The 112,648-nt window shown below is 59.5% G+C and carries 118 protein-coding genes, 3 tRNA genes and 3 pseudogenes (2 of these 124 running past the window's edge); 76 read left to right on the forward strand and 48 right to left on the reverse strand.

Annotated elements, in window-relative coordinates; translation table 11 throughout:
• Positions 1-119, reverse strand: partial view of an Lrp/AsnC family transcriptional regulator gene (locus tag ACST81_RS13320; protein WP_438748353.1) — the 5' portion only. The gene continues 343 nt to the left of window position 1, outside the view; only the first 119 of its 462 coding nucleotides appear in the window; it begins with the start codon at positions 117-119; its stop codon lies off the left edge, out of view.
• A gap of 154 nt (positions 120-273) precedes the next feature.
• On the opposite strand from ACST81_RS13320, the gene ald reads away from it, so the two are divergent.
• The gene (gene ald / locus ACST81_RS13325) at positions 274-1,392 is read left to right on the forward strand and encodes an alanine dehydrogenase (protein ID WP_438748355.1); all 1,119 of its coding nucleotides are present in this window, start codon (positions 274-276) and stop codon (positions 1,390-1,392) included.
• A gap of 311 nt (positions 1,393-1,703) precedes the next feature.
• On the opposite strand, the pseudogene ACST81_RS13330 reads toward ald, so the two are convergent.
• From ACST81_RS13330 to ACST81_RS13350, 5 genes and pseudogenes are all read right to left on the reverse strand, one after another.
• Positions 1,704-2,173: pseudogene (locus ACST81_RS13330) on the reverse strand (DUF1203 domain-containing protein).
• Between the two features lie 83 nt (positions 2,174-2,256).
• Positions 2,257-2,823, reverse strand: coding sequence for a GNAT family N-acetyltransferase (locus ACST81_RS13335; protein WP_438748356.1), 567 nt, complete (start codon positions 2,821-2,823; stop codon positions 2,257-2,259).
• 5 nt (positions 2,824-2,828) lie between these two features.
• Positions 2,829-3,683: a 3-mercaptopyruvate sulfurtransferase gene (gene sseA / locus ACST81_RS13340; RefSeq protein ID WP_438748358.1), complete on the reverse strand. Its 855-nt coding sequence runs from the start codon at positions 3,681-3,683 to the stop codon at positions 2,829-2,831.
• A 14-nt stretch (positions 3,684-3,697) separates the two neighbouring features.
• A complete protein-coding gene (locus ACST81_RS13345; RefSeq protein WP_438748360.1) occupies positions 3,698-4,441 on the reverse strand; it encodes an alanyl-tRNA editing protein in 744 nt (247 codons plus the stop codon).
• 7 nt (positions 4,442-4,448) lie between these two features.
• On the reverse strand, positions 4,449-5,489 hold the full coding sequence (locus ACST81_RS13350) for a cysteine synthase A (protein WP_438748361.1): 1,041 nt from the start codon (positions 5,487-5,489) through the stop codon (positions 4,449-4,451).
• Between the two features lie 298 nt (positions 5,490-5,787).
• On the opposite strand from ACST81_RS13350, the gene ACST81_RS13355 reads away from it, so the two are divergent.
• Positions 5,788-6,435 carry a ChrR family anti-sigma-E factor gene (locus tag ACST81_RS13355; RefSeq protein WP_438748362.1) on the forward strand — a complete coding sequence of 216 codons (648 nt, stop codon included), beginning with the start codon at positions 5,788-5,790 and terminating at the stop codon, positions 6,433-6,435.
• Between the two features lie 111 nt (positions 6,436-6,546).
• Positions 6,547-7,389, forward strand: a complete 843-nt coding sequence (locus tag ACST81_RS13360; RefSeq protein ID WP_438748364.1) for an SDR family NAD(P)-dependent oxidoreductase — start codon at positions 6,547-6,549, stop codon at positions 7,387-7,389.
• Here the strand turns inward: ACST81_RS13360 and ACST81_RS13365 are convergent.
• From ACST81_RS13365 to ACST81_RS13400, 8 genes and pseudogenes are all read right to left on the reverse strand, one after another.
• Entirely contained in the window at positions 7,377-7,703 is a 327-nt protein-coding gene (locus ACST81_RS13365) for an SMR family transporter (protein WP_438748366.1), read from the reverse strand. The genes ACST81_RS13360 and ACST81_RS13365 overlap by 13 nt on opposite strands.
• Positions 7,690-8,040, reverse strand: a complete 351-nt coding sequence (locus ACST81_RS13370; protein ID WP_438748367.1) for an SMR family transporter — start codon at positions 8,038-8,040, stop codon at positions 7,690-7,692. Before ACST81_RS13370 ends, ACST81_RS13365 begins: the two co-directional genes overlap by 14 nt.
• A 179-nt stretch (positions 8,041-8,219) precedes the next feature.
• Positions 8,220-8,546, reverse strand: a pseudogene (locus tag ACST81_RS13375) (MFS transporter); the annotation flags it as partial.
• Positions 8,504-9,460 (reverse strand): annotated as a pseudogene (locus ACST81_RS13380) (MFS transporter); the annotation flags it as partial. The pseudogenes ACST81_RS13380 and ACST81_RS13375, both read right to left, overlap by 43 nt.
• Positions 9,453-10,706, reverse strand: a complete 1,254-nt coding sequence (locus tag ACST81_RS13385) for a class I SAM-dependent methyltransferase (RefSeq protein WP_438748368.1) — start codon at positions 10,704-10,706, stop codon at positions 9,453-9,455. The pseudogene ACST81_RS13380 and the gene ACST81_RS13385, both read right to left, overlap by 8 nt.
• Positions 10,707-10,748: 42 nt before the next feature.
• The gene (locus tag ACST81_RS13390) at positions 10,749-11,627 is read right to left on the reverse strand and encodes a DUF1365 domain-containing protein (RefSeq protein WP_438748370.1); all 879 of its coding nucleotides are present in this window, start codon (positions 11,625-11,627) and stop codon (positions 10,749-10,751) included.
• A complete protein-coding gene (locus ACST81_RS13395; RefSeq protein WP_438748372.1) occupies positions 11,628-12,971 on the reverse strand; it encodes an NAD(P)/FAD-dependent oxidoreductase in 1,344 nt (447 codons plus the stop codon).
• Complete coding sequence (locus ACST81_RS13400) at positions 12,968-14,425, reverse strand: cryptochrome/photolyase family protein (protein WP_438748373.1); 1,458 nt, start codon at positions 14,423-14,425, stop codon at positions 12,968-12,970. Before ACST81_RS13400 ends, ACST81_RS13395 begins: the two co-directional genes overlap by 4 nt.
• 379 nt (positions 14,426-14,804) lie before the next feature.
• Between ACST81_RS13400 and ACST81_RS13405 the strand changes: the two genes are divergently transcribed.
• From ACST81_RS13405 to ACST81_RS13440, 8 genes are all read left to right on the forward strand, one after another.
• Entirely contained in the window at positions 14,805-15,986 is a 1,182-nt protein-coding gene (locus ACST81_RS13405; RefSeq protein ID WP_438748375.1) for a tyrosine-type recombinase/integrase, read from the forward strand.
• A gap of 395 nt (positions 15,987-16,381) precedes the next feature.
• Entirely contained in the window at positions 16,382-16,513 is a 132-nt protein-coding gene (locus ACST81_RS13410) for a helix-turn-helix transcriptional regulator (RefSeq protein ID WP_438753549.1), read from the forward strand.
• Positions 16,510-17,064 (forward strand): hypothetical protein, encoded by a 555-nt coding sequence (locus tag ACST81_RS13415; protein WP_438748376.1) that lies wholly within the window; start codon positions 16,510-16,512, stop codon positions 17,062-17,064. The genes ACST81_RS13410 and ACST81_RS13415 overlap by 4 nt, the downstream gene beginning before the upstream one ends.
• Positions 17,065-17,255: 191 nt before the next feature.
• Positions 17,256-17,708, forward strand: a complete 453-nt coding sequence (locus ACST81_RS13420) for a hypothetical protein (RefSeq protein ID WP_438748377.1) — start codon at positions 17,256-17,258, stop codon at positions 17,706-17,708.
• A complete protein-coding gene (locus ACST81_RS13425) occupies positions 17,705-17,983 on the forward strand; it encodes a hypothetical protein (RefSeq protein ID WP_438748379.1) in 279 nt (92 codons plus the stop codon). The genes ACST81_RS13420 and ACST81_RS13425 overlap by 4 nt, the downstream gene beginning before the upstream one ends.
• On the forward strand, positions 17,961-20,120 hold the full coding sequence (locus ACST81_RS13430) for an AAA family ATPase (RefSeq protein WP_438748380.1): 2,160 nt from the start codon (positions 17,961-17,963) through the stop codon (positions 20,118-20,120). The genes ACST81_RS13425 and ACST81_RS13430 overlap by 23 nt, the downstream gene beginning before the upstream one ends.
• A gap of 232 nt (positions 20,121-20,352) precedes the next feature.
• Positions 20,353-20,517 carry a hypothetical protein gene (locus ACST81_RS13435; RefSeq protein ID WP_438748383.1) on the forward strand — a complete coding sequence of 55 codons (165 nt, stop codon included), beginning with the start codon at positions 20,353-20,355 and terminating at the stop codon, positions 20,515-20,517.
• Positions 20,514-21,473 (forward strand): hypothetical protein, encoded by a 960-nt coding sequence (locus ACST81_RS13440; RefSeq protein ID WP_438748385.1) that lies wholly within the window; start codon positions 20,514-20,516, stop codon positions 21,471-21,473. Before ACST81_RS13435 ends, ACST81_RS13440 begins: the two co-directional genes overlap by 4 nt.
• A gap of 384 nt (positions 21,474-21,857) precedes the next feature.
• Here ACST81_RS13440 and ACST81_RS13445 read toward each other — a convergent pair whose 3' ends face one another.
• The gene (locus ACST81_RS13445) at positions 21,858-22,250 is read right to left on the reverse strand and encodes a type II toxin-antitoxin system PemK/MazF family toxin (RefSeq protein WP_438753551.1); all 393 of its coding nucleotides are present in this window, start codon (positions 22,248-22,250) and stop codon (positions 21,858-21,860) included.
• Positions 22,251-22,751: 501 nt separating this feature from the next.
• On the opposite strand from ACST81_RS13445, the gene ACST81_RS13450 reads away from it, so the two are divergent.
• The 14 genes from ACST81_RS13450 (at position 22,752) to ACST81_RS13515 (ending at position 32,183) form a co-directional block, all read left to right on the forward strand.
• Positions 22,752-23,081 (forward strand): HNH endonuclease, encoded by a 330-nt coding sequence (locus ACST81_RS13450; protein WP_438748387.1) that lies wholly within the window; start codon positions 22,752-22,754, stop codon positions 23,079-23,081.
• Between the two features lie 92 nt (positions 23,082-23,173).
• A complete protein-coding gene (locus ACST81_RS13455) occupies positions 23,174-23,590 on the forward strand; it encodes a P27 family phage terminase small subunit (RefSeq protein WP_438748389.1) in 417 nt (138 codons plus the stop codon).
• Positions 23,538-25,388 carry a terminase large subunit gene (locus ACST81_RS13460; RefSeq protein ID WP_438748390.1) on the forward strand — a complete coding sequence of 617 codons (1,851 nt, stop codon included), beginning with the start codon at positions 23,538-23,540 and terminating at the stop codon, positions 25,386-25,388. Before ACST81_RS13455 ends, ACST81_RS13460 begins: the two co-directional genes overlap by 53 nt.
• Positions 25,389-26,678, forward strand: a complete 1,290-nt coding sequence (locus tag ACST81_RS13465) for a phage portal protein (protein ID WP_438748392.1) — start codon at positions 25,389-25,391, stop codon at positions 26,676-26,678.
• A complete protein-coding gene (locus ACST81_RS13470) occupies positions 26,675-27,283 on the forward strand; it encodes an HK97 family phage prohead protease (RefSeq protein WP_438748394.1) in 609 nt (202 codons plus the stop codon). The genes ACST81_RS13465 and ACST81_RS13470 overlap by 4 nt, the downstream gene beginning before the upstream one ends.
• Positions 27,284-27,383: 100 nt before the next feature.
• Positions 27,384-28,661 carry a phage major capsid protein gene (locus ACST81_RS13475; RefSeq protein WP_438748396.1) on the forward strand — a complete coding sequence of 426 codons (1,278 nt, stop codon included), beginning with the start codon at positions 27,384-27,386 and terminating at the stop codon, positions 28,659-28,661.
• A 53-nt stretch (positions 28,662-28,714) separates the two neighbouring features.
• Positions 28,715-28,945 carry a hypothetical protein gene (locus ACST81_RS13480; protein ID WP_438748397.1) on the forward strand — a complete coding sequence of 77 codons (231 nt, stop codon included), beginning with the start codon at positions 28,715-28,717 and terminating at the stop codon, positions 28,943-28,945.
• Positions 28,908-29,444, forward strand: a complete 537-nt coding sequence (locus ACST81_RS13485; RefSeq protein ID WP_438748399.1) for a head-tail connector protein — start codon at positions 28,908-28,910, stop codon at positions 29,442-29,444. The genes ACST81_RS13480 and ACST81_RS13485 overlap by 38 nt, the downstream gene beginning before the upstream one ends.
• A gap of 17 nt (positions 29,445-29,461) precedes the next feature.
• The gene (locus ACST81_RS13490) at positions 29,462-29,872 is read left to right on the forward strand and encodes a hypothetical protein (protein WP_438748400.1); all 411 of its coding nucleotides are present in this window, start codon (positions 29,462-29,464) and stop codon (positions 29,870-29,872) included.
• Between the two features lie 162 nt (positions 29,873-30,034).
• Positions 30,035-30,388 carry a head-tail adaptor protein gene (locus ACST81_RS13495; RefSeq protein ID WP_438748402.1) on the forward strand — a complete coding sequence of 118 codons (354 nt, stop codon included), beginning with the start codon at positions 30,035-30,037 and terminating at the stop codon, positions 30,386-30,388.
• 12 nt (positions 30,389-30,400) lie between these two features.
• Complete coding sequence (locus tag ACST81_RS13500) at positions 30,401-30,889, forward strand: HK97 gp10 family phage protein (RefSeq protein ID WP_438748404.1); 489 nt, start codon at positions 30,401-30,403, stop codon at positions 30,887-30,889.
• Between the two features lie 15 nt (positions 30,890-30,904).
• A complete protein-coding gene (locus tag ACST81_RS13505; protein WP_438748406.1) occupies positions 30,905-31,321 on the forward strand; it encodes a DUF3168 domain-containing protein in 417 nt (138 codons plus the stop codon).
• Positions 31,322-31,397: 76 nt separating this feature from the next.
• The gene (locus tag ACST81_RS13510) at positions 31,398-31,829 is read left to right on the forward strand and encodes a phage tail tube protein (protein WP_438748407.1); all 432 of its coding nucleotides are present in this window, start codon (positions 31,398-31,400) and stop codon (positions 31,827-31,829) included.
• A 3-nt stretch (positions 31,830-31,832) separates the two neighbouring features.
• Positions 31,833-32,183: a hypothetical protein gene (locus tag ACST81_RS13515; protein WP_438748408.1), complete on the forward strand. Its 351-nt coding sequence runs from the start codon at positions 31,833-31,835 to the stop codon at positions 32,181-32,183.
• 193 nt (positions 32,184-32,376) lie between these two features.
• Here the strand turns inward: ACST81_RS13515 and ACST81_RS13520 are convergent, their stop codons facing one another.
• Positions 32,377-32,637: a hypothetical protein gene (locus ACST81_RS13520; protein WP_438748411.1), complete on the reverse strand. Its 261-nt coding sequence runs from the start codon at positions 32,635-32,637 to the stop codon at positions 32,377-32,379.
• Between the two features lie 59 nt (positions 32,638-32,696).
• Here ACST81_RS13520 and ACST81_RS13525 point away from each other — a divergent pair, with 59 nt between their 5' ends.
• The 14 genes from ACST81_RS13525 to ACST81_RS13590 all read left to right on the forward strand — a co-directional run bounded on the left by ACST81_RS13525 (position 32,697) and on the right by ACST81_RS13590 (position 49,038).
• Positions 32,697-35,789, forward strand: coding sequence for a phage tail length tape measure family protein (locus ACST81_RS13525; RefSeq protein ID WP_438748413.1), 3,093 nt, complete (start codon positions 32,697-32,699; stop codon positions 35,787-35,789).
• Positions 35,790-35,807: 18 nt separating this feature from the next.
• Positions 35,808-36,566, forward strand: coding sequence for a hypothetical protein (locus ACST81_RS13530; RefSeq protein ID WP_438753554.1), 759 nt, complete (start codon positions 35,808-35,810; stop codon positions 36,564-36,566).
• Between the two features lie 69 nt (positions 36,567-36,635).
• Positions 36,636-37,235: a hypothetical protein gene (locus tag ACST81_RS13535; RefSeq protein WP_438748414.1), complete on the forward strand. Its 600-nt coding sequence runs from the start codon at positions 36,636-36,638 to the stop codon at positions 37,233-37,235.
• 33 nt (positions 37,236-37,268) lie between these two features.
• A complete protein-coding gene (locus tag ACST81_RS13540) occupies positions 37,269-37,664 on the forward strand; it encodes a DUF6950 family protein (RefSeq protein ID WP_438748415.1) in 396 nt (131 codons plus the stop codon).
• Positions 37,661-39,874 (forward strand): hypothetical protein, encoded by a 2,214-nt coding sequence (locus tag ACST81_RS13545; protein ID WP_438748417.1) that lies wholly within the window; start codon positions 37,661-37,663, stop codon positions 39,872-39,874. Before ACST81_RS13540 ends, ACST81_RS13545 begins: the two co-directional genes overlap by 4 nt.
• 54 nt (positions 39,875-39,928) lie before the next feature.
• Positions 39,929-42,904 (forward strand): hypothetical protein, encoded by a 2,976-nt coding sequence (locus tag ACST81_RS13550; protein WP_438748418.1) that lies wholly within the window; start codon positions 39,929-39,931, stop codon positions 42,902-42,904.
• Between the two features lie 53 nt (positions 42,905-42,957).
• Positions 42,958-44,904, forward strand: coding sequence for a hypothetical protein (locus ACST81_RS13555; protein ID WP_438748420.1), 1,947 nt, complete (start codon positions 42,958-42,960; stop codon positions 44,902-44,904).
• Positions 44,901-45,374: a hypothetical protein gene (locus ACST81_RS13560; protein ID WP_438748421.1), complete on the forward strand. Its 474-nt coding sequence runs from the start codon at positions 44,901-44,903 to the stop codon at positions 45,372-45,374. Before ACST81_RS13555 ends, ACST81_RS13560 begins: the two co-directional genes overlap by 4 nt.
• Before the next feature lie 30 nt (positions 45,375-45,404).
• A complete protein-coding gene (locus tag ACST81_RS13565) occupies positions 45,405-46,238 on the forward strand; it encodes a glycoside hydrolase family 108 protein (protein ID WP_438748423.1) in 834 nt (277 codons plus the stop codon).
• Complete coding sequence (locus ACST81_RS13570; RefSeq protein WP_438748424.1) at positions 46,238-46,483, forward strand: hypothetical protein; 246 nt, start codon at positions 46,238-46,240, stop codon at positions 46,481-46,483. The genes ACST81_RS13565 and ACST81_RS13570 overlap by 1 nt, the downstream gene beginning before the upstream one ends.
• A 176-nt stretch (positions 46,484-46,659) precedes the next feature.
• Complete coding sequence (locus tag ACST81_RS13575) at positions 46,660-46,962, forward strand: hypothetical protein (RefSeq protein ID WP_438748426.1); 303 nt, start codon at positions 46,660-46,662, stop codon at positions 46,960-46,962.
• 11 nt (positions 46,963-46,973) lie between these two features.
• Positions 46,974-47,237 carry a hypothetical protein gene (locus ACST81_RS13580; protein WP_438748428.1) on the forward strand — a complete coding sequence of 88 codons (264 nt, stop codon included), beginning with the start codon at positions 46,974-46,976 and terminating at the stop codon, positions 47,235-47,237.
• On the forward strand, positions 47,230-48,789 hold the full coding sequence (locus ACST81_RS13585) for a polysaccharide deacetylase family protein (RefSeq protein ID WP_438748429.1): 1,560 nt from the start codon (positions 47,230-47,232) through the stop codon (positions 48,787-48,789). The genes ACST81_RS13580 and ACST81_RS13585 overlap by 8 nt, the downstream gene beginning before the upstream one ends.
• Positions 48,790-48,876: 87 nt before the next feature.
• Positions 48,877-49,038, forward strand: coding sequence for a hypothetical protein (locus ACST81_RS13590; RefSeq protein WP_438748430.1), 162 nt, complete (start codon positions 48,877-48,879; stop codon positions 49,036-49,038).
• Positions 49,039-49,223: 185 nt separating this feature from the next.
• Here the strand turns inward: ACST81_RS13590 and ACST81_RS13595 are convergent, their stop codons facing one another.
• From ACST81_RS13595 to ACST81_RS13635, 9 genes are all read right to left on the reverse strand, one after another.
• Positions 49,224-49,415 carry a hypothetical protein gene (locus ACST81_RS13595; RefSeq protein WP_438748431.1) on the reverse strand — a complete coding sequence of 64 codons (192 nt, stop codon included), beginning with the start codon at positions 49,413-49,415 and terminating at the stop codon, positions 49,224-49,226.
• Between the two features lie 195 nt (positions 49,416-49,610).
• Positions 49,611-49,781 carry a hypothetical protein gene (locus ACST81_RS13600; protein ID WP_438748434.1) on the reverse strand — a complete coding sequence of 57 codons (171 nt, stop codon included), beginning with the start codon at positions 49,779-49,781 and terminating at the stop codon, positions 49,611-49,613.
• Positions 49,782-49,814: 33 nt separating this feature from the next.
• Positions 49,815-50,117, reverse strand: a complete 303-nt coding sequence (locus ACST81_RS13605) for a DUF982 domain-containing protein (protein WP_438748436.1) — start codon at positions 50,115-50,117, stop codon at positions 49,815-49,817.
• 372 nt (positions 50,118-50,489) lie between these two features.
• The gene (locus ACST81_RS13610) at positions 50,490-50,615 is read right to left on the reverse strand and encodes a hypothetical protein (RefSeq protein WP_438753793.1); all 126 of its coding nucleotides are present in this window, start codon (positions 50,613-50,615) and stop codon (positions 50,490-50,492) included.
• Positions 50,616-50,758: 143 nt separating this feature from the next.
• Positions 50,759-50,959 carry a hypothetical protein gene (locus tag ACST81_RS13615; RefSeq protein WP_438748438.1) on the reverse strand — a complete coding sequence of 67 codons (201 nt, stop codon included), beginning with the start codon at positions 50,957-50,959 and terminating at the stop codon, positions 50,759-50,761.
• Between the two features lie 47 nt (positions 50,960-51,006).
• Positions 51,007-51,288 carry a hypothetical protein gene (locus ACST81_RS13620; RefSeq protein WP_438748441.1) on the reverse strand — a complete coding sequence of 94 codons (282 nt, stop codon included), beginning with the start codon at positions 51,286-51,288 and terminating at the stop codon, positions 51,007-51,009.
• Positions 51,289-51,335: 47 nt separating this feature from the next.
• Entirely contained in the window at positions 51,336-51,569 is a 234-nt protein-coding gene (locus ACST81_RS13625) for a hypothetical protein (RefSeq protein ID WP_438748442.1), read from the reverse strand.
• Positions 51,570-51,731: 162 nt separating this feature from the next.
• Positions 51,732-52,031 (reverse strand): hypothetical protein, encoded by a 300-nt coding sequence (locus ACST81_RS13630; protein WP_438748444.1) that lies wholly within the window; start codon positions 52,029-52,031, stop codon positions 51,732-51,734.
• A 130-nt stretch (positions 52,032-52,161) separates the two neighbouring features.
• Complete coding sequence (locus ACST81_RS13635) at positions 52,162-52,617, reverse strand: hypothetical protein (RefSeq protein ID WP_438748445.1); 456 nt, start codon at positions 52,615-52,617, stop codon at positions 52,162-52,164.
• On the opposite strand from ACST81_RS13635, the gene ACST81_RS13640 reads away from it, so the two are divergent.
• Entirely contained in the window at positions 52,616-52,915 is a 300-nt protein-coding gene (locus tag ACST81_RS13640) for an XRE family transcriptional regulator (RefSeq protein WP_438748448.1), read from the forward strand. The two genes, ACST81_RS13635 and ACST81_RS13640, sit on opposite strands and share 2 nt — an antisense overlap.
• A 31-nt stretch (positions 52,916-52,946) precedes the next feature.
• Here ACST81_RS13640 and ACST81_RS13645 read toward each other — a convergent pair whose 3' ends face one another.
• The 3 genes from ACST81_RS13645 to ACST81_RS13655 form a co-directional block, all read right to left on the reverse strand.
• Positions 52,947-53,195, reverse strand: coding sequence for a helix-turn-helix transcriptional regulator (locus tag ACST81_RS13645; RefSeq protein ID WP_438748450.1), 249 nt, complete (start codon positions 53,193-53,195; stop codon positions 52,947-52,949).
• On the reverse strand, positions 53,180-54,289 hold the full coding sequence (locus tag ACST81_RS13650) for a tyrosine-type recombinase/integrase (RefSeq protein ID WP_438748452.1): 1,110 nt from the start codon (positions 54,287-54,289) through the stop codon (positions 53,180-53,182). Before ACST81_RS13650 ends, ACST81_RS13645 begins: the two co-directional genes overlap by 16 nt.
• 377 nt (positions 54,290-54,666) lie before the next feature.
• A complete protein-coding gene (locus ACST81_RS13655) occupies positions 54,667-54,855 on the reverse strand; it encodes a transcriptional regulator (protein WP_438748454.1) in 189 nt (62 codons plus the stop codon).
• Positions 54,856-55,047: 192 nt separating this feature from the next.
• Here ACST81_RS13655 and ACST81_RS13660 point away from each other — a divergent pair, with 192 nt between their 5' ends.
• From ACST81_RS13660 to ACST81_RS13680, 5 genes are all read left to right on the forward strand, one after another.
• Positions 55,048-55,302 carry a hypothetical protein gene (locus ACST81_RS13660; protein ID WP_438748456.1) on the forward strand — a complete coding sequence of 85 codons (255 nt, stop codon included), beginning with the start codon at positions 55,048-55,050 and terminating at the stop codon, positions 55,300-55,302.
• The gene (locus tag ACST81_RS13665; protein WP_438748458.1) at positions 55,299-55,508 is read left to right on the forward strand and encodes a hypothetical protein; all 210 of its coding nucleotides are present in this window, start codon (positions 55,299-55,301) and stop codon (positions 55,506-55,508) included. Before ACST81_RS13660 ends, ACST81_RS13665 begins: the two co-directional genes overlap by 4 nt.
• Positions 55,505-55,726, forward strand: coding sequence for a hypothetical protein (locus ACST81_RS13670; protein ID WP_438748460.1), 222 nt, complete (start codon positions 55,505-55,507; stop codon positions 55,724-55,726). Before ACST81_RS13665 ends, ACST81_RS13670 begins: the two co-directional genes overlap by 4 nt.
• A complete protein-coding gene (locus tag ACST81_RS13675) occupies positions 55,723-56,004 on the forward strand; it encodes a hypothetical protein (RefSeq protein ID WP_438748462.1) in 282 nt (93 codons plus the stop codon). Before ACST81_RS13670 ends, ACST81_RS13675 begins: the two co-directional genes overlap by 4 nt.
• Before the next feature lie 503 nt (positions 56,005-56,507).
• On the forward strand, positions 56,508-56,810 hold the full coding sequence (locus ACST81_RS13680; RefSeq protein ID WP_438748463.1) for a DUF982 domain-containing protein: 303 nt from the start codon (positions 56,508-56,510) through the stop codon (positions 56,808-56,810).
• A gap of 320 nt (positions 56,811-57,130) precedes the next feature.
• On the opposite strand, the gene ACST81_RS13685 is transcribed toward ACST81_RS13680, so the two are convergent.
• Positions 57,131-57,205 (reverse strand) — tRNA-Asn (locus ACST81_RS13685).
• A gap of 219 nt (positions 57,206-57,424) precedes the next feature.
• On the opposite strand from ACST81_RS13685, the gene ACST81_RS13690 reads away from it, so the two are divergent.
• Entirely contained in the window at positions 57,425-57,697 is a 273-nt protein-coding gene (locus tag ACST81_RS13690) for a hypothetical protein (RefSeq protein WP_438748465.1), read from the forward strand.
• Positions 57,698-57,772: 75 nt separating this feature from the next.
• Here ACST81_RS13690 and ACST81_RS13695 read toward each other — a convergent pair whose 3' ends face one another.
• Positions 57,773-58,120 (reverse strand): hypothetical protein, encoded by a 348-nt coding sequence (locus ACST81_RS13695; protein ID WP_438748467.1) that lies wholly within the window; start codon positions 58,118-58,120, stop codon positions 57,773-57,775.
• A gap of 252 nt (positions 58,121-58,372) precedes the next feature.
• On the opposite strand from ACST81_RS13695, the gene lexA reads away from it, so the two are divergent.
• Together lexA and ACST81_RS13705 are read left to right on the forward strand one after the other, a co-directional pair.
• Positions 58,373-59,086: a transcriptional repressor LexA gene (gene lexA / locus ACST81_RS13700; protein WP_325463187.1), complete on the forward strand. Its 714-nt coding sequence runs from the start codon at positions 58,373-58,375 to the stop codon at positions 59,084-59,086.
• Positions 59,087-59,362: 276 nt separating this feature from the next.
• Positions 59,363-59,436, forward strand: a tRNA-Cys gene (locus ACST81_RS13705).
• Between the two features lie 266 nt (positions 59,437-59,702).
• Here ACST81_RS13705 and ACST81_RS13710 read toward each other — a convergent pair.
• Positions 59,703-59,921 carry a hypothetical protein gene (locus ACST81_RS13710; protein WP_438748469.1) on the reverse strand — a complete coding sequence of 73 codons (219 nt, stop codon included), beginning with the start codon at positions 59,919-59,921 and terminating at the stop codon, positions 59,703-59,705.
• A 509-nt stretch (positions 59,922-60,430) separates the two neighbouring features.
• Here ACST81_RS13710 and ACST81_RS13715 point away from each other — a divergent pair.
• Positions 60,431-60,613 carry a hypothetical protein gene (locus tag ACST81_RS13715; protein ID WP_438748471.1) on the forward strand — a complete coding sequence of 61 codons (183 nt, stop codon included), beginning with the start codon at positions 60,431-60,433 and terminating at the stop codon, positions 60,611-60,613.
• A gap of 474 nt (positions 60,614-61,087) precedes the next feature.
• Positions 61,088-61,819, forward strand: coding sequence for a glycerophosphodiester phosphodiesterase family protein (locus ACST81_RS13720; RefSeq protein WP_438748473.1), 732 nt, complete (start codon positions 61,088-61,090; stop codon positions 61,817-61,819).
• A 26-nt stretch (positions 61,820-61,845) separates the two neighbouring features.
• Here ACST81_RS13720 and ACST81_RS13725 read toward each other — a convergent pair whose 3' ends face one another.
• From ACST81_RS13725 to ACST81_RS13750, 6 genes are all read right to left on the reverse strand, one after another.
• Positions 61,846-63,456, reverse strand: a complete 1,611-nt coding sequence (locus ACST81_RS13725) for a CDP-glycerol glycerophosphotransferase family protein (protein WP_438748476.1) — start codon at positions 63,454-63,456, stop codon at positions 61,846-61,848.
• An 82-nt stretch (positions 63,457-63,538) separates the two neighbouring features.
• The gene (locus ACST81_RS13730; RefSeq protein ID WP_438748479.1) at positions 63,539-65,251 is read right to left on the reverse strand and encodes a hypothetical protein; all 1,713 of its coding nucleotides are present in this window, start codon (positions 65,249-65,251) and stop codon (positions 63,539-63,541) included.
• Positions 65,252-65,253: 2 nt separating this feature from the next.
• Positions 65,254-66,465, reverse strand: a complete 1,212-nt coding sequence (locus ACST81_RS13735) for a hypothetical protein (protein WP_438748482.1) — start codon at positions 66,463-66,465, stop codon at positions 65,254-65,256.
• Between the two features lie 9 nt (positions 66,466-66,474).
• The gene (locus ACST81_RS13740; protein WP_438748483.1) at positions 66,475-67,179 is read right to left on the reverse strand and encodes an SDR family oxidoreductase; all 705 of its coding nucleotides are present in this window, start codon (positions 67,177-67,179) and stop codon (positions 66,475-66,477) included.
• Positions 67,172-67,864: an IspD/TarI family cytidylyltransferase gene (locus ACST81_RS13745; RefSeq protein WP_438748485.1), complete on the reverse strand. Its 693-nt coding sequence runs from the start codon at positions 67,862-67,864 to the stop codon at positions 67,172-67,174. Before ACST81_RS13745 ends, ACST81_RS13740 begins: the two co-directional genes overlap by 8 nt.
• 253 nt (positions 67,865-68,117) lie before the next feature.
• Positions 68,118-68,207, reverse strand: a tRNA-Ser gene (locus ACST81_RS13750).
• Between the two features lie 581 nt (positions 68,208-68,788).
• On the opposite strand from ACST81_RS13750, the gene ACST81_RS13755 reads away from it, so the two are divergent.
• The 7 genes from ACST81_RS13755 to ACST81_RS13785 all read left to right on the forward strand — a co-directional run bounded on the left by ACST81_RS13755 (position 68,789) and on the right by ACST81_RS13785 (position 76,182).
• The gene (locus ACST81_RS13755) at positions 68,789-69,820 is read left to right on the forward strand and encodes a septal ring lytic transglycosylase RlpA family protein (protein WP_438748488.1); all 1,032 of its coding nucleotides are present in this window, start codon (positions 68,789-68,791) and stop codon (positions 69,818-69,820) included.
• 64 nt (positions 69,821-69,884) lie between these two features.
• On the forward strand, positions 69,885-71,036 hold the full coding sequence (locus ACST81_RS13760; RefSeq protein ID WP_438748489.1) for a D-alanyl-D-alanine carboxypeptidase family protein: 1,152 nt from the start codon (positions 69,885-69,887) through the stop codon (positions 71,034-71,036).
• A gap of 90 nt (positions 71,037-71,126) precedes the next feature.
• On the forward strand, positions 71,127-71,840 hold the full coding sequence (gene tmk, locus ACST81_RS13765; protein ID WP_438748492.1) for a dTMP kinase: 714 nt from the start codon (positions 71,127-71,129) through the stop codon (positions 71,838-71,840).
• On the forward strand, positions 71,837-72,868 hold the full coding sequence (locus ACST81_RS13770) for a DNA polymerase III subunit delta' (RefSeq protein ID WP_438748495.1): 1,032 nt from the start codon (positions 71,837-71,839) through the stop codon (positions 72,866-72,868). Before tmk ends, ACST81_RS13770 begins: the two co-directional genes overlap by 4 nt.
• Before the next feature lie 142 nt (positions 72,869-73,010).
• Positions 73,011-74,561 carry a methionine--tRNA ligase gene (gene metG / locus ACST81_RS13775; RefSeq protein ID WP_438748497.1) on the forward strand — a complete coding sequence of 517 codons (1,551 nt, stop codon included), beginning with the start codon at positions 73,011-73,013 and terminating at the stop codon, positions 74,559-74,561.
• 9 nt (positions 74,562-74,570) lie between these two features.
• Positions 74,571-75,350, forward strand: a complete 780-nt coding sequence (locus ACST81_RS13780) for a TatD family hydrolase (protein ID WP_438748499.1) — start codon at positions 74,571-74,573, stop codon at positions 75,348-75,350.
• A gap of 1 nt (position 75,351) precedes the next feature.
• Positions 75,352-76,182, forward strand: coding sequence for an MBL fold metallo-hydrolase (locus ACST81_RS13785; protein WP_438748501.1), 831 nt, complete (start codon positions 75,352-75,354; stop codon positions 76,180-76,182).
• Between the two features lie 6 nt (positions 76,183-76,188).
• On the opposite strand, the gene ACST81_RS13790 is transcribed toward ACST81_RS13785, so the two are convergent.
• Positions 76,189-77,133 (reverse strand): phosphoribosylaminoimidazolesuccinocarboxamide synthase, encoded by a 945-nt coding sequence (locus ACST81_RS13790; RefSeq protein WP_438753556.1) that lies wholly within the window; start codon positions 77,131-77,133, stop codon positions 76,189-76,191.
• Positions 77,134-77,376: 243 nt separating this feature from the next.
• Between ACST81_RS13790 and ACST81_RS13795 the strand changes: the two genes are divergently transcribed.
• The 12 genes from ACST81_RS13795 (at position 77,377) to ACST81_RS13850 (ending at position 94,062) form a co-directional block, all read left to right on the forward strand.
• Positions 77,377-78,750 carry an ISNCY family transposase gene (locus tag ACST81_RS13795; RefSeq protein WP_438748503.1) on the forward strand — a complete coding sequence of 458 codons (1,374 nt, stop codon included), beginning with the start codon at positions 77,377-77,379 and terminating at the stop codon, positions 78,748-78,750.
• A gap of 370 nt (positions 78,751-79,120) precedes the next feature.
• Entirely contained in the window at positions 79,121-80,149 is a 1,029-nt protein-coding gene (locus tag ACST81_RS13800; RefSeq protein WP_438748505.1) for a LacI family DNA-binding transcriptional regulator, read from the forward strand.
• Between the two features lie 149 nt (positions 80,150-80,298).
• A complete protein-coding gene (locus ACST81_RS13805; protein WP_438748508.1) occupies positions 80,299-81,570 on the forward strand; it encodes an ABC transporter substrate-binding protein in 1,272 nt (423 codons plus the stop codon).
• 100 nt (positions 81,571-81,670) lie between these two features.
• Complete coding sequence (locus tag ACST81_RS13810; protein WP_438748510.1) at positions 81,671-82,570, forward strand: carbohydrate ABC transporter permease; 900 nt, start codon at positions 81,671-81,673, stop codon at positions 82,568-82,570.
• Positions 82,570-83,394: a carbohydrate ABC transporter permease gene (locus ACST81_RS13815; protein ID WP_438748512.1), complete on the forward strand. Its 825-nt coding sequence runs from the start codon at positions 82,570-82,572 to the stop codon at positions 83,392-83,394. Before ACST81_RS13810 ends, ACST81_RS13815 begins: the two co-directional genes overlap by 1 nt.
• Before the next feature lie 8 nt (positions 83,395-83,402).
• On the forward strand, positions 83,403-85,643 hold the full coding sequence (locus tag ACST81_RS13820) for a glycoside hydrolase family 2 protein (protein ID WP_438748515.1): 2,241 nt from the start codon (positions 83,403-83,405) through the stop codon (positions 85,641-85,643).
• 34 nt (positions 85,644-85,677) lie between these two features.
• Positions 85,678-86,760 carry an ABC transporter ATP-binding protein gene (locus ACST81_RS13825; RefSeq protein ID WP_438748517.1) on the forward strand — a complete coding sequence of 361 codons (1,083 nt, stop codon included), beginning with the start codon at positions 85,678-85,680 and terminating at the stop codon, positions 86,758-86,760.
• 37 nt (positions 86,761-86,797) lie between these two features.
• The gene (locus ACST81_RS13830) at positions 86,798-88,804 is read left to right on the forward strand and encodes an aldo/keto reductase (RefSeq protein ID WP_438748520.1); all 2,007 of its coding nucleotides are present in this window, start codon (positions 86,798-86,800) and stop codon (positions 88,802-88,804) included.
• A gap of 78 nt (positions 88,805-88,882) precedes the next feature.
• Positions 88,883-90,103 carry a 2Fe-2S iron-sulfur cluster-binding protein gene (locus tag ACST81_RS13835; RefSeq protein WP_438748522.1) on the forward strand — a complete coding sequence of 407 codons (1,221 nt, stop codon included), beginning with the start codon at positions 88,883-88,885 and terminating at the stop codon, positions 90,101-90,103.
• Positions 90,100-92,079, forward strand: a complete 1,980-nt coding sequence (locus ACST81_RS13840; protein WP_438748524.1) for a mechanosensitive ion channel family protein — start codon at positions 90,100-90,102, stop codon at positions 92,077-92,079. The genes ACST81_RS13835 and ACST81_RS13840 overlap by 4 nt, the downstream gene beginning before the upstream one ends.
• Before the next feature lie 67 nt (positions 92,080-92,146).
• On the forward strand, positions 92,147-93,442 hold the full coding sequence (locus ACST81_RS13845; RefSeq protein WP_438748526.1) for an NAD(P)/FAD-dependent oxidoreductase: 1,296 nt from the start codon (positions 92,147-92,149) through the stop codon (positions 93,440-93,442).
• 206 nt (positions 93,443-93,648) lie between these two features.
• Positions 93,649-94,062 carry a DUF4864 domain-containing protein gene (locus ACST81_RS13850; RefSeq protein WP_438753558.1) on the forward strand — a complete coding sequence of 138 codons (414 nt, stop codon included), beginning with the start codon at positions 93,649-93,651 and terminating at the stop codon, positions 94,060-94,062.
• Between the two features lie 42 nt (positions 94,063-94,104).
• Here the strand turns inward: ACST81_RS13850 and tgt are convergent, their stop codons facing one another.
• The 5 genes from tgt to coaD form a co-directional block, all read right to left on the reverse strand.
• On the reverse strand, positions 94,105-95,235 hold the full coding sequence (gene tgt / locus ACST81_RS13855) for a tRNA guanosine(34) transglycosylase Tgt (protein WP_438748529.1): 1,131 nt from the start codon (positions 95,233-95,235) through the stop codon (positions 94,105-94,107).
• A complete protein-coding gene (queA, locus tag ACST81_RS13860; RefSeq protein WP_438748531.1) occupies positions 95,232-96,326 on the reverse strand; it encodes a tRNA preQ1(34) S-adenosylmethionine ribosyltransferase-isomerase QueA in 1,095 nt (364 codons plus the stop codon). Before queA ends, tgt begins: the two co-directional genes overlap by 4 nt.
• Before the next feature lie 79 nt (positions 96,327-96,405).
• Positions 96,406-96,915, reverse strand: coding sequence for a peptidylprolyl isomerase (locus ACST81_RS13865; RefSeq protein ID WP_062581121.1), 510 nt, complete (start codon positions 96,913-96,915; stop codon positions 96,406-96,408).
• Between the two features lie 44 nt (positions 96,916-96,959).
• Positions 96,960-97,529 carry a peptidylprolyl isomerase gene (locus tag ACST81_RS13870; RefSeq protein WP_438748534.1) on the reverse strand — a complete coding sequence of 190 codons (570 nt, stop codon included), beginning with the start codon at positions 97,527-97,529 and terminating at the stop codon, positions 96,960-96,962.
• Positions 97,530-97,557: 28 nt separating this feature from the next.
• Positions 97,558-98,052, reverse strand: a complete 495-nt coding sequence (gene coaD, locus ACST81_RS13875) for a pantetheine-phosphate adenylyltransferase (protein ID WP_438748535.1) — start codon at positions 98,050-98,052, stop codon at positions 97,558-97,560.
• A 170-nt stretch (positions 98,053-98,222) separates the two neighbouring features.
• Here coaD and ACST81_RS13880 point away from each other — a divergent pair, with 170 nt between their 5' ends.
• Both ACST81_RS13880 and ACST81_RS13885 read left to right on the forward strand, forming a co-directional pair.
• Positions 98,223-98,399 carry a hypothetical protein gene (locus ACST81_RS13880; protein WP_438748538.1) on the forward strand — a complete coding sequence of 59 codons (177 nt, stop codon included), beginning with the start codon at positions 98,223-98,225 and terminating at the stop codon, positions 98,397-98,399.
• 11 nt (positions 98,400-98,410) lie between these two features.
• A complete protein-coding gene (locus ACST81_RS13885) occupies positions 98,411-98,551 on the forward strand; it encodes a hypothetical protein (protein ID WP_438748540.1) in 141 nt (46 codons plus the stop codon).
• A gap of 182 nt (positions 98,552-98,733) precedes the next feature.
• Here the strand turns inward: ACST81_RS13885 and gyrA are convergent, their stop codons facing one another.
• A complete protein-coding gene (gene gyrA / locus ACST81_RS13890; protein ID WP_438748543.1) occupies positions 98,734-101,523 on the reverse strand; it encodes a DNA gyrase subunit A in 2,790 nt (929 codons plus the stop codon).
• Between the two features lie 231 nt (positions 101,524-101,754).
• Between gyrA and ACST81_RS13895 the strand changes: the two genes are divergently transcribed.
• Positions 101,755-102,384, forward strand: a complete 630-nt coding sequence (locus tag ACST81_RS13895) for a MarC family protein (RefSeq protein ID WP_438748545.1) — start codon at positions 101,755-101,757, stop codon at positions 102,382-102,384.
• 70 nt (positions 102,385-102,454) lie between these two features.
• On the opposite strand, the gene ACST81_RS13900 is transcribed toward ACST81_RS13895, so the two are convergent.
• The gene (locus tag ACST81_RS13900; RefSeq protein WP_438748547.1) at positions 102,455-102,988 is read right to left on the reverse strand and encodes a single-stranded DNA-binding protein; all 534 of its coding nucleotides are present in this window, start codon (positions 102,986-102,988) and stop codon (positions 102,455-102,457) included.
• Between the two features lie 266 nt (positions 102,989-103,254).
• Between ACST81_RS13900 and uvrA the strand changes: the two genes are divergently transcribed.
• The gene (gene uvrA, locus ACST81_RS13905) at positions 103,255-106,176 is read left to right on the forward strand and encodes an excinuclease ABC subunit UvrA (protein ID WP_438748550.1); all 2,922 of its coding nucleotides are present in this window, start codon (positions 103,255-103,257) and stop codon (positions 106,174-106,176) included.
• 19 nt (positions 106,177-106,195) lie between these two features.
• Entirely contained in the window at positions 106,196-106,999 is an 804-nt protein-coding gene (locus tag ACST81_RS13910; protein WP_438748552.1) for a DUF72 domain-containing protein, read from the forward strand.
• Here ACST81_RS13910 and ACST81_RS13915 read toward each other — a convergent pair whose 3' ends face one another.
• Positions 107,000-108,478: an NAD(P)H-hydrate dehydratase gene (locus tag ACST81_RS13915; protein ID WP_438748555.1), complete on the reverse strand. Its 1,479-nt coding sequence runs from the start codon at positions 108,476-108,478 to the stop codon at positions 107,000-107,002.
• 336 nt (positions 108,479-108,814) lie between these two features.
• On the opposite strand from ACST81_RS13915, the gene ACST81_RS13920 reads away from it, so the two are divergent.
• The gene (locus tag ACST81_RS13920; RefSeq protein WP_018324798.1) at positions 108,815-109,153 is read left to right on the forward strand and encodes a P-II family nitrogen regulator; all 339 of its coding nucleotides are present in this window, start codon (positions 108,815-108,817) and stop codon (positions 109,151-109,153) included.
• A 60-nt stretch (positions 109,154-109,213) separates the two neighbouring features.
• Positions 109,214-110,623: a type I glutamate--ammonia ligase gene (gene glnA / locus ACST81_RS13925; protein WP_438748558.1), complete on the forward strand. Its 1,410-nt coding sequence runs from the start codon at positions 109,214-109,216 to the stop codon at positions 110,621-110,623.
• Between the two features lie 98 nt (positions 110,624-110,721).
• Here the strand turns inward: glnA and ACST81_RS13930 are convergent, their stop codons facing one another.
• Together ACST81_RS13930 and ACST81_RS13935 are read right to left on the reverse strand one after the other, a co-directional pair.
• Positions 110,722-111,753 carry a TAXI family TRAP transporter solute-binding subunit gene (locus ACST81_RS13930; protein ID WP_438748560.1) on the reverse strand — a complete coding sequence of 344 codons (1,032 nt, stop codon included), beginning with the start codon at positions 111,751-111,753 and terminating at the stop codon, positions 110,722-110,724.
• 45 nt (positions 111,754-111,798) lie between these two features.
• A protein-coding gene (locus tag ACST81_RS13935) for a hypothetical protein (protein ID WP_438748563.1) crosses the window boundary here: on the reverse strand, positions 111,799-112,648 show its 3' portion. Its footprint extends 200 nt past the window's final position; the window shows 850 of its 1,050 coding nt (coding positions 201-1,050); its start codon lies off the right edge, out of view — the gene reads right to left on this strand; it ends in the stop codon at positions 111,799-111,801.

Consider the following 112,648-nt stretch of genomic DNA (forward strand, 5'->3'; position numbering starts at 1 on the left):
CGGCGTGAACAGGCTGATGCGGACAAGCCGACACGCTCGGCGAGTTCGGCATTGGCGATCCGACCATTTTGCTGAAGAATCCGCAGGATCGCAGCATCAATTGTATCCATCATCGACATTCGAATTTCCTGCGAAATATCTCTTCATCCGCGCAATAATTCTCGCAAGATTATCGCAATCGCCAGCGTCTTTGCAAGGACATGCGGTTCCGTTTCTGGTTCCTTATTCGGGCCCAATAGCAATGGCGAAAGTCACAAGGAGAGGAACGCGAGGATGCGTGTCGGTTGCCCGAAGGAAATCAAAAACCATGAATATCGTGTCGGGCTCACCCCCGGATCGGTCCGGGAATATGTGGCCCATGGCCATGAGGTGATCATCGAAACCAAGGCTGGTTCCGGAATTGGCGCTGAGGATGACGCCTACCGTGCCGCTGGCGCCAAGATCGTTGCATCCGCTAAGGATGTGTTTGAAAAATCCGATATGATCGTCAAGGTCAAGGAGCCGCAGCCTGCCGAATGGGCGCAGCTTCGCGACGGTCAGCTTCTCTACACCTATCTGCATCTGGCTCCCGATCCGGAACAGACCAAGGGTCTGCTGGGTTCCGGCGTCACGGCAATCGCCTATGAAACCGTGACGGATGATCGCGGCGGCCTGCCGCTTCTGGCGCCGATGTCGGAAGTCGCCGGACGTCTGGCGATCCAGGCCGGCGCGACCTCATTGCAGAAGGCCAATGGCGGCCGCGGCATCCTGCTCGGCGGCGTACCGGGCGTTTTGCCGGCCAAGGTCACCGTCATCGGCGGCGGTGTGGTCGGCCTGCACGCGGCCCGCATGGCCGTTGGCCTCGGCGCCGATGTCAGCATTCTCGACCGCTCGATTCCACGGCTGCGCCAACTCGACGACATCTTCGCCGGGCGCGTTCACACCCGATTCTCGACCATCGACGCGCTGGAAGAGGAATTGTTCTCGGCGGATCTCGTCATCGGCGCCGTGCTGATCCCTGGCGCTGCCGCGCCCAAGCTGGTGACGCGCGAAATGCTCTCCGGCATGAAGAAGGGCGCCGTCATCGTCGACGTCGCCATCGACCAGGGCGGTTGCTTCGAGACCTCGCATGCGACGACGCATTCCGACCCGACCTATGAGGTCGATAGCGTGGTGCATTACTGCGTCGCCAACATGCCGGGCGCGGTTCCTGTGACCTCGGCCCATGCGCTCAACAATGCGACGCTCCATTACGGTCTGCAACTCGCTGACCGCGGTCTTAAGGCGATTGCCGAGGACCGGCATCTGCGCGCCGGCCTCAACGTCCACAAGGGCCGCGTCACCAACAGGGCCGTGGCCGAAGCCCTGGGTTACGAAAACCATGCTGCTGAGGCTGTGCTGAAGATTGCCTGATCGCAGTCGCTTACTGGAATATCTGAGGGCCAGACATCCGGCTCTCAGACTGCTGACAAAGTCATCGTTCCGCGATTTCGGACGTCACTTAGGACGCACTGGGCACCATCCCCGCACCCTCATTCCCGTGCTTGTCACGGGAATCCAGCCAGCCCAAGTCTTTGGGCTGAAAGAGCCTTTTGACCCGACGGACGTCGGGTCGCTGGATCCCCGCCACAAGGGCGAGGATGAGGGAGAGTGAGGATACCTCGCTCTCCAACAACCGGCTTGGGAGTTTGCCAGCAGTCTGAGGGCCGGACATCCGGCCCTTCTCATGCGCGTTCGATCCGGCACTGGTAGCAATTGTTGCGGGCCGAGCGCACATGCACATAGGCGATATCCGCTCTCTCCAGCAATTCGCCGGCTCGCTGAGGTACGTCTTCGACCGGTGTCACCGCGCCGCTGCCATAAACGATGCGGTCGTCGCGCTGTAGCCACGCAGCAGATAATCCCGGCTGGTCGTCAGAATCGAGGGAATTTCTGAGCCGCCGGCATAGGCGGGACATTCTTGCGCGTGAAGGAAGACCGGCCCGGTTTCCGCATAGGGCTGCAGTTCGGGGAAGGGGCGGTAGGCAAGGATGAGATAAGGATCGCCGGCTTCGATATTGGCGAGACAATGGCGGCAGGGCATGCCTTGGCCATCGGAAACATGTCGTTCCGGCACAATGCCGTAAGCATCCGGTTCAAGGCGGCGGTAGCGGGCGGCAAGATCGCTGGGCATCGGTTGATAACGCAGGCTCATCGGTTTTCCTCCGGTTTCGATGGAGAGAGGAAATGCCACGCGCCTGCCGCCGGCGACACCCGATTCTTGCCGGGCAGCAATCGTCAGAGCGTTCGCGACAGCGCCAGTAACTCGTCGTCACTCAACGGCAGGACTTTTGCGTCTCTGGTCGATACCGGATTGAACCCGAAACGCTGATAGAGTTGCAGGGCGCGCGGATGATCCAGCGTGTTGGTGGCGACCCGCACCTTTTTCGGATTGGAATTCCAGGCGGCATAGAGGGTTTGCAGCAGAAACCACTTGCCGATCCCGAGGCCGAGCGCATGTTCGAACATGCCGAAATGGGAGAGTTCGACGATATCCTCATCCACCTGCAGCAGTTCGAAAAAGCCGGCGGGCGCGCCGTTGACGTAGAGCACGGTGACCGAATTGCGCTTGTCGTGTAGCGTTGCCGCCAGGTCGTCGTCGCTCAGGCGCAGCCGATCGACCCAGGTCCAGCGCCTGCCGACCTGAAGATAGAGGAAGCGATAGAACGGCAGCGGAATTTCCGGCACGCGCATGATCGCGGTCTGGATATTGACCGGAACCGGCAGGCTCTGCTTCGGCGGCGCGGTCATTTCCAGTTCCGTGACGTGAACGTCGAGCGGTTCGTTTGCTGCGGTCTCTGCCATGCCGATTATTCTTTCCCGGTAATGACGGCCGTGTCGGCCCGGCTGCCCCATTCGGACCAGGAACCATCATAAAGCGTATTGTCCGTATGTCCCAGCGATTGCAGCGCCAGCATGATGATGGCGGCGGTCACACCCGAACCGCAGCTGGTCACGACCGGCTTGTCGAGGTCGATGCCGGCACCTTCGATGGTTTCGCGTAGCGCATCCAGCGACTTCAGCTTGCCGCCGGTCGAGAAAACGCCGGATGGCAGGCTTTTGGCGCCGGGCATATGGCCGGAGCGCATGCCCGCGCGGGGCTCTGCCTCATCTCCAGTGAAGCGGGCAGCACCGCGCGCATCGGCGATCTGGCGTTCGCCATTGGCGACGATCGCGATCATCTCTGCAAAGGTCGTGACGGCGCCCGAATTATAGGTCGGGCGGAAGACTGCGGGCGCCGGTTGCGGCACTTCCGTCGTCACCGGCCGCCCTTCCGCCGTCCAGCCGTCCATGCCACCATCAAGAACGAAGACAGAGGTCGCGCCCATGGTGCGCAGCAGCCACCAGACGCGCGGCGCGGTGAAGATGCCGGGACCGTCATAGACGACGATCGTGTCGGTTTCGCTCAGTCCGAGCTTGCCGACGGCGGCGGCAAAGGCCATGGGCGAGGGGATGGTGTGAGGCAAACCGCTGTCGAGATCGGCGATCATGTCCTGATCGTAGAAGACGGCACCGGGGATATGGGCGGCGGCATATTCCGCCTTGGGATCGCGGTTCTGTGCCGGCAGATACCAGGCGGCATCGACGATCTTGACCGTGGGATCGCCGAGGCGCGCCTGCAGCCAGTCCGCGGAAACGACGAAAGCGCTCTTCTGTTCAGACATGATGAATTCTCCGGTCAGGGGGCGGGACTTGCTTCCGGCGTGCCGAAGCGGATGCGGAAACGGCGGTTTTCCTTGCCCTTCTTTTCGATCTTGGCGATGAAAATCTGTCCGACTTCCTGCGTTTCGGACACATGGGTGCCGCCGCAGGGCTGGCTGTCGATCAAGGCGTTTTCGCCGATGCAGACCAGGCTGACACGGCCGAGCCCCATGGGCGGGCGGACATTCTTCGACTTGACGATATCGGGATTGGCGGCGAGTTCCGCATCGGTGATCCACTGCAGGTAGATCGGGTGATTGCCCTCGACCAGAGCCATCATCGCAGCGGTGACGGCATCCTTGTCGATGGTTTCGCTCATGTCGAAATCGACGCGGCTTTCGTCCTCGCCGACCGCAGCGCCTGTGATCGGAAACTGGCAAACGACGGACAGGAGATGACACGCCGTGTGCATGCGCATCAGCTTGTAGCGACGCGGCCAGTCGATGTGCAAGACAAGCTTTTCGCCGACCTCAGGCACCGGCTGATCGGCGGCCGGCATGTGGACGATGATGTCCTTGGTTTCGCCGTGACGGGTCGTGGCGACCTCGATGCGGCTGCCGTCCGTGCGCTCAAGGAAACCGCTATCGCCGGGCTGACCGCCCGACGTCGCGTAAAAACAGGTCTGGTTGAGCGCGATGCCACCGTCCGCCCCTATTCCCGTGACGACCGCTTCTGCTGTTGAAAGGTAGAAGTCGTCACGAAAAAGAGCAGTCGTTGTCATGGGACGCTTATCCGGCAGGTTCGTATGGCACCGTGATTCCGGAGTTTCGCGTCAGCCATGCCGGCACGGGCAGGCTCTTCGACTTCAGAAACGCCGGATTGAACAGTTTCGACTGATAGCGGTTACCATAGTCGCAGAGGATCGTCACGATGGTATGTCCTGGCCCCAGATCTTTTGCCAGGCGAATGGCGCCGGCAATGTTGATCCCCGACGAGCCGCCAACGCAGAGGCCCTCGTTCTCGACAAGGTCGAACACCACGGCCACGGCTTCCGCGTCGGGAATCTGATAGGAGAAATTCGGCGCAAAGCCTTCGAGATTGGCGGTGATACGGCCCTGGCCGATGCCTTCGGTGATCGAACTGCCCTCAGCCTTCAACTCGCCATTGACATAATAATTGTAGAGGGCGGCGCCTTCCGGATCGGCGAGGCCAATCTTGATGTCGGGGTTTTTCGCCCGCAAACCCTCTGCAACACCAGCCAGCGTGCCGCCGGAGCCGACCGCGCAGATGAAACCATCGACCTTGCCGTCGGTGTCGCGCCAGATTTCCGGAGCGGTGGTTTCCACATGGGCGTCGCGATTGGCGACATTGTCGAACTGGTTGGCCCAGATCGCGCCATTCGGTTCGCTCCTGGCCAGTTCGGCGGCGAGGCGGCCGGAGAGTTTTACGTAATTGTTCGGGTTCTTGTAGGGAACGGCCGGCACTTCCACGAGTTCGGCGCCGAGCAGGCGAATGGCGTCCTTCTTTTCCTCGCTCTGCGTTTCCGGAATGACGATGACTGTTCGATAGCCGAGCGCCTGCGCCACCAGGGCCAGACCGATGCCAGTATTGCCGGCCGTACCCTCGACGATGACGCCGCCCGGCTTCAGATGGCCGGAGCGTTCCGCATGGCGGATGATCGACAGCGCCGCGCGGTCCTTGACCGACTGGCCGGGATTGAGAAATTCCGCCTTGCCGAGAATGGTGCAACCCGTTGCCTCCGATGCGCCCTTGAGGTGGATCAGCGGCGTGTTGCCGATGGCGTCGAGAACGGATGGCAGTACAGGCATGAGAAAACCTCTTGGCTTGGCGGGCAATGTTTCAGGCGGACCTGATCGAACAAAAGTCGGCACGGCGTGTCGGATCACTGGATGTCGAGAAGAACCACGATCCAACCACCCGGAATCATGGCGTCTTTTCCACCGGGCAGGGCCTTGAAGCAAGAAATAGCGTTTCAACGGGACGGCGTCACGGGCAAAAAATGACTTACGGCGCCATATCGGTCCAACCTGTGATCCGTTTGTTGACCCTCGGCGTAGTGAGGCGATACGGTCGAAGACGTGACGCAGCGAACAGGTGCAACAATTGATGGCTGATGCCCAGCTCGACATGGTGGATGCCTTGATGGCGCGGTATGCTGCCGGTATCCTGCCGGAGCCTGCGCGTGTCCTCGTCGAGGCCCATCTCGAGATGAAGTCGATCAACCGCTCCCGGGTCCTGGACTTCGAGACCGCCGCCGCCGACGTTATGGAAAAGATCGAGCCGGTGGCTTTGGCGTCAAGGGGCGACGTGCTGAACGCCATTTTTGCCGCCCCGGCGGTCGCCGTCGCCACCAAGAATTTGCGGCGGCCGACCAATGCGCTGTTACCCCCGGCAATCCGCGACTTTGTCGGCTTCGAGGCCAACGATATACCGTGGAAGCGGAAGCTGCCCGGTTTCAAGGAATATGATCTCGGCAAGATCGACGGCTGCGATGTCAGCTTTTTCTGGATCAGGCCGGGCCGCGCGGTTCCGGCACATACCCATCAGGGCTTCGAACTGTCGCTGGTTCTCGATGGGGCCTTCAACGATCTACGCGGGCGATTCGGCAAAGGCGATATCTCCGTCGCCGACGAGAGCGTCGATCATCGCCCAATGGCGGAGAACGAGGTTCCCTGTATCGGCTTTGCGGTCTCGGATGCGCCCCTCAAACTGACCGGCGCCTTCCGGCAACTGATCGGTGATCTCATCGGATGAACCGCCGCCCCGGAAAGGCCAGAATATCGGAACAAACTGCATTTCAGCGCGTATTATTTCGTGATGTCCGGTGGTGACATCAGCGCGATGTTGAGCGGGAAAGGAAAGCTGATGACCGATTTTGTCGCACACCCGGAATTGGGTTTGGCCTGGGTTACGGGAGCAAGCTCCGGTATCGGCCGGGCGCTGGCGCTACGACTGGTTCGGGATGGCTTCAATGTGGTCGTCACCGCGCGGGATCACGAGAAACTCGTCCACCTGCAGCATGAGGCGCCGGGACCCGGCAAGATCATCGTGCTCGATGGAGACGTCACCGATCCGCGCGACATGGAGCGCATCCTGGCTGCGATCGAATACGAGCACGGCACGATGGCCTTGGCGGTGCTGAATGCCGGCGTCTACATCCCCGTTCACGGCGAGGACATGCACCGCGAGGATTTCGAAAAGACGTTTGCGGTCAACCTACACGGCACGGTCAACTGTCTGTTGCCGGCGGTACGGCACATGAAGGCGCGCGGTCACGGCCAGATCGCCATCGTTTCCTCCGTCACCGGCTACGGCGGCATGCCGACGAGCGCTGCCTATGGTGCGACCAAGGCAGCGCTGATCAACATGGCAGAAAGCCTGAAATTCGATCTCGACAAAGCCGGTATCCGGCTGCAGATCATCAATCCCGGCTTCGTCGACACGCCGGCGACGGCGCGAAACGCCTTCGCGATGCCATCGCTGGTCAGCCCTGAGGAGGCGGCCGACAATATCGTCACTGGGCTCAAGGCCAGCGGCTTCGAGATCACTTTCCCGAAACGCTTCACCTATGCGCTGAAGCTGCTCAATCTTTTGCCCTACGGCCTCTATTTCTGGCTGATGAACAAGGCGACCGGCTGGAAGACGCGGCCGCTCGTTACACAGGGGCACGCGCCGGAAACGCTGGCACGCGATCCTCAGGCAGTGTGAAGAACGACGACGGCGCCGAAGACCAGGACGAGACCGAACCAGCCGATCGGTTTCAGCTTCTGTCCGAACAGGATACGGGCGGAGATCGCCGTGCCGAAAATTCCAGTGGCGCCGAGAATGGCATAGGCGATCGCCAGTTCCATGCCCCTGACCGCCTCGACCAGGAAAGCGAAGGCCGCCAGCACCAGGAGAATGGACAGGATACCCCAGCCTCGGCGGGCAAAGCCGTTCGACTTGGTGGAGGCGAGGTTGGCCGCGACATCCAGAACGCCGGCGAGAACAGCGAAGATGAAATAAATATCAGGCGCGGTCATCGGCCTCGCTCTCATGCATTTCGCCGGCATTGACCAGGATAATGCCGGTCACCGCCATGACCAGACCGATCATCTCTTGGGTATTCAGCACATGATTGAAGACGAAGACGGAGACCAGCGTGATCAGCGCGATCCCCGATCCTTCCCAGATGGCATAGGCGACACCGACGGAGATCATCTTCACGGCCTTGGCGAGAAAAAAATAGGACAGCGCGATCGAGATATACATGACGACATAGCCCCAGATACCGTCGCCCGACGAGGCCGCCTTCATGACTGTGAGGCCAATCACCTCGGTGGCAATCGCAAGCGCCAGAAAAATCCATGCGAGACGCATGTCATCACCCTTTGAATGATCGATGGGAAGCTGGACTTCCTTAGGCATATCCAGCGAAGCGGTAAAGCCGCTTAGGACATTTATCGGCGGATACGGGCCTGCAGCGCGTCCTGAGCCGCTTCGTCGAGCGGGAAATTCCACATGAGCGCGATTGCCGCCAGTTTGAGTGCGATCGGCACCCAGGCATAGATCACCGCCAGCGCAAAAAGAGATGCAGCACTATTTGCCGGACCGGATGCCGGCTCAAAACCGAAAAAACCCAGCAAAGGAAAGACGACGCCGACACCGGCGGCGAGCGAAAGTTTTGTCGCCAGCCCCCAGGCGGCGAAATAGAAACCGCTGCGCTGGTCGCCGGACTCCGCGGTATCCGTATCGATGACATCAGCCTGAATGGACGGCGGCAGGGCAAGGTCGAGCCGAGCAACAATCCGGTCGCAGCACAGATCAGGGCGAAGGGAAGCAATGCTCCGGCAGAGAGCAGCGGCGCCGCGGAAAAGATCAGGCAAGCGACGAGCATTGCGATCGCCCAGGAGCGATGTTTGCCGAGCCGCTTTGCTGCAAATGCCGCCAGCGGCACGCCGGCAATGGCGCTCAGGAAATACAGGAAGAGCAAGGGTCCGCGCATATCGGGCAATTGCAGCCGCGCCGATACGAAATAGAGAAACAGCGTGGCCGGTATGCCATTGGCAAGGCCATTCAGAAAGAAGGCGGCGATCAGGCGCCGGAAAGGTCGATTGCGAGCGAGACGGGACAGAGCAGCCGCCAGCGGCAGCCGTATCGTTGTGACGTCTGACGGTTCTGGCACACGCCAGACGGTGAGGCCGCCGAAGGCCGGCAGCATCATGGCAACGACGAGACCGAGCACGGCAAGGCCGGAAAACCCCTTCTGCTCGAAGCCGATGGCAAACGGCAGGACGATGGCGATCAGCGTGCCGACCAGGGTCAAGCCTTCGCGCGTCGCTGTCAGCCGCGTACGGCCATGATAATCCGCCACCAGTTCCGCGCCCCAGGCGGAATAGGGTACGATCGCCATCGTGAAACCCAGCGAAACCAGCATGCCCCAGACCGTGAGCCAAGCGATGCCGGCTTCTGCGGCTGGCCAATAGAGCATCAGCGCCGACAAGGCCGCGATAGGCAGCGAGATCAGGAACAGGAGGCGCCTTCGCCCAAAACCTGGACGGATGCGATCCGCGGCATAGCCGACGAGCGGATCGCAGATGGCATCGAACAGGCGGACCAGCAACAGCGTCCACCCGACGGTGGCAATCGGTAGCCCGAGCGTTTCGGTATAGTAGGTCGGGACAAGCGAATAGAGCGGTAGGCCCAAGGCGGCCAAGGGCATGGCAGGCAGGGCATAGGCGAGGAGCATCCGGCGGCTGATCGGCATCTCGCCTGCGCCGCCGGCCATCTTTTCATTCATACACGATCTGTCTCACGTCGATGTTCTTCGCCCGGAAACCGGCCTCGCAATAGAACAGGTAGAATTCCCACAGCCGCTTGAAGCGGGTGTCAAAGCCGAGCGGCTCGACCTGGTCCCACACGTTCCAGAACCGCTCGCGCCATTCGGCGAGCGTGCGGGCATAATCGAGGCCGAAGCCGAAATCGCCGCTGATCTTCAGTCCCACCTTGCGACCAAGCTCGATCAGGTGTTCCCCCGTCGGCAGCATGCCGCCCGGAAACACGTATTTCTGGATGAAATCCGGATTGGCACGATATTCGTGATAGGCTTCCGGCTTGATCGTGATGATCTGCAGGCCGGCCTTGCCACCGGGTTTCAAGCAGCGCTGGAGTTGCGAAAAATAGGCCGGCCAGTATTTTTCGCCAACGGCCTCGAACATCTCGATCGAGACGATGCGGTCGTAAAGACCGGTTTCGTCACGGTAATCCTGGAACTTGATATCGACCTTGTCGGCCAACCCGGCGCGCTTCATGCGCTCGGTGGCAAAGGCCAGTTGCTCGCGGCTGATCGTCAGACCGGTGACTTTGCATCCAATCTCACTTGCGGCGTATTCAGCAAAGCCACCCCAACCGCAGCCAATCTCAAGCACATGATGTCCGGCACGAATGCCGGCGGCGTCCGCGAGTGCCTTGTATTTTGCGCGCTGCGCCGATTGCAGGTCGTTGGCGCCGGTCGAATAAAGCGCCGAGGAATAGGTCATGGTCGGATCCAGCCATTCCTTGTAGAAGGCATTGCCCAGATCATAGTGCGCCGAAATGTTTTTCTTCGAGCCGGTTTTCGTATTGGCGTTCATCCAATGCCTGAACTTCTCCACGAGTCGCATGACGCCGCGCGCGCCATTGGAGAAATGGCTGCCGACTTCGGTATTGACGAGGAAAAGCTCGAGAAAGGCGCCGACATCCGGGCTGTCCCAATCGCCGTCCATGTAGCTTTCGGCAACCGCGATCGTGCCGCCGGTCAGCGCCCGCTGCGGCAGGTTCCAGTTATGCAACGTCACGGAAGCAACGGGGCCTTGCTTCTTGCCGTTCACCACCACGGTGCGGCGGTCGGGCAGAGTAAGCTTCAAACAGCCTGCCTGCATGTGGACAAGGCCGCGAAAAACCATTTGCGCCTTGGCGGGCAGACCTTTGACGATGCGAGAAAGATTTTCGGTCGACAGACGCTCGACGTCCTCGGAATCACGATAACCGGTGCCTGCTGTACTCATCTACAGATCCTCAGCAATCATTGCTCTTGATATAAAATAACCTCATTCCGCCGGAGCGCCAACCTTGGGTTTATCATAAAATCCGTGCGGCTGGCGGCGACCATTTCTCCAGATACTGGTGGGGGCCGGCGCTTCGGGTCGAGGGATATAGCGCATGCCCTTGATCCAGAGCTTCAGCGCTTCCCAGTGAATGCCGGCGACGATCTTGAATGTAAGATGCGGGATACGGGCAACAAGCCGCAAAATCTGGCCTGTTTTCAACGGTGTCCAGACGCCGGAAAAGGTCGCGGCGAGCAGGGGGCCATCCTTGTCCGTCTCCAGAATGCGCCAGCGGATTTCCCGGCCTGGCGGCAGCATGCGGAACTGGTAGCGCATCGCCATCGGGATGAACGGCGAGACATGGAAGATTTTGTCGCATTGCTGCCGCACACCGGCATCGGAAATGTCCTCCGGCCCGATCGGGCAGACATAGGTATGCTGCTCGCCGAAGGTATTGCGGACTTCGTAGACCATGGCGCAGAGACCATCGTTTTCGTCATAGGCGTAGTAAACCGCCAGGGGATTGAAAACGAACCCGAGGATGCGGGGATAGCAGACGAGAAGCACGCGTGCCGCGCGGGATCGGAGACCGGCTTCCTGTAACATTTGATCGACATAGGCCCGCAGCGGCATGCCGCTTTGGCCTGTGTGATCCTTCTCGTGGAAAGAGAGCAGGTTGCGGCGATTGACCGAGAAGACGGAACTGGATCGGTCTGCTTCCGCCAACCGGTCAAGGTCGATCATCAGGGAGAATACGTCGTAGGTGAAGCGATGACCGACCGGCTTCATGCGCTGATGCATGACCTGACCTGCATACAGAATGGCCGCGTCTTGCGGCGGGGTGCCATTGCGTATCATGTCCGAACCGGATGAGCCACGCATCTATTCGGCAGCCTCCCGGAAGATGGTCGATATCTGCTGACGCCAGGGAATGATGCCGCCGAGCGCCTCGGCCGCGGCAAGCCCGGATACCAGTCCATCCTCATGGAACCCATATCCCGTCCAGGCTCCGGCAAAGAAGGTGTTGTTGTCACCCTGGATCGATTTCAGCCGCCGCTGCGCCGCCATCGAGCGTGCATCGAACTGCGGATGATCGTAGGAGAATTCGGCAAAGACGCTGCCGGATGCCGGCTCCCGTTCAGGATTGAGCGTGACGAACAGCGGACATCTCGGATCGATACCCTGCAGGCGGTTCATCCAATAGCTGACGGCGACGCCCTGCGTGCCGCAAGGTTTTGTGGAGCGCAGATAGTTCCACGATGCCCAGACTTTCGGCCGTTTCGGCATCAGGCCGGCGTCGCGATGCAGGATGACGCGATTGGCATGATAGGGAACCGAAGATAGAAGCGCCGATTCAGCTGGCGTCGCATCCGACAGCATATCCAGCGCCTGATCGCTATGCGTGGCGATGATCACCTTGTCGAACTGTCTCGTCTCGCCCTGATCGTCCGTGATGATCACACGGCCTTCCTCGCGACGGATCGAGCGGATGCCGCAGCCGAGCTGCAGGCGATCGCCAAGCGGCCGCAAGAGTTTTTGCAGGTAGTTGCGGCTGCCGCCGGTCACCGTGCGCCAAGGATGCGGCTTGAAATAGATCAAGCGGTGATTGTCGAAAAACTGGATGAAATTCTCCGCCGGGAACTCCAGCATCTTGCCGCTCGGCGTCGACCAGATCGCCGCTGCCATGGGCACGAGATAATTGTTGGTGAAGCCCGGCGAAAATCCACGCCAGTTGAGATAATCACCGATCGACATCGCCTCCAGCCGACCGGCACTGCGATCTTCCAGGCAGATGCGGTTGAACCGCAGGATTTCCCGCAACATCATCAGGAAAGACGGTCGCAGCAGGTTGCGTTTCTGGGCGAACACGGTGGCGAGATTGTCGCCGCTCCATTCGAGCTGGCCGTGATCGAGCGAGACCGAAAAGCTCATGTCGCTCTTGTGGGTGTCGACATCCAGCTCTGAAAACAACGCCGTCAGGTTGGGATAATTGGCCTCATTATAGACGATGAAACCGGTATCGACCGAGATCGGCGTGCCGTCATAATCGATATCGACGGTCGCCGTATGGCCGCCGGCGCGCGTCTCCTTCTCGTAGAGGGTGACGTCATGGACCGGATTGAGTGCCCAGGCGGCAGCACTGCCGGAGATTCCGGAGCCGATGATCGCGACCGACAGGCGGCGACCGGGAACATGATGCGGACCATGGGGAAAAGGGGCGTTCATGCAGCGTCCTTGATATTGCCATAGGCAGCAAGTGCGCGGTCGCGCGCCTTTGCATGATCCACGAGAGGTTTCGGGTAGGTTTCACCGAGCGTCACGCCAGCGGCCTTCAGCGCTGCCGCTGGGGCCTCGAACGGCCGGTGCACGAATTTGGCGGGCATGTTTTCGAGTTCCGGCACGAAGGTTTTGACATACGTGCCGTCGGGATCGAATTTTTCGCCCTGCAGGATCGGGTTGAAGATGCGGAAGAAGGGCGAGGCATCGGCGCCGCTGCCGGCGACCCATTGCCAACTCGCCGCGTTTGACGCCGGATCGGCATCGACCAGCGTATCACGGAACCAGGCTTCGCCACGGCGCCAGTCGATCAGCAGGTCCTTGATCAGGAAGGAGGCGGCAATCATTCGGACGCGGTTATGCATCGTACCGTGCCGCCAGAGCTGGCGCATGCCCGCATCGACGATCGGATAGCCGGTCCGGCCCTTGGTCCAGAGCGTGAAGGCGCCTTCGTCATCACCCCATTCAAAGCGGTCGTACCGACGATTGAGATTTTCGCGCGGCAGGTCGGGATTGTGAAAGAGCAGATGATAGGAGAAATCGCGCCAGGCCAGTTCCTTGCGGAAGGTGACGACATCCTCGACCGGAACGTCCTTCAGGTTTCGTGTCGCATGCCAGATGCGGGCAGGGGAGATTTCACCGAGCGCCAGATGCGGCGACAGCCGCGAGGTCCCGTCGCGGGACGGCAGGTCACGATTCGTCTTGTAGCCATCGATGGTCCCGTCGATAAAGTCCTGCAACCGTTCAAGGGCTGCGGCTTCTCCCGGTGTCCAGACTTCACGGAATGCCTCTGCCCAGTCGGGCTTCGCCGGCAGCAGGTTCCAGTCGGCTAGTTTTTCGCTCTTCGGCCAATCCGCGGGTGCCGGAATGTGCTCGGGAGCATCGAGCGGCGCGTCCGGCTCTCCGGACGCCTCCAGCGCGCGCCAAAAGGGCGTGTAGACACGGTAGGGCATGCCCGCGCCGGTTTTCAGTCGCGACGGTTCATGCAGGAGTTGGCCGGCGAAACTTCTGACAGTCAAACCGGCATCGCCGAGGCGATTTTTCAGCGCGCTGTCCACGGCGATGCCATCCGGATCATAACGCCTGTTCCAGTAGACGCCGGAGGCACCGGTTTCCGCGATCAAGCGGGCGAAAACGTCTTCCGGCTTGCCGGTCAGCAGAAGAAGGCCGCTGTCCAGATTGCCAAGGGATTCGCAAAAGGCCTGCAGCGAATGATGCAGCCACCACGTCTGCGCCGCACCGAGCGGTCCTGTGCCACTCTCGGCAGGCTCGCGAATATAAACAGGAATGACGCCTCGCCCCGATTGCACCGCTGCGTGCAGCGCATGATTGTCACCCAGCCGCAGATCCTTGCGGAACCAGACGAGAAGAGGGCCGTTTGGGGAAGGATCGCTATTTTTCATGTTCGCCCGCGCATCGTATCGGTCTTTGCATACGCAGATACGGAAAGCGCGGATCAAAGGTTTCGCGGCGAAAGCTTTTTTATTTCATCGTTTTGCGAAGTCAGGTTGTGACTTCCGAGTGAGCCAAGAGATCGACCAATTCGCATCGTAGGAACAGGATCGGGAACTGTCCAGAAAAGCGAAAGGCTGCATTCGTTGCCGAATGCAGCCTTCTGAAACTGGCTCCCCGGGCCGGATAAATCTTAGTGTCCATAGTGGTCCACAGTGTACACACCATGATCATTAACCCTCTGTTTTACTTCTATCCCTTGTCCATTACGTCCAAGACGACTATCTATAGCGCAATACCCAATTGCGGGGAAAAAGTGGGGAAAACGACATGGGGATCCATACTCGGAATGCGTTGACCGTGAAGGCGGTCGCGGCCAGTAAAGCGGCGAAGCTTCGCGACGGTGGCGGGCTTTGGCTTGTTTCGAAGGGTACAGGACGCTACTGGGTTTTCAGTTACACAATCTTTGGCCTTCGGCGCGAGATGGGGCTTGGGCCACTGCATACGGTCGGCTTGGCGGAAGCGCGCGAAAAAGCTGAAGAGTGCCGCCGGCAGGTCCGAGCCGGTGTTGATCCGATCGCCGCCCGGCATGAGGCGCAGGCCGAAGCGCCAAAAGCTATAACGTTTGGAGAGTTCGCGGATTCGTTCGTTGATGCCGCGGTAAAGGCGGGACGGTGGCGCGGCGCCAAGACTGAAGCGCGGTGGCGCAACCTGCTTGAAAACCATGCAAAGCCGATCCGTGCCAAGGCGATCGCTGCAATCAAGAATAAAGATGTGATTGCCGTCCTTGGCCCAATCTGGGGCGAGAAACAGGAAACGGCCGAGAAGCTACGCGAGGCAATCGAGCGCGTGCTGGATGCTGCCAAGGTCGAAGGGCACCGCAGCGGCGACAATCCGGCGGCCTGGCGCGGCAATCTCGAGCACGCTCTGCACAAACCGAACCAACTGACGGCAACGAAACATCACGCCTCAATGCCCCATGCCGACATGGCAGAATTCATGCCGAAGCTTGCCGCTGTAAATGGAGTTGGAGCGCGGGCGCTAGAACTCGCCATTCTGACGGCTTGCCGGTCGGGCGAGGTGAGGGCTGCAGTCTGGCCCGAAATTGACCTCCTCAAGAAAGTCTGGACGATACCCGCCAAGAGAATGAAATCTGGAAAAGAGCACCGGGTTCCCCTCTCTAAACAGGCCATTATTCTTTTGAAGGCGATGGCGCGCCAGAGCGTCAACGAGTACGTTTTCCCGGGCGTGCGAGATAAGAAGCCGCTTTCCGACGCCTCGCTGTCGAAGGCGTTGACTTCGGCTGGCGGTGGCGCGTTCACCGTCCACGGGTTCAGATCAACCTTCCGAGACTGGGCAACCGAGGTTGCGCACGCGCCGCGGGAGGTAGCGGAAGCGGCATTGGCCCACGCTGTCGGCGATACGGTTGAGCGCTCCTATGCCCGATCCGACGCATTAGAGAGACGTAGGGATTTGATGCAGAAATGGGCTGACTACTGCGGAAAACGATAATGTTTACAAACGCGTCAACTTCTTTATTTCGCTCAGGCTAAAATAATCTGCCTGACTTTTGCAACCAAATTGCCTATATACACTGCACTGACTTGTTATGGTGGCAAGCAGTGCGCGGGGTGGTTCCCGCACCAGATGCTTCGGCATCTAAAAGCCGCTGAGAATCTCAGCCTGAAGCGCACCGAGATGCGTGGCCCATGAGGGTCGATTAATCCTAACCCGGTCATGGTGACCGGCAACCGAACCTTCTCAAACTCCATTCGATCAACTTGACGCTCGGATTCCATCCGCGCGTCTTTAGAGGAGACACCATGATTCCGTCTGCAGATAACGATAATTTCCCGGCGCTCATAAGCCTTAACGCGGCATGCGAGATGACAAGCATGTCACGATCGATGCTCAATCGATATCGATCCGAGGGGCGCTTTCCCGTCGCCGTCGACCTTGGCGATCGGCGGGTCGCGTTCGTACGCTCTGAAGTCCGTGTATGGATTGAGTCGAAGATTGCGGGGAGGGCGTCCGCATGACGGCGCACCCGACCAACCGCCGCATGGCGGGAAGCCCGACTCGAATGGAAGCGTACGACCGGCGATTGGCGGCCATCCATGAAGCTGGTCACGCGCTCATGGCCATCCACCTGGGTTATACGGCTGACGCTTGGATCCACCGAAACGAAACAGTCGATCATCTACGGGAGAAAACCTGGCTCGGGCACATGACCATGTATGATCTGCCAACCGTCTCAGACCACCAGCACGTCCGCATGGTCGCGGTTGCCGGGATGGTTGCTGAGACTCTTTGGAAATGCGGGCACGACGAAGAGTATGCCGATCCGTGGGGATGGGAGGATTATCTCTTAGACGAGGATAGCATGTCACCAAGCGATTGGCGCCTTGCAGGATGCGCTCCGGGAGAACCTGACGACGACCTATTTGATGTCGTTGCTCAGGTCGGCATGCTGTTCATGGGGGATCTCTGGTCGACGCTCACTCGGATGTCGCGGTCGCTCATGGGCGACGCCGAGTCGATTCATAGCTTCAGCTACGGACAGCCAGCGCTCGTGGGGACCGGCACATAAATATTCGCTGACCGCCCCTAGACGGATTCATCTCGGATACCGTTAATGGAATTACGCTGGCCTAGAACATGTCAAAATACTATATTTAGCGTTTGTGACCGCAATCAGCACAAGATATCGGGTAATTCACCCGTCTCACGCCAACATCAACATTTGATCGTCCGGCCATCAGCCGGCGGAGGAGGGCCATTTTGCCAATTATCGCGACTAAAGACGGTACGAATATCAATTCCGAACACGTCGTCCAATACTCGAAGCTTCGGAACGGTCTGACTCGTTTCCTACTTTCAACCGGCGGAGAGGTCACGGTCGAAACGTATCGCGAGGACATTGACGAACTCTTCATTCCGGTGATTCCGGCCAGCCAGCCCTTTGTTGCTGTCTTCGTCGAGCGGTGGGAAGACGGCGTTTTCCAGTACAAGCATCGCACAGTCATCGCGTGGCGGATTTGCGCGTCAGGAAAATACCCAGTTTTTGACGGGTATGACCATGGCGCCGATGATTACGCCGTCATGATTGATCCGGCTGGAGGCGTCTACGACTGCGATCAAAATCGCTACGATACTTTGGGCGCCTGGAAGGCAGAGTATGAAGCTGAGGCTAACCTGGCGGTCGCCCGGTCTGTTTCGGGTATCGCCGCATGATGGAGATCCTAAATATCGAACCCGTCGCCAGTCAGGGCGGCGGGGGAATGCGTGTGCTCGCATTCTTCGACCTCACTCTCAATCCCGATGTGAAAATGTATGGCCTTAGGCTGATGGAAGCGCCAGACGGCAGACGTATCGTTTATTCGCCCAATGCCAACGGCGGCCGACGGACAGCAACATTCTCACCGGCAATGGCTTCAGCCATCACTGCAGCAGCAATCGCAAAATTTGAGGGGCACGAAACCGCCGATGGCACCGATTCCGAAATATAAGCCTCAGCCGGCAACGCCGCCGTCGTTCGAGGAAGCGGCCATCCGAACACACTGCGACATGCTTCATGCGCTCGCCAACGGGGTCGACGGCGTGCTGGTGGTTAGTGCCTTCCTGGCTAATCCACTCGGCGAGAAGGACGCACCTGGCGCTGTTTCTCATTGCCAGATTGGGGACGTCGACGGGATGGTCGAAGCTGTCATGGCACATGCCAACACGCCGAATGCCAACGTTTTCGCCGGCTTGCAAATCATGCGGAAAGGCTTGGCGCGTGGAAGCCGCGGCTTAGAATCCGACATTGTAGCGGTCCTCGGCCTCGTGGTGGATCAGGACTGCGATACGGGCATGGCAGGAGCTTTGCCTGTAGACTCCGACCTTGCGCTGGAAACGTCGCCGGGAAATAGGCAGCCGTTTTTTCTATTCGATCGGCCGCTTCCGCCATCTGAGGCAAAGGCTCTGGCTCTTGCTCTGAAACGCGCGACCGGGGCTGATCACGGGACAGGGGACGTCGCACACGTTTGGCGGATAGCAGGTACCTTAAACTGGCCAAACCGAAAGAAGCTGGAACGTGGTCGGCCACCCGAGCCCGTTGCCGTTACCGTCACCCAACAATGGGACGGCTCGCTGACGTCCGTGGAAGACCTTCGGAAAGCGCTTGAGCCATGGGCGTCGGCACCGAGCACCACCACGTCCGTTTCGCTGGGCGAACTGCCATCGGTGGAAGGGATCACAGCCTCCGAGAATGCTGCCGCTCTTTTGGCCGCCAATGAGGTCGGTGATCGCTCCGCCCATGCAGCACGCGTCGTCGAGCAATTGGCGTTTGATGGGCTGACGGCGGAGCAGGCGGCGTCTCTCTTCGTGTCTGCCGAGGGTGACTGGCTTCATCGCTACCCAACCGAAGAACGCGCCCTGCGGGACCTCGAAAGGCTGTGGGGAAAATTTGGTGTTCCTCTCATCGAGGAAAGGTCCGAACGTGCCGAACGAGCGCGGGGTCTCGTCGATGCGTTGACGCGAAAAGCGCATCCGGCAGCCGCCAATGATAACGTGCCGCGAACCGTGGCCAAAAACGATAATCTTCCTTTTGTCTACCCCTCGAAATGGCAAGGTCAGGCGGTCCCGCCGCGAAAGTGGCTGATCGACAAGTTAGTACCGCTGCGGACGGTCACGCTGCTGTCCGGAGACGGCGGCTTGGGAAAGAGCCTTTTTGCCCTGCAGACATCGGTTGCAACGGTGCTCGGCAAAGAGGTGGCCGGGCTGCAGCCTGCCCAAGGGAGGGTATTGTATGTTGGTGCGGAAGACGAAGTCGATGAGTTCCATCGGCGAATCAACGATGTCCTCGCCGAGCATGGCGCCGCTTATGGGGACCTCAAAGACGACTTTCTTCTTCTGCCGCTTGCCGACCGAGACGCAACGCTCGCCCTGCCAGAGAAATCCGGCCGTATTAAGCCGACGCCGTTGTTCGATAGCCTACGGGGGCGAATTGCGGAATTTCGCCCGAAACTTCTCGTTCTCGATACGAGCGCTGATTTGTACGGCGGCAACGAGATCGATCGGACCCAAGTTCGCCAGTTCGTTGCGATGCTTCGGTCAATCGCAATCGAGTACGACTGCGCGGTAGTCCTGCTTAGCCACCCCAGCGTTGCCGGCATGCAGAGCGGCAGCGGTACCTCCGGCTCGACAGCATGGAATAACAGCGTGCGGGCCCGGCTCTATTTGACGGCCGAAACAGGCGACGGCGCCGATCCAGACGGGCGGGTGCTTACCAGCATGAAGTCGAACTACGGCGCGCGGGGTGACGCACTCAAACTGCGCTGGCACCAGGGTGTTTTCGTCCTCAATGACGGCAGCCGCCCGAACCCTGCGAAGCGGCTGATGGAGCGTAGGGCCGAGACCGTGTTTCTGGCGATCCTCTCCAAGTTCAACCGCCAAGGCAACAACGTTAGCCACGTCAGTGGAACCAACTATGCGCCCGCCAAGATGGCGGCCCATGCAGACAGCGATGGGGTCGGGAAGAAGGCACTCGCGGAAGCCATGTCGCGTCTCCTGGACGCAGAAACTATCAAAATTGTTGAAGACGGCCCGCCTTCAAAACCAAGAAAAAGACTGATCATTTCCGCCGAAGATTACGGGGCAAAATAAGCCGGAAGATCTTCCACCAGACGTTCCACCAGCCTTCCACCACCTTCCACCAGCCTACCTACCACCACCCCCTAGAACCCCGGTCGGTGGTGGAACCCGCCGACCACCTGGTGGAACCTGGTGGAACGGGCTCACCACCGGAACGAAAATCGAGAGGACTAACATGCCACCCATCAGAACAAGTTTCCGAAACATCGGCGGCCCATTCCCCGGCAAGGGATCAGCTCCGTCTATGACCCGCGATTTCCATCTCGTCGACGGACGCGCTTCGTTCGAGCGGTTCAACGACCAGGCCGCGATGCGCACCCACGTCTTCGATGCCGGCAGCCTTGTAGCCGCCAACGACAATGTGCCGGCCGAAAAATCGAAACGCATTCGTAAGGGAGCCCGCCGTTGAAATTCAAGACATTCAAGGATGCCATGAGCGCAGAGCGCATTTTCGATGCCGCCAACGACAACCAACCCCGCAAGACTCCGCAGCCTCGATACCGAGGCACACTGCCAGCACTCCGATGGCTGTTCGACAATCACCCGGAATTGGCACCGGCCATGGCGGCAGCACTACCGAAGCCAGCAACGAACTGGTCCATCGAGGTGGAAGATAGCAATCAGCAGATTCGACCCACGATCGGCGCACTGATGAGGGCGGCGACTGATGCCTTTCGGGTGTACGTTCGAAACGGAAAGAAGCACGTCGGAGCCGGCTTGATCATCAAGCAGGACGGGGGCATCGAGCGCGCCACTCTGGGAACGCTCAAGTTCTTGAATGGTCGTCTTACTCAGTGGGCCGAGACAAAGAAGGGCGCAAAGCTCCGCCCGATTGATCGGCTGACTCAAGCTGGTGCCGGGACATCATCGCATCGGGATCCATCGCGCTATCTGGCAACTAAGCCCAGCACACCGTCACCGATGCGCACGACGTCGCTGCCACGAAATGTGTCCGACCGATCGGTGCTGCCGCCAATGCTCGACCCGCAGGCTGGCGTTGAAGAAGCTCGAGCATTGCTGCGTTCTCTCGGTGTCGACGGGTCCGTCCCATTCGACAAGCTGCCGGTGAGGGCAACCCGATGCGAAACGGCCGTGGCACAAGGGGCTGGTTTCCTCGGCGGTGTATCACGTCCGAGCGGCAACTCGTCAAGCGGCGGGGAGCTATGGGAAGCGCCGTTTATTCCTCAGGGCGATGTCGTGAAGGTCGTCGAAGAAGTTGCCGCACGCGGCTCGCTGAAGTCGATTGGAGTGCGGCTGGGCTACTCGGATGGATACGCAGACAGGGCGGGGAAGGCTGCGCTTCTGGATGCCGCTAAAACGCTGGCTGCAGCGAACGACAATAAAAGACTACGAAGGTGTGCCTGATCGTGGCGTGTTCTTGCGTATCTATATGAAGACACAAGAAAGGCCGCCATCGTGCGGCCTTTTAACTAATTGGGGCGCCGAATTCGCGCTGACGATCAAACTAGCGGCAATGCCGGTCGGCCCCTTTAACCCATTGCCATGGCGCGTACTCCTCCGCCGCCGTGGCGATCGTGCCGCTGGTTGAGTGCTCAAGCGCTCCCAGCGGCTCTTGCCTCCCTCCGCTGTGTTTATTGACAAAATATTATCTTTATAATCAGGGAGATAATATCTTATAATCAACTCCGTGTTGACTTCCAGTTATCTATATCGCATATTGAGGACGTTCCCACTAGCTGGGCTTGAGACTACCGCACCCCCGGCAGGAAACTGCGCGGGGGTTTTGCTTTATATCATCAATGCGTGTTTGACACACCCTTTCACAATATCGAAGTCTGCATTCGAAAGGCTTGGCGAAATGAACCTTCCGGCCAACCGGACCCGGTCCAATCTCGCGTAGCTCACGGTCGTGACCATGTCACCTTTGACCCAAGAGTGCACATCGCCTCCTAAAAACGGGTAGCTTCCTGCTAAAATGCAGTGATGGTGTTTTTGGGCTGGCTTGGGTTCCTTCGTGCTTAGCGGAACGACCACACAAGTACCGTATCTGCTAACGCCGGGCGTCATTACGACTACAAACCTATTCTTGGTCATCTCTGGCGCTACTGACAGTGGCCCCGCCATCACGCCAGGCTCTTCGATGTCGCTCAGCACGGGTCCAAAATTGCACATGAGGACCATGCCAGGCACTGGAATAAACGATACTGGCACTGCTTTCTCCGTGAAAATATGACTTATATGGCACTCGTAATGGCCATCAATTAGTACCGCAAACACTAAATATAGTATCAACGCGTCGTTTGCGATGATTGCCAGCGGAAACAAATTCGACCGCTTAGCTGAAGTCTAAGACAATACAGGTTGAACTTCTCCACTTTCCACCTTCCGCATATATGTGCTTACAGCGCCCCTAGTGATGCTGAGTTTTCTGGATATCTGGGCGTGCGTAAGCCCACGTGCCACCGCGGCTTCAACAAGGGCCTTACCTAGTGGCGAGAGGTTGGCGCCATTCGTAGTTTTACACAGGGCGATAATGTCAGCCAAATCGTCCAGTTTTTCTACGATTTCGCCCTTCAGTTTTCTCGGGTCAACGTGGTTGTTGCTCATTAAGTATCATCCAAAAAGCCACAATTTAAAGAGTTACACAACGTGTGTATCCGATACATATCCAATTTTCAAGGGATGGAGAGTCTTGCTAATCGCAAGGCCACCGCCTACCACCACCTCTACGGCCTGAAAGCCTGGCAGGACGCACGTCATGTCCAGTTGGCACACCAGCCGCTGTGCGAGCGATGCTTGCGTGACGAGATCGTCACCGAGGCCAGGGTGGTGAACCACCGCATCAAACATCAAGGCGACTGGGCATTGTTTATCGACCCGGAGAACCACGAGAGCGTTTGCGCTGAGCACCACGACAGCCTCATCAGGCGCGAGGAGGCGCGAGGCTATGTGATCGGCTCTGATATCGATGGCCGCCCTTTGGCGCCTGACCACCCGTGGAATCGGGGGTAGGGGGTGGCTCAGGGTCTGGGCCGGTCGGGCTGCTGTACCTGCGCCCCCCCTCCGTTCGCACCGAGAAGATTTTCAAAGAGGGGGGATGATCGATGTCGGTGACCGAAACGGCTTCGCTAAGTGCTCCCGATTGGGCCGCTGCCTATCCTGATGCTATCGATGTTGCCGAGGCGGAAGAGCAATGGCGGGCTGTTATGGCTGATCTCCATGTGGCTGGCACATTGGCAGAAGCAACCGCTCACACCGTCTCGCGTCTCGTCGAGTTCCGTGTCCAATACCGGAAGGCTGCACGGCATGTCGCTGAGCACGGCACGATCTTGAAAGCAAAGAAGGCTGCCATCGGACAATGGAACCCCAATTGGTCAGCGATGCAGCAAGCCGACGCACGAATTTCGCACCTGGAGTCAAAGCTCGGTCTGGATCCGATCAGCCGCGGAAAAACGACGAAGGTGGCCAGTGGCAAGAGGAAACAAAGGGCCGCGGACGCCTATCTCAAAACTTCAAGCTGATCCAACCACAGCCTACGCAAACGACGTTCTAGCCGGGAAAATCATTGCCGGCGAGCATCAGTACGCAGCGGCCGAGCGACACCTCCGCGACTTAAAAGACGGTCCCGCACGCGGACTGCACTGGGCTCCTGAACTAGCTGGTCGAGCAATCGGATTCGCTCCCGCCGTTTTGTCGATCACCGCTGGTGCCGCTGAGGGCAAGCCGTTTAATCTCCTTCCATGGCAAGTCTTTTGCTCGGGCAGCCTGTTTGGTTGGCGCCTAGCCAGTGGACGAATGCGTTTCCGCTCCGCGTGGGTGGAAACTGGTAAGGGGCAAGCAAAGTCGCCCTGGATGGCCGCGACCGGCCTTTATATGGGTGGTTGGTACGGCGTGAAACGCGCCGAGGTCTATTCAATCGGCCAGGACCGAGCTACGGCGAACGTTCTTTTCAAGGATGCGGTCGCCATGTGTCGCGCGCCTATTCCCGGAGGGGAAGAGGACGAAGAGGACACGCTGGTTTCGCGCGGCGATGTCCTGATCCGCGGTGAGGGCGACAACGCCTGGAAGATCGAGTTCCCCGAAGTTGGCAGCAAGTTCCAGTCGCTGGCCAACGGGGCGGCGATTAGCGGACCCCGGCCGATCATGGTCGCAGCTGACGAAATCCATGAGTTTAAGGACAACTCTTCGATCGAGACGTGGAAGCGCGCCATCGCGAAGATGCCGGGCGACGCATTGATGCTGCTCGGCACGAATACGCCCGCCGCCACACAAATTGTTGGCACCGACTATTCCGATTTCTACCAGAAGGTTGCGACCGGCGAAGTTCATGACGACGGCGCATTTGCCTTTATCGCGCGTGTCGACAAGTCGGATCGTGAGAACGTTTTCGACAACGAGGCGTGCTGGCCGAAGGCTTTGCCGGCCTTGAACGTGACATTTCCCATCGAGAACATCCGGGGCGAAGTTAATACTGCCCGAGTGCTGCTATCGACCGCATTCTCAGTGAAGAGGCTATACTTCGGCATTCCGATCGGCGCTGCCGATTTCTGGATAGCGGAGGAGGCGTGGTCGGCCGTTCAGAAGCCAGTAGTTCCGGTGGCTCAAAAAGGCCGGAAATGTTGGCTTTCTCTCGACCTTTCGGACAAAAACGACCTTACGGCGCTGTCTGCAGCTTGGAAGGCTGAAGATGGGCACATCTTCGTAAAGACCTGGTACTGGACCACCGCTGAGGGTTTGAAAGAACGAGCCCTTGCCGACAACGCGAAGTATGTCGAATGGTCGGAGGACCCGCGGACAGGCCTAGCGGCGGTGACAGGCGCGGTTATCGATAAGACCTTCGTTGCCGCGCAAATCCAGCAGATTTGCCAAGAACACGACGTCGAATTCCTAGCATTTGATCCCGCCGGTATTGCTGACTTCATTGCGGCCTGTGAGCAGATCGGGTTCCCGGTCTGGCGCTACGAGGGGCCGGAGAAGCCGGAGGGCACGGGGCTGAAGCTGGTAGCACACGGGCAGGGCAAGCGCGTGGTGTTTGAAGACAAGGCCCTTTGCATGCCACGGTCAATCGAGCGTCTGGAGGATCGCATCCTCCTCAAGACAATAACGATCGACAATAGCCCAGTGACCTACATGTGTGCGGGTAACGCGTTGCTCGATGCGGATGGCCAAGGCAACCGAGCTTTCGACAAAAAGCGTTCGCGCGGTCGTATCGATGGAATGGTCACGATCGCCATGTCCGCCGGCTCTGCGGATTCCGACTTCTCAGCAATCGACGTGACGTCCCCTTGGGACGATCCTGAATTTAGTTTGGTGGCGTAGATGAAACTCTTCAATTTTGGCCGCCGAACTGCGGAAAAGCCCGTCGAAACGCGGGCAACGGTAGAAAACGCGACTGTGCCCGTAAGCTCGGAAAACTTCCTTGCGTTTTTTGGGGTGCAGTCGGCCAATCTGCCAGCGGTTACGATCGACAATGCTCTGACGGTTCCGGCTGTACTCGCTGCGGTGGCATTCATGTCGCGCACGCTTGCTGCGCTCCCGCGGCACGCCTACCGAGACACGAAGGACGGAGCAAAGCGCGTTGGCGGTAGGCTTGAGACGGTGGTCAATAGATCGCCGAATGAGGCGATGGGATCATTTGCGTTCTGGCAATGGTTCTGGCAGCAGGTTTTTACCGGCGGCCGCGGGCTTGCCTACATCGAGCGCACGCCGCAGGGCATTGATTCATTGTGGATGCTGGACCCGTCCAAAACCACAATCAAGCGCACTGGCTTCAAGGTCGTTTATGAAAACGGCGGCAGAGAATATGCCGCCGCGGACGTGATCGACGTGCCGTTCATGTTGCAGTCGGACGGCTTGAAGCACTACGGCCCGATTATGAAGGCGTCGAAGGCTATTCAGCTTGCGATCGCCATGAACGACTACGGCTCGAACTTCTTTGCTGGTGGTGGTGTTCCGCCGCTTGCTTTGGAAGGACCGCTTCCGGCTGGCAAGGAGGCCATCGCCCGCGCGCAGGCCGATATCAAGCGGTCGGTTGACGCGGCGAAGAACGCCAACGAGCCAGTCTTCCCGATTCCGGCCGGTTACAAGTTAACTCCGGTCGGCATTGACCCTGCCAAGGGGCAGATGGTCGAGGCTCGCCGCTTCCAAGTTGAGGAAATCGCACGCGCCTGGCAGTTGCCGCCCGTGTTTCTGCAGGATTTGTCGCGCGCGACGTTTTCGAACGTAGAGCAGCAGGATTTGCACCTTGTGAAGCACCTTATCGGCCAGTGGGCCAAGGCGCTCGAGGACGAAATCAACCTGAAGTTCTTCGGTCGCAATGCCAGCGGTCGCTGGGTTGAACATGCGCTCGATGGGATCCTTCGCGGAGATTTCAAGAGCCGTATCGAAGGCTTGGCGAGGGCTATCCAGACGGCGCAGATGACGCCGGATGAAGCTCGCGCGCTTGAGAATAGGCCGGCGCTGCCTCACGGCGACGTGCTCTACATTCAGGGCGCAACCGTGCCACTCGGGACGCAGCCGGTTGATGCCGGAGCCAATCAGGCTGGCGCGAAGCCAGCCAATGACAATGAGCCTGCGGGCGATGATACAGATGAGGCGAGCGCCGCATGACGAAAGACATTGAAAAGCGCAGCGGGAACTTCGGCGTTGAAGTCCGCGCCGAAGGCGAGAAGCGAACCCTGACAGGTTATGCGGTCGTCTGGGATAGCGACACCACGATCGGCGACTACTTTGTCGAGCGGATCGCGAAGAACGCTTTCACCAAGGCGCTTCGCAACGACATCCTGGCTCTGGTCAATCATGACTCGGGCCGCGTCGTCGGGCGCACGAAGTCCGGAACGCTCCGGCTGGCGCAGGACGACCACGGACTGAAGGTCGAGATCGATGTGCCCGACACCACCGACGGAAACGACCTGTGGAAGCTCGTCGAGCGCGGCGACGTGTCCGGCATGAGCTTTTCGTTTCGGGCCACAAAGCAGGAATGGGACGAAAGCGGCGAGATGCCGAAGAGGACCGTCATCGAGGCGGAACTTTACGAAGTGACGGCCACTCCAATTCCCGCCTACCCCGACACGACCTTGGCACTGCGATCCTTGGAGTTCGCACGTGCCGAAACCGGACGACGCATCAATTGCGAGTCTGCTGCCAGGCGCATCTCAGAGCGGCGCGCCGCCACAGAGCAAAAAATCCGGGGCATCCGGCAGGACGCCTCGTAGTCACCCGGCGCTGCCGGAGGGCAAGGGCGACCAGTCCTGCCAGCAATCACCCATGAACCATACGGCTCGCTTTAGGCGGGCTTTTTATTGAGGTATACACATGTCCTTGAAAGACCTGCAGGAAAAGCGCGGCCGTCTTGTGACGCAGGCGCGCGAAGCCCTGAACGAAATCACCACCAACACCGACGAAGCCCGTTCGGCGGAACTCGACGCCCGCCATGACGCCATCATGGCTGACTTCGACAAGGTCGAAAAGCTGATGGAGCGCGAGCAGAAGCTTGCCGACATAGAAAAACGCTTTGAAGACCGTCAGGCCGAAGAGCGCGCCAAGAAGCGCCCCGGCGGGGACGCCGAAGCCCGTGGTCAAGACGAAGGGGACCAGATCTCCTATCGGCAGGTCTTCCACAAATACCTAGCGGGGGGCGCCGACCTCGGCGAGCTATCCACGGAAGAGCGCGCGGTTCTGAAGGCTGGCGTACAGTCGACCAAGGAATTCCGCGCCCAGACCGCAGGCACCACTACTGCCGGCGGCTTTACAGTGCCGACCGAACTGGCCGCCGTCATCATTCAGACGATGAAGGACTGGGGCCCACTCTACGACGACGAGATCTGCACGGTACTGAACACGGCGTCGGGCAACCCGATCAAGCTTCCGACCGTCGACGACACCGCTGTGGTTGCCGAAAAGCACACCGAAGCTGCTGCGCTCACGGATGACGGCGGCAAGGATGCAACCTTCGGCCAGAAGTCGCTTGACGCGTATGTCTACGACACCGAGTTTGTCCGGTTCTCCATGGAGCTCGCGACCGACAGCATCTTCAACATGGAGTCGCTGCTAGGCGGACTGCTCGGAGAGCGTTTGGCGCGGATTGCCAACAAAGAACTGACCATCGGCGATGGTACTGGCGACCCGAATGGCGTTGTCACCGCTTCTTCGCTCGGCAAGACCGCGACGGCCACCGCTGCCATCACCGCAGATGAGATCATCGACCTACTGCATTCGGTCAACTCGGCTTACCGCCGCTCTCCGAAGACGAGGTTCATGTTCGCGGACACGACGCTGGCCGCCATCCGCAAGTTGAAAGACGGGCAGGGCAATTTTCTCTGGGCCATGGGCGACGTTACCACCGCCCAACCCGGCACGCTGCTCGGCTATCGCTACAGCATCAACGATGACATGGACGCGCTGGCCGCCGCCAAGAAGGTCATGCTGTTCGGCGACTTCTCGAAGTACTTCGTCCGCAAGGTCGGTTCGCCGGTCATCGGCGTGCTTCGTGAGCGCTTCTGGCCGGATCTCGGCATTGCCGGCTTGATCCGCTTCGACGGCGAACTCGGCGACACCGCAGCCATCAAGCACCTGATCACGGCTGCCTCGTAATCCGACCGCACTGGGACGGCGGGCTTCGGCCCGCCTCCTTTTCAGGAGAAATCATGAGAATCAAGATGCTCGTCGGCTTGGCCGGCAATGAATACTCCCTGTCGCCTGGCGATGAGCGCGAATTCCCCGATGCCGAGGCTATCCGGCTGATCGAGGCGGAATATGCCGTGCCGGTCGCGGAGGTGAAGACGGAACGCGCTATTGCGCAGCAGGCGCCCGAGCGCCGCGCAAAGAGGGGCAAGAGCGATGTGGTATCCGACGAAAGTGACAACGGCGGCGACTGAGCCGCTATCGGCTACGGAAGTTAAACGGCAGTCGAATGTCTTCCACAGCGACGACGATGCGCTTTTTTACGGCTTCATCGCCGCGGCGCGAGACCATGTCGAGAAATACTGCACTATCCTCCTTGGCGCGCAGACGGTCGAGGTGAAATGCGACGGATTCTGCGACTTCGCAAGGATGCCGATCGCCCCTGTGACGTCGATCACGTCGATTGTCTATGTGGACGCAGCGGGCGCTGAACAAACGCTGGCCGATACGGTCTACGAACTCCGCAACGACGATCTCGAGACGGCAATCGTGCGCAAGTACGGCCAGCAATGGCCCGCGGTCCAGATGGGCTCGCGCATCACGGTCACGACCGTTTCCGGCTATGCGGCTCTTCCCGCCTCCATCAAGCACGCGATGCTGCTTTGGATCGCCGACGCCTATGAGCAGCGCGAGAATGCCGCAGCGCCAGGCTGGACGGCGTTCGATGCGCTTTTATGCAATTACAGGCGCTAAGAGCGCAGGAGAACACCATGACGGATCTCGTAATTACCGCGGCGAGTGTCGTTGCCGGGACAGACGCAGTGAGAGACATCGGCACTGCCGGAGAAACCCTGACGGCCGGTAAAGCCATCTATTATTCGGCATCCACGGCCAAATGGATGCTCGCCGATAGCAACGCGGCAACCGCAGAAGCGCGGTCCGCAAAGGCGATCGCGCTGAACGGCGCATCGCTTAATCAGCCGGTTAGCGTCCAGAAGGGCGGCTCGATCACCATCGGCGCCGCGCTCACTCCAGGGGTTGCATATTACCTTTCGGATACCCCGGGCGGAATTTGCCCCGTCGCAGACGTCGGCTCCGGCGAGTATGTCGGTCTGATCGGCTTGGCCACTTCGGCCTCGGTGCTGGCCCTCGACTTTCAGTATAGCGGCGTCGCTCTGTAATGTGGGTCCGGTTTACCGCTGATCATTCGTGGCGTCAGCCGGGCTTCTCCATTGATTACAAAGCGGGCGGCGAGCATAACGTCACCCGCGCCTGCGCTGACGAGGCGCTGGCCAAGGGCGTTGCGATACGGGCGCCCGGCAAGAAGCGGGAAGCGAGGGCGGATGGCGAAGCGTAACGGCGCCGGCGCGATGCGCCAGAAGGTCCATTTCCAGCGTCGCACTGAAAAAGAAGATGAATACGGCAATACCGTTGAAGACTTCCAGACAATCTTCACCGACGCAGCCGAGTTCATCCCTCTTAGGGGTGGAGAGCAGGTCACAGCGGCCCGCCTGACGGGCATCCAGCCTTTCATCGTCCGCGTACACAGTTCCACCCAAACTCGCGCTGTAGGGCCGGATTGGCAGATTGTGGACGCTCGCTCCGGCGTTGTTTACGCGATCACCGCGCCTCCCGTGAATACCGACCAGAAGAACGCCTATCTGGACATCATGGTGACGCAGGGGAAGGCTTCCTAAAGGGAGGACGGCATGGCGCTGAAGGCTAAGGTCTTGGGCCGTGAAGCTCTGACTAAACGGCTGGCTCAGTTGGCGCCGAATGCTGAGAAATATGCGGCCGACGCCAAAATCAAGGCCATGACGGAATTCGCCGAAAGCATGGAGGGTAAAGCCCCGACGGGCGCCACGCTCGAATACATGCACAGTTTCGAGGCTGACTTCCTTCGGAATCGCCCGGCGCAAGAAATGGTTGGCATCAAGGCCAGCAAGGATCCCGACGCGACCGGACTTTACGCCGAATTTATTTGGCGCTTTCTGGAGTTCGGGACCGCCCCGCACAGTACCGCAAAAGGCGGCGGCACGGTCGCAGGCAAAAAGGCGGCCGCAGCGAATCCGAAGGGCATGCACCCCGGCACAACGGCGCAGCCTCACATCTTTCCGGCATGGCGCGCGTTCAAGCCGAAAGCGAAGAAGCTGATTGCCGCTGCGATCAACAAGGCCGTGCGCGAAGCAAAAAAATAACGGCAAGGAAACTCAATGGCATCGCCCGAACTTGAATTGCAGGGCGCGATTGTGTCCCGGCTGAAGGCGGACGCGACTCTTACGCCGCTCGTCAACGGCGTTTACGACCAGCCACCAGCCACATGCTGGGCTGCACCGAAAGAAGGGTATGTCACGATCGGAGAGGCGCAAATGCTTCGTGATGACGCGGCGTGCCTGGAGGGCGGGCAGGTTTACCTGACGCTCCACGGCTGGTCGCGCAAGGTCGGTTATCCGGCCGTTCGCGCGATTGCCGATGCGGTCGTCGAGGCGCTTCATATGAAGACGCTGGCCATGCCTACCCACCGTTTCATCTCCATCATGCACAGGCAGACGCGGACGTTCCGCGATGCGGACGGGATCAGCTCGCATGCGGTTATCGAGTTCATCGCGAACTTCGACAAGCCGGTCTAGCGGGCGACCCACCACCAAACACCACACCACCACGACCGGCCATGTGCCGGTTTTTTCACATGAAGGAACCTATCACATGGCAGACGGACAACAGCTTGGCAGACTTCTGCTTATTCAACTGGGCAACGGCGCAGAGCCCGAAGTCTTCACGAATCTGTGTGGCGTCAAGTCCAGCAGCTTCGATCTTTCGGCAAACGAAATCGACACGACCACTCCGTCGTGCACCAATCCGGGCGATGAAGTCCAGAAGACTTCGCGCCCCGGCATTGCAAGCCGCACCTTTCAGGGGTCCGGCGCGTTCGTGTCCAGCACGATCATGAAAGCGTTCATGACGCACGTGATCAACACCACGGCATTCAATGCCAAGGTCAGCGTGCCCGGTCTCGGCGTGTTTCAGGGATCCTGGTTCGTCACTTCGTTTTCCTTCACTGGCGAAATGGAGCCGAACATGGAGTTCAGCGCCACCTTCGTCCCGGCTGGTGAACTTACCTTTACGGCCGAGGCATAACGGATGGCTGAACCTGTAAACGGCGCACGCGGCGAAGTCGCGCTCAAGATCGACGATGTCGAGCTGGTCGTCGCAGCAACGATGGGCGGACTCTCCGCCATGTCGTCCGCCCTTGGCTGCAAATCCCTCTCTGACCTTTGGCAGCGGCTGGCCGGCGTTGAGGTTGCGGCCACGCTGGCTGCCATCGAGTTCCTGACGATCAAGGGCGACTGGGCCGCTGCGATCAAGAAGATCCAGTTGAAGCACTTCGCCGCATGTTCGGTCGCCTTTAATCAGGCAATCGCCGCGCATCTGGACGTCGAGGGAAACGAAGCCGCCGTCGAGGAGCCAAAGGCCGCGACGGCGAAGAACTAACTACCGACCGGCAATTGCGAGAGTGGATGCAGACGGCTCACAAAATAGGGTGGAGGTTGCCGGATTTCTGGCGCTCCACTCTTGTTGAGTTCTTTGATTGCATCGAGGCGCACAACGAGGCGCAAGGCGAAGAGACTTCGGCTGGCGTGTCTCAGGACGAAGTTGCCAAGGCGTTCGCGAAGATGGGGTGAGACTATGGAGTCTTTTGAACAGGCAGACCGACTGAATCGGTTAGAAGCTGAATTGCTTCGGCTACGGCAAGAGCTTGCAGATTTTCGAAGTTCATACTTCCAGAATCAGGAGGCAATTGCACGTGGATGCTCAAGTTATCACCGCGAGGGTCACGTTCATCGCGGGTGATTATTAGGTCGACCTTTGCGATCATGCATGCGGCGGCTCCTTCGCCGACTTCCCGAACGTAGTCCACGCGGGCTTGAATTCCCGGATTCGCCATTTTCACCTCCCCAAAGGCCCGCCACCACGCGGGCCTTATGCATTCTAGGAATATTGCTGATGGCTGAGAAGTCCGACGACCTGATTATTTCCATCAGCACCGACATGGCGACGGTTCGCCGTGCGTTGAAACGCCTTGGCGATGACATCGCGTCGACATCCGGCAAGGTCGAAAAGCAATTCGACAAGATGGGCAAGGGCATCGATAATTCGATGACCACCGCCCTACAGACCCGCATCGACAAGATGGTGGGCATTGGCACCAAAGGCGCGCAGGAATGGACTGGCGCGCTAGCAGATCAGGGGAAAGAGCTTGAGCGCCTTCGTGCTCGCTATAATCCGCTGTTTGCGACGATCAACAATTACAAGTCGGCCGTTTCGGATATCAGGCGCGCACACGCTCTAGGCGCGATCTCCGCAACCGAGATGACCGCCGCCATCACGAAGGAGCGGCAGGCCGCCCTGGCTTCGACTGCGGCCATTAAGGGGCGAAATGCGGCGTTGAAGGATACGCCAACGAGTGCGCGGGCTCGCGGTTTTGGTGCTGAGAAATTCAACACCGCCAATCTGGCTGCACAGTTTCAGGATATCGGCGTCACGGCTGCGATGGGCATGAGCCCGCTCCAGATTGCCCTCCAGCAGGGCACGCAGATTTCCGCGGTGCTCGGCCCCATGGGCGCGGCTGGTGCTGTGAAGAGCCTTGGCGCGGCTTTTATGTCGATCGTCAGTCCGGTTTCGCTGGCCACGATCGGCATCATTGCTGGCGGCGTTGCTGCCGCTCAGTATTTCGCTGGAACGTCTAAGGAGACGTCGAAAGCGGAAGAGGCTCTGAAAAACCATTCCGACCTTATCAGGCGCATCAAAGAAGCTTGGCCCGAAGCTACAGCCAGTCTCAAAAATTACGCTTCCGAGAGCAAGAAAATCCTTCAACAGGACGTGAAGGATTCGATTGATCTTTACAAGCAATCGGTAGCAGACTCGGCGAGAGACGCAAAGTCTCCACTTTTATCCATACCGGCTAGCGACTACCAGGGCGCAACGAAAACCATTGGTGATGTCCAGTCGGCGATTGCGGCGCTCGACGCGAGCATCGCAAAGGGTAATCCCGATCTAAGGGCTTTCATCGAGCGCCTTATCGAGATCGAGAACCAGTCCGGAACGCCTGAGAACATCAAGAAATTGATCAAGGAGATCCGCGAGGCTGCCAAATCCGGTATCGATGCGCAGAGCAAACTTGACCCCCTGATTAAGACGATTGAGGGCATCGGCAGTGCTGCAGCAACGCAGGCCAAGCATATTGAGGCCTTCACTAAAGCTGTCGATCAGCTTTCTAATATCTCGCCGACGCGCTTATCGGATATGGAACAGGCCGCAAAAGCCTACGGTGAGGCTCTGCGGGCAGCGAAAACCGAAGCCGACGTAACGCTGGCTGATGACCAGTTCAACGCTGCGAAGCGTCGCATTTCCAACCAGAATCCGACCGTCATCAACAGCGACGGCAAACTAACCGTCCCCGGCGTCCCCGGCCAGAAGCCGGTCCAACTCGGCGACGAGCCTGACAAGGCATCCCAAAAAGCCGAAACCGCTGCTGAAAAGGCAAAGAACGCCTACCGCGATCTGCTCAAATCCGCTGACGACCGCATCAACCAGTTGCGCCTTGAAACTGAGCTTACGGGCGAATACGGCGCCGCCACAGATGCGGCGCGCTTCCGGCTGGATTTGCTTCAGCAGTCCGAGGACAAGGGACGGTCGCTTTCGCCAGAACAGAAGGCGGCGATCGAAGAGAAGGTCGCGGCTTACGGCAAGTATTCGGAGGCATTGGCGCAGGCCAAGCTTCAGCAGGACCTGCTAGACGCCTCCGCTATGCGTGGTCTTTCCGACCAAGACAGGCAGGTAAAGCAGGCGCTTCGCCAGTACGGCCTGCCGGAAGACCTTGGCGGCAAAAATGCTGGCGACATCCGTCGCCAACTCCAGCTTGACGAAATAACGAGCGCATCCGACGCCTTCATCGACAACCTGACCGGCGCGCTTTTGAGCGGTGGCGAGGACATCGGCAAGAAGCTCGGCCAGGTTGTTCTGAATGCCTTGCTGGATTCCGCGCAGACGCAAATTTCCGGCATTTTGAAGCAGGTGTTTGGGGCACTGATGTCGGGTGGGTCGACGGGGGCGCCAGTCGGTGCGGTTGCGAGTGCGGCTAGTTCGTTTGCGGCCCCCGTTGGGGCCGTTACGCGGTCGGCGCTGCCGGCTGCTGGCGACATCGGAACCTATGCCAAGGCCATCCAGGCAATCGAGAGCGGAGGCAATTACGGCGCCCTCGGGCCAGTCACGCGTAATGGCGATCGCGCCTATGGTGCCTATCAGGTTATGGGCAACAACATCGGCCCGTGGTCGAAAGAGGCGCTTGGTAGGTCGATGACGGCTTCCGAGTTTTTGGCCGACAAGGGCGCGCAGGACTCGATCTTTGCTCATAAGTTCGGCGGCTACGCTGAGAAATACGGTCCATCGGGCGCGGCACAGGCTTGGTTCGGCGGGCCAGGGTCCGTCGGCAGAGGCGGTATGGGCCAAGACATCCTTGGGACGTCTGGCAATACTTACGTCAAGATGTTCGAGACGAACGTCACGAAGATGGGCAATGTTGCCGGTGAAGCCACGAAGGGCCTTGGTGGACTGAATAACGGCCTCGCTGCAATCACACAGAACTTCGGCGCTGGCGCCGGGTTGGGTGGTGGTGGCCTCGGTGGTTTTGCGTCACTCTTTTCGTCTTCGTTCAAGCCGAACACGACCTTGAGCGCGTTTTTAGGCGTTGGAGCCAATGCAAAAGGCACAGACAGATGGTCCGGCGGCCCGACATGGGTCGGTGAAGACGGGCCGGAGATTATCAACGCACCCAAGGGTGCGAAGATCATTCCGAACCATGCCATCCGCAAGGTTCATGCACCCGTCGCTCCCCGCCTCAACGGGCGCGCACCAGCGGCATCCAACCAAAACAGCCCTTCGTCCATGGTTGTCCAAATTCAAGGCGCGTCCGGCGACCCGCACGTGCGCGAGCTAGTGCGGCAGGGCGTGGCGGCTGCGTTGGCCGAGAAGAACGACAACGACCGGCGCGGTGGCGTTGGGTTGATGCAGCAGCGATACGCCGCGCAAAAAGGCTAACCAGCCGGAAGGAACATGATGGCCGGCTACCTCAATATGCCGACCCTCGAGGCGAACTTTCTGCACGCTCCAAAGGCGACTTTTGACGTGCAGGGGTCGGCGATTGAGGGTGGGCGCAACGGCAACGGCGAGTCCGTCAGCATGGAAATGGCAGGTGGCGGCATTGTGACCGCCACCTACGAGCAATGCCTGATCAAGGACAAAGAGCAGCTAGAATACATCAACTTTCTCGGCGCCCGGTTGAACGGGTCGTTCCGGTTTATCAACGTTCCGATCATTACCGATTGGTTCGGGCCGTTTCCGACCATCAACGGGCTTCCGACCCCGATTTTTTCCGGCATCCAACATTCCGACGGCAGCTATCACAGCGATGGCTCTGGCTATAGCCAGGCGACGGTATGGGCCGAGGTGACGGAAAGCGCGGCGCTGAATGCCGGCATTCTCAAGATCAGGCTTTACGACGCCGCGCGTGACTTGCGGTGGTCTGAATGGTTTTCGATCTATCACCCTACCAAGGGTTGGCGAGCTTATCGCTTTTGGGAAGTCATTTCGAAATCCGCCGAAGGGACCGAGGTCAAGAGCGGCGCCACGCGCACCTACAAGGATTACACCTTGGCGCTTTCGCTTCCGCTTCGTGAAGCGGTATCTGCCGACACGCGCGTCGAGTTTGCCCGCCCTCGCTTCGTGGGCAAATTCCCGACCGGCTTTACCCTGCCATCCGTAGTCGAGGCGTTTTTCGTGACGCAGCAGACGCTGCAGTTTGTGGAGGCTTTTTAGCCGCCGGCACCACTCCACCCCCACCATCTTGGCCGCCATCGAGCGGCCTTTTTCATGTCAGGAATCAAGATGGGATGGGTTCCCGACAACGTCGTTGCCGCCCTCGGTCAAAGCCACCAACTGGGCATCTTCCTTCGTATCGACACCGACCCGGCGCTGCATCTTTGGATGGGCGTCAATGACGTGCCGATCGGGTTTGACAGCATCGACCCAGACGGCACGGTCTATCTTGGCGGCGGGCGACTTGTGGGCGTTCCGACGCTCGAGGTGCTGGTCAACGGCACGTCGGACTCGGTCGAATTTACGATTTCAGGCGTCGATCCCGCCACGGGCGCGAAGATGCTCGACAGCCTTCCTGCGGTGCGCGGTTGCGCCGTGCAGATGGGTCTGACGACGCTCGACGAATATTTCCAGCCAATGTCGGATGTCATTCCGATCTGGACCGGCTCGGCAAGCCATATCGGCGAGTCGAGCGCGGCTGTGCAAGGAACGCAGAGCGCAACACTGACACTCTCCTTGAGCGTCGTTGCCGGCGAAAGCACCCGCTCACGGGCGGCACGGTCCACGTGGTCCGCCGCGCAGCAGAAAGCCTTTTCACCGACTGACCGCTTTTGTGACGCGACCGCCCGCCTTGCGCGCGGCGTCGATCCTGCCTGGCCGAACTTCTAGCGCACTGCCGCCTGCAGCACTCAAGGACGCCCCATGGAATTGCGAGAGTTTCTCGCCTTGCCGCACTTGTTCGAGTGGGGCGGGGTGGTCGGTGACGACTGCACGACCTGGTGCGCCTCATGGGTTCGTGAGCGCATCGGTATCGATCCTGCGGCCAGTCTGCGCGGCACGTACTCCACCGAACTTGGCGCGCACCGCATCCTGAAGCAGGCCGGCGGACTCGTCGCATTCATCGACTCTCATCTGCTGCCGCTCGGCTTTGCCCGTACCGACACACCATCCGTCGGCGACATCGGCGTCGTGCGCCCTGACGGGCAGCCTACCGAGATCGCGGCAATCAATTTCAGCAAGACGTGGGCGATGCTTTCTCCCGGCCGCGTGGTCGCGAAGAGGGCTGAACTCGTGACCGCGTGGAGGTTTCCGAGTTGAGCATTCACCGCCGCTTGATGATGCAGCGCTACGGTCTTGAGCATTCCACCTTTCTTTATTCCCCGGTCGTGTTCGACCCAATCTTCACCCCGCTTTTTACGGCGATCCTCGGCTCCGGCGGCTTTTCCATCGGCGCGGCGACCATCTCCTATGCGTCCATCGCATCGGCCATTGCAACGACCGCGCTTTCGATCGGCCTGCAGGCCATTATGGCGCCGAAGCCGCCGAAGCCGGAAGACGGGCGCGCACCACTTGCGCAGCCGATCCCGTATCGGACATGGGGCGTGGGGACGACCCGCATTGCCGGCGCGTTGATGTTTTATGATGCGGTCGGCTCGAACCTGTTCGCGGTGCAGGCGGTTTGCGGGCACCAGATCAGCCAGATTCGCCGCTATTTTCTGCACGACGACGTTATCGACCCGGAGGACATCGACGCCGAAGGGCAGACGCCGGAAGTGCGCGGGCGCTACGGCCCTGGCCGTGTCTGGCTGTGGAGCCGGTTGGGCGCCAACCCGGAAACACCATACACAGACTTCATCGACCTTTTGGTCGAGAGCACAGAAGACCCGCTGCAAGACTTCTGGACGACCAATCACCGCGGCGACGGGCAGGCGTCCGTGGCCATGGTTGCGCAGAATGCCGGCGCTGAAAACCAGTCCAAGGCCTTCCCATACGGCCCGCCGCGGATTTCCGTCGAGGCCGACTTGGCTGCCGTTTGGGACTATCGCGACCCGGCACAGGATCCGGAAGACCCGACGACCTGGGAGCATTCGAAAAACGCCGCGCTCATCATGTGCTGGCACCAGTGCTTTAACGAGTTCGGCCATCGCCGCGACTATACCAAGGCCATTCTTCCCGTGCTCGACATGTGGAAGGAAGAGGCCGACGTTTGCGACGAGGACGTGCCGCTCAATGGTGGCGGGACAGAAAAACGCTACGAGTGTAACGGCTGGGACTCTGCGGAGAACGGCCCAAAGGCTGGCACCAACTCCATTCTTTCCGCCTGCGACGGCTGGATTTGCGAACGCGGCGATGGCGCCCTGCTGTTTACGGTTGGCAAATTTCGCGAAGAACTTGTCGCTGAACTGACTGACGCCGACATCGTCGGACATCAGATTCAGTATGACGTGCTGCCGGAAGAGGAGGTCAATCAACTTGTCCCTCGCTTTACCTACCCGGCGACAGACTACACGACCAGCGATACGGATTTTTTCGAGGATGTAGACGCGCAGGTTACGGCCGGGCGTATCTTGCGGCAGGAAGCAGATTACGGTTGGTGCCACCAATGGCGACAGGCTCGCCGCCTTGGCATTCGTGACTGGCGCCGGATTCAGCAAAAAAAGCGCGGCTCGATCGATGTTCGCCTTTCGGGCATCAACGCCATTTATGCGCGTTGGGTGCGGCTGGTGACGCCAAACCGTATTCCGTCGATGAACGGTGCGGTTGTCGAAAACCGGCGGTCGATTTTGGCGCTGATGCGTGGTGGTTTCCAGATGGACATCATCAAGCATCCCGACAACATCGACGATTGGGATCCATCCGAGGACGAGGGACAGCAGCCGCCGGTCCCGAATGCTACCGACCCCGGCACACTTGTCGTTCCTGTCATCAATCTGGTGCAGGCAAAACCAAGCGGGCCGTCGGTCTACATCCGCGTCGTTATCATCGATCCTGAAGACGACTCGTTGACGCCGGTTGTGCGATATCGGGTTGCGGATACAGGCTCCGGGTCGCCGGGGGCGTGGATAGAGCAGGAGTTTCCTGCGGCCACACCATCCGGTGGGTACATCGACCTCAACACCAATCCGGTTCCGGTCGATTCTGAAATCGAAATCGAAGTCGCTTTCAAGGTGACTAAAGGTCGATATTCCGACTGGTCGGTAACGGCGGACGTGTCCTCGACGGTTGATCCTGATGCGCCGGGCGTTGTGACTGGTGCTTCGGCAACGGGCGGCGTTGGACAAGCCACGTTCAACTGGACGGCTCCAGCAAGCGATAACTACGCAGGCGCTCGGCTGTTTTGGAACACAACCAACACGGTCACGGGCGCAACGCCTGTTTCGCCTCCTGAATACGGGGCGCCATCGGCTGCGGATTCGCGCGTTGTGACCGGCATTTCGGCGGGCACGCGGTACGGGTTTATCCGCTCGATCAACGCCTCTGGCGTTCAAAGCGCGGCGGTTGCCACGGGGTCGTTTGTCGTCACGTAACCATCCTTACGCCCGCCTCGCGCGGGCTTTTTCTTTTCATTGGAGAGCCGCACCATGGTAACTGCACGCCAAGTCTGGGAGGACGGCCCTACACTCAATCCAGCGCAGCCTGACAAGGAGGAAATCCGGGTCTGGGGCACCGGTATCGAGTCCGCTACGGCTGCGCTCATCAACGGCATCACGCCGCAAGCCATCAAGGCCGATCGCGCGTCACTGCTCGCTGTCGCTGGAGACTACGAGGAGGGCGACATCGGATGGGTGCTGCTGGATTCCATCGAGAGCCGCCGGGGCGTCTATGAACTCGTCTCCGGCGCATTTGTAAAGCAAAGCGACCTGCCGGCGGATGTGGCCGCCGCTCACGCAGACGACGCAGCAGCAGCGGCCGAGGATGCCATCGAAGCGAAAGAGAGTGCCGAAGCGTCCGAGGCATCTGCAGCGTCGTCGAAGGCTGCCGCTCTCGCATCCGCCGATCAGGCCGATGCGTCGGCTGACTCCGCGCAGGCATCGGCGGAAGACGCGCTTGCCGCCGCGCAGGCCTCTGGGAACGTAGCATTCTATGACAGCAAGTCGGATGCAGACGCCGCAGTATCAGGCCTTCCCAATCTCCAGATCGTTGAAGTCATCGAGGACGAGACGCGCGGAGATGCCCGGACGCGCTACCGCAAGGAAAGCGGCTCCCTCGTTTTCAAGGTCGTGGTGCAGGGTTTCGGCGCCACCGTGCCGATTTCGTATTTCGGCAGCAACGATTTTGAAGATGGGCTTGACAGCCTGTTTGCATCCAGCCGCCATCAGGCCTCCTTCCCGCCCGGCACAATGCCGGAATACGCAAAAGAACTGGACGATGGCGATCATTTTGTGCTCGACCTCAACGTCTACAGCAAGCTGCTGCTGGCTGGCAGCGCACCGGTCCTGAATTTCTACGCGCTGCCTAAATGGGTCAGCGACGTTGATACGATCACGCGCTCCGATGCGGTCAATCTTGCCGAGGCCGGAAACACGGCGAGCAACAACAGCACCGACGTCATTAATCTCCCGGCCAGTCAGACCGTCAAGCGTGGCGATCTCGTCAAGATCGTCAGCGACGACGATATCGACGGCGGCAAGCACAACTCCGGCAGCCTGCGCGTGCGCAAGGGCGAGATCGCCGTCGTCGGGCTGGATAGCTCGGGATCGTCGATCACGCTGACCGCCAAACTCAAGGATACATACACGACCAATGTGCGGGTCTTTGCGCTCAAGGATGCCCGCGTCGATATCATCAACGGGCGCGGCGATTTTGACGACGCTCTCACCCAGCTCAACGCTGCGCCGATCATCAAGCTGGAGGGCCTGACGCACTGCCACCTGTCCGGCCTGACCACGCCGCGCTCGCTGGCGGTCGGTGTGCAACTGGTCGGATGTTATGGCGCGCGCATCAGCGGGCTTGAAGGCGCCAACCATCACAACGATCCCGGCAATAATAATTTTGGCTATGGCGTTGATCTGGTCGGCTGTGAGGCCACCGTGATCACCAACATCACCGGTAGCAACCTGCGCCATCTGGTGACGACCGATAGTTACGTCATCGCGGCCAACCAGACGGGCCGTAATCTGCATCGGTACGGCAAGACACGCGGCCTTGCGGTCAATGGCGGCGCGGCGATCGGATGCTCGAACGCCGGTTTTGACACGCACGACGAGGCTGACGGTGTCGTTTTTTCCGGTATCACTGTCTTGAATGGCTACGCTGGCGCCAACTCTGGAGGCTCCGGCGTGCAGTTGCGTGGCAAGAATGTCCGCGCTGAAGGCGTGGTCATCGATGGTTGCCAGACGGGCGTGGCGCTTCGCACGATCGAAGGTGGCTTTTTCCAAGGCGTCGTGCGGGGCGCGAGGAAATACCCGATATCCTTCGGTCCTGGCGACAGTTCAACCTTGCAGAATTGCGAAGCGGTGATCTCCGACAGTTTGCTAGAGGTTGTGGACTGCCTGACACCAAACGTCATCAGCACCGCATGTGCGTCTGGAAAGACCGCCAAGCTGACTATTCAGAGCTCCACTATCAAGGTCTCGGGCGACGGCTCGCAGATCGGTCAAATCTTCGAGATTTCCGACGACGGGACTGAACTCTACCTCAACAATCTGGTTTTTGATCTGCGGGCTGCTACCGGGCTGTCAAACCTGTACATCTTCGGCGTCGCCACCGACAGCATGAAAATCCGCGGGAACATCACAATCCTGGGCGGATCGGCAGTCTTGGCTAATCTGCTGAAAGTCATTGGCGCATCCGTTCGCACCGCTGATATAGAACTCGATGTCACGGTCATCGGCACCAATAGCTTTAATCAGGGCTCATCCGCGTTCCCCTTTGGCGCTTCACCGACCGTCTTTACAAACACGAAGGTCAAGGGTGAAATCCGCTACGGAAGCTCTGTCCGGCGATCGCGCTACACGACGCAATCGCCGGACGCCGGCGGCGCGATCGTCATCGGCGGGCATCTCGACGATAATCTGATAATCGCTCTGACACCAACCGCCGACTGCATCGGCTTTAGCGGTGCTCTAACGATTGACAAGACCAATGTGCGGGCGGGACAGCGCATCACGCTATTCAACAACACGGATTTCGTCGTGCAGATCACGGGCCATGCCTACATGACTTTGGGTCCGCGCGCGTCCGTGACCTACCTCGTGACCGATGCGGCCACTCCGCTGCTCTTTTTGGTATCCAAGAGCGGGCAGCAGGGCGTCATCATTCAAGTGGCAAACTACATCTGCGGCTCCCGCGACAACGGCGCCCAGATTGCTTTGAGTAGTTCGGCCACCGACCAGACCGTGACGCTACCGGCCGGCACCACGGTCGATATTGAGATCGACTTCTACCAGGCGGGAACGGGGTACTTTACCTTCGCCGCAGCGTCTGGCGCAACGATCCGCTCCGGCGGTGGAATGCTCAAGACCGGCGGTCAATACACTCGCTGTCGGGCGAAATGCATCGGCAATGTCGATGGATCGTCCGCCGAATGGCTACTGACGGGGACGCTTGCGGCGTAAGCGTCCCGCCATCAGACGGCGCCACTCACCTTCCAAAATCAACGGGGAATCCTGTGGGCGATATTCGAACAAAATTCAATGAAGTCTACGCCGACGGGCCAGCCTTCGCCCCGACGCAGCCGGATAAGCAACTGATCCGGGACATTGGCGGGCTGATTGAGGACTCTATCACAACGGGCCAACTGAGCATCGTCACCGCGCAAAAGCTTGTCCAAAAAAAGCTCTGCGTCATCGACATGGGCTTCAATGATGGCACGACGAACACGGAAATCTTCACAGGTGCCGCAGGCACTGCGCAAGGGATGACGATCGCGCGTGTCGAGGGCGTGAAAAAGTTCTTCCTCCGTCAACGCATTTCCGGATCAGGCGTGACCGAGGTGCAGAGGATTGTTCAGGCCGACTATTCAGATTCCGGGGCCACGGTGGTCCCGACGATCTGGTCGGAAGAACTGAATATTGGTCACCAGATCATGTCGCCGTTTGTCGATGATGGCGACCTCTATTTTATCGTCAACTTGCCAAGTGATCCGTCCTATCCCGGCATCGACTACGGCAAAGGATATTCCAAGGTCAAATGGCAGGGGGCTCTCACCAGTCAGGATGATGTCGAGGGGAACCGTGTCTTTGGCTACCAGGGGAGCGGGCATCCCTACGCTGACATGTACAGTGTCAACGCGGCCATCGGTGCGGACGGCGACACGATGGCCTTTCTCGCGATCGACACCAAAGACGGCGACATCAACGAAACCGCACAGTATCTGATGATTTTCAGCCGCGCCGAGTTGGAGGCAAACGGACTGAACTCCGCCCCCTACAACGGCCCGCTTCCGATTGTTCCGCCGTCGGGGCCGGGGCTGTTTTATCGCCAAGGACTAAGCCTGTCGCCCAACGGCGGGCATGTTGCTGTATTGCGCGGGTACTCCGATGCGTATGGCCGGCATTGCGTCCAGATTTTCGACCGCTTCGCCAACCACGTTCGAGATGTCTACTTTGAGGATGTGCGGTCGGATTACACCCGCGCCGAACTCGGGAACCACCCAACGTTGGGTTTCCCATCACAGATGGAGCCGGAGGGTACGTTCTGGGATGACGACGGGATTTCGGTGCTGATCCAAGAGTCATGGCGGCAGTTTGGCGCGGTGGTAACATGGCGCGGCTACAATTACACGACGCGAAAGACCGATGGCGGCGGCGCTAATCTGGGCAATGAGCCGAGTGATGCCGACTGGTGGCAGTTGACCGACAAAGCGGCTACGGACGGCGAATGGGATGCGACAACGGATTACGGCGGCCCCGGCAACTACACCCGCCGCCGCAAGGTGATCTATCGTATCCAAGTGCCGAGCGGGCAAGCCGGCGAGAAGTCGTTGGAGACCGGTATTGCGCAAAAGATGCCGGGCGCCTCAGTCAACACCGGCCACAATGCGCGCGATGTGTCGTTCGGCAAAGGCACGGTCTTCCAGATTTCGGCGTGGATCGCGAATACTGGTCGCGGCCTTTGGCTCAACGCGGTCGCCTTTGCGGACAATGTCTGGAGGATTTACGACACCCGAAACGGCGCCGACAACAGCAAATATTCTGAGGTCACCGGAAGCTTTATCGGCACTGACGAGATCATGGAGCTTCGGCCTCGCATCAATCTCGACAACGGCTCTGGCATCAATCTCTACGGAAATGCTCACGTCGGTGGCGTCCCTGGTGGCGGACGCGCTTACGGCGATGGCTTGGTGCGAATCCAGTGGGATCGAAACGGCCAGACACTGTTGTCGTCCGATGCGGCCTATACGCCTCTCAGCATTGATCGCGGCGACCTCGGAAAGTTCGAGGAATGGCGCGTGGCTGGCTCTGCTGTCGGCGGGCGCTGGATTGGCAACGGCTCGCCTGAAGGCTCTGTCACGGCTCCGGTCGGGTCAGAATATGTGCGCCTTGATGGCGGCGCTGGCACGACCCGCTATTCCAAAGAAACTGGCACAGGCAATACAGGGTGGATCGCGAAATGACCATGAGCACAGTTTGGCGCGATGCCGATGGCCACCTGATCAATGTCGGCGAGTGGGATTACGGCCAGCAGGTCGTGGACTGGTCGGACCCGGAAGTGCCGAAGTTGGTTTTCGACGACAACGGACCCGTCATGACCAACCCGCTACCGGCAGGCGCAGTGCGCGACATTGTTGAGATCGTCGCCACCCCTACCGGGCGGCTTGTGATCAAGGGCGACTATCAGGCGTATCCGGTTTTGAGCGCAAGGCAGCTTCGGCTGGGCCTGCTGCAGGGCGGTATTTCCTTGTCGGCCGTACAAGTGGCAATCGATGGGATTTCCGACGAATCCGCCCGCGAGATTGCAAACGTTGAGTGGGAATATGCGACAGAGTTCGCCAGGGGGCACCATCTGATCGCCGATGTTTCAGGCGCCCTCGGCCTAACAGATGATCAGGTTGACGACCTTTGGTTCGGCGCCTCCGCGCTTTAGCGCCACCCATCAATAAAAAAGGAATCCATTATGGCTCGGGAAACCCTTCCCGTCGCCCTTGACCTTATGTTTGGTCATGAGGGCGGCTATTCCAATGCCAAGACGGACAGTGGCGGCCCGACCAAGTACGGGATCACGCACAAGACGCTGGCGGCAAGTCGAGGCGTAAAGTCTGTTACGGCTGCCGAGGTCAAGGCGCTGACGCTGGCCGAGGCTACCAAGATTTACCAGCGGTCATATTGGGGCCAGTCTGGCGGCGATGTGTTGCCGGCAGGTCTCGATTATGCGGCGTTCGATTTTGGCGTTAACTCCGGTCCAACGCGGGCCGCGAAGGCGCTGCAGACTGTGCTTGCCGCTGCCGGCGTTTATGCGGGCAAGATCGACGGACACATCGGCGAGCAGACACTTGCGGGCGTGACCGGCTATCCCGGCGGCGTGCGAATGCTGATCATTGCCTATTGCGATGCCCGCATGGCTTATCTGCGCGGGCTAGGCGGTGCGCAGGGCTTTCGGGCCAACGGGCGCGGCTGGACGATCCGGGTCACCGGCAAGGATCCACTGAAGAAGTGGAAAGACCAGCCGGGTGTCGTCGGCAATGCCCTTCGACTGACGCGCAGCAAGGGGCCCGCGCCAGTGAAGGTCGATGCACCCGCAGAAGCCAATGCGCAGGCAGACACCAAGAACACGAGCCTGCCGGAAATCCTCAAGAAGCCGGAAGCGTGGGGTCCGCTTGGCGGGCTACTGTCGGCCGGCGGCGCGATTGCCGCTGGTAGCGGGCCGTTGCAGTGGGCGCTCGCAGCCGCGCTTGTGGCGGGCGTTGCGGTGGGTGTGTGGTACTTCGTGCGCCGGGTGAGGGAGGGGTGATGCTTACGGCAATATGGGCCCGCTTGTCGGGTTACCTCGCGGCGGCCGGCGCTGTCCTGACCGTTCTTGTCGGCGTGTTTTTTTACGGTCGCGCCGACGGTCGAGAAGACGCCCAGCGCGCCATCGAAAAGGCCAACGCCGCCGCACGAACTCAAGCGAAAGACATCGAAAATGAAATCAACGGTCTTGATGATCGTGGCGTTGGCGATGGTCTCGCTAAGTGGCTGCGTGACGACAAGCGGTAATTATTGCGACGTGGCGCGGGCAATCCGGCCTTCCGTTGCGGATGGATTAACAGCGGAGACGGCCCGGCAGATTCTCGCTGAAAACTCTAAGCTACAAAAGCTGTGCGGGGTGCATCCATGAAACATTGGGTGAAATGGCACCTCTTTAGTTTCGCCATCGGAATCGGGGCGCTCGTATGACCGGCGCCGAGATTATGGCCGTGGTCGGCTTCTTTCTCACCCTGTCCGGCGCGGGCTGGGCCGTCTGGTGGCGCGTCGAAGGCAAGATCACCCAGGCGTCAGCCAAGGGCGAGAAGGCTATCGAAGACCTCGCCGCCCACAAACTCCACGCGGCCGAAACCTTTGCCACCAAGGCCGGGATGCAAGAGCAGACCGCGCAACTGCTCCGCGCCATCGAAGGCGTCGGCGGGCGCATCGACGGCGTCCACGAGCGCCTCGACCGCATGTTTGAGCGCCCCTCCGCGCGGCGCACTACCTAAAGGACTCCACCATGGCTACAGAACTTCTTGCGACCGCCTCCACGGCGGCGAACTCGGCTGACATCGTCGTGGCGGCCGGTACTCCCGTCATCGTCATGATGAAGGATCAGACCGGCGCTGACGCGCGCATCCGAATCCTGCTCAAGGATGAGGACGGCGCCTATTTCGATATCGGCGAACTGACGCCCGCCCGCCCGGCTCTGGGCTTGAGCATTGCCGGCACCTATCGCCTGACGCGCGTGGCTGGCCATACCTGCGGGGCGTTTAGTGGTTAGGCCGGTTTTTGAGCCGCTATTCCAGCCGGTGTTGACGGCGGACATCACCTCCCTACGGGCGGGCGCGGGGAGCGTAGCCAAACTCCTCGAAAGCTTTGGCACGATCGGCCAATGGACGGTCGGCGGGGCAGGGGCGGCGCAGGCGGCCGACGCATGGAATATCGACGGCAACCCATCGGTCAAGCTGACTACCGGGACGGCCGCCAGTGGCAATGCGACGACGACCAAGACGACCGCCGCGCTCGACGTGCATAACGGCGGCGTGATGGTCCTCGCGGTCAACCTGCCGGACGTTAACGCCCGCAATCAGGGCGTGACGCTCTATCTCTCGTCGGCCAATTTTTCCGGATCGAAGTGGATCAACTCGACCTCGACCATTCACCCCGGCGGATTTAGCAAGGGCGTCAACCTCGTCCCGATCAACCTTGCGGACATGGCCGTCTCTGGCGGCGAGTCGCTGGCAAATCTGATGACGACAATCCGGGCACGCATTGACTCGGATTCCGGCGACGGCGTTGCAATGTTCGACGGGCTCGTGCTCGGCGCCAAGGATCGTCCGCGCATCGTGCTGGGTTTCGATGACGGCTTTGTCTCGCAATATGCGACCGCATATCCCTACATGGCCAGCAAGGGCATGGTCGGGACGATCTACGCCGTCCAGGACCTGAACGGCACGGCGAACTATATGACGCTTGCCAACGCGCAGGAGATGTATGCCGCCGGCTGGGACATTGCCAATCACACCAAGGCGCATCTGGGTTTTGCCAGTAAGGTTCCGGCTGGCATCTGCGCTTCGCAGACCCCAACCGCCGGGGCGCTGACGATCAACGGCTCGCTGGCGGCCGGCGGCTCCGTCACTCTCGATGCGCCGCGTCACATCACCATCACGGCCAATGGCGCAAACGAGTACACCAAACGTTTTACGATCACCGGCGAGCTTGCTGGACAGGTAGTCTCCGAGACGATTGGTGGTCCGCCAAACGGGTCAACCTACAACACCGATCAGCTTTTTGACAAAGTTACGGGCGTTTCGATCAGCGCCAACGCGTCGGGCGCGATCACGGTTGGGACGGCCGTAACTACGGCGGAGGCGCAGGCCGCAATCGAGAGTGTGACGAGCTGGCTGGTCAGCAACGGGATGCCTCGGGCAGCGCTCCATTTTGCGTATCCACGCGGCGAGAACACGCCGTCATCCGACACGGCGATTGCAAACGCCGGCATCCTGACGGCGCGCACCACGGCCAATGCGCCAGAAGTGACCTATTTCGGGCATATCCGCCCGACGCGGCTGCCTGGCCGGCCCGTCCGGGCACTCGCCGTCATGAAAGCCTATGTCGACACGGCAATCGCAACCGGCACGACCTGTCATCTGTTTTTTCACAAGATCGTCGCGGTGGTGGTGGACAGTGGCCTCGACTGCCTAGAGCAAGACTTTAAAGACATCATCGACTATATCGCGACCAAGCGAGACGCGGGCCTCATCGACGTGCAGACGATCACGCAATGGTACGACGCGGTGCAGGCGGGGCGGCATAACTATCCGCAGGTCTGACCCACGTCCGCACGGCGTTTGACTATTTTTAAGCGTCATCTTGCACAACTCCACATTGCTGTCATAGTGACAACCTGGAGGATACCGATGACCAAGGAAGAAGATCAATATCCTCGATTTTCCGAGGACCACAAGCGGTTCGGTGCGGAGCGCGAATATTCGCCGTCGCTCAGGATCAAGGCATTAATCTTCGCGATCGCGATCTGCTTGGCGTTCTGGTCATTCGTGGCCGGGTTGATCTGGGGTTGACCTCGCGCCTCAACCGCCTACCTGATCCCAAGCAGTGTCGATCCGGATTGCGCTGGTGTAACGTCTAGCGATGACAACGATTCGACATCAATTCCCCGGCGCTGAGATCGTGCTTGCCCGAGTAAAAACCGAGATGCGTCGCGGGACGGAGCCCAGGGACGCGCTCGACGTGATCCGGAAGATGATCAAGAACCAGATGCTTGTTGATACCCCGCTCGCGCCAGTTCACGTTCCTCCTGTGCCAATATCTTCCCGAGATCGGACGCTTCTCGCTCCACCATCGAAACTAGATATGTAAGTACGGCATATCGCTCTTCAGCCGGCAGAGACTGCTTGAGTGCCATAATAAGCATTTTTACTTCTTTGAGCTTAAGCATTTTTGGTTCCCCCCCTAAAATACAAGGGGATCAACATGCATCTTAATCTTCGTTAAAAACATCATAAATTTTTAGGGGTTTTCAACTCAAGCGGGCCATGCAACGCTTGTGCAACGCCAGCACTCACTACCAAGTCACGCTTCGCCGCAACCTTCTGGTCGCGGCGTTTTTTTTATTGCTTTCTGATCGTCGGGGCTACTTGGCAGCGTTCCTTTCTGCCTTCAGCCGAAGCTGGCGAAGCGCTTCAGTTTTTCGTTTCTGCGCCGCCATTCTTTCGGTTTCGGCGTCAGTACTTGCTGATTTCGATTGTTCAAAGTTTCCACGCGGAGACGCACCGCGCGGACGCCGAGAAGATTTCTCGGTCATGTTGCGATCCTTCTTTCGTATTTAGATTTACGGCTATGCGGTCATGCGGCCCGATGAGCTGGATCCGGAGCGCTGCCAAGCAGGGGCAACAGCCTCAACAGGCAAACCAGCCTCCAGGCACGCGGCCACGAAAGCCTCACGTGCGATCGCAACGGGCGTTCGCCTCGCAAGGGCGGCACGGCATTTCTCGCAAGCACGCCGATAGCGCTCACCATGTCGGAGCGGCCATTCGTTCTCGAGAAAATCGAGGGTGTCGTTCAAGCTCTCGAACGTGCGCGTGAGGCCATTCGGGAACGCCACTTTAAGCGGCACGGAAAAATACAGGTCGGCAATCATTGCATTCCTCCTTTTCACGATTTTGGGATGTTTCTGATATCGGTGCGGCTCGACCGGTTTCAAGGTGGATTGGCGAAAATTCACCCGGAAATTTTGCAGGCGGCGTAACCCCGCTCCCAACCACCGAAAATGCCCCGGTCTGTCGGTCAGCAGCAGACCGGGGCAAACGTCAAAAAATATCGTCTTAAAAGCAGTGGCCTTGAATATGCGATACCGTTGAACAACCCAGCTTTATCACGCTTACGCTGGCGCTCCTAATGCTGCCGCCAACCCACCACCCCATAATCATAGGCCGTAGCCACACCTAGCCCCCTTGCCCGAAACGGCGAGGGGGCTTTTTTTGTGTTTTGAGGTGGGTGGTCGGGGAGATGGTCAGTTCTCTTCGACAGAAACCCCGCCTTCACCGATTTTGATCTCAACGCCGGCAGGCTTTGTTTCTTCACGATAGGTGTAGACGCCGAAGCCGATCACGATAACGATCAGCGCACCGACGATCATGTATAGCCCGTTCCGATTGCTCATTACTAACCTCTGGTTGGGGGAGCCATCCAGATAGAGGGCCACACCAGACAAGGCAATGAGTATTCAACGGGCTTATCTGTGCGTTCGTTGATTTCCACCGCATCACAGCGCGTCTCATTTCAATGGATAGTCACGTCGGACGAGGCGAGGTGTTCTTCGTTCAAAAGCTCCGACAAAAGCTTAGCTTCTGTCAGTTTCAGGCTGTCGAAAACAACGTTGTTGATGACCAACGAATCTCCAGTGGAAATATCGTAGACTGTCCAATAACCATTTTTATTTTCGCGGATGGAGTATTGCGGAGGGGAGTGGTCGATGATCATTTTTCTTATCCTCGAATATCTTGGGAGCCGATTTAGATTGTAGTACATCATGGCCCTAAGTTGCGACCATCGACGAAGCCTTCCACCAGCTGGTCTGCGCTTTCCGGTCCACCATATTCAGCCGGGTCGTCATCCGGATCTGGGTCGTGCTCATAGGCGAGCGATTGGTTTCGGATCACTTCAGCGAGCGCCTTGAACGCCTCGCGCTTGTTCCAGCCGGCGGCGCCGATTCGGTCCATCAGGTCGAGGACCGGAAAGTCCAGAGCCTCTTGTAGTTCGAAGTTGTAAGCATGATGATCGATAGGGTATTTCGGCGCGGGGATGTCCATGGCGCTTCTCCTTCGCCCTAGAACAGCGCAGCGCTGAGAATGTTCCGCTAGGCTGGGTCGCCGATTGTCGTCCAGGTCAGTGACCAACGTTCGTCATCTCGATGGCAATGGGTGTAGCTTCCGCTTTGGGCCGCGACAACTCGCTCGGTGAGTAGGTGCGGATTTGGAAGGCCTGGCAGTTCCAGAATGGCAAGCACTTTTTCCAAGCCTGCGATCGTCGTCACCTTCAGGATGTCCTGGCGACCATGATATCTAAGCGTCCATGCGTAGTGCGCGGCCATGGTCGTTATCCCAATAATCGATTGGCAAGTGTTCCTTGCACCAAGAACTGGATTGGCCCCGGCGAAGTTCCTTGCCGAATGCTCCCCACTTGGCGCAGCCGGGATGGACGCACCAGCGCTCATAGATTGGCGCCGCGGGGAAGGTGTCTGTCCTTTCGTCGCTCATGGTTTGCCCTCCGGCAGGTCGTTGTGTGCCATCAGCTGACTGTAATATTCTTCGACCTTGCGGGATGCCTCTCGCGCGGTAGGCTCGTATCCCTGGTGAGGCGTTAGTCTTTGCCGCACTCGCCCGCCGTGGCCGCTCCACTGCCAGAAGCCTCTCTTTGGCCCCTGCGGTTCATACCGTATGCGGCCGACCGGCCTCTCTCCATCCCATCCCTGAAAATCCGTCTGCCAGCTGTCCTTGTCGCCTTCATCAGGCCAGGTGACGCGCCATTTGTAGCGGGGTTGGTATTCGGTCATGGGTACGCTGTCCCAGTGCATAACCCTGTGGACAATCTCTGTATGTTCTGTTGAAAAAGGTCCGCTCCACATCGAGCATGTTCTAATTATGTTCTGGTGGCTCAGAGAGTCAAGGCGTATAGCCGAAACGCTAATCCTCAGTGATCTCGTAGACTGATGCTTCGTCGCTCGCATCCCGCAAGCCTTTAAAGGATGCGTGCCGCAGCTTTCCATCTCCGGTCCATGCACGGAACTCGATTTCCGCGATAAGCTCAGGCCGGGCATAGACGACATTCCTACCCTTAATGCGGACAGGCGGTTTCTTTTCCGCTATCTCGTCTAGCTGCTGCTTCAGCGCACGCGCGACACTGTCCTTCCAACCAATCCCCACAGATCCGACATAGACGAGATCATCGCCCTTGCGCGCGGCCAAGAGAAGGCTGGCGCGATGTGGCAACGGCCTATCGATGGCGCCCCCATGCCAGCGCAACTGTCCCCATCCCATGTGAGGGCACTTCAAGAAGGCGCTTGAACTCCTGGTCAGATGGTGGTTGATTTCCCGTAAACATCGCGTCGCGGTCCACCATGAAATAAAAAGGCCAATCATGATCACAGGCTCCCAATGCCGTGCGGCCAGAGCACTCGTCGAAGTATCTCGAGCCAAACTGGCCCTTCGTTCGGAAGTCGATGAATCCGTCATCGAGATATTCGAGCGCCTGATCGATAGCCCGGAACCTGACGTAATAGCCGCGCTCGAGAAGGCGTTACAAGATCTTGGCGCCGTATTCATCGAGGAGAATGGCGGTGGCATCGGCGTTCGGCTCAAGTTCACCAGTTCCGATGCGAAGCAGATCGCCCGCCTGGAGGGAGAAGGCGGCCTCGTCGCCAGTGATAGGGTTCCCTGAACCCGAACGCTACTTGGTGAGGCGAGGGAGGTTATTTCCTGTCACGGCTTCGCCTCGCTGCGATCTTTTCTTCAATCCAATCCATGACCTCAGTTTTCACAAAGGCGACGCGGCGGTCGCCAAGATCGACAGCATCCGGGAAGCGACCGCTCGCCCTATACTTATTGACCATCGTTCTCGACATACTGGTCATCATCGCCACTTGATTCATCGATATCAGAATTGACACGTCGCCTATGGGCTTCAGCGCCCTTTTATGTCGAGTCATTTCTTCCCCCATTTCACGTGCATTCCGGTTGAGGCGAGGGGATCGCTCCACCAATCCAGTTCCCTCCAAACCTGCGGGACCGGCAAGGTGTTGATAGCCTCGATCAGCGAAGCCTGCGGCACCTTCGTGTAATTGCGGCTCATGTCGTCCACGGCGTGCCCAAGAATTTGATCCTTGATGTGCGGGTGCACGCCATTGATGACGAGCTGCGTCGAGACAGTGTGCCGGGCTGTATATGGGCTGATGTCCGCGATAGGATTCCCGGCTTTCGCCAGTCGCTCTCGGGTTCCCCGTATCGAGCCCTTCAATTGGCCGCCTCGGTTCTCGAACAACTGGTAGGGCAGACCACGATAGTTCTGGAATAGCTGCGGGTATTTGCTCTTCCGCCTGATGAGAGACGTAAACAGCGGCACCAGCAGGTCGTGCATGGGAACTCCGCGGGGCTCGCCTGTCTTGGTATGGTTCAGCGCTATCCACCGTCGTTCAATATCGACGTCGCTCGCCTCGAGGGTAAAGAGTTCGATCGGCCTCATGCCGCTATAGAAAAGCGCGGTCATCACCATAGCGGGTGCGGGTGACATATTGCGCACGAAGATGGCTGCCATTTCATATTCAACCGGCGTGTCACCGCTACGCGTCTTTACCCTTTGGACGACAGTGCCCTTGGCCTTTCGCGGCCGTTTCCATTTGCGGAAGTCGGCCCATTCGTTGTGGACCGCGTGGTTCCACACAGCAATGAACGGCGTGTAGCACTGTCGGTTGAGCGTTTCCGGCGCTGTGCCAGGGTACAAATTCCGTGCAGCGGCATCCAGGTCATGCTGCTTGATCTTCCGAAGTAGCCGGGATCCAAACACGTCGGTGAGCTTTGACAGAAAACGAGTCGATCCACCGCTCTCAAGGTACGCCGTAGCGGCTTGCTCAAAGGTCGCATTTATCTTCTTGCCGAAGATACTTTCGTCGAGAAGTTCGCGCTCCCGCAGGATGCGGATGGTGTCCGCGGCATCTCTATTATCCGTTTTCGTGGATTCGTACGCGTGGATGCCTCGGACGCTTCCGCGTATCCAAATGTGTGGGCTGTCTTTGCGTTCGACAAGCTTCAAAGCCATAGTTCACCTTTCCAAAAGAATGCGGTCTTGCCATCGGCAGGGGTGCCGATCACGATCGTGGTGTCTCGTGGTGGTGTTTTGGGGGTGGTGGTTCCGTGCTGCGAACCATACAGAATCCGTACGGGAGCGCAAGGAGAATTTAGGTTAGATATTTTCTCTAAGATGCTGGTTCTATTATATATTTACAAATCTGTATCGTATTTACAAATTTGTCAACGTTTCGCCGATCATCTGGCGCTCGATGGCTTACTCCTCGGAGCCTTGTGACCTAACTGCAGCGCGCAGCCTTTCCAGAGCGGAGTTGATCTCGGCAACATCTGCTGGAATCGGCTCGGAAGGGCGCCTGAGAAAAAGAAGACTCAATATTTTCAGCATGGTCAGTCTTCCCGCAGTCGGACGCCGCCGGGGATAAATTCAATGCCGGCCGCTTCGAGGGCGGCTTGTAGTGCATCGACAGTGCGCTCTTTTAACTCCACACCAGCCTCAAACCGCGACACGGTGCCCGGCGCGACTTTAGCGAGCTTGGCGAGATCGCGCACGCCGAGGTCCAGCGCAACGCGTGCCATTTTACTCTGCATGGGGGTCATTTTCGATACACTGCTTCAAATTTGTGTTGACGTACCGAAAATGCTTCGGTATTGATACAGCGTACTCAAATTGAAGCACATATACAAGGACGCACGAAAATGCGAACGAGACCCCATGCCCTGCAGACGGAAAGAATTGCTTTGCCACGCAGACTGGTCCCGAGAAGACCGATGGATTACGCGCAGGATCCGCGTTTCGCGTATCTTGAATGGCTCCGCATAGAAGCCCGCCTCCTGCAGATCGAACTGGGTTACGGCCCGAACGGCGAATCGACGCCCCTTAACACGTTCACCCACGGCTATCACTTTCCGGAAGGCATGAACTGGCGCGACGCTCCGCAGCCATCTACACGGGCCGAACAGGTCTTGCGCGCCGTGGGTGTCAACGTGCCGACCGGACTGCTGGTGCCGGAGGACGTGAGATGAACCCCGACATCGAACGCGTCGTCATCACCGCATCACTTCTCACCAAATTCGCGAAATTCACGGAGCCGCAGAAAGTCCTCGGGCGGCAAGTCATAAAGTGCCGTTCCTGCGCCAGACAACGCGCCTGCAGCGCGGGCTCTGCCTTCCTGCGTGATCTGCAAACCCTGCCGACGTGCCCTCTCTTTGCAATGGAGGACGCGGCATGAACGTCCACGCCAGACCCCAGCGCCAAGCCATAAAATCCGAAGAGGCCATCCAGCGCGAGGCCGGTATTGTTGATTTCCTCATGACTTGCAGCCGCGAAGACTATGCTTCTGGCCTGCTCATCTTTGCCACAATGCCAGCGATGCCCTGCGCCTATTCTGCTGATGACCTGCGCGCGGATATCAAAGCGCTCCAATCAGGTTTGGAGGACGCGGCATGAACGTCCACGCAAAATTCCAACCGAATCCGAACGGCAAGCCTTTAGAAATTCACCATATCAGCGTTGTGGTTCCGCAACAGGAACGCGAGGTGCATATCGACGATGTGTCGCTCGACGCGTCGACGCTCTGGCATCTTCTCGACAACCTCGAAAATCGCATGGGTGATGAAGACGGGCAGGAAGAATCTGCGCTGCTGGTTCGGCTGGCCGTGCAGTTGGCTCGGCAACTCGACCTCGACCTTCGCGCGTTCTCCGGTGCGCTACCGCCTAGCAACTAGTTTCCATCTGCCGTTCCCGCATGTCCGGCAGGTTTCCCCTTCGCACTCCTCTATGGCGAAGGGGCTTTTACAAGGCGGCCTCACCACCCGCAGAGCGCGATTGTCACCAACGCCTACGGGCGCCCGCAAGGGAGCAATCGCTGGCCGTCATCCTGAGAGGGGTGGCGGCTCTTATCTTGCTGAAGTCCGCGCGTGAGCACGTCCCCACTGGCGCCTACTGAGAAGTCACGTCTTGAAAAATGACTGCCTTTCGTTCCACGTCCTGCCTATCATGGTCGATGGCTAACAGACTGAGTGCACAAGCAACGAGGCCACCAATGAATATCCAGCCGTACGGCATTTCATATTCCTTTCGGTGTGGTTGTCGGCACGATCACACACCTGAATGGTTACGGGCAGCCTAAGCTTTTTGGTTAATGAGAAGCCAATGGTCGAGGCTCTTGAAATCCGCTATTTTCGCTCCGATATCGATTGCGCCAGATTGATATTGGAAGGAGGTTGCCATGCTGGCTGATATGTATTTCCACGTTCCATTGACCGTTAGCTTTCCCAGCGGACTGAAGCGCACGTTTGAGAGCCTTAACGACACAATCGACTTTCTCGAGCACGAGTGGCCACTCCGGCGCGGAGAGCGTTACCAACGAGCCTGCAAGAAATGTCGTGCTGCGCTCCTAAAGCAGACACCGGTCGCCGTTGCGCGCGAAGCTTTCGTGGCTGCCTGTCTCGAGGCCGGCTTCGCCGTGCAGGCCCTGCCGCCGTCCTGGCACCGTACTGGGCCTTCGTCACGTCCCCGTATGAGAGTTTGAATTGGAAGATCAACGCCGCCGGCCAGCCGACGGCGGCCTTTTGTTGTCTTGGCGACGATGTTCCGAATCACGTCGTCAACTGATCCGGTGGCTGCCGGGTCTGTGGGATGTGTAAAATCGTTCGAGCTGGCGTTTGATTCCCGACCATGACTGCAGAAGACGAATCGGGCAGGGGACCGACGCCGGTCTCCAAAATGAAGCGCTAAACGCCGAAACCTTATAATCCGAGGTCGGATAGGGAAATAAAGTGGGGAGAAAAAGAGGGGAAATAAGTGCCCGTTCTCAAAAACACAATGAAAACAGGCACTTATTTCAAAATCTGGCTCCCCGGGCCGGATTCGAACCGGCGACCTGTCGATTAACAGTCGAATGCTCTACCGCTGAGCTACCAGGGATCATCTGCGCCGCTGTGTGCTGCAGAAGTGAGGCTGCTAATACAAATGCTTTTTCGATTTGCCAAGCTATTTTTCAAAAAAAGTGCACAATCTTGTCTGACTGTGGAGAACTCCCCATGTGGGGGAGGCAACGCGATCCCGATTGCCGGCGAACACATGCCGCGATTTCAGCGTTGTCAACGATGCCGCGACGCGGGATCGAGCCAACAGGTGGAGTTCATGGCAGGACGGCAGAAAAAATTTGGCATCGACCCGCAGACGCATGAATTGATTCTGGGAACATGGCGCTTGCGCCTGCCGCAGTCGCGCGGGGTTCGCATCGCGCTCGGCAGCATACTCATTATCGGTGGCTGCCTTGGCTTTCTGCCTGTGCTCGGCTTCTGGATGGTGCCGCTGGGTTTCATCGTCCTCTCGCATGATCTTGCCTTCGTGCGCCGCCAGCGGCGACGGCTATCGGTTTGGTGGGCTCGCAGGCGCCAAACCTCAACCTGAACGAATGCACTATTTGTCCACGTCAAACGCCCCGCCTGATCGGGCAGGGCGGGGCTGCAAAGCACGTGCCAACGTTTATCGATCCGTACCAGTCTGCGGCGTCGGATCCTTGTCGGTCGGCGCAGTCTGCATCTGCTCACCATTCGTCGGCGTGTTGTCCACGGTACCCTGGTTGGCGGGCGCTGCCTGATCCTCGGCAGGGGCAACCTGCTGCGTCTGGGTCGCCCCGTCATTGTCGGTCGCTTCACCAAACATCTCCACCCCGGCCCAGGCGATGGCAGCCAAAAGCAGACCGCCGATCAACACCATCAACACCGGACGCCCAAGAAGACCCTGCCGCGCCTCGATACCGGTTACCCGGACCGTCCGGTTGGTATCCTTCGTCGAGACGCGATCGCCGCGTTCGTCCACATAGCCTGCCATGTCTGCCTCCTGTGTGCGGGCGATGCGCACCGCCCATTGTCGCTAGGATGTTCCTGCAACGGTCGCGACACGGCAAAAGTTCCCAAAAAGAAGCCCAAGACTGGTGAGTCTCGCGCGCAACAGCCCGCCGGCTTCATCGCCCGCGCCGAATATTGTTGGAAACATTCAAATATTTTGAGGGGGCTTGCGGAACACATATGGAACATATAGTGTTCGTTCTTGCTTTGTTTCTCGACTTTGGAGTGATCGTTCATGCTGACTCGCAAGCAACAGGAATTGCTTCTGTTCATTCACGAAAGAATGAAGGAATCCGGCGTGCCTCCATCCTTTGATGAAATGAAGGATGCTCTGGATCTCGCCTCGAAATCCGGCATCCACCGACTGATCACGGCGCTTGAGGAACGGGGCTTCATCCGCCGCCTGCCCAATCGCGCACGCGCACTGGAGGTCATCAAGCTGCCGGAAGCCTATTCGCCAAGCCTCCAGCCCAAGCGCGGCTTTTCGCCCAGTGTTATCCAGGGCAGCCTCGGCGCCTCCGCCGAAAAGCCGGCGCCTGCCAAACCTGTCGCGGCCAACAGCGATAGCGTGACGGTCCCGGTCATGGGGCGGATCGCCGCCGGCGTGCCGATCTCCGCCATCCAGAACAACACGCACGATATTTCCGTACCGATGGAAATGGTCGGGGTGGGGGATCATTACGCGCTGGAGGTCCGAGGCGATTCGATGATCGAGGCCGGCATCCTCGACGGGGACACGGTCATCATCCGCAACACCAATACCGCCAGCCCCGGCGAAATCATCGTGGCGCTCGTCGATGACGAGGAGGCGACCCTGAAGCGCTTCCGGCGCAAGGGCGCTTCCATCGCACTCGAAGCCGCCAATCCGGCCTACGAGACCCGGATATTCGGTCCCGACCGGGTGAAGATCCAGGGCAAGTTGGTGGGCCTCATTCGCCGCTATCACTGATCAGGGCAAGCTTCGACGCATTTCGGTTCACTCGCTTCAAGCAGCCGCGACGTCGGTTGGACGGTCTGGCAGGAGGTCAGGTGCACTGAGCCTTATGGGAAATGATTTGCGCGGGTTTGTGTACGACGGCTTTCGTGGTGGAGAGGCTTCTGTGGAGAATGTTCGGAAAACATCATGTCGGAAAATGAACGCGGCCGTTTTTTCGGAATTATTCTCTTGCGGTTTGTCTAGGATCATTCTAAACCGCCGCCACGGTTCGATTATTCGAGCTTGAGAGGCCTCGTGGCGGAGTGGTGACGCAGAGGACTGCAAATCCTTGTACCCCGGTTCAATTCCGGGCGAGGCCTCCAAAATTTTCCACGTAAATATAATCGGTCGGTCGTATTTACCGATTGTTTATTCTGAGCAATCGTTTCAGGTGTTCTGAAACGATGCGTCACGTGCGGCTCCACCAATTTTGACGCCATCTTCGTGGCTACGGCCGTTCTCATGACCGCAAAACGTTTCTCCAATTCCGACCGGAGTCGAAGATTGAGACATACGTTTCCATTGCCCGCCCCAAGGCGGGGTAGTCAAAGGATGAAACGATCCGATGGTCTGAGCGGACCGTATCAGCTCAATGATAATAGAAGCAGGCGCAGTCGGCCTGGCTGTCGTCCGGCGCGCTCCAGACGCGAACGGCGAGCTTCTTGGCAGTGCCGGTTTCATCCAGCCTCAGGCCGAGCAGGGATGTAGCGGCAAGCTTCGGATTGACGGCATCGATCTCGACAATGGTGCCGACCTGATGGACGCCAAGTTTCGGGGTCCAGGTAAAAAACTGCACGCTGTAATGCATTGCGTTCTCCTTTACCGCGCTTTTTTGGGGGAACTCGAACATCACAAACCGCACAGCCGACGCGACTAACCAGCGGCGAGGGCGCCGCGCAGGCGATGGGGTGGGTTCGATGACCAGCATACCATGAATTTTCTGGTTCGCTAATCCGTTTCATCAGCGATGAATCGGGACGAACGGGGGGCACTGCAGTTGAATATTGAGGTTGACGCAGGCCAGGGCACCGACGCTTCCCACCGTCATCGCGATCGTCGAGCCGATGGCCCGCCAAGGGATTGTCCGGATCGGAGTGGAGGGGATTGCGTTCCGATATCCGGCTGCAATGCCGATCGTTTAACTGTTTAAATCCGTATTCGGTTGTCTTCCGCAGGACGCAGAGCGGCTCTCAAGAGGAAACTGCCCTCACATTTTCCGTGGTCAGTATCAACGACGATAAAGTGATGCGGAATGACCAACTGTTACACGACTGTCATGTCGCTGACATAGGGTCGATTTGTACAAGGAGACAATCGATGCTGGTCAAAGCTGTAAACACTGATACCGCCCTTTTGGACGAGAAGAACGCGAAGCTCTTCGCTGCCGCGCGCAACCTCGCCAGGCACCCCTATCTCGTGCGCGAGGGCGATGTCACCGATGCGGAACTCTCGGGCGTCCTGAACGGTCTTCTCGATCTGTTCGGCGCCAAGATCGCCTAGAGCATCGTTCCCTTAATACGCCCCATTCTGTTGGCTCAAAACGGCCGATCCACAAGAAGGATGGCGCAGAGCGATGCGACATCCATCGGTCCAGCCATCCGCCGCAGTGGGCGGCCGTTTTCAGCCAACCCGAAGGGCTGGATGAATTTTGGCCACTACCGGCGGTGGCCGTCTCAACCGCAGCTTCTGCTGCGCTTTTCGCCGGCCGCCTTGGTTCTGGCCAAAATTCCTTCCAGCAGAATGGGTCGTATTAAGGGAATGATGCTCTAATCTGCCGTCCCGTATGCTTTGCAAGGAGATGGTAACCGTTTCATCTCTTTGGCGACTGTCCGGTTTTTCCTGAACTGCTGTTTTAACTGGCTTGCGCTGTGGCGACTCTTGGTCGTTCGAGCAATGCGGAGTGCGCTTGCCCGAGATACCGCGAACACTATATGCCGTTCTCGTGACAACGCGCATATCTCGAAAGATCCAGTCATGGTGAGAATTATCGGGCACAGGGGCGCGGCCAAACTCTGGCCGGAAAATACGCTTGCCGGTTTCGAGAGGGCGCTCCAACTGCCGCTTGATGGGATCGAATTCGATGTGCATCGAACAGCCGATGGCGAGCTCGTCGTCATCCATGACGGTCGAATCGACCGGACGACCAACGGATCCGGCCTTGTCTGCGACATGACGCTCGCCGAGATCAGGGCGGCGGGAATCAAGGACGCCGCTGGCCAGACGGTTCCGATGCTACGCGAGGTGCTGGATCTCTGTCGTGGCGGCGATCAGGAACTGCAGGTGGAAATCAAGACCGACGCCTATGGACGCACCTATCCGGGGCTTGCCGGTGAAATCGCCGATATGTTGCGGGAGTTCGGCATGGTGGATCGCAGTCGGCTGACCAGTTTCGTTCCGAATGTGCTCACGGAAGCCTACAGGGTTTTTCCGAGCATCCGCTACCTTGCCTCGATCAACCAGGCCAGCGCGCAACAGATGGGCGGACTCGAGGCGGCAATCAAACGTTTTGCCGCTATCCCCACCTGCGCCATGGCCATTCACAAGGACCTGCTGTCTTTTGCGCTCGATAAATGCATCGAACTCGTCGGTGGCGACAGGATCGGTGCCTGGGTGCCGAATACGCCGGACGAATTGGCTTACTGGATGCGACAGCCGATCCTGCAGGTGACCACCGACCGGCCGGATGTGGCCCTGCGCTATCGATAGGCGTCTTTCCGACCGCGCCGTACCGATCACGAAGCAAGCTTCTGGACTTCGAATGTGGTGGCATCGCCGCTGTAACGTCCCTCAATGATGTCGATTGACACGCGGGTGAACAGCTCGGCGGGCGCGTGGTCGAGATCGCCGAAAGCATGGGATCGCGTTGCCATTCGCTTTTCCCGCATCGGATCAGCGCCTGCGGCGAGTTTGACGAGTTCAAGCGTATTTTCTCCGGCCTCGTCGAGCAGGTAGCCGCCAAGCACGCTCGGATAGGCCTGCAACTCCGCGTCATCGTATTTCGAGGGATTGGTGACGAGATAGGGCTTTCCGGAATAGAGGAAATCGATGATGACGCTGGAAATATCGGAAATCAGGATATCGGCCATGTTGTAGAGGTCAATCGGGTCGGTGGCGTCCTGATGGAGCTCGCCAAGACTGCCATTGCTTCTCTGGCGCGACAGGACACGGCGGATATCACCGAGATATCGCGACGAGGCGGGATCCTTGTAGGACATCGGGTGCGGCTTGAACATGACGCGCACCGGAATATCGCCCGACATCACCTTGTCGATGATCCCGGCGGCGTGTTTCAGCGAGGAGAATTTCGCATCCTCGTGATAGCCGATCCAGGTCGGCAGATAGGCGACCGTGATCATGTCGCTTGGTTTGTCCGTCCGTGCCGGTGTGATGCGGGCAACCTGGGGGCGTCCGACGATGGCGAATTTCTCTGCCGGGATGATCACATTGTTGCGCGCATATCGGTCGATTGCCATCCGGCCGGCAACGAAGAGCTTGGAAAACACCTTCGACACCGCGCTGAAGCTCGGCGGCTTGTCGCTGTCGCCGTGGAGAAGCTGGATATGCTGGAGATCCGGTCTGCCGTTGATCAGCGCAAAATTTCCGGCGGCGTTGTTGGCGTAGAACACCGTCGTGACGGATGATGGCAGGACGAGTTTCAACTGCGGCGCCGATGACAGGATGACCGGCGTGCTGGTCAGGGCGGCAAGACCGAAGAGATGCTTGCGCTCGCGCACGATGATGAAGAAGGGAATGCCGAGCGCCTCAAGATACGGCAGCCACATCAGCACATGCGATGGCGTGTTGAGATCGAGGGCGGAAAAGTGAAAAGCGAAGCGCGGCTGGCGCAGATTGTTCGCCACCCGGGCAAAATTGAAATCGGCGACCGCCGCCTCCTTTGCATGCGCATCGAGGATCAACAGACGTGAAATATTGCTGATCGCAAACGCCAGATAGAGGGCAATCGACAGGAGCAGACCGACGGACGCGGCCGTGACCTGCAACAGGCTCAGGATGAGCGAGCCGAGAAACGAAACCGCAACAGCAATGACGAGCGCCTTGTCCATCAGCGTCAGCCCGATGCTCGCCTGGTTGTCCGCAATGCGCTCCGATCCGGCCAGAGAGTTTCGCGCGACTTCACGATAGGCGAACGTCAAGTACGTGGTCGCGACGGGCAGGGAGGCCAGGCAGACCGCCGCCAATGCATAGATAAAACGCACTTCTTGCGTCAGAGGCAGGAATGGCAAGGCCAGCAGCAGCATGACGAGCAGAGCAAGCGCGCCAGCCATCGACTTACGAACCGGCTCTTGACGGATCAGCAACAAAATATCGAAGTTCACTTTCACCTGAACTTACCTCCTAATCAAATAGGCTCTTGCGATGCTCTAAAATCGAACGGCACGAAGAAGAACGTTGGCGGCAACGCCTTTATTCATTCCTGCCGGGGGCCAGTGCGGCATCCATGGCGGATTTGAACGATGTGATCTTCACGGTAGAGGTCATGGTCGATATCAGGGCCTGCCGTTTGGGCAGGAGGCTGTCGGTATCGGTTATGTCTTCAAGTATGGCTTCAAAGTTCGAAAAGTCGGGATTGAGTACGTAGCATGCGGTCAGGAATGCGGAAGCGGTTGCCGGTGATCGCGCCAGACCGAAAATATCGGTCACGATGATCGGCTTGTTGACGGCAAGCAGATCGCCATCAACCTGTGAGAGGTCACAAAGCAGGATATCCGCCTGGTTTGTCAGCGCCTTGGCCGACATGGCCGAAGCGGTAAAGAATGTCGTCCGGTTGTCCGCCGTCGGCGCGAACTGCCTGATAGACGCACCGATTTCGGCGAAGGTCGAAGCCGAGTTCTGATCCGATTTCGCGACCGCATTGGCACGGATCAGCAATGTCGTTGGCTTTGCCCGCTTCTGCAGGCGCTGAACGATTGCCTTGCTCGGGCGGGCAGCAAGCGACCAGTCGCGATAGGGGGCACCCAGGACATAACCGATCGTCAGGCCATTGTCATCCAGAGGACCTGCAAGCGCCGGAAGCACGGTGGCGTTGTCGGGTTCGATGACCGCGATGGAAGCGAGCACGCCAGCATCCACGGCCTTCTGGGCAATCTTGTGGCTGAAGAAGAACAGGTCACTGTACATGCCGAAACTGTTCGGAAAACGAATGTTCTCGTAAGGTTTCGACGGGACGAAGTTGATCTGCTTGAGATTGCCGAAACGGACGATCTGGGTGTTTTTCGCGTTGTTATTGATTGTGACGACGGCCTTCAAGCTTTTGAAGACGAACTGTTCGATGGTGTCCATCGTGTCGGCGAGGACGATATCGGTCACACCAAGCTTGACCAGCCGGATGAAATGCGCCCGTTCCCGCACCATCGTGACAAAGGGTTGCTCGAGCGCCGACAGGCGCTGGATCCAGGCGTATACCTCCTTGGAATCCTTGGCCACAGGATCGGAGTAATAAAGCATCAGCACCGGCTGAAAGTGCTCGAAATAGGCCTTTCCGGCCTGCTGCAATCCGGCTTCCCGCCTCAGGCGTTCCGACCGGAACAGGGCCCTGAGCTTGTAGAAGACATAGACATAGACGGCATTCAGCAGGAATGCCGCAGCGGCAAGCTCGACACCGTAACCGACGAGCACAATCAGCACGAAAAGACCGATGGACGTCACGACGCAGGCAAGCCTGAGGTAATAGATGGCCCCGCGCGCCTTTGCCGTCAGCGATTCCGCCAGTGGTTCAGGGTAGGGGATCGCATAGTTCCGCGACCGCGCCGGTTTGGCCAGCATGTCCGACGTCAGATGCGCGATCGAAATAACCGCAAGCACGAGAACACCAGTCAGGCCGTAGCTTATCTGCGGCAGCGGGCCGGCGTCTCGGATCAGGAAGAGGCCAAGTCCGTAATTGACAGCGATCAGCAGGATGGACAGATTAGGAATTGTTCCAACCCATTCCCTGTCGAGCGGACCGAAGAATTTACGGCGCACCTTGCGCACCATCAGCGCCACGCCATGGAATGCCGCGGTCATCAAGAGGAAGGCGGCAACGGCTGCGTTATACGGCAACAGATCGGAACGCACGAACAGGGTGATGACCACGGCCACAAGGCACGCGAGCAGGAAAGGTGCCACAAACCTCAGCATTATCAATAGGACTCTTCGGACCAGTACGGATCTTTTCGAATGTAGCTGTCCAGCCAGTTGTATCGAAAGCTTGGCGCCGCCTCGACCAGGCTTTCATCCGAATAGGAGAAGATCACATTGCGATGACGCGCGTCGATCGACGCGATGTGGGCGACGTAGTTGGCGATCCGGCTTTTCGACGTCGGCCCGGGTTCGCCAAACGTGAAGGATTTTTGCCGGTAGAGATCAACAAGCACTGCATCGTCGGGCATGGTATTGGTCGGCTTCTGAATGACCATATGCGCGATGCCCTGCTTCAGACAGATGGCTTCCATACCGGAAATATCGACCAGCGCGAAGGAGACGGGATAAACCGTATCCGCAGGCGCAATGACCGAAGCCGTGCAGGCCAGCCGCAGCGCCAGGCGTACGCGCCAGTTCAAACCATCATCGAGCACGCGGACGGTATAGCCCTCGGCGCTCATGCGGCGCAGCGCGGACACCAGGTGGCGCAGATACTGGGTGTCGCGCATGCCGAAATTCGGATGCGGCTTTACCATGATATTGCGCAGCCCCATCTGCCGGGCGCTTTCCCGCAGCAATTCGAAGCCGAAACCGCCTTCGGCGCTCGAATAGTTTTCACCGGGGTTGCTGGTTTCCCAGGTCGGCGCATAGAGAAGCCAGCCGTCGGAGTCGATCGGCGCCGCTGCGAAATAAGGCATGGACTGGACGACGCTGTCGCCCAACCTGATCAACCGGCCGAGTTCGACCTCCCGCCGCGTAAAAATGCCGGCCTGCAGATAGCGCCGGCAAGCAAGGTCGCCCGCCACCAGCACGTAGTCGTAGAGCCGGGCGGCGGGGCGAAATGACGAAATCTTGTTGCTTTCGCCATGCAGCGCCAGAACATGCCGCAGCGACCGGTTGGACACAAGCGTGGCGTTCATCTGGGCGTTGAAGGCATAGTAGACAATGCCGGCACTGGCGTTCTGCTGCGAAGCGATATTGCGCAACGTGTTCTTGTAAATCTTGGGGCCTGCCGCACCGTTGTCCGGCACGGCATTGTCGCGCCGTGATCGCCGGCGCATCATCACCGGCATGGTTTCGGCCGGGAAGAACCCGTTCTTGAAAAACGGAAGAACCTGATCCAGCGCATTGGGCATGGGGCTATCGATGTAGAGCTGGGCGCCGGCATTGACCGGCGCCCTCAATGTTCCAACATCAGCCAGGATGTTCATGAACCGTCCTTATGTCCGTACGACGAGATTCTGGCTGTCGATCAGGCGACCGGCATCGGAAACCAGGATGGCGATGACGTCGGCAACGTCTTCCGGCTGCATGATGGTGCTCGGATCCTCGTCCGGAGCCAGCGTCTTGCGCAGGTCGGTCGCGCAGCGGCCGGGCGAGATGCAGACGACGCGGGTGCCGTAGACCTTCAGTTCCTGGCGCATGACGTCGGTCATGTTGATCAGGCCGGCCTTGCTGGCGGAATAGGTGAGCCAGCCCGGGCGGCCGTTCATGCCGGCCGTCGAGGCGATGTTGATCACCAGGCTCGGCGGATGGCCGCGCTTGATCAGGTTCTGCACGATCGAGAATGGCGCGATCAGGTTGGTCTTGAGCGTGTAGAGGAAATCGTCGATGACGATCTCGTTGATGCTTTTCGGGTTGGTGTAGCCGGCATTGTTGATGACGCCATCGACATGGATATTGCGATTCTGGAGCTCGGCCATCGCGGCGTCGAGTTGCTCGGCATCGCCGACATCCGCATAAAGCGGAATGAAGGTCTTGTTCGGGTGCTGCGCCCGCATCTCTTCGATGAAGGAATCATAATCGCTGCTCCTGCGGGCGATCGTGACAAAACAGCCAATCGAGGGCGAGGATTTCGCAAGCTTGCGGACAATGGATGCGCCGATCCCGCGCGAGGCGCCGGTGACGAGGAGAGTTTCAGTCATTTAATTTGTACCCGTTCAACACAGCTTCGGCGAAATGAAAATCGTCAGGCGTCGTAATCTTGACGTTGGTGTTCCAGCCATCCCGGTAATACACATCGTAGCCACCGACCTCGTGGCAGAGCATGGCATCCTCAGTGAAGACGAGACCTTGTTCCCTGGCCTTCTGATGCGAGTCGGCAAGGTTGGCCTTCAGGAATTTCTGCGGCAGCTGAATGTTCATAGTCGTCGCACGATCAACGCGGTCCAGCATCTTGCGGCTGACCGGATCGACGGTGCACATGGAGAAGTGGATCGGCAGGCAATAGGCCGTATTGTCATGCTGGCTGTTGATCAGCGCCGTGATGTGTTCTGGCGTGATTGTCGGTCGCGCGGCTTCATGAAGGATGACGCGATCGTTCGTCGCTGCTTCATACAGCAGGCGCGTCGATTCATGGCGCGTCGAGCCCGATTTGACCATTTTAACGCTGACTTGGCTGGCATAGGCATCGATGACTTCGCGCGTCTGCTCTTCAAAGCCGTCGGGATAGTTGATGACGATTTCGTCGATTTCCGGAACCCGAGTCGCGGCGATGATTGCATAGGCGACCATCGGATGTCCGTTGATGAAATGAAACTGCTTGGGATATTGAAGCGCCGTTCGCGAGCCGACCCCACCCGATAGCAACAAGAAACTGTATTTTTGCATTCCGACTCCGAAGAAATCCCAGCCCGCCAGACGGATTTGATAAACGCTTACGCTTGCCTTATTTATTTCACATAAGTTTTATCAAACCGTCATATTCGGGTCATGCATAGCGCTGACCCCTTAAATGTCAATCAGCAGGTCTGGGCGAAACGGAAAACTTTTGGGGTGATCCCAAAGCAAGTTAGGAGATTTGAATATTTTTGAGGCGTCTCGCCAAGTTGAGCGGCAATATTGCGAAAAACCGGTCAACAACTGGCGGAAGAGGTGGGATTCGAACCCACGGTACGGTCTCCCGCACGCCGGTTTTCAAGACCGGTTCCTTAAACCACTCGGACACTCTTCCATCCACGGCTCGACCGAATCGCGGTCGATACCGTCCCGCAAAGATCAGGGGCGGCCCTGTTCAGGAACGCTTTATAGCTTGCGGATGGCGGACGTCAACCGGGTAGCGCCGGTCTTGGGAGATGTATCGGTTCGGCACAAAAGCGACGCGATCCAGGTATGTTATCCCAAGGAATATGCCTGCGTTGGCCAGCCCGCGTGTCTGCGACGCGGCCGCCTTTATGTGCCGGTGCCGCACATATCACTGTTATCGAGCATAACTGGCCGTCGATCGGTCTTGTCCTCTTCTGATATCTATAAGTATACGTTCGATCGCCATAGAATATCATTTCGGCACAGACAAAGAAGCCATATGAATCATGTCGGTGCACAGTCCTGAGACAGAACAGATCGCAGATCGAAATTAACCTTTCATAAACCATGATTTCAATTGTTGCAGCCGCCGCGCGTTAACCATTCGCAATTTCGCCACGTTGTTGTCATGTTTAATCAACTGTTACGTTTCGTGACGCCGGTTCTTTCGCAGGGGCAACGCGCAGGAAAGTTCCGAGTACGGCTTTTACGAATGGCGATGTGGGGCACATGACTTCCAATCAGACTGCGGCTTTGGTCCTCAAGGCAATGCGTTTTGCTGCAATTCCGATGTTTTGCGTTGCCCTGACGGCCTGCGGAACCACGCAGAGCGTCAGCAAGAGCAAGCCCCGCAGCAAGGAATATTTCGCCGAGTCGATCTATGGCGTAAAGGCCAGCCCCCGCGTCGCCGACGGCAAGAACATCCCCAAGGGCGGTGGCCGCTATCAGGTCGGCAAAGCCTATCAGGTCAAGGGCAAGTGGTATCAGCCGAAGGAGGATTTCGGCTATAACAAGACCGGCATGTCATCCTGGTACGGATCGGCATTCCACGGCCGCCTGACGGCGAACGGCGAAGTTTACGACAAGTATCATCTCTCGGCCGCCCATCCGACATTCCCGCTGCCGAGTTATGCCCGCGTCACCAATCTCGAGAACGGTACCTCGGTCGTCGTGCGCGTCAACGATCGCGGCCCTTACGAATATGGCCGTATCATCGATGTGTCCTCCAAGACCGCCGATTTCCTCGACATGAAGCGCAGGGGTAGCGCCAAGGTCCGCGTCCAATATATCGGCAAGGCGCCGCTCGAGGGCAATGACATGCCCTATCTGATGGCTTCCTATGTGCAGAAGGGCGAGCGCGGTCCGAACGCCTTCCCGGAAGGCCAGATCGCAACCGGTGTCATGGTCGCCTCGAACGAGCCGCTGCGCAAGCAGGCCGGCAATCTCGGCACGCTGACGATCCCGGCCAAGTCCAATATGGAAATGGGCGTTCCGGTCAACGCGCTTGCCGAAACGGAAACGCCGTCGGCCGCTTCCGTAGCGCTGGACGCATTCGCCATGCTTCCCGAGATCGGTCCGATCCCGCGCGAGCGTCCCGAATACATTCCGCCACCGGACGGCAACATGGCCTATGCCGCGGCTTATGTGGAAGCGCGCGTGAGCGATTCCGAAACCGCCTTCGACGCCATTCTTGTGGACCAGAACCCGCTGACGCCAAAATCCATCGTCGCATATGCAAAACGTCAGGGCGCGGCACGCTGAACCACGCATGGTGATTGATCCCCGGAGAGCCGGCTGCTATGGCCGAATGACACCGGAGTTTTGAATGCGCGCACGGCTGGTTTCGTTTCTTATCCTCATTGCTGCCCTCTGTATCCCCGTGGTGACGCAGGCGCAGGTCTTCGAGACCAAGGCGAAACAGGCCTATCTCATCGATGCCGAGACCGGCACGGTCCTTTTCGCCAAGGACGAGAATGCGCCGGTTCCGCCGGCCTCGCTTGCCAAGCTGATGACCATGGAGGTCGTCTTCGATGCGCTGGCCCAAAAGCAACTGACGCTCGACACCGAATTTCCCGTTTCCGAATATGCCTGGAGAACCGGCGGCGCGCCATCGGGCACGTCGACCATGTTCGCCGCGCTAAAATCGCGTCCAAGGGTCATTGATCTCATTCAGGGCGTGACCGTGCAACTTGCCAATGACGGCTGCATTATCCTGGCCGAGGGCATGGCCGGCAGCGAAGAGGCTTTCGCCAGACGTATGACCGAGCGGGCCAAAGAGATCGGGCTATCGGCCTCGGTGTTCAACAACGCCACCGGTCTGCCGGATCCTGGGAACGTAACGACGATGCGGAACCTGGCAATGCTCGCTCGGCACATCCAGACACGTTATCCGGACTTCTTTCCCTATTATTCGCAGGCCGAATTCGAGTGGAACAAGATCCGCCAGCGCAACCGCAACCCGTTGATCGCCGCCAATATCGGCGTCGATGGGTTCGCCGCCGGCTTTGCGGAAGGTTACGGCTACGCCATGGTGGCCACCATGCGGAAGGATGGCCGGCGCGTGTTCCTGGCGCTTGGCGGACTTGCCAGCGACAAGGAGAGGCTGGAGGAAACGCGCAAGATTCTCGACTGGGCGATGCGTGCGTTTGAGAAGAAGCGGCTGTTTGCCAGCGGAGAAGTGGTGGGCGAGGCCAGCCTCTATGGTGGCAACGCATCGCATGTGGAGCTTGTGACGAGCGAACCGGTCGATGTACTGGTCCCGGTCAACAATCCCGAGCGCCTGTCGGCCAAGGTGATGTATCGCTGGCCGTTACCCATGCCTGTAGAGGCGGGCAAGACGGCGGGCAGCCTGAAAATCTGGAGCGGCCAGCGTTTGCTGCGCGAGGTGCCGGTTGAGACCGCGCAGTCGGTGCAGCAGGGGACGCTCACCAGCAGGGCGCTGGATGCGCTGCAGGAGCTGCTGTTCTTCTGGCTCTGAGGAAAGATGGCGCAAGCGGTTTCGCGGCACACGACAATCCGCTAAACAGACTCCAGATGAAAGTATCCGGCGCGATGACGTGCCGGCCTCATGCGGGAAACACGGGTGTCTGTCGGAAACGGTCTGTTCGTTACATTCGAAGGCGGGGAGGGGGCGGGCAAGTCCACCCAGATCCGCCTGCTTGCCGATGCGTTGCGCGAGCGCGGCTATAAGGTGCTGACGACACGCGAGCCCGGCGGCTCGCCGGGGGCGGAAGCCGTGCGGCATGTGCTGTTGTCCGGCGCCGCCCAGGATTTCGGCGTGCGCATGGAAGCCATGCTGTTTGCCGCTGCCCGCAGCGATCATGTCGAGCAGATCATCCGGCCGGCCATTCTCGGCGGCACTGTCGTCATCTGTGATCGGTTCATGGATTCGTCCCGGGTCTACCAGGGCGTCACCGGCAATCTCGAGCCGTCCTTCATCGAGGCGCTGGAGCGTGTCGCGGTGAATGGCGTCGTGCCGGACTGCACCATCGTTTTCGACCTGCCGGCCGCGCTCGGCCTGGAACGCGTCCATCGGCGGGCGAATACGGCAATGGTTCCGCCGGGGCAGGAGGTCGGGCTCGATCGTTTCGAGCGGGAGGAACTGGAAACGCACGAGAAGCGTCGCGAAGCCTTCCTCGATATCGCCGCCGCCGATCCGAAACGCTGTCACGTCGTCGATGCCGCGCAATCCGCCAGCGATATCGCCGCGGCAGTGCTTTCTATCGTCGAACCGATGCTGCCGGGATCGGGCGGTGGGCCGCGTACGGAAGCGGCGCAATGAGCACGGAAAGATTCGATGTCCTGGACGGCGCGGTCCCACCCGCCGAAAACACCAAGCTTTTCGGGCATGCCGAAGCCGAGCAGTTTCTGGCCCAGAGCTACAGGTCTGGGAGAGGGCATCACGCCATCCTCATTGAAGGTCCGGAAGGTATCGGCAAGGCGACGCTGGCGTTCCGTTTTGCCAATCATGTACTGAGCCACCCGGAGCCATCCGAGGCACCGGAGGAACTCGCCGACCCGGATCCGAAATCGATCGTCAGCCGCCAGCTTGCATCTGGCGCGTCGCACAATCTCCTGCACCTGACCCGACCGACAGACGAGAAGACCGGCAAGGTCAAAAGCGCCATCACCGTCGACGAGGTGCGTCGGGCCGGTAAATTTTTCTCGCAGACATCCGGCACCGGCAACTGGCGCATCGTCATCGTGGATCCCGCCGACGATCTCAACCGCAATGCGGCGAACGCCATCCTGAAAATCCTCGAGGAGCCGCCGAAGCGGTCGCTCTTCCTGGTGCTGACCCATGCGCCGGGCAAACTCCTGCCGACGATCCGGTCGCGCTGCCTGCCGCTAAATTTGAAGCCGCTGGCGCCGGACGCGCTGCGCCAGGCTATGGTTCATCTCGGCCTCGATCTTTCCGGCGGCACTGGCGAGAAGGTGCTGGCGTCAGCCGATGGCAGCGTGTCGGAGGCCTTGAAGCTGATCAATTATGGCGGCCTCGACATCATGGCGGCGTTCGAGACGATCCTGGCGGGCCAAGGACCTGCGATCCGCAAGGACATGCACAAGCTCGCCGACGTTCTTGCCGGCAAGGATAGCGAGACGATCTTCGAGTTCTTCACAGCGCTGGTGACAGCCCATATCATGCGTGAGGCGCGCAACGCAGCGCATACCGGCGATATCGGTCGAGCCGAACGGTTTGCGCGGCTTTCAGCGGGGATTGGCGAACGGATTTCGGTGGCCCAGGCCTATAATCTCGACCGCAAGCAGACCGTTCTCTCCATTCTCGACGACCTCAAGGCGGCCGCCTGAGCGATCGGAGTTAGGCCCCGATCGCGCGGCCTGTTTTCCGGCCGCCAAGCCGCCTTTTCTGACCACGCCTGTTTCATCCCGCCAAGGGATGCGCTAATAGCTCGGGCCAGCAAAGCAATATCCGAACAGGCCGAAACCGATCATGACCGACAAGCCCCCATTTTACATCACCACCGCGATCTCCTATCCGAACGGCAAGCCGCATATCGGCCATGCCTACGAACTGATTGCGACCGATGCGATGGCGCGCTTCCAGCGGCTGGACGGGCGCGAGGTGCTTTTTCTGACGGGTACCGACGAGCACGGCCAGAAGATGCAGCAGACGGCACGCAAGGAAGGCATCTCCGCGCAGGAACTGGCCGATCGCAACTCCGCCGAATTCAGGAAGATGGGAACTCTTCTTAATGCGTCGAACGATGATTTCATCCGCACCACGGAGAAGCGCCACTACGAGGCGGTGACCAATATCTGGAACCGCATGGCCGCAGCCGGCGATCTCTACAAGGACAGCTATTCCGGTTGGTACTCGGTGCGCGACGAGGCCTATTACCAGGAAGGCGAAACCGAGCTTCGCGCCGATGGCGTGCGTTACGGGCCGCAGGGCACCCCGGTCGAATGGATGGAGGAAGCCAGCTACTTCTTCAAGCTCTCCGCCTACCAGGACAAGCTGCTGAAGCATTACGAGGACAATCCGGACTTCATCGGTCCGGCCGAGCGTCGCAACGAGGTCATTTCCTTCGTGAAATCCGGCCTCAAGGATCTGTCGATGTCGCGCACGACGTTCGACTGGGGCATTCCCGTGCCGAACGATCCCGGCCATGTCATGTATGTCTGGGTCGATGCGCTGACCAACTACATCACCGCGACCGGCTATCTCACCGACGAGAACGGCCCGCGTGCTAAATTCTGGCCGGCCGACATCCACATGATCGGCAAGGACATCATTCGTTTCCACGCAGTCTACTGGCCGGCCTTCCTGATGTCGGCCGGATTGCCCCTGCCGAAGAAGGTGTTCGCGCATGGCTTCCTGCTCAACAAGGGCGAGAAGATGTCGAAGTCGCTCGGCAATGTCGTCGATCCCGTCAATCTCGTCGAGCATTTCGGCCTCGACCCGATCCGTTATTTCTTCCTGCGCGAAGTCTCCTTCGGCCAGGACGGAAGCTATAGCGAGGAAGGCATCGCCACGCGCATCAATTCCGACCTCGCCAATGGCGTCGGCAATCTTGCCAGCCGCTCGCTGTCGATGATCGTCAAGAACTGCGACGGGCAGATCCCGGAATGCGGCGTGCTGACGGACGAGGACAAGGCCATGCTCGTATCCGCCGACGCGCTGCAGGCCTCGACGCGCGATGACATGAATACGCTGATGATCCACAAGGCACTGACCTCGATCATCGCCGTCGTCTCCGAGGCCGACCGCTATTTCGCCGGCCAGGCGCCGTGGGGTTTGAAGAAGACCGATCCGGCCCGCATGGGAACGGTGCTCTATGTCACGGCTGATGTGGTGCGTCAGGTCGCCATCCTCCTGCAGCCGTTCATGCCGGAATCGGCGGGCAAGCTTCTCGACCTGGTGGCTGTCCCGGCCGACAAGCGGACGTTCGCATCGCTTGGCGAAGCAGGACGCCTTGTGACCGGAACCGCGCTCGAAGCCCCGACGCCGGTTTTCCCGCGCTACGTCGCGCCGGAAGCGTAAGGGATAAGCATGCTGATCGATACCCATTGCCATCTCGATTTCCCGGATTTCGAGGCCGAACGCGACGCGATCATCGAGCGCGCGCGCGCGGCCGGCGTCGGCCAGATGATCACGATCTCGACCCGGGTGAAAAAGTTCGATACGATTCTCGGCATTGCCGAGCACTATCCGAATGTCTTCTGCTCGGTCGGCACCCACCCGCACAATGCGGACGAGGAACTGGACATCGAGACCGAAGATCTGGTGCGCCTGTCGGCCCATCCGAAGGTCGTGGCGATAGGCGAGGCCGGGCTCGACTATTTCTACGATAATGCACCGCGCGACGCCCAGGCGATCGGCTTGCGACGCCACATCGCGGCGGCCCGCGAAACGCAGCTGCCGCTGGTGATCCACAGCCGTTCCGCCGATGACGATATGGCTGATATTCTGACTGAGGAAACAGGGAAGGGGACCTTCCCCTTCCTTCTGCACTGTTTCTCTTCCGGGGCGAACCTCGCCAAGGTCGGCGTCGATCTCGGCGGCTATATTTCCTTTTCCGGCATCCTGACATTCCCGAAATCGGAAGAGCTGCGCGAGATCGCCAGGACCGTTCCGCATGACCGCATGATCGTCGAAACCGATGCACCTTATCTCGCGCCAAAACCGTTCCGCGGCAAGCGCAACGAGCCGGCCTATGTCGCCCATACGGCCGATGTGCTCGCCGAGACGATCGGCGTTTCGCGCGAGGAAATCGCCGGGATCACCACGGAAAACGCTTTCCGCATCTTTTCTAAAATGCCGAGACTGTGAAATGGCGGTGAGGCGGGTCTTCACCATTCTCGGCTGCGGGTCGTCTCCGGGCGTTCCACGCATCAATGGCGACTGGGGGGCCTGCGATCCGTCCAATCCCAGGAACCGCCGCAGCCGTGCGGCCTTGCTGGTCGAGCAGATCGGACCGGAAGGCGGAAAGACCACCGTCGTCATCGATACCGGCCCGGATTTTCGCGAACAGATGATCGCGGCAAAGGTGCAGAATATCGACGCCGTCTTCTATTCGCATCCGCATGCCGATCATATCCACGGCATCGACGACCTGCGCGGCTATGTCCAGTATTCCGGTCGCAAAACGCCGATCTGGGCCGATCAGGAGACAATGGACCGTATTCGCGACGGTTTTCGCTATTGCCTGGAAACGCCCATTGGCAGCAATTACCCACCAATCGTCGAGGCTCGGATCATCGATCCGGTGCTGACGCCTGTCGTCATCGATGGCGCCGGCGGACCGATACCGTTCCAGCCGTTGCTGCAGCACCACGGCAGCATCATGTCGCTCGGCTTCCGTGTTGGCAATTTTGCCTATTGCAGCGATGTCAGCGATTTCCCTCAGCAGACGATCGACAGGCTGTCGGGCCTCGACATGCTGCTCATCGACACGCTGCAATACAAGTTTCATCCGAGCCATCTGTCGCTCGAGCAGTCGCTCGGCTGGATCGAGCGCTTCGGACCGAAACACGCCGTGCTGACGCATATGCACACGCCGCTCGACTACGACACGGTGATGCGCGAGACGCCTGACCATGTCGAGCCCGGTTATGACGGAATGCGGCTGGAATCAGAGGTGACCGGCGATCCGGTCACTTGAAGCCGGTCAGCTGAAATAGGGCTGCAGGTTCGCGCGGATACGATCAAGCACGGTGGCGCCGGACAGGTCGGCAACGAATTTCTTGCCGGTAATCGTCTCGAAGGCTTCGATATAGACTTTTGACGTCTGCTCGACGAGATCGGCCGGAATTTCCGGGATCGGATTCTTGTAGGGATCGCAGCGCTCGGTCACCCAGGCACGAACGAAATCCTTGTCGAAGCTCTTCGGCCGCGTGCCCGAGGCGAAACTCTGCGCGTAGCTGTCGGCGATCCAGTAGCGGCTGCTGTCCGGCGTGTGGATTTCATCGGCCAGCACGATGCGGCCGTCCTTGTCGGTTCCGAATTCGTATTTGGTATCGACGAGGATGAGGCCGCGTTCGGCGGCGCGGCTTTGACCGCGCGCGAACAGCGCCAGCGCATACCGCGACACCGTTTCCCATTGCTGCTGCGTCAGAAGCCCCTGGATCAGAATTTCGTCAGCCGAGAGCGGCTCATCATGACCGCCGTCGAATGCCTTGCTGGTCGGCGTGATGATCGGCTGCGGCAGTTTCTCATTGTCCTTCATCCCATCCGGCAGCGTGATGCCGTACATGGCGCGCTCGCCATTGCGATACTTGGTCAGGATCGATGTGCTGGTCGTGCCGGCGAGATACCCGCGCACGACGATCTCGACCGGCAGAATGTCGAGCCGCGTGCCGATGACCACATTCGGGTCCGGATAGGACACGACATGGTTCGGGCAGATGTCGGCCGTTTCCTCAAACCAGTAGCGCGCCGTCTGCGTCAGAATCTGGCCCTTGAACGGGATCGCGGTCAGGATCACGTCGAAGGCGCTCAGCCGGTCCGTCGCGATGATGATCCGGTTGCCATCCGGCAGATCGTAATTCTCGCGGACCTTGCCATTGTAGCGTCCTGGCAATTCTGGAATGAAAGCATCTGGAAGAACGCGCAAATCGCTCATCGGGTCCGGACTTTCTCTAACGATGGAGACGGGCATCGCTTAAGCCTTGGCGATAGCGCTGGTCAAGCGGCAAGGCGAAGAGAAGCCGCAAATCCTCGCAGCGCGCGGCGTCTATCAGTTCCATAATCTATCTTATGTGACTTGGGTGTGTAGCCGCAAAGTTAGAATGTCCTGTTTCTGCAAAGTTGGAATGTCACACTCCCCCGGGTCTGAAGGATGCGTGGGAGATTGCGGATGGGATTGATAGCGATGAGCGAGCGCGATCTGCAGCGGATTGAGATTTTATCGAAGGTGGCCGCCGGCCGGATGACGACAGTGTCAGCGGCGCACGTTCTTGCCGTGAGTGAGCGCCAAGTGCGTCGGCTGCTGGAACGGATACGAACTGGCGGCGCGGCGTCGATCCGCCACAAGGCGATTGGGCGACCATCGAATAACCGGATTAGCGACGGCGTTCGGGACTATGCGATGACGCTGGTTCGCGAACGTTATGCGGATTTCGGTCCGACCTTGGCGACGGAGAAGTTGGCTGAGCGTGATGGCTTGCGTGTGTCGCGCGAGACGGTGCGCGGTTGGATGTCGGAGGCCGGACTGTGGTTGTCACGCAAGCAACGGCGGAGTTTCCATCAGCCGCGTCTGCGGCGCGAGGCCTATGGCGAGCTGGTGCAGATCGATGGGTCGGAGCATCGCTGGTTTGAGGATCGCGGACCACCTTGCTCGCTGCTGGTGTTTGTCGACGATGCGACCGACAGGCTAATGCAGTTGCGTTTCGTGCGCTCCGAAAGTGCCTTCACCTACTTCGAGGCACTGGCGCTCTATCTCAAGTGTCACGGCGCACCGATTGCCTTTTACTCGGACAAGCATTCGGTGTTCCGGGTGGCGAAGAAGGATGCCAAAGGCGGCCAGGGCATGACCCAGTTCGGGCGTGCGCTTTGCGAGCTAAACATTGAGATTCTTTGTGCAAATTCGAGCCAGGCCAGGGGCCGTGTCGAGCGCATGAACCGGACGCTGCAGGACCGTTTGGTCAAGGAGCTGCGGCTGGCTGGCATCGACAGCATGGAGGCGGGCAATGGATTCCTGCCGGACTTTATGGAGGACTACAATGCACGATTTGCGATCGTCCCTGCCCGTTCGGAAGACCTGCATCGACCGCTGAATCTGGCGCCGGATCGGTTGACGGAGTTCCTGTGCAAGCGAGAGCAACGTTATGTCGGAACACAGCTGACGTTTTCGTTCGAGCGCAAGCGGATCATGCTGCAGGAGACCGATGTGACACGCGGTCTGGTTGGCCGCTATGTCGAGACCTATGCATATGCGGACAGCCGGCTGGATGTGCGGTGGAAAGGCTACTCCCTGCCCTACACGGTGTTCGACAAGGACCAGCGGGTGACGCATGCTGCGATCACCGAGAACAAGCGGTTGGGTGATGTTCTGGCCTATATCAAGGAGCGTCAGGAGCAGCAGGACGAGCCGACGGTGAAGAGCAACAGCGACAAAAATGGCTACGTCAAACGGGCTCGCGGACCGGGCCGGCGGAAGGATTTCATGAACGATCCGGCGGTGATCGCACGGCGCCAGAAAGCACTGTCGCGGCAGCAGGCTGCGGAATGAGGTGTCTCAAAGCTAAAGCCGAAGAGGTGTATTCATCACCCGCCCCGATCTGATCTTGCAACCGAGATCAGCCGCTCAGATCGGGGCTGGTCAGCATGCCGTGCAACGACCTTGCGGACATTTCTACTTTGCAAAGCGGCGGACATTCCAACTTCTCCGCCACAGGGTGTGTAGCCGCAAAGTTAGAATGTCCTGTTTCTGCAAAGTTGGAATGTCACACTCCCCGGGTCTGAAGGATGCGTGGGAGATTGCGGATGGGATTGATAGCGATGAGCGAGCGCGATCTGCCACCGTCTGCTGAAACAGACTGGCCAAGATATTTTGGACATGGGACTTGATACGCACCCGGCTCCGGGTGCAACAAGGTGGCATGGTAACTATCAAGGAAATTGCCGAGGCTGTTGGCGTGTCGTCCGCCACGGTTTCCCGTGTTCTCAATTATGACGCCACGCTCGCCGTCTCGGCCAAGAAGCGCCAGGCGATCATCGAGACGGCGGAAGCGCTGAATTATGCGACGCCCCGCGCCCGCAACCGGACGAATGGCGTGCAGCACGCGCTGGTGCCCGGCGCCGGCAAGATCGCGCTCGTCCATTTCCTGAGGCCCGCGCAGGAACTGGTCGACCCCTATTATATCGGCGTGCGGCTCGGCATCGAGAATCGCTGCCAGGCGCTGAAGATCGAGGTGGTGAAGGTCTACCACACCGACAGCCTTCCCGAACCGAACCTGCTGCAGGGCGCGTCGGGCGTCATCGCCGTTGGCAAGCACAGCGAGGAGGAAATCGCTTGGCTGCGCAGCCACAGCCGCCATCTCGTCTTTGCAGATTTCTCGACGCCGTCCGAAACCGACGACTGCGTCGAGAGCAATGTGTCGCTGGCCATGCACAAGCTGATCAGTGCCCTCTCGGCCATGAACTATCGCCGCATCGGCTTCATCGGCTGGGCCGAGCATCTCGACGGCTTGCCGCATCTGCAGGGAGAGAAACGCTGCATCGCCTATACGAAATGGATGAAGGACGCCGGGCTCTTCGAGGAAGGCCTTTGCCTGACAGAACCGCTGACGCAGGACAGCGGTTATACGCTGGCCCACGCCATCATGAACCAGCAGAACCCACCGGATTTGCTGATCACCTGTAATGACAACATGGCGATCGGCGCCTATCGAGCCATGCAGGAGCTTGGCCTGCGCATTCCCGACGATATCGCCATTGCAAGCTTCAACGATATTCCCGTCGCGCAATTCCTGTCGCCGCCCTTGTCGACCGTCAAGCTGCCGGCCGAACTGATCGGCGAGACTGCCGTCGACATGCTGCTCGAACGGTTCTCCGGTCGGGAGCTTGGAAAAAAAGTCACGCTTGCCACCGAACTGGTGTGGAGAAACAGCACCCGCTCGCCGGAATAATCCGACATTTCAAAGCGAATACAGAGGCTTGCTCCATTTTTCAGGCCCTTAGTAAAAATTTACTGAAAATATTGCATCCGTCCGCATTTTAGGGAATACTCTTGTTGGAGGTGGAACAATCCGCCTTGGGAGCCTTCTGGGAGGAAGCAATGTATCACACAGTCACGTCACGCTTCGCGCGTGTCATCGGCCTTGCCATGGGCGTCAGCGTTCTGGCGGTTGCCGCGGCGCAGGCCAAGGAAATCACCGTCTGGTGCTGGGACCCGAATTTCAACGTCGCGATCATGAAGGAAGCCGGCGAGCGCTATCAGAAGACGCACCCGGATGTTACCCTGAACATCGTCGACTTCGCCAAGCTCGATGTCGAGCAGAAGCTCCAGACCGCGCTCTCCTCGGGCGTGACGGACGCCCTGCCCGATATCGTCCTGATCGAGGACTACGGCGCGCAAAAATACCTGCAGTCCTTCCCGGGCGCCTTCGCGGCCCTGTCGGACACGGTCGATTATTCCGGATTCGCGCCCTACAAGGTGCAACTGATGACCATGGAAGGCAAGGTCTACGGCATGCCGTTCGATTCCGGTGTCACCGGCATGTATTACCGCAAGGATTATCTCGAGCAGGCCGGTTTCAAGCCCGAAGACATGCAGGGCATCACCTGGGATCGCTATATCGAGATCGGCAAGCAGATTGAAGCCAAGACCGGCAAGAAGATGATGGGTCTGGATCCCAATGATGCCGGCCTGATCCGCATCATGATGCAGTCCGGTGGCCAGTGGTATTTCGATGCCGAAGGCAAACCCAACATCGTCGGCAATGCCGCGCTCAAGGCCGCGCTTGAAACCGAAGGCAAGCTGATCGCGGCCGGCATTACCAAGCCGGCGACCGGCTGGGCCGACTGGGTCGGAACCTTCACCTCGGGCGACGTTGCCTCGGTCATCACCGGCGTGTGGATCACCGGCACGGTCAAGGCGCAGGCGGACCAGTCCAACAAGTGGGGCGTCGCGCCAATCCCGAGCCTCGGCATCGAGGGCGCGTCCAACGCGTCCAACCTTGGCGGCTCCAGCTGGTACGTTCTCGAAAGCTCGGCCGAAAAGGCTGAAGCGATCGACATGCTGAACGAGGTCTATGGCAAAGACGTCGATTTCTACCAGAAGATCCTCCAGGATCGCGGCGCGGTCGGCTCCCTTCTGGCGGCGCGCGGCGGCGCTGCCTATGAAGCGCCGGATGCCTTCTTCGGCGGCGAAAAAGTCTGGCAGAACTTCTCCGACTGGCTGGCCAAGGTTCCGGCAGTCAATTACGGCGTCTTCACCAACGAGGCGGACGCAGCAGTGACCGCCCAGCTTCCGGCCCTCACCAAGGGCACGCCGGTGGACGACATCCTGAAGGCGATCGACAGCGAAGTCGCGGCCCAGATCCAGTAAGAAGCACCGAGCGCCCGGGCAGGTTGATCATCAGCCTGCCCGTCAAGGCCGCGCGGTTGCGCGTCCCCTTCCCGTGCCCACGGTCATTCTGGAGAAAACGATGGCGGTCCTGCGAGCCGGCGGCGGTGTCCGTCGCTACTACAATATCAATGGTTGGCTGTTCGTCGCCCCTGCCCTGGGTCTCATCGGCGTCTTCATGGTCTATCCGATCTTCTGGTCGCTGTGGATGTCGTTCCAGACCGGCAAGGGACTGACCACGAAATTCGGCGGTTTCGCCAATATCATCCGCCTCTGGAACGATCCGGTCTTCATCAAGGCACTGTCGAACACGACGATCTTTTTCGTCATCCAGGTGCCGATCATGCTGACGCTGGCGCTGATCGTCGCGGCGGCGCTCAACAATCCCAACCTGAAGGGCCGCAGCTTTTTCCGCACTGCGATCTTCCTGCCCTGCGTCACCTCGCTCGTCGCCTATTCCGTCCTGTTCAAGAGCATGTTTTCCGCCGACGGTGTCGTCAATGGCGCGCTTGAAGCGCTGCACATTATTTCATCGCCGATCCCGTGGCTCACCGATCCCTTCTGGGCAAAAACCCTGATCATCATCGCCATCACCTGGCGCTGGACCGGCTACAACATGATCTTCTACCTCTCGGCGATGCAGAACATCGACAAGTCGATCTATGAGGCGGCGCGCATCGACGGCATCTCCGCGCGCGGGCGGTTCCTTTACATCACCATCCCTATGCTGAAGCCGGTCATCCTGTTCACCATGGTCACCTCCACTATCGGCACGCTGCAACTCTTTGATGAAGTCTACAACTTCACCGAGGGCAAGGGCGGTCCGTCGAACGAGACGCTGACCCTGTCGCTCTACATCTATAACCTGACCTTCAAGTTCATGCCGAGCTTCGGTTATGCCGCGACGGTATCCTATGTCATCGTCGTTATGGTCGCCCTGCTCGCCTTCCTGCAATTCCATGCCACCAGGGAGCGCGATTGATGTTTTCCGACCGCACCACCGCGCTGCTTTCGAGCATCGCCACCTACCTGCTGCTCGGCTTCGTCGCCTTCCTCTCGGTCTTCCCGTTCCTCTGGATGGCGATCGGTGCAACCAATACCTCGATCGACGTGATCAACGGCAAACCCACCTTCGGCTCGGCACTCGTGACCAACATCACCGGCTTCTTCACCCAGGTGGACGTGCCGCTGGTCTTCTGGAACACCGCCAAGATCGCCATCATCAGCACGGTCCTGACGCTCGCGATCTCGTCGCTTGCCGGATACGGGTTCGAGATGTTCCGGTCCCGCGTGCGCGAGCGGATTTACCAGTTCATGCTGCTGACGCTGTTCATTCCGTTCGCGGCGTTGATGATCCCGCTGTTCATCATCATGGGCCGGGCAGGACTGATCAACACCCATATCGCAGTCATGCTGCCGGTCATCGCGTCGGCCTTCATGATCTTCTACTTCCGCCAGAGCACGAAGGCCTTTCCCTCCGAGCTTCGTGACGCCGCCAAGGTCGATGGATTGAAGGAATGGCAAATCTTCCTGTTCATCTATGTGCCGGTGATGCGCTCGACCTATGCGGCGGCCTTCATCATCGTCTTCATGCTGAGCTGGAACAACTATCTCTGGCCGCTGATCGTGCTGCAATCGAACGACACCAAGACCATCACGCTGGTGATCTCGTCATTGGCCTCGGCCTACTACCCCGATTTCGGCGTCGTGCTGGTCGGCACCGTCTTTGCCACGCTCCCGACCCTCCTCGTTTTCTTTCTCATGCAAAAGCAGTTCGTCCAGGGAATGCTGGGCTCCGTCAAATAGGAATGATGATGCGTACGATTACCAATTTCAACGAAGGCTGGACGTTCCACGAAGGCTTTTCCGACGTGCTGACAACGGCGTTTCAGGATGGCAAGGCGATCAGCCTGCCGCACAATGCCGTGGATGTCGCCTTCAACTATTTCGACGAAACCTGCTATCAGCGCGCCTTCACCTACCAAAAGCACCTGCCCTGGAGCGCGGACTTCGCCGGCAAGGAAGTCTCCCTCGTCTTCGATGCGGCGATGGCCGATTCCGTCGTCTATCTCAACGGTCAGCAGGTCATCGCCCACAGGGATGGCTATACGCCGTTCGAGGCACGGCTGACCGGTCTTCTCAAAGACGGCGACAATCTGCTCACCGTCAAGATCGACGGCAGCGAAAACCCGGAAATTCCGCCCTTTGGCGGCCGTATCGACTATCTGACCTATGCCGGCATCTACCGTGACGTCTGGCTGAAGGTCGCAGGCCCCGTCTCGATCGGCAACCTGAAGATCGAGACGCAGAACGTGCTGTCGGAAGAGAAGTCCGTGTCGGTGCGCTGCGACCTCCGGAACCCTGAAAATGTCGCGTTCACCGGCACGTTGACGGTCGCGCTGGAGGATGCCGGCGGCGCGGTCCTGCGCCAGGAAACCATCCCTGCCCTGCACGGCGCGGTTGTCAACCTGGATGAGTTGGAAAGCCTGTCGCTCTGGGACATCGACAGCCCGGTTCTCTACACAATCACCGCGACGCTTCAGACCGACAAGGGCGACGACGCGCTTACCTCCACCTTCGGCTTCCGGACCGCCGAATTCACCGTCGATGGTTTCCTGCTCAACGGTCGCCCCCTCAAGATTCGCGGTCTCAATCGCCATCAGGCGTTCCCCTATATCGGCTACGCGATGGGACGGTCGGCGCAGGAGCGCGATGCCGAACTGATGAAGAACACGCTGAAGTGCAACCTTGTTCGCACCTCGCACTATCCGCAGTCAAAGTGGTTCCTCGATCATTGCGATCGCATCGGCCTTCTGGTGTTCGAGGAAATCCCGGGCTGGCAGCATATCGGCGGCGAGACGTGGAAGAAGGAAGCGATCGAGAACGTCCGCCGGATGATCGAGCGGGACTGGAACCATCCGTCGATCATCATCTGGGGCGTGCGTATCAACGAGTCTCAGGATTCGCATGATTTCTATCTCGAAACCAACCGCCTAGCGCGCGAGCTGGACACCACCCGCCAGACCGGCGGCGTCCGCTACATCACCGACAGCGAGTTCCTCGAAGACGTCTACACGATGAACGACTTCATCCTCGGCAACGAGGAACTGCCGGGCAACAATCGCGGCCGGTTGGCGCTGCGCCCGCAGCAGGAATGCACAGGGCTCACCCGCAAAGTGCCCTACATGATCACCGAATTCGGCGGTCACATGTATCCGACCAAACGGTTCGACCAGGAACAACGCCAGGCGGAACATGTCCGCCGACATCTTGAGGTTTTGAACGCCAGCTATGGGGATCCGAGCATTTCCGGTGCCATCGGCTGGTGCATGTTCGACTACAACACCCACAAGGATTTCGGCTCCGGCGACCGCATCTGCCATCACGGCGTGATGGACATGTTCCGCGAACCGAAATTCGCGGCCTACGTCTATTCCAGCCAGTGCGATCCCTCCGATGAGGTGATCATGAAGCCGGTGACGTTCTGGGCACGCGGAGAGCGTAATATCGGCGGCGTGCTGCCGCTGATCGTTCTGACCAATTGCGATGAGGTCGAGCTTCGCTATGGCACGATCACCAAGCGCGTCGGCCCGGATCGCGAGGCCTTCCCGCACCTGCCGCACGCGCCCGTCGTGTTCGATCATCGTCATTTCACCAAGGACGAACTCGGCCTCTGGGGCATGCAGTGGGAGGACGTGAGCTTCACCGGCTTCATCGACGGCAAGCCGGTGGCGACGCTGAACATGGTGGCCGATCCGGTGCCGACGACGCTGGAGGTCGAGGCCGATACGGACACGGTTACTGCCCAAGGCCGCGACACGGTCCGCGTCATCGTCCGTGGGCTCGATCAGGTCGGCTCGATCGTCCCCTTCCTCAACGACATCGTGACAGTGAGCGTCGACGGCCCTGCCCGGCTGATTGGCCCAAGCACACTGACGCTTGCGGGCGGAACGACGGGTTTCTGGCTGGAATCGACCGGCGAGACGGGCGCGATCACGCTTCGCGTATCGAGCGAGCGTTTCGGCAGCCAAAGCCTTCCGCTCACGGCGGCATGACAGCGCACAAGAATAGACAAGGGCGAGGCACAGAATGAGCGACGTAAAACTGCAGGACATCAGGAAGGCCTTCGGCAACCTGGAGGTCATCAAGGGGGTCGATCTCGACATCAAGTCCGGCGAATTCGTCGTTTTCGTCGGCCCCTCCGGCTGCGGTAAATCCACGCTGCTGCGAATGATTGCTGGGCTGGAGGAGATCACCTCTGGCACGCTGGAGATCGGCGGCACAAGGATGAACGATGTTGATCCGTCGAAACGCGGCATCGCCATGGTGTTCCAGTCCTATGCGCTTTATCCGCACATGACGGTGCGCGAAAACATGGGCTTTGCCCTGCGTTTCGCCGGCGTTCCGAAGGCTGAGGTGGAAAAGCAGGTGGCCGAGGCCGCCCGCATCCTGGAACTCGAGCCGCTGCTTGATCGCAAGCCCAAGCAACTCTCCGGCGGCCAGCGCCAGCGCGTGGCCATCGGCCGGGCAATCGTGCGGCATCCCAACGTCTTTCTGTTCGACGAACCCCTGTCCAATCTCGATGCCGAACTGCGTGTGCATATGCGCATCGAGATTGCCCGGCTGCACAAGACGCTCGCTACGACGATGATCTACGTCACGCACGATCAGGTCGAAGCCATGACCCTCGCCGACAAGATCGTCGTGCTGCGCGCCGGCTTGGTCGAGCAGGTCGGCTCGCCGCTCACCCTCTATGACGATCCGGCAAACCTGTTCGTCGCCGGGTTCATCGGCTCGCCGAAGATGAACTTTTTCAAGGGTATCGTGGCCGCCGCAAACAACGGCACGGTGAAGGTCGAACTGCCGGATCTCGGCGGCGCGTCGATCGAGATCAGGCTGGAGGCAAGCAGCATTGCCGCCGGAACGGCCGTGACGGTCGGTGTACGGCCGGAACACTTTGAAAACACGGGATCGGCTGCGCTGAACCTGACGATTGACATGCTGGAGCACCTGGGCGGCGAGACATTCGCCTATGCCCGTCACGGCAGCGGCGATCTCGTCATCATCGAGACCAAACACGGGCGCGACCTCAAGACGGGCGACACGATCCAGGCGAAATTCGATCCGGCGCGGGCGCTCCTGTTCGACGCGGCCGGCAAGCGCATTCGCTGATGACCGCATAACTTTATCGGATTGGAAGGCAGTTATCATGGCAGACAAGGTAAGATGGGGCATTCTCGGCCCGGGTGGGATCGCCAAGGACTTTTTCGCCGGGGTCGCCGGTTCGGAAACCGGCGTTGTCGCGGCGATCGGAACTCGCAATCCCGGTAAGCTCGGGCTTGATGACACCTTTTCCGGCGCCCGCATTATCGACGGCTATGAGGCACTGCTGGCCGATCCGGATATCGATGCAATCTACATTGCCGTCCCGCACCCGTATCATGCGCAATGGGCGATCAAGGCGGCCGAGCATGGCAAGCATGTGCTCTGCGAAAAGCCGATCGGGCTTTCTTCCGCCGAGGCCGATGCCATGTTCACGGCCGCCGAGGCGGCCGGCACGTTCCTCGGCGAAGCCTATATGTACCGGCTACATCCGCTGGTCGCCAAGCTTGTCGAGACCCTGAAATCCGGCGTGATCGGCGATATCCGCCTGATCAAATCGAGCTTTGGCTTTGCGGTGACGCCGCCCAAGCCGGAACACCGGCTGTTTTCGAATGCGCTGGCCGGCGGCGGTATCCTGGATGTCGGTGGTTATCCTGTATCCATGGCCCGGCTGATTGCCGGCCTGAATACGGAATCCGGCTTCCTGGATCCGGATAAGGTCGTGGCGGCGGGTCATCTCGGCGAAACCGGTGTCGATGAGTGGACGTCCGCGGTGCTGCATTTTCCGAACGGCATCATCGCCGAAGTGTCCTGCTCGATATCGCTGGCGCAGGACAATCTCCTGACCATCCTCGGCACCAAGGGCCGCATCGAGATCGATCAGTTCTGGTTTGCCGGCGGCAAGTCGGGCGGAACGGCGACGATCCATGTGATCGGCAGTGACGGCGCGCGCAACCGGATCGACGTGACCGAAGAGCGGCATCTCTACAGTTTCGAGGTCGATGCGGTGGGTGCGGCAATCGCCGCCGGGCAGACGCAATTCACCTTCCCCGGCATGGGCCGCAACGACACGCTTGGAAACCTCAGGACCATGGACCGCTGGCGCGCGGCCATCGGGCTCGAATATGAAATCGAGAAACCGTCCGTCACCCGGCACACGATCCGGGGTGACATCCTGCAGGTTAGGAACAACCGCATCCCGCGCGGCCACATTCCGGGGCTTATACCGGAGACTTCGCTGGCGGCACTCGGCTTTCTTGAACTGGGCAGTATTTCGAGCGTGGCGATCATGCTCGACGCCTTCTATGAGGCGGGCGGCAACCTGTTCGACACGGCCTTCCATTACGGCAACGGCAAGCCGGAGGCGCAGATCGGCGAATGGATGCAAAGCCGCGGTGTGCGGCAACAGTCCGTCATCATTGCCAAGGGAGCGCATTCGCCGCTCTGCTATCCGGATGTCATCGCCAAGCAGTTGACCGTCAGCCTTGACCGCATGAAGACGGATTACGTCGATATCTATTTTATGCACCGCGACAATCCGGACGTGCCCGTCGGCGAATTTGTCGATGCCATGGATGCGGAAGTGAAGGCCGGGCGCATCCGCGGCCCCTTCGGTGGATCGAACTGGACGCGCGAGCGCATGGACGCGGCAATCGCTTATGCCGAGCGGACCGGCAAGACAAAACCCAGCGTGCTATCGAACAACTTCTCGCTCGCCGAAATGGTCAACCCGGTTTGGGATGGCTGCATCGCCTCTTCCGACAGCGCATGGAAGGAGTGGCTGGCCTCCCGCAAGGTCACCAATTTCGCCTGGTCGAGCCAGGCCCGCGGGTTCTTCACCGATCGCGCCGGGCCGGACAAATTCGACGATCCGGAACTGGCCAACAGCTGGTATTCGCCTACCAATTTCGCCCGGCGCGAACGGGCCACAATCCTTGCCGCCCGGCTCGGCAAGGATCCGATCCAGGTCGCGCTCGCCTATGTGCTTGCCCAACCGTTCGGCGTCATCCCGCTGATCGGCCCGCGCTCGCTCGGTGAACTCCACCACAGCATCGCCGCCTTCGACATCGAGCTGTCGCCAGAGGATGTGCGCTGGCTGGAACACGGCGACTGACGCGCGCCGCGAAAGCCCTTGTATTATGACGGGTGACAATGCCCGATCGTTCATCCTAATATTAGCAAGAATAGTCGCTTGTGGGGGATCGATCGGGCAAACATGGTCTGGAGCGGCAAACAGCGCAGCACGAACTCCCTTGACCTATCGATCCGGTCCGCTCGCCTGTTTTCAGGCCTGATCCTCAGCGCATTCGTGCTCACTCATCTGTTCAATCTGTCGCTCGGCCTCGTTTCGCTGGACGCGATCGACGCCTGGCGCGGTGTGCTGATGGCGCCCTGGCGAAGTGCCGCGGGCAGCATTTTTCTCGCGCTTGCCGCTCTCGTTCACGCCGGTATCGGCCTCTACACGATTTCCAGGCGCCGCAGCCTGACTTTGAGCCGGATCGACGTGGTGCAGATCATCCTCGGCGTGCTGACGCCGCCGCTCCTGATCACGCATGTCCTGACGCTGCGTGTAACCAGCATCATCGTTTCCGATTTCGACGCAAGTTATGCCTTGATCCTATCTGTCTACTGGAGCCTCGCCCCGACCTATGCGTTCCAGCAATTGTTCGTCGTCGTGATTGTCTGGGTCCACGCGGCCATCGGGTTTTATTCCTGGATTGCGATACGGCCCATCTGGCCAAGGCTGCGAAATTTCGTACTGCCGGTGTTGTTCCTGGTTCCGATCCTCGCGCTCCTCGGCTTCGTCGAAGCTGGCAAGGAAATCCTCGATCGGCTTGAGAATGACCCGAACTGGATAGAGTATGTCCGTGCAGCCCAACGGCTCTACAGCCAGGCCGCACCGACCCTTGATGCGATCAACCTCAATGTCGTGTTCGGCTATTGGATCATTGTCATCGGCGCATTCTTGAGCTGGGCCATACGCATCTACGCGGGCCGTTCGCGGCAGGTCCGCATCCTCTATGAAGACGAAGCGATCGCGGACGGCAGAAGCGGGCTTTCGCTGCTGGAGATCAGCCTTTCGAGCGGCATTCCGCATGCCCATATCTGCCAGGGACGCGGCCGGTGCGGGACCTGTCGGATCGAAATCCTCCAGGGTGGCCAGAACCTGACGCCGCAAACCGATCAGGAAACGAAGACACTCGCCCACCTTCACGCGGATGATGGAACGCGGCTTGCCTGTCAGGCACGGCTGTTGCGCGGAGAAGTATCGGTTGCGCGGCTTCTGCCTGCCTATGCAGATATCACGGCCGCGCAGGCCCCGGAAGATTGGGAGCAGAAGGACAGCCGCCCAGCGATCGAGGAAATTGTTCCGGTGCCGGTCAGTTTGCCGATGGAGGGAGCCGCGTCTTGAAGACCTCCACTCGCTTTATCCTCGCCCCGATCATCTTTGCCACCACGGCAACATTGGCCAATGCACAGGTACCGTCGACTGACATCGCCGGTATAACGCTGACGCTGCTCGACCAACTTTCCGGCCGCACCGACGCCATCGCCGCCAGCTTCGCGGCCGCACCGCTGGAGTGGGAGACAGCGCGGGAGGCTTTTTCCAAAGCCATGCTCAGCGGCGGTGGGGTGCGGAGCTTCACCTATGTTCTGCTTCTCCTGATGATCGGCCTCGGGCTCGAATGGTATTACTGGACCTATAGCTACGCCTCGCTGCGGGTCCTGTTGAATGTCGAACCGGCCTCCCCACGCCAGACGTTGCTGTTCGGGTTTCGCCGCTTCTGGCTCGCCGGTTTCGGTCTGCTGTTCTTTGCTGTCGCTGCAGTCGGCTCGACCTCCGCCTTCGTCTGGCCGCCCGGCGTGCACGATATCGTCGTGACGGTGACGCTCGCCATCGTGATGTTTCGCCTGTCCGTCATCGTTGCGAATATCGTGCTGTCGCCCGGCGCGCCGCAACTCCGCCTCGTGCCGCTGCCGGACCGAACCGCTCTTATCCTGATGGTGGGCTTGACCCTGCTCGCAGCGGCCGGCTCCATCGCCTGGTTTATTCCATCCGTGATCGCACGCATCGCAGACGCGCCCCATCTGGCGCAGGCACTGCGGATCGGCCTTGGCACGCTTATCGCGGCCGCGTTACTGGCGGCCTGCCTGCTTCTGCTGCGCGGACGCGAGAAGATATTGGCGGAACGACGCCGGGGAGGGCTGCCGAAATTTCCACGGGCGCTGGCATCGGCAACGCTGGTCGTTATCATCTATGGTTTCTGGCTTTTCGGCAATTCCGCCGCTGCGGTTATCCTGGCCACCATCGTCGTCGTGATCGCGCTGCAGATATCGCTGCGCGCCATGGTGTTCTACTTCTGGCGCGACAGGGCCATTGCCGAGGAGATCACGGCTGAAGCGCCGAATGGTGAAGAGTACGACGAACCGGCCGACCCCGAACTTGCCCCGTCGATCATCCTGCCGGCCGTCCGGCTTGCGGTTGTGCTCATAGGCCTTGCCGTCTGCGCGCTTGCCGTCGATATGCCCTTTGCCGGGATGGCGACCTCCGAAAGCCCACTGGCGCGGTTCTGCTTCCGTTTGCTCGGGGTCGCGGCGTTGGCGCTGCTTGCCAATGTCGCCTGGATTACCGTCCGCACCACGATCGATTATCGCCTGGCGACCATCGACAAGACGGACGAGCACGAACAGCCCGGTCCCGGCGCACGTTTGCTGACCTTGCTGCCGATCCTCAGAACGACGGCTGCGAGTATCATCACCATCATGCTCGTCCTGTCGGGGTTATGGACCCTTGGCCTCGAAATTACGCCGCTTCTCGCCGGCGCTGGCGTCGTTGGCCTTGCCTTCGGCTTCGGCGCGCAGTCGCTGGTGCAGGATGTCATCACCGGCATCTTCTACCTCGCCGAGGATACATTCCGCGTCGGCGAATATATCGAGAGCGGCTCCTCGACCAAGGGGACCGTCGAGAAACTGACGCTCCGCACGGTGGCGCTTCGCCATCACAACGGTCCTCTGCATTTCGTGCCTTACGGCACACTTGGAACCGTGCGCAACACCTCGCGCGACTGGGTCATCGAGAAGTTCAACCTGCCGCTGCCAGTCGAGGTGGACAGCGAGAAGGTCCGCAAACTGATCAAGCGCGTCGGCGAGGACATGATGGCCGACGAGGAACTCGGGCCGCTGATCCAGCAGCCGTTGAAGGGAAAGCTCTACCGGGTCGAACCCGGCATCAAGATCTTTCGTTGCAACTTCCGCACCGCGCCGGGAAACCAGTTCACGGTGCGCGCCGCCGCCTACAAGCGCATCGAGGCGGCGATGAGCGCCGCCGGCATCAGCTATGCCGGCAATGTCCCCGTGACAAGGACGCTTGAGCCATCCGGGGCTTAGGGACACCCCGCTTTTCAAACTTAACAAGCTATGGGATGGTTTGCCACCATCCTATTGAAAGAGCAGCATGTCCGCCGATCTACTATCGTCTCTGCCGCCCAGCCTCTATGCCGATACGGCCCATGCGCCGCCGGTCACGCCGCCGCTTGACGGTGACCGGACCGTGTCCGTCGCCATTGTCGGCGGCGGTTTTGCCGGACTGTCGGCTGCCTTGCACCTGGCGGAGGCCGGTGTCGATACCTGCGTGCTCGAAGCCCATGAGCCCGGATGGGGCGCGTCGGGACGCAATGGCGGTCAGGTCAATCCCGGGCTGAAATTCAATCCGGATGAATTGCTCGCCCGCTTCGGCGACGATCTGGGGCGCCGCATGATCGCCATGGCTTGGGGTGCGCCGGACTTCACCTTCGACCTCATCCGCCGCCTTGGCATCAAGTGTGACGCCCGCCAAAACGGCACGCTGCGCGCCGCGACGAGCGCGGTCACCACTGACGCGGTGCGCGTGACCGCCGCCCAATACGCCGCGCACGGCATCCCGACGCGCCTTCTGGATGCGGATACGATGCGTTCAGCCACAGGCACCAACCGCTATCCCGCAGCCCTGCTTGATCCGCGCGGCGGCGATCTGCATCCGCTCAACTATGCGCGTGGTCTTGCCAGAGCCGCGCAGGCAGCTGGAGCAACCATTCACGGCGGGAGTCGGGTGATCTCTGCCAGACGGCAGGCCGGACACTGGAAACTGAAGACGGAGACGGCGTCCGTCACGGCAGACAAGTTGCTTGTCGTTACAAATGCTTATGCCGACGGCTTATGGCCTCGCTTGAAGCAATCTCTGGTGCCGATCTACAGTTCCATCGTTGCTACTGAACCCTTGCCCGACAGCTTGGCAGCGCGCATCCTGCCGCAACGCCCAGTGCTCTATGAAAGTGGTCATATCACCGTCTACTACCGGATCGATAGCGAGAACCGGCTGCTGATGGGCGGGCGCGGGCCACAGCGCTCGATCATGGGGCCGACCGGGGCGCTCGCCTATCTCCAGCGCTATGCCGTAGCGCTCTGGCCGGAACTCAAGGGTGTCCGCTGGACACATGCCTGGAACGGCCAGTTGGCGATCACCGCGGATCACCTGCCGCACCTGCATGCGCCGACTGATGACGTGTTGATCTATCTCGGCTGCAACGGCCGTGGTGTGGCCCTGGCGACCGCCATGGGCCAGCAACTCGCGCAGCGCTTGATCGACGGACCGTCGACAACCATCGACCTGCCCTTCAGTGATATCCAACCAATGCGCTTCCACGCCTTCTGGCCCATTGGGACGCATGCGGCCATGCTCTGGGGGCGGATGAAAGACCGGCTCGGGATCTGAATAACGCAGAAACTGCGCTAAGTTAGACATCACGGATAGTTGAGAAAATAGAATCGACTTTAGATACCGTCGTCAATTACCTGAAAATATGAAACTTAGTTGACTACGTTAATGTGATTTTCTCGCCAAGCCTGAAACCGTTTCAGCCCGACTGCCGTATCATGTCCACTGCCACGGAACATGGAGGAGATGGGGCGATGATCCAGATGTTGAGAGCCTGTGCATGCATAGCAATGCTCACGCTGCCTGCGACGGCGGCCCTTGCCGCTGAGCCGATCGACACGGCGCAGTCAATCATCCAGCAACAGATCGAAGCTTTCCTGAACGATGATGCGACGACCGCCTATTCCTTTGCCTCACCGCAAATCCAAGGCAAGTTTCCGGACAAGTCGATCTTCTTCGAGATGGTGAAGCGCGGCTATACGCCGGTCTATCGCCCCGGTAATTTCGCCTTCGGCCGCAGCAAGGTCGACGGCGGCACGGTCGTTCAGGAGGTCCTGATCTCCGGTCCCGACGGCAAGGACTGGACGGCGGTGTATTTCCTCGTCAAGCAGCCGGATGGCAGCTACAAGATCAACGGCGTGCAGATGCTGCAGCAGGCGCCCGGCCCCGAAATCTGAACGGGATCCGCTTTAAGACTGGCTAAACCGCTCCCTGCGGCCTCACAGGGGTGCGAGATCGCCTTGGCGCCACATCTCCTGTGTCTCTTCCATGAACGCACTGTAGCGGCCTTCCTCGATCGCCTGGCGGATGCCGGCCATCAGTTCCTGATAATAGGCCAGGTTGTTCCATGTCAGCAGCATACCGCCGAGCGATTCATCGGCCCGAACGAGGTGATGCAAATAGGCACGCGAATAGTCGCGCGAAGCCGGGCAGGACGACTGGTCGTCCAGCGGCCGGGTGTCTTCGGCATGGCGCGCATTGCGCAGGTTCACGCGTCCGCGCCGCGTGAAGGCCAGACCATGGCGACCGGCGCGGGTCGGCATGACGCAGTCGAACATATCGATGCCGCGCGCCACGGATTTCAGGATATCGTCGGGCGTGCCGACGCCCATCAGGTAGCGCGGCTTTTCCGCCGGCAGTTCCGGGCAGGTGATGTCGAGCATGTCCAGCATGACATCCTGCGGTTCACCGACGGCGAGGCCGCCAATGGCGTAGCCCTTGAGGTCGAGCGAGGACAGGGCCTGAGCGGAACGGACACGCAAAGCCGGCACATCGCCGCCTTGGACGATGCCGAACATCGCTTTGCCCGGCTGATCGCCAAAAGCCGTCTTGCAGCGGTCGGCCCAGCGCAGTGACATCTCCATTGCGCGTTCAATATCAGATGGTTCCGCCGGAAGCCTCACACATTCGTCGAGCTGCATCTGGATATCACTGTCGAGCATGCCCTGTATTTCTATCGACCGTTCCGGCGACATGTGATGCAGCGCGCCGTCGACATGGCTCTTGAATGTCACGCCCTTCTCGTCGAGCTTGCGCAGGCCGGCGAGCGACATGACCTGGAAGCCGCCGCTATCCGTCAGGATCGGATAGGGCCAGCGGATCAGTTCGTGCAGGCCTCCCAGCCGGGCGACACGCTCGGGACCCGGGCGCAGCATCAGGTGATAGGTGTTGCCGAGAATGATGTCGGCGCCGAGATCGCGCACCTGATCGAGATACATCGCCTTGACAGTGCCGACCGTCCCGACCGGCATGAAGGCTGGCGTGCGGATTTCGCCGCGCGGCATGGACACCGTGCCGCGACGCGCCTTGCCATCGGTTGCCTTGATGTTGAACTGGAATGTCTCGCTCATACGGTCTCGTTTCTGGGAATATCCCGGAACAGCAGGCTGGAATCGCCATAGGAATAGAAGCGGTAGCCGGCGTCGATGGCATGCGCATAGGCTTGCCGCATCGTTTCAAGGCCGCTGAAGGCCGAAACGAGCATGAACAGCGTCGACTTCGGCAGGTGAAAATTGGTCATGAGCACATCGACCGCGCGGAACCGGTAGCCCGGCGTGATGAAAATGCCCGTTGGTCCCGACCACGGATGGATCGATCCGTCCTCGCGCGAAGCGCTTTCGATCAGCCGCAGGGAGGTTGTGCCCACACAGACGATGCGGCCGCCCCTCGCCTTCACCGCGTTCAAGCGAGCGGCAACGTCGGCGCTGACATAACCGACTTCCTCGTGCATGACGTGATCCTCGGTATCATCGGCCTTCATCGGCAGGAACGTCCCGGCGCCGACATGCAGGGTCACGAAATGACGCTCGACACCAAGCGTATCGAGAGCGGCAAACAGGCGATCGGTGAAATGCAGACCGGCGGTCGGCGCGGCCACCGCACCCTCCTCGCGGGCATAAACCGTCTGGTAGTCCGTTCGGTCCTGCGCATCCTCGGGACGCTTCGAGGCGATATAAGGCGGCAGCGGAATATGGCCGACCGCGAGAATCGCTTCATCGAGCGCTGGCCCGGACAGGTCGAACCGCAGGGTCACCTCGCCCGCCTCGCCCTTTTCCTCAATGGTCGCATCCAGCGTGCCGAGCAAACAGGCATTCGAGCCATGGCCGAAGGCGATGCGGTCGCCCGGTTTCAGGCGCTTGGCCGGCCGTGCGAAGGCTTTCCAGCGGTCCGGCGCGGTTCGCATATGCAGGGTCAACGAGACTGCGGTGACCACATCTTCGCCGCGTCGCCGCAGTCCTTCGAGCTGCGCCGGGATCACCTTTGTGTCGTTGAAGACCAGCGCATCGCCGGGGCGCAGGAAGGATGGCAAGTCCATCACGCCATGATCAGAAAGCGGCTCACCGGGCCTCACGACAAGCAGGCGGGCGCTGTCACGCGGGCTTGCCGGCCTCAGCGCTATATTGTCCTCGGGGAGATCGAAATCGAACAGATCGACGCGCATTCCAAATCTTCTTTAAAAACGGCAAACCCGCCCCGACGCCCTTTGAAGGCAGCGGGACGGGTCTTGGCAATAGCCTGAATCAGGCGTTGGCAGCAAGTTTCATCGACACGATGCTGTCGGGATCCTTGACCGGTTCGCCCTTCTTGATGTTGTCGATCGTTTCCATGCCGGAAATGACCTGGCCCCAGACCGAATACTGCTTGTTCAGCCAGGGCGCGTCGGTGAAGCAGATGAAGAACTGCGAGTTGGCGGAGTTCGGCATCTGGCTGCGGGCCATCGAGCAGGTCCCGCGAACATGGCTCATGTTGGAAAACTCGGCCTTGAGGTCCGGCTTGTCGGAGCCGCCCATGCCGGCACGGGCCGGATTGAAGTCCTTGCCGCCCTTCTTGCCGTACTGCACGTCGCCGGTCTGCGCCATGAAGTCGTCGATGACGCGGTGGAAGACGACGCCGTCATAGGCACCTTCGGCGCACAGTTCCTTGATGCGGGCGACGTGGCCCGGCGCCAGGTCCGGCAGAAGCTGGATGACGACCTGCCCCTTGGTGGTTTCCATGATGATGGTGTTCTCGGGATCCTTGATCTCCGCCATGGCCTTCTCCTTCGTGTTATTCGTCAGGCGTGGTTGAATTGGGTTTACTTGCCGACCTTGACGCTGATCATCCGGTCGGGATCGGTGACGGAACCATTGTTGGCCTCATCGCCCATCTTGATCTTGTCGACATTCTCCATGCCCTCGACGACCTGACCGACGACCGTGTACTGGCCATTCAGGAAATCGCCCGGCGCGAACATGATGAAGAACTGCGAATTGGCCGAGTTCGGATCCTGGCTGCGGGCCATGCCCACCGTGCCGCGCGCGAACGGAACCTGGGAAAACTCGGCCTGAACGTCCGGCTTCGAGGAGCCGCCCATGCCGGCCATCTCGGGCTTGAAATCCTTTTCCATATTGCCGTACTGGACATCGCCGGTCTGCGCCATGAAGCCCGGGATGACGCGGTGGAAGGCGACATTGTTGTATTCGCCGGATTCCACCAGTTCCTTGATGCGGGCAACGTGCTTCGGCGCCACTTCCGGCAGGAGTTCGATCACCACCGGGCCGTCCTTCAGCTGGATCGTGATGTATTCCTTGGCCTGAGCGAAGGCATTGCTGGTCAGGGATGCGAGGACAACGGCGCCTGCGAAAGCGAGTTGGAGGATTTTCATGGTAGCTCCCGTGGAGTGAAAGAATACGTCAGGACTTGCGTTTGGTCTTGAGGGCCTGGTGAACGGCCTTGGGCACGAAGGCGCTGACATCGCCGCCCATCGCCGCGATCTGGCGGACCAATGTGGCGGTAATGGGCCGCGAGGCCGTTCCCGCCGGCAGAAACAAGGTCTGGATATCGGGCGCCATCTGCCGGTTCATGCCGGCCATCTGCATTTCATAATCCAGATCGGTTCCGTCACGCAGGCCGCGCACGAGAAGCGAGGCGCCGTTGCTGCGGGCGGCATCGACCACCAGATTGTCGAAGGAAACCACGGAGATGTCGCCTGCCCGGTCGGGCAGGAACTCGCCGAGCGAGCGCCGGATCAGGTCGGAACGCTCTTCAAACGAGAACAGCGGTGTCTTGCCGGGATGGATGCCGATGGCGACGATCACCGATGACGCCACATTCAAGGCCTGCACCAGCACATCGAGGTGACCGTTCGTCATCGGATCGAAGGAGCCGGGATAAAAAGCAGTTGTCATCGCATCCGTTTCCGTTTCGCAAGCCTTTTGTCACGGTCCGCGTGCAATCGCAAGGGAGCGTTCGTCTTGGCCCATCCCTGTTCCCCGGGAAACAGCGCGACTGACAGATCAAGACTAGAAAGAAGCTACGTTCACTGAGACGCCGACGACGACTTCGAGGCGCCCAGGTAATGAGCGGAACTTTTTTAGAACGCGGCCGTTATCTGGCTGAAAGGATCACGGTTATGGCACTTATTCTTCTCTCGATGACGATGTTTTTCGCAATGCTGTTCGCAACGGCACATGCACTGAGAAACGAAGCACGCGGCGACCGTTCCGGTCTTAACCGCGATCCATTGTTGAAATAGAGGAAGTCCGAATGGCAATCACCATGATGATCGTCTCGGCCGTAATCAGTATCGTGTTCCTGGTCGACTTTACAAAAACCATTCTTCAAGTTCAGCGCGACCGTGCTGTGATGAAGACCGGCACACCGGATACACGCGGTTTCAGCGTGTGACATTTATACTAAGAAAAATCTTTCGACAGCGGCAACCTCCAGTGCCAGCTGATATCAAAAACCGGACGGTTCCCCTGCCAGTCCGGTTTTTCTTTGTCCGAAGGCACCGCGCATCAAAGACTTATGTCAAAGAAACAGCCGGGCGACCTGATCGCCCGGCCTATTAAACGAGTTTCAAAAGCTTATTCTTCCGTTCCGGCTGGTGGGTCGGCAGCTTCATCACCTTCAGGCTGGGCGATGACGCCCGCGATGTCGTCGTCCTCATCGGCGGGTTCACTGATCCGCTCGACCGATACGACCTTCTCGTCCTTGGCCGTCGAGAAGATCGTCACGCCCTTGGTGGCGCGGCTGGCAAGGCGGATGCCACCGACGGGAACGCGGATCAGTTGGCCGCCATCGGAGACGAGCATGATCTGGTCCTTGTCTTCCACCGGGAACGCTGCCACCAGTTCCCCGATTTCGCCGGTCTTCGACGTATCGGTGGCGCGGATACCCTTGCCGCCGCGGCCGGAGGTTCGGAAGTCGTAGGTGGACGAGCGCTTGCCGAAGCCCTTGACCGAGATCGTCAGCACGAACTGTTCACGCGCCTTCAGTTCCTCGTAACGCGCATCTTCGAGCTGACCTTCCTCGGTGACTTCTTCGCCGACCAGGGCGATTTCCTCGTCCTCGCCGGTTGCTGCGCGACGTTCTGAGGCAGCCCGTTTCAGGTAAGCTGCACGCTCCCAGGGTTCCGCATCAACATGGCTGACGATGGTCATTGAAATGATCCGGTCGCCTTCACCCATGGTGATACCGCGAACACCGATCGAATTGCGGCCGGCAAAGACGCGCACGTCATCGACGGAGAAGCGGATGCACTGGCCAAGCGCTGTCGTCAGCAGCACGTCGTCATGCTCGGTGCAGGTCTCGACGGAGAGGATTTCATCACCCTCCTCCTCGAGCTTCATGGCGATCTTGCCGTTACGGTTGACCTGAACGAAGTCCGATAGCTTGTTGCGCCGGACCGTGCCGCGCGTGGTCGAGAACATGACGTCGAGGTTTTCCCAGGTTGTCTCATCCTCCGGCAGCGGCATGATCGTGGTGATACGTTCGCCGGGCTCCAGCGGCAGCATGTTGATCAGGGCCTTGCCACGCGATTGCGGCGTGCCAATCGGCAGGCGCCAGACCTTTTCCTTGTAGACGATGCCGCGCGACGAGAAGAACAGCATCGGCGTATGCGTATTTGCGACGAAGAGCCGGGTAACGAAATCCTCGTCGCGCGTCGCCATGCCGGAGCGGCCCTTGCCGCCACGGCGCTGGGCGCGATAGGTGGCCAGCGGCACACGCTTGATATAGCCGAGATGCGACACGGTGATGACCATGTCTTCCTGGGCAATCAGGTCCTCGTCGTCCATGTCCGGACCGCCTTCGACGATCTCGGTACGGCGCGGTGTGCCGAACTCGTCGCGAACGGCGATCAACTCGTCCTTGACGATGGTCATGATCCGGACGCGCGAGGACAGAATATCGAGATAATCCTTGATCTCGTCGCCGATCTTGTTCAGCTCGTCGCCGATTTCGTCACGGCCAAGAGCCGTCAGGCGGGCGAGACGCAGCTCGAGGATCGCCCTAGCCTGCTCTTCGGAGAGATTGTAGGTCAGGTCCTCGTTGATGCGATGACGTGGATCGTCGATCAGGCGGATCAGGCTTTCGACATCGGATGCCGGCCAGCGGCGGGTCATCAACTGCTCGCGCGCCGTGGCCGGATCCGGCGCTTCACGGATCAGCTTGATGATCTCGTCGATATTGGCAACCGCGATCGCGAGGCCGACCAACACATGCGCCCGGTCGCGCGCCTTGCGCAGCAGGTATTTCGTGCGCCGGCTGATGACATCCTCGCGGAAGGCGACGAAGGCACGCAGCATGTCGAGCAGGGTCATCTGCTCCGGCTTGCCGCCATTCAGCGCCACCATGTTGCAGCCGAACGAGGTCTGCAACGGCGTATAGCGGTAAAGCTGGTTGAGGATCACCTCGGCATTGGCATCGCGCTTCAACTCGATGACGACGCGGTAGCCCTGGCGATCGGATTCGTCGCGCAGGTCGGAAATGCCCTCGATGCGCTTGTCCTTGACCAGTTCGGCCATCTTCTCGATCATCGTCGCCTTGTTCACCTGATAGGGAACCTCGGTGATGATGATCTGCTCCCGGTCGCCGCGCATCGGCTCGATGGTGGCGCGGCCGCGCATGATGACAGAGCCGCGGCCCGTCTCATAGGCCGAGCGAATACCCGAGCGACCAAGGATGAACGCCGCCGTCGGGAAATCCGGGCCGGGGATGATTTCCATCAACTGCGGCAGTTCCAGCGCCGGTTCATCGATCAGCGCGATACAGCCGTTGATGACTTCGATGAGATTGTGTGGCGGAATGTTCGTCGCCATGCCAACGGCGATGCCGCCCGCGCCGTTGACCAAAAGGTTCGGGAATTTCGCCGGAACAACCGACGGTTCGCTCAGCGTGCCGTCGTAGTTGTCGCGGAAATCGACCGTTTCCTTGTCGAGGTCGTCGAGCAGCGCATGGGCTGCCTTTTCAAGGCGGCATTCGGTGTAGCGTTCGGCTGCCGGTGGGTCGCCGTCGATCGAGCCGAAATTGCCCTGTCCGTCGATCAGCGGCAGTCGCAGCGACCAAGGCTGCGCCATGCGGGCAAGCGCATCATAGATCGCCGAGTTGCCGTGCGGATGGAATTTACCCATCACGTCGCCGGTGACGCGGGCGCATTTGACGTATTTCTTATTCCAGTCGATGCCGAGCTCGCTCATCCCGAACAGGATGCGGCGGTGCACGGGTTTCAGACCATCTCGCACATCCGGGAGAGCGCGGCTGACGATGACGCTCATGGCGTAATCGAGATACGACCGCTGCATTTCCTCCATGATGGAAATAGGCTCGATGCCTGGTGGATTCTTGCCGCCGCCGGGTGTGGTTTGTTCAGTCAATTTCGATCACGATCTTTGTTCAGAATCAGACATATTTTTATAGCCGAATGCATGGACGAGCGCCAATTTCGGGGCCGGGTTTTGAACAGCCTTTTGGGCTCATCGGCGCTTCCACAGGCATTTGCAAGGCAAAAGCGGCGGAAGCGTGAAGTCGAGGCCTTTCATTCGGTGTGGCAGTCGCCTAACAATCCATGAGACGGCAATCATAAACAAGGCCGCGAGGGAGCCGGGATGTCCGACATCGACCTTCTGATCAATGCACTGACCACCATCCTGGTCACCATCGATCCTCCAGGCTTGGCACCGATCTTCCTCAGCCTGACCGTCGGCATGAGCCGGCAGCAGCGGTTCCTGGTGGCGTGGCGCGGAACGCTGATCGCGTTCTTCATTCTCGCCGCCTTCGCCCTGTTCGGAAACGGCATCCTTGGTCTGCTCGGCATCTCGATCGGCGCCTTCCGGATCGCCGGCGGCCTTCTCCTGTTCTGGATCGCCTTCGAGATGATCTTCGAGCGGCGCAACGAGCGCAAGGAAAAGACCGGCGAGACCGCGATTACCCGCGACCACATTCACAATATCGCGGTGTTTCCGCTGGCGCTCCCGCTGATTGCCGGTCCGGGCGCGATCTCGGCGACGATCCTTCTGTCCGGATCCTTCTCCGCCACCATCGACCGGGCGCAGTTGATCGTGGTGATCGCCGTGTGCCTCGCCATCCTGTTTGCGGCCCTTGTCATTGCCGAACGTATCGACCGGTTCCTCGGCGTCACCGGCCGGGCGATCCTGACGCGGCTGCTGGGTGTCATTCTGGCCGCGCTCGCCGTTCAGTTCGTAGTCGATGGCATCAAATCGGCCATGGCGGTGTGACCAGGCGCTCCACGAATCCAAAACAAAAAGGCCCGGTTTCCCGAGCCTTTTGCATGCGATAACAATCGGATCAGAACGGAATATCGTCGTCCATATCGCGCGAAAAGTTTCCACCGCCGCCACCGCTGCTGCCGCTGGAACGGCCCGACGGTGCAGAAGACGGACGATCGTAGTCGTCGCCATAACCACCGCCGGTATTGCCGCCGCCGTAATCCGCACCGCCACGGCCGCCACCGGCGCCCTGGCCATCACCACGGCCGCCGAGCATGGTCAGCGTCGAATTGAAGCCCTGCAGCACGACTTCGGTCGAGTAGCGATCCTGGCCGTCCTTGTCCTGCCACTTGCGGGTCTGCAGTTGACCCTCGACGTAAACCGTCGCGCCTTTCTTGAGGTACTGCTCGGCGACCTTGCAGAGACCTTCGTTGAAGATCACCACGCGGTGCCATTCGGTCTTTTCCTTGCGCTCGCCGGAATTGCGGTCGCGCCATGTTTCCGAGGTCGCAATGTTGAGGTTGGCGATTGGGCGGCCGTCCTGCGTGCGGCGGATTTCCGGGTCAGCCCCGAGGTTCCCGATCAAAATCACCTTGTTGACGCTACCAGCCATCTCACTTCTTCCCGTTATCGTCCGGACAACGCGCCCGGCCCATGAAATTCTGAGCGGGCATCTTAACGGCTTGAGCCCACCGTTACGCCCCGCCTTGGCGAATAATCCACAGCTCAATTGCGATATTCGTTCTTTATTTGTTCTAATAAATCCCTATTATCCTGTCAACCGACTCGGAAAGCGACCTGTTTTTCGGCAGATGCCTCGACATGGGCGTCCGCGTCCTTAAATAGGAGCTTTCCATTGCAGATCAAAAGCTGGGCACGATGAGCAAACTCGAGACCATTTCCATTCGCGGTGCGCGCGAACACAATCTGAAAGGCATCGACCTCGATCTGCCGCGCAACAAGCTGATCGTCATGACCGGCTTGTCCGGCTCCGGGAAATCTTCGCTTGCTTTCGATACCATCTATGCCGAAGGCCAGCGACGTTATGTCGAGAGCCTGTCGGCCTATGCGCGCCAGTTCCTGGAAATGATGCAGAAGCCGGATGTCGATCAGATCGACGGCCTTTCGCCGGCGATCTCGATTGAGCAGAAGACCACCTCGCGCAATCCGCGCTCGACGGTCGGTACGGTCACCGAGATCTACGATTATATGCGTCTGCTGTTTGCGCGGGTCGGCATCCCCTATTCACCAGCGACTGGCCTTCCGATCGAGAGCCAGACGGTCAGCCAGATGGTCGACAGGGTCATCGAGTTCGGCGAAGGCACCCGTCTTTATATCCTGGCGCCGATCGTGCGCGGTCGCAAGGGCGAGTATAAGAAGGAACTCGCCGAGCTGATGAAAAAGGGCTTCCAGCGCGTCAAGATCGACGGCCAGTTCTACGAGATCGCCGATGCGCCAACGCTCGACAAGAAATACAAGCATGACATCGACGTCGTTGTCGATCGTATCGTCGTGCGCGCCGATCTGACGACGCGGCTTGCCGACAGCCTGGAGACCTGCCTGACGCTTGCCGACGGCCTCGCCATCGCCGAATTTGCCGACAAGCCGCTGCCGCTCGAAGAGACCGCCGCCGGCGGCTCGGCCAACAAGTCGCTGAACGAGACGCATGAACGCGTCCTGTTTTCGGAAAAGTTCGCCTGCCCTGTCTCCGGCTTCACGATTTCGGAGATTGAGCCGCGGCTGTTTTCGTTTAATAATCCCTTTGGCGCCTGCCCGACCTGCGACGGTCTCGGCAGCCAGCAGAAGATCGACGAGGCCCTGATCGTTCCGGAACCGGAGCGGACGCTCAAGAATGGTGCCATCGCGCCCTGGGCGAAATCTTCTTCACCCTATTACAACCAGACGCTCGAAGCGTTGGGCAAGGCTTTCGGTTTCAAGCTGTCGAGCAAGTGGACCGACCTTTCGGACGACGCCAAGCGGGCGATCCTGCAGGGCACCGAGGAAAAGATCAGTTTCCACTACGAGGACGGCGCCCGGTCCTACAACACAACCAAGACTTTCGAAGGCATCGTGCCGAACCTGGAGCGCCGCTGGAAGGAAACCGACAGCGCCTGGGCGCGCGAGGAAATCGAACGCTACATGTCGGCAGCCCCCTGCCCGTCCTGCAACGGTTTTCGCCTGAAGCCTGAAGCGCTCGCCGTCAAGATCAACAAGCTGCATATCGGCGAGGTCACGCAGATGTCGATCCGCGTCGCGCGCGACTGGTTCGAGGTGCTGCCTCAGCACATGAACACCAAGCAGAACGAGATCGCGGTCCGCATCCTCAAGGAAATCCGCGAACGCCTGCGCTTCCTGAACGATGTCGGCCTGGAATATCTCAGCCTGTCGCGCAATTCCGGCACGCTGTCGGGCGGCGAAAGCCAGCGCATCCGGCTTGCCTCGCAGATCGGCTCGGGCCTGACCGGCGTGCTCTACGTCCTCGATGAACCGTCGATCGGCCTGCACCAGCGCGACAATGCCCGCCTGCTCGATACGCTGCGGCACCTGCGCGACATCGGCAATACGGTCATCGTCGTCGAGCATGACGAAGACGCCATCCTCACCTCGGACTATGTCGTCGATATCGGCCCGGCCGCCGGCATCCACGGCGGCCAGGTGGTGGCGGAGGGCACGCCGCAGCAGGTTATCGATAATCCGAATTCGCTGACCGGCAAATATCTCTCCGGCGAAATGGCGGTCGCCATCCCGGCCGAGCGCCGCAAGCCGAAGAAGAAAAAGGAAATCACCGTCGTCGGCGCGCGCGCGAACAATTTGAAGAATGTCACGGCCTCCATTCCGCTCGGTATCTTCACGGCGGTCACCGGCGTTTCCGGCGGCGGCAAGTCGACTTTCCTGATCGAGACGCTTTACAAGTCGGCCGCGCGCCGCATCATGGGCGCCCGCGAAATCCCGGCCGAGCACGACCGAATCGACGGCTTCGAGCATATCGACAAGGTCATCGACATCGACCAGTCGCCAATCGGCCGGACGCCCCGCTCCAACCCGGCCACCTATACCGGCGCCTTCACGCCGATCCGCGACTGGTTCGCCGGCCTGCCGGAGGCGAAGACGCGCGGCTATCAGCCGGGCCGTTTCTCCTTCAACGTCAAGGGCGGCCGCTGCGAGGCCTGCCAAGGCGACGGCGTCATCAAGATCGAGATGCATTTCCTGCCCGACGTTTATGTCACCTGCGACGTCTGCCACGGCAAGCGCTACAACCGCGAAACGCTCGACGTCCACTTCAAGGGCAAGTCGATCGCCGACGTGCTCGACATGACCGTCGAGGAAGGCGTCGAGTTCTTCGCCGCGGTTCCGGCCGTGCGCGACAAGCTGCAGGCGCTGCAGGGTGTCGGTCTCGGCTATATCAAGGTCGGCCAGCAGGCCAATACGCTCTCGGGCGGCGAGGCGCAGCGCGTCAAGCTCGCCAAGGAACTGTCGAAGCGCTCGACCGGCCGCACGCTCTACATCCTCGACGAGCCAACCACCGGCCTGCATTTCCACGATGTCGCCAAGCTTTTGGAAGTGCTGCACGAACTGGTCAACCAGGGTAATTCCGTCGTGGTCATCGAGCATAATCTCGAGGTCATCAAGACGGCGGACTGGGTAATCGATTTCGGCCCGGAAGGCGGCGATGGTGGCGGCGAAGTGATCGCGGCGGGCACGCCGGAGGATATCGTCAAGGAGAAGCGATCCCATACCGGCGCATTCCTGAAGGAACTGCTGGAACGGCGACCGATCCGCAAGGCTGTGGCGGCGGAATAAACAACCTATCGGGGGGAACATGATAAAATCAGGCACGATCCGTTGCGGCATTGGCGGCTGGACGTTCGATCCCTGGGAGGGGACGTTTTATCCGGAGAAATTGTCGAAGAAGCGGCAGCTTGAATATGCCAGCAGCCAGTTGAAGGTCATCGAGGTCAACGGCACCTATTACGGCTCACAGAAGCCGGAAACCTTCGCGAAATGGGCCTCGGAAGTGCCTGATGGTTTTGTCTTCTCGCTGAAGGCCAGCCGGTTTGCGACCAACAAGAAAGTGCTGGCGGACGCCGGAGATTCGATCGAGAAATTTCTCGGTCAGGGCTTGAGCGAACTCGGTGACCATCTCGGACCGATCCTCTGGCAGTTCATGCCGACCAAGAAATTCGACCCGGATGATTTCGGGGCGTTTCTGGCGCTGTTGCCGGAAAAGCAGGATGGCCTGACGCTGCGGCATGTGGTCGAGGTCCGTCACGATACCTTCCGTGTGCCGGAATTCGCCGCTCTGCTCGTCAAGCACAAGGTGGCCGTCGTCTGCGCCGATCATTTCGACTATCCAATGATCGCCGATGTGACCGGCGATTTCGTCTATGCCCGCCTTCAGACCGGCAGCGACGATGTCGAGACCTGCTACGATGAAAAGCGTCTCGATCTGTGGTCCGATCGCCTGAAAACCTGGGCTGCCGGCGGCGATATCGCCGATCTCGATCATGCCGATCCCAGCCACAAGCCGGAGAAGAAACCGCGTGACGTTTTTGCTTTCTTCATCACCGAGGGCAAGGTCAATGCGCCGAATGGGGCACGCGCGCTGCAGAAGCGGGTCGATTGATCAGGCGGGCAACGGTTCGATGGCGGCAGCAAGGTCTTCCGCCGTCAGCCCCTCGCCTGCCTTCGCCCCTGCCCGGCCATGACGCCAGACACCGGCAGCCGCAGCCTCGAAGGCCGGCATGCCCTGCGCCAGATGCGCACCGATGATACCGCAGAGCGTATCGCCGGATCCGGCGGTCGCGAGCCAAGGCGGTGCATTGGTGTTGATAACGACGCGGCCATCTGGCGACGCAATCACCGTATCGGCCCCCTTGTAGACGATGACGGCATGGCTGCGCTCGGCCGCCGCCAGCGCCCGATCGACCTTCGACAGGCCTTCATCGGCTTCGATATCCGGAAACAGCCTCGCGAATTCCCCCTCATGCGGTGTCATGACAAGGCGGTTCGGCCCTAAGGAAAAAGCCGAAAACAGCGGCGACGGATCATCCTTGAAGGCCGTGATGCCATCCGCGTCGAGAACCAGCGACCGGTCATGCAACAAGGCCACGTAGTCACGGAGCTTTTCCAGATCGCCGAAACCGGGGCCGAGCACAAAAGCGCTGATCCGCTTGTCGTCCAGCCAAACCTGCAACTCGGATGCATTTTCCACATGCTTGAGCATCACTGCGGTCAGATGCGATGCATTGGCAGCAAGTGCCTCAGCACCCGACGCCAGCGTCACCAGTCCGGCGCCGGCCTTCAGCCCGGCCACCGCCGAAAGTCTCGCCGCGCCCGTCGACAGCGGCCCGCCGGAGAAAACGGCGAGGTGGCCGCGCTTGAACTTGTGCGCGGACGGATCAAGCAAGAATTGGTGTCCGCTCCAAACATGCGGGCCGTTTTCGGCAAGACCACTCCAATGGCCGCGCATAATGCGTTCGGGAATGCCGATGTCCACGACGTCGAGCCGACCGCAGAGCATTCTCCCTGGAATCAGCAGATGCCCCGGCTTGCGGGCCATGAAAGTGATCGTATGATTGGCGTGAAAACTTTCGCCCAATACCTGCCCGGTGCGCCCATCGACGCCGGACGGCAGGTCCACGGCGATGACGGGAAGATCCCGGCTGGAAATCGCTCGCATGACCAACGCGACGCTGTCGGGAACGGCGCGCGTCAGGCCAGCGCCGAACAGGGCGTCAATGATGACATCTCCAACCCGCGGCGCGTAGCCGCCAATCGGCTCGACCTCACCTGTCCAGAGCGAAAAGGCGCGCTCTGCATCGCCCTTCAGGTCACAGGGATTGCCGAGCGCGTGGACGGTGACCTCGGCGCCGCTTTCACGAAGAGTTGTTGCCGCAACATAACCGTCGCCGCCATTGTTGCCGGAACCGCAAAGAACCACGAACCGTAGCGCCTCTGGATAGAGCCGCAGGGCCGCCGCCGATACGGCCGTGCCGGCTGCTGTCATCAGAGCAAAACTGTCGATGCCGGATCGTGCCGCGTCGCGGTCGATGGCGGCCATTTCGAGGGGCGTGATGATGGAGTGATGTCGATCGAAGCGCATGGCTCAAAATGCCCTGCCCCATGGAGAGCGGCAAGCTCAAAGTAAGGGCCAACATTGTACATTTTTTATGCATTTGCACATATTTGGCGCTCAATTTTCATGCTTGATGGAGCCTTGCGGGCAACAAGATGCGGACAAGTACGGTCACCACAGAAAATTTCATAAAAAATAGGCAAAAGGCGCTGTTTATTCCGAATAAACAGCTATGATCACCTCCAGTGGATGAGTTTTATCCAAAACGGCATCGCATTCGCCATATCTGGCATGCAAAATGCATATTTGTGGGCGAGCGGGCATAAGCCTGCCATAACGGGAGAAGCGGAGAGACATTTTCTCATGAAAAAGATCGAAGCGATCATAAAGCCTTTCAAGCTGGACGAAGTGAAGGAAGCCCTTCAGGAAGTTGGCCTGCAGGGGATCACCGTCACCGAAGCGAAGGGCTTTGGACGCCAGAAGGGCCACACGGAACTGTATCGTGGGGCGGAATACGTTGTTGATTTTCTCCCCAAGGTGAAAGTCGAAGTCGTGCTGGCAGACGAAAATGCGGAAGCCGTGATCGAGGCAATCCGCAATGCGGCCCAGACCGGACGTATCGGCGACGGAAAGATTTTCGTGTCCAATATCGAAGAGGTCATTCGCATTCGTACCGGTGAGACCGGCATCGACGCCATCTAATCCGCCCGGCCGTCTGGCCTTGGGCATACCTCGTCATCTCAAAAGAGGGACTTTCAAAAAATGACGACTGCAAACGATATTCTCAAGCAGATCCGGGAAAACGACGTCAAGTTCGTCGATCTGCGCTTCACCGACCCGAAGGGCAAGCTGCATCACGTGACGATGGACGTTGGTGTTGTGGACGAAGACATGTTTGCCGACGGCGTCATGTTCGACGGTTCCTCGATCGGCGGCTGGAAGGCGATCAACGAATCCGACATGGTGCTGATGCCTGACCCGGCGACGGTCCACATGGACCCGTTCTTCGCCCAGTCCACGATGGTCATCGTCTGCGACATCCTGGATCCGGTTTCCGGCGAAGCCTATAATCGCGACCCGCGCGGCACGGCCAAGAAGGCCGAAGCCTACCTCAAGGCGTCGGGTATCGGCGACACGGTCTATGCGGGCCCCGAGCCGGAATTCTTCGTCTTCGACGACGTCAAGTACAAGGCCGACCCGTACAATACGGGCTTCAAGCTGGATTCGTCGGAACTGCCGTCGAACGACGACACAGATTATGAAACCGGCAACCTTGGCCACCGTCCGCGCGTCAAGGGCGGCTATTTCCCGGTTCCGCCGGTCGACAGCTGCCAGGACATGCGTTCCGAAATGCTGACGGTCCTGACCGAGATGGGCGTCACCGTCGAAAAGCAGCACCATGAAGTGGCCGCCGCCCAGCACGAGCTTGGTGTCAAGTTCGACACGCTGGTGCGCAGCGCCGACAAGGTGCAGATCTACAAGTACGTCGTGCATCAGGTCGCCAATGCCTATGGCAAGACGGCAACCTTCATGCCGAAGCCGATCTTCGGCGACAACGGTTCGGGCATGCATGTGCATCTGTCGATCTGGAAGGATAGCAAGCCGCAATTCGCCGGCGACGAATATGCCGGCCTGTCGGAAAGCTGCCTGTACTTCATCGGCGGTATCATCAAGCATGCCAAGGCGATCAACGCCTTCACCAATCCGACGACGAACTCGTACAAGCGCCTCGTGCCGGGTTATGAAGCACCGGTCCTGCTCGCCTATTCTGCCCGCAACCGTTCAGCCTCCTGCCGCATTCCGTTCGGCACGGGTCCGAAGTCCAAACGTGTTGAAATCCGATTCCCCGATCCGCTCGGCAACCCGTATCTCGGCTTTGCATCCATGCTGATGGCCGGCCTCGACGGCATCAAGAACAAGATCCATCCGGGCAAGGCCATGGACAAGGATCTCTACGACCTGCCGCCAAAGGAACTGAAGAAGATTCCGACCGTCTGCGGCTCGTTGCGCGAAGCGCTCGAGAGCCTCGACCGGGACCGCAAGTTCCTGACCGCCGGCGGCGTGTTCGACGACGACCAGATCGATGCCTATATCGAACTGAAGATGGTCGAAGTCATGCGCTACGAAATGACCCCGCATCCGGTCGAATTCGACATGTATTACTCGGCCTGATCGGCCGACGCGGGACCTTCGGGTCCCGCTATCCATCAAATCGAAAAAAGGCCGGCCTCCTTCGAAGTCGGCCTTTTTCGCGAGGGCAGAACCTTGGATTATTGTTTCTTCAGCCGCTGCTTCAGCAGGTTGAGATATTCCTCGTTGCCATCCGGCTGGCTTACTGCTTCCGGCACCTTGCATGTCGGTTTGTAATCGAGCGCCATGCCGGCCTTGACGCAAACACCGACCTGCCATCCCGGCGGCAGCGCCGTGAGGTCGACATCCTTCCATTTCGGGTGACCTGTCGCCTGCAAAGCGTCGAGATTGTTGAGGATCAGGCTTGAAAAATCCGAGACCGCCTTGCAGCTTTCGCGCTGATAGGCATTGCGCTTGACGTCGTAATCATAGGTCATCATCACAGCCTTGACTGCGATCAGATCGACCGGATCCTTCTGAAAGGCATAGGTACCGGCGTCGATGCGAGAAGCGGTGTAGGTTGCAAGCAGCGGCGCCTCGGTGATCGGCACGAGATGGAATTTGGCGCCATCGATCGGATTGTTCTTGAACAAAGCCGCCGGCGCGCCTGCCACATAGAAGAAGGCGTCGATCTCCCCGGAGAGCAATTTGGGCAGCGCCGCATCCGGGTTGAGCGGCACGCGCTCACCGGTCTTGACCTGCAGGATGTCCAATATCAGCGAGGACGTCAGGTAGGTGCCGCTGTCCTTGACGCCAACGGCCACCTTTTTGCCGGTCAACTCTTTCATGCTTGCAATGTCCGACTTGGCGAGGACGTGGATTTCCTCGTTGTAGAGCGGATACATGATCCGCACGCCGCGCACCGCCTGCTGAACCTCCGGATCATTGGCCTCGAAGGTCTTCAGATATTCCAGCACATCGCTCTGGACGATGCCGAACTGGGTGCTGCGGCGGTTGCGCACGCCGACGAAGTTTTCGAGCGACCCCGCCGATTCCACCACGTTGAGCGTCTGGCCGCAGCTCTTGCCGAGGGCGGCGACATCCCGTCCGATCTGGATATACGTGCCCTGAGGCCCGCCGGTCATGATGTTCTTCTCGAATTCGGCAGCAGCAACCGGATGGAATGAAAGCGCCGCAAGCGTCGTGGCGATGGCAAAAGCCCGTCGGAACATCGTCTCTCCTCCCAGAAGGCCGCGCTGCATCTTGGCACGCGGATATCAGCAATCACTCTTGAAATCACGCATCAGGTTGCGCATCACGATCAGAGGCACCCTGTCGAACACGCTTTCCAGCGCATCCGTGACGCAAGCGCCCGACGACAGCTTGTCCTTGAGGATGCGGGCCTTGTCGTCATCCAGAACGCTGATGCCGCGAGTCGAATTCAGCACATTCTCCACCAGTGCCGGGTCGCGAGGCATGAGGTCTGAATTCGGCGCCGGCTTTTCGTCCTTCGGTTCCGTTTGCGTCTCGATGGGGGCGTCAGTCGTCGGGGGCACCGTATTTTTCGCGATTGCGGCGGCCTGATCGGCGAGCTTTCGTTCGAGCCCTTCGACACGTTTGCGCTCCTCAGTCAGGTTTTGTTCCAACGTCTGGATCTGCACGTCGCGCGCCAGATCCAGCGCGGACTTGAAGGTCAGGGGCTTATTTTCAGCCTCGGCTGATTTCCGCTCCAGCGCCTTGCGCGCTGCCACGGCGTCCGCCATCGCCTTCTCTAGTGCCGTCTTCAGACTGACCACCTGCTTATCGAGAACCAATTTTGCGTTGCCCAGATCCTCGGCCTGTTTCCATGCATCGCCTGCATCCGATTTCGCGGCATTCAATTGTTCGTTCAGTCGGGCGATAGTCGCGCTGAAGTCGTCGGCTGCGGATTTCGACGCCGTTTTCTCCGTCGACAGCAGCTTTTCAAGCGCCGCGATATCGCCGTCGCGTTTGTCGAGCAGGCGGTTGAGTTTCGGCACTTCGTTGAGCTTCAGGTCGGCATAATCCTTCTCCAGCTCTTCCGCCCAGTTGCCGGAATTCTTCTTGAGCTCGACTAGGCTCTTGTTCAACGTATCGCGCTCGTCGGTG

Origin of the sequence: Pararhizobium sp. O133, assembly GCF_051669845.1 — a bacterium.
Taxonomy (GTDB): domain Bacteria; phylum Pseudomonadota; class Alphaproteobacteria; order Rhizobiales; family Rhizobiaceae; genus Pararhizobium.

Coding starts and splice junctions, on each gene's coding strand:
- ACST81_RS13615 (WP_438748438.1), bottom strand. CDS start 50,959: ATGATCATCGACCACTCCCCTCCGCAATACTCCATCCGCGAAAATAAA.
- ACST81_RS13735 (WP_438748482.1), bottom strand. CDS start 66,465: ATGAACATCCTGGCTGATGTTGGAACATTGAGGGCGCCGGTCAATGCC.
- coaD (WP_438748535.1), bottom strand. CDS start 98,052: ATGACAACTGCTTTTTATCCCGGCTCCTTCGATCCGATGACGAACGGT.
- glnA (WP_438748558.1), top strand. CDS start 109,214: ATGACGACTGCAAACGATATTCTCAAGCAGATCCGGGAAAACGACGTC.
- ACST81_RS13395 (WP_438748372.1), bottom strand. CDS start 12,971: ATGAACGCCCCTTTTCCCCATGGTCCGCATCATGTTCCCGGTCGCCGC.
- ACST81_RS13510 (WP_438748407.1), top strand. CDS start 31,398: ATGGCAGACGGACAACAGCTTGGCAGACTTCTGCTTATTCAACTGGGC.
- ACST81_RS13880 (WP_438748538.1), top strand. CDS start 98,223: ATGAGCGGAACTTTTTTAGAACGCGGCCGTTATCTGGCTGAAAGGATC.
- ACST81_RS13920 (WP_018324798.1), top strand. CDS start 108,815: ATGAAAAAGATCGAAGCGATCATAAAGCCTTTCAAGCTGGACGAAGTG.
- ACST81_RS13610 (WP_438753793.1), bottom strand. CDS start 50,615: ATGATCGTCGGTGCGCTGATCGTTATCGTGATCGGCTTCGGCGTCTAC.
- tgt (WP_438748529.1), bottom strand. CDS start 95,235: ATGAGCGAGACATTCCAGTTCAACATCAAGGCAACCGATGGCAAGGCG.
- ACST81_RS13515 (WP_438748408.1), top strand. CDS start 31,833: ATGGCTGAACCTGTAAACGGCGCACGCGGCGAAGTCGCGCTCAAGATC.
- ACST81_RS13400 (WP_438748373.1), bottom strand. CDS start 14,425: ATGAAAAATAGCGATCCTTCCCCAAACGGCCCTCTTCTCGTCTGGTTC.
- ACST81_RS13335 (WP_438748356.1), bottom strand. CDS start 2,823: ATGGCAGAGACCGCAGCAAACGAACCGCTCGACGTTCACGTCACGGAA.
- ACST81_RS13495 (WP_438748402.1), top strand. CDS start 30,035: ATGGCGAAGCGTAACGGCGCCGGCGCGATGCGCCAGAAGGTCCATTTC.
- ACST81_RS13800 (WP_438748505.1), top strand. CDS start 79,121: ATGGTAACTATCAAGGAAATTGCCGAGGCTGTTGGCGTGTCGTCCGCC.
- ACST81_RS13745 (WP_438748485.1), bottom strand. CDS start 67,864: ATGCAAAAATACAGTTTCTTGTTGCTATCGGGTGGGGTCGGCTCGCGA.
- ACST81_RS13520 (WP_438748411.1), bottom strand. CDS start 32,637: ATGGCGAATCCGGGAATTCAAGCCCGCGTGGACTACGTTCGGGAAGTC.
- ACST81_RS13565 (WP_438748423.1), top strand. CDS start 45,405: ATGGCTCGGGAAACCCTTCCCGTCGCCCTTGACCTTATGTTTGGTCAT.
- tmk (WP_438748492.1), top strand. CDS start 71,127: ATGCGGGAAACACGGGTGTCTGTCGGAAACGGTCTGTTCGTTACATTC.
- ACST81_RS13850 (WP_438753558.1), top strand. CDS start 93,649: ATGTTGAGAGCCTGTGCATGCATAGCAATGCTCACGCTGCCTGCGACG.
- metG (WP_438748497.1), top strand. CDS start 73,011: ATGACCGACAAGCCCCCATTTTACATCACCACCGCGATCTCCTATCCG.
- ACST81_RS13570 (WP_438748424.1), top strand. CDS start 46,238: ATGCTTACGGCAATATGGGCCCGCTTGTCGGGTTACCTCGCGGCGGCC.
- ACST81_RS13910 (WP_438748552.1), top strand. CDS start 106,196: ATGATAAAATCAGGCACGATCCGTTGCGGCATTGGCGGCTGGACGTTC.
- ACST81_RS13465 (WP_438748392.1), top strand. CDS start 25,389: ATGAAACTCTTCAATTTTGGCCGCCGAACTGCGGAAAAGCCCGTCGAA.
- ACST81_RS13450 (WP_438748387.1), top strand. CDS start 22,752: ATGGAGAGTCTTGCTAATCGCAAGGCCACCGCCTACCACCACCTCTAC.
- ACST81_RS13490 (WP_438748400.1), top strand. CDS start 29,462: ATGACGGATCTCGTAATTACCGCGGCGAGTGTCGTTGCCGGGACAGAC.
- ACST81_RS13915 (WP_438748555.1), bottom strand. CDS start 108,478: ATGCGCTTCGATCGACATCACTCCATCATCACGCCCCTCGAAATGGCC.
- ACST81_RS13830 (WP_438748520.1), top strand. CDS start 86,798: ATGGCAGACAAGGTAAGATGGGGCATTCTCGGCCCGGGTGGGATCGCC.
- ACST81_RS13760 (WP_438748489.1), top strand. CDS start 69,885: ATGCGCGCACGGCTGGTTTCGTTTCTTATCCTCATTGCTGCCCTCTGT.
- ACST81_RS13660 (WP_438748456.1), top strand. CDS start 55,048: ATGGATTACGCGCAGGATCCGCGTTTCGCGTATCTTGAATGGCTCCGC.
- uvrA (WP_438748550.1), top strand. CDS start 103,255: ATGAGCAAACTCGAGACCATTTCCATTCGCGGTGCGCGCGAACACAAT.
- ACST81_RS13390 (WP_438748370.1), bottom strand. CDS start 11,627: ATGCGTGGCTCATCCGGTTCGGACATGATACGCAATGGCACCCCGCCG.
- ACST81_RS13930 (WP_438748560.1), bottom strand. CDS start 111,753: ATGTTCCGACGGGCTTTTGCCATCGCCACGACGCTTGCGGCGCTTTCA.
- ACST81_RS13550 (WP_438748418.1), top strand. CDS start 39,929: ATGGTAACTGCACGCCAAGTCTGGGAGGACGGCCCTACACTCAATCCA.
- ACST81_RS13680 (WP_438748463.1), top strand. CDS start 56,508: ATGCTGGCTGATATGTATTTCCACGTTCCATTGACCGTTAGCTTTCCC.
- ACST81_RS13620 (WP_438748441.1), bottom strand. CDS start 51,288: ATGGACATCCCCGCGCCGAAATACCCTATCGATCATCATGCTTACAAC.
- ACST81_RS13845 (WP_438748526.1), top strand. CDS start 92,147: ATGTCCGCCGATCTACTATCGTCTCTGCCGCCCAGCCTCTATGCCGAT.
- ACST81_RS13815 (WP_438748512.1), top strand. CDS start 82,570: ATGTTTTCCGACCGCACCACCGCGCTGCTTTCGAGCATCGCCACCTAC.
- ACST81_RS13900 (WP_438748547.1), bottom strand. CDS start 102,988: ATGGCTGGTAGCGTCAACAAGGTGATTTTGATCGGGAACCTCGGGGCT.
- ACST81_RS13560 (WP_438748421.1), top strand. CDS start 44,901: ATGACCATGAGCACAGTTTGGCGCGATGCCGATGGCCACCTGATCAAT.
- ACST81_RS13405 (WP_438748375.1), top strand. CDS start 14,805: ATGGGGATCCATACTCGGAATGCGTTGACCGTGAAGGCGGTCGCGGCC.
- ACST81_RS13500 (WP_438748404.1), top strand. CDS start 30,401: ATGGCGCTGAAGGCTAAGGTCTTGGGCCGTGAAGCTCTGACTAAACGG.
- ACST81_RS13530 (WP_438753554.1), top strand. CDS start 35,808: ATGGCCGGCTACCTCAATATGCCGACCCTCGAGGCGAACTTTCTGCAC.
- ACST81_RS13695 (WP_438748467.1), bottom strand. CDS start 58,120: ATGGCAGGCTATGTGGACGAACGCGGCGATCGCGTCTCGACGAAGGAT.
- ACST81_RS13455 (WP_438748389.1), top strand. CDS start 23,174: ATGTCGGTGACCGAAACGGCTTCGCTAAGTGCTCCCGATTGGGCCGCT.
- ACST81_RS13885 (WP_438748540.1), top strand. CDS start 98,411: ATGGCAATCACCATGATGATCGTCTCGGCCGTAATCAGTATCGTGTTC.
- ACST81_RS13350 (WP_438748361.1), bottom strand. CDS start 5,489: ATGCCTGTACTGCCATCCGTTCTCGACGCCATCGGCAACACGCCGCTG.
- ACST81_RS13715 (WP_438748471.1), top strand. CDS start 60,431: ATGCTGGTCAAAGCTGTAAACACTGATACCGCCCTTTTGGACGAGAAG.
- ACST81_RS13385 (WP_438748368.1), bottom strand. CDS start 10,706: ATGAGTACAGCAGGCACCGGTTATCGTGATTCCGAGGACGTCGAGCGT.
- ACST81_RS13645 (WP_438748450.1), bottom strand. CDS start 53,195: ATGGGGGAAGAAATGACTCGACATAAAAGGGCGCTGAAGCCCATAGGC.
- ACST81_RS13780 (WP_438748499.1), top strand. CDS start 74,571: ATGCTGATCGATACCCATTGCCATCTCGATTTCCCGGATTTCGAGGCC.
- ACST81_RS13825 (WP_438748517.1), top strand. CDS start 85,678: ATGAGCGACGTAAAACTGCAGGACATCAGGAAGGCCTTCGGCAACCTG.
- ACST81_RS13575 (WP_438748426.1), top strand. CDS start 46,660: ATGACCGGCGCCGAGATTATGGCCGTGGTCGGCTTCTTTCTCACCCTG.
- ACST81_RS13505 (WP_438748406.1), top strand. CDS start 30,905: ATGGCATCGCCCGAACTTGAATTGCAGGGCGCGATTGTGTCCCGGCTG.
- ACST81_RS13675 (WP_438748462.1), top strand. CDS start 55,723: ATGAACGTCCACGCAAAATTCCAACCGAATCCGAACGGCAAGCCTTTA.
- ACST81_RS13365 (WP_438748366.1), bottom strand. CDS start 7,703: ATGACCGCGCCTGATATTTATTTCATCTTCGCTGTTCTCGCCGGCGTT.
- ACST81_RS13445 (WP_438753551.1), bottom strand. CDS start 22,250: ATGGTCCTCATGTGCAATTTTGGACCCGTGCTGAGCGACATCGAAGAG.
- ACST81_RS13670 (WP_438748460.1), top strand. CDS start 55,505: ATGAACGTCCACGCCAGACCCCAGCGCCAAGCCATAAAATCCGAAGAG.
- ACST81_RS13895 (WP_438748545.1), top strand. CDS start 101,755: ATGTCCGACATCGACCTTCTGATCAATGCACTGACCACCATCCTGGTC.
- ACST81_RS13730 (WP_438748479.1), bottom strand. CDS start 65,251: ATGCTGAGGTTTGTGGCACCTTTCCTGCTCGCGTGCCTTGTGGCCGTG.
- ald (WP_438748355.1), top strand. CDS start 274: ATGCGTGTCGGTTGCCCGAAGGAAATCAAAAACCATGAATATCGTGTC.
- ACST81_RS13580 (WP_438748428.1), top strand. CDS start 46,974: ATGGCTACAGAACTTCTTGCGACCGCCTCCACGGCGGCGAACTCGGCT.
- ACST81_RS13650 (WP_438748452.1), bottom strand. CDS start 54,289: ATGGCTTTGAAGCTTGTCGAACGCAAAGACAGCCCACACATTTGGATA.
- ACST81_RS13630 (WP_438748444.1), bottom strand. CDS start 52,031: ATGACCGAATACCAACCCCGCTACAAATGGCGCGTCACCTGGCCTGAT.
- ACST81_RS13625 (WP_438748442.1), bottom strand. CDS start 51,569: ATGGCCGCGCACTACGCATGGACGCTTAGATATCATGGTCGCCAGGAC.
- ACST81_RS13485 (WP_438748399.1), top strand. CDS start 28,908: ATGTGGTATCCGACGAAAGTGACAACGGCGGCGACTGAGCCGCTATCG.
- ACST81_RS13600 (WP_438748434.1), bottom strand. CDS start 49,781: ATGACCGAGAAATCTTCTCGGCGTCCGCGCGGTGCGTCTCCGCGTGGA.
- ACST81_RS13720 (WP_438748473.1), top strand. CDS start 61,088: ATGGTGAGAATTATCGGGCACAGGGGCGCGGCCAAACTCTGGCCGGAA.
- ACST81_RS13605 (WP_438748436.1), bottom strand. CDS start 50,117: ATGATTGCCGACCTGTATTTTTCCGTGCCGCTTAAAGTGGCGTTCCCG.
- ACST81_RS13690 (WP_438748465.1), top strand. CDS start 57,425: ATGGCAGGACGGCAGAAAAAATTTGGCATCGACCCGCAGACGCATGAA.
- ACST81_RS13640 (WP_438748448.1), top strand. CDS start 52,616: ATGATCACAGGCTCCCAATGCCGTGCGGCCAGAGCACTCGTCGAAGTA.
- ACST81_RS13525 (WP_438748413.1), top strand. CDS start 32,697: ATGGCTGAGAAGTCCGACGACCTGATTATTTCCATCAGCACCGACATG.
- ACST81_RS13665 (WP_438748458.1), top strand. CDS start 55,299: ATGAACCCCGACATCGAACGCGTCGTCATCACCGCATCACTTCTCACC.
- ACST81_RS13425 (WP_438748379.1), top strand. CDS start 17,705: ATGATGGAGATCCTAAATATCGAACCCGTCGCCAGTCAGGGCGGCGGG.
- ACST81_RS13785 (WP_438748501.1), top strand. CDS start 75,352: ATGGCGGTGAGGCGGGTCTTCACCATTCTCGGCTGCGGGTCGTCTCCG.
- ACST81_RS13755 (WP_438748488.1), top strand. CDS start 68,789: ATGACTTCCAATCAGACTGCGGCTTTGGTCCTCAAGGCAATGCGTTTT.
- ACST81_RS13595 (WP_438748431.1), bottom strand. CDS start 49,415: ATGCTTAAGCTCAAAGAAGTAAAAATGCTTATTATGGCACTCAAGCAG.
- lexA (WP_325463187.1), top strand. CDS start 58,373: ATGCTGACTCGCAAGCAACAGGAATTGCTTCTGTTCATTCACGAAAGA.
- ACST81_RS13535 (WP_438748414.1), top strand. CDS start 36,636: ATGGGATGGGTTCCCGACAACGTCGTTGCCGCCCTCGGTCAAAGCCAC.
- ACST81_RS13820 (WP_438748515.1), top strand. CDS start 83,403: ATGCGTACGATTACCAATTTCAACGAAGGCTGGACGTTCCACGAAGGC.
- ACST81_RS13770 (WP_438748495.1), top strand. CDS start 71,837: ATGAGCACGGAAAGATTCGATGTCCTGGACGGCGCGGTCCCACCCGCC.
- ACST81_RS13710 (WP_438748469.1), bottom strand. CDS start 59,921: ATGCATTACAGCGTGCAGTTTTTTACCTGGACCCCGAAACTTGGCGTC.
- ACST81_RS13540 (WP_438748415.1), top strand. CDS start 37,269: ATGGAATTGCGAGAGTTTCTCGCCTTGCCGCACTTGTTCGAGTGGGGC.
- ACST81_RS13865 (WP_062581121.1), bottom strand. CDS start 96,915: ATGGCGGAGATCAAGGATCCCGAGAACACCATCATCATGGAAACCACC.
- ACST81_RS13795 (WP_438748503.1), top strand. CDS start 77,377: ATGGGATTGATAGCGATGAGCGAGCGCGATCTGCAGCGGATTGAGATT.
- ACST81_RS13810 (WP_438748510.1), top strand. CDS start 81,671: ATGGCGGTCCTGCGAGCCGGCGGCGGTGTCCGTCGCTACTACAATATC.
- ACST81_RS13415 (WP_438748376.1), top strand. CDS start 16,510: ATGACGGCGCACCCGACCAACCGCCGCATGGCGGGAAGCCCGACTCGA.
- ACST81_RS13590 (WP_438748430.1), top strand. CDS start 48,877: ATGACCAAGGAAGAAGATCAATATCCTCGATTTTCCGAGGACCACAAG.
- ACST81_RS13475 (WP_438748396.1), top strand. CDS start 27,384: ATGTCCTTGAAAGACCTGCAGGAAAAGCGCGGCCGTCTTGTGACGCAG.
- ACST81_RS13870 (WP_438748534.1), bottom strand. CDS start 97,529: ATGAAAATCCTCCAACTCGCTTTCGCAGGCGCCGTTGTCCTCGCATCC.
- ACST81_RS13370 (WP_438748367.1), bottom strand. CDS start 8,040: ATGCGTCTCGCATGGATTTTTCTGGCGCTTGCGATTGCCACCGAGGTG.
- ACST81_RS13345 (WP_438748360.1), bottom strand. CDS start 4,441: ATGACAACGACTGCTCTTTTTCGTGACGACTTCTACCTTTCAACAGCA.
- ACST81_RS13470 (WP_438748394.1), top strand. CDS start 26,675: ATGACGAAAGACATTGAAAAGCGCAGCGGGAACTTCGGCGTTGAAGTC.
- ACST81_RS13435 (WP_438748383.1), top strand. CDS start 20,353: ATGACCCGCGATTTCCATCTCGTCGACGGACGCGCTTCGTTCGAGCGG.
- ACST81_RS13410 (WP_438753549.1), top strand. CDS start 16,382: ATGCTCAATCGATATCGATCCGAGGGGCGCTTTCCCGTCGCCGTCGAC.
- ACST81_RS13655 (WP_438748454.1), bottom strand. CDS start 54,855: ATGGCACGCGTTGCGCTGGACCTCGGCGTGCGCGATCTCGCCAAGCTC.
- ACST81_RS13740 (WP_438748483.1), bottom strand. CDS start 67,179: ATGACTGAAACTCTCCTCGTCACCGGCGCCTCGCGCGGGATCGGCGCA.
- ACST81_RS13805 (WP_438748508.1), top strand. CDS start 80,299: ATGTATCACACAGTCACGTCACGCTTCGCGCGTGTCATCGGCCTTGCC.
- ACST81_RS13430 (WP_438748380.1), top strand. CDS start 17,961: ATGGCACCGATTCCGAAATATAAGCCTCAGCCGGCAACGCCGCCGTCG.
- ACST81_RS13635 (WP_438748445.1), bottom strand. CDS start 52,617: ATGATTGGCCTTTTTATTTCATGGTGGACCGCGACGCGATGTTTACGG.
- queA (WP_438748531.1), bottom strand. CDS start 96,326: ATGCGCGTCGATCTGTTCGATTTCGATCTCCCCGAGGACAATATAGCG.
- ACST81_RS13355 (WP_438748362.1), top strand. CDS start 5,788: ATGGCTGATGCCCAGCTCGACATGGTGGATGCCTTGATGGCGCGGTAT.
- ACST81_RS13480 (WP_438748397.1), top strand. CDS start 28,715: ATGAGAATCAAGATGCTCGTCGGCTTGGCCGGCAATGAATACTCCCTG.
- ACST81_RS13360 (WP_438748364.1), top strand. CDS start 6,547: ATGACCGATTTTGTCGCACACCCGGAATTGGGTTTGGCCTGGGTTACG.
- sseA (WP_438748358.1), bottom strand. CDS start 3,683: ATGTCTGAACAGAAGAGCGCTTTCGTCGTTTCCGCGGACTGGCTGCAG.